The sequence below is a fragment of the Mycolicibacterium duvalii genome (assembly GCF_010726645.1).
GTDB lineage: Bacteria > Actinomycetota > Actinomycetes > Mycobacteriales > Mycobacteriaceae > Mycobacterium > Mycobacterium duvalii.
The window spans coordinates 4,887,581-5,000,033 of sequence record NZ_AP022563.1 but is presented as its reverse complement, the minus strand read 5'-3'; the positions used below and the strand labels follow the sequence as shown (position 1 = coordinate 5,000,033).

Annotated in this window: 111 protein-coding genes, 2 tRNA genes, 1 other RNA gene and 6 pseudogenes (2 of these 120 cut by a window edge); 61 read left to right on the top strand and 59 right to left on the bottom strand. The window is 68.1% G+C overall.

Translation table 11 applies throughout. The annotated features are described in order from the left end of the window. The 3 genes and pseudogenes from G6N31_RS23710 to G6N31_RS23700 form a co-directional block, all read left to right on the top strand. Positions 1-691, top strand: the 3' portion of a protein-coding gene (locus G6N31_RS23710; RefSeq protein WP_098002077.1) for a metallophosphoesterase. The gene continues 257 nt to the left of window position 1, outside the view; 691 of the gene's 948 nt are visible here — the last part of the coding sequence; its start codon lies beyond the left edge, outside the window; the stop codon is at positions 689-691. After that, positions 688-1,776 (top strand): annotated as a pseudogene (cds1, locus tag G6N31_RS23705) (L-cysteine desulfhydrase Cds1); the annotation flags it as partial. The gene G6N31_RS23710 and the pseudogene cds1, both read left to right, overlap by 4 nt. Before the next feature lie 244 nt (positions 1,777-2,020). Continuing rightward, positions 2,021-2,094: transfer RNA gene (locus G6N31_RS23700), tRNA-Pro, on the top strand. A gap of 209 nt (positions 2,095-2,303) precedes the next feature. Here G6N31_RS23700 and G6N31_RS27575 read toward each other — a convergent pair. Then, a pseudogene (locus tag G6N31_RS27575) lies at positions 2,304-2,711 on the bottom strand (tyrosine-type recombinase/integrase); the annotation flags it as partial. On the opposite strand from G6N31_RS27575, the gene G6N31_RS27570 reads away from it, so the two are divergent. From G6N31_RS27570 to G6N31_RS23680, 4 genes are all read left to right on the top strand, one after another. Beyond that, positions 2,622-2,978, top strand: coding sequence for a hypothetical protein (locus tag G6N31_RS27570; protein WP_234815186.1), 357 nt, complete (start codon positions 2,622-2,624; stop codon positions 2,976-2,978). The pseudogene G6N31_RS27575 and the gene G6N31_RS27570 overlap by 90 nt on opposite strands. A 505-nt stretch (positions 2,979-3,483) precedes the next feature. Next, on the top strand, positions 3,484-3,681 hold the full coding sequence (locus G6N31_RS23690; protein WP_082948431.1) for a helix-turn-helix transcriptional regulator: 198 nt from the start codon (positions 3,484-3,486) through the stop codon (positions 3,679-3,681). A gap of 133 nt (positions 3,682-3,814) precedes the next feature. Continuing rightward, positions 3,815-5,377, top strand: a complete 1,563-nt coding sequence (locus G6N31_RS23685; protein WP_234815187.1) for an AICE element replication initiation protein — start codon at positions 3,815-3,817, stop codon at positions 5,375-5,377. Between the two features lie 70 nt (positions 5,378-5,447). Next, the gene (locus tag G6N31_RS23680) at positions 5,448-5,918 is read left to right on the top strand and encodes a transposase (RefSeq protein ID WP_098002079.1); all 471 of its coding nucleotides are present in this window, start codon (positions 5,448-5,450) and stop codon (positions 5,916-5,918) included. A 4-nt stretch (positions 5,919-5,922) separates the two neighbouring features. On the opposite strand, the gene G6N31_RS23675 is transcribed toward G6N31_RS23680, so the two are convergent. Next, positions 5,923-6,156, bottom strand: coding sequence for a hypothetical protein (locus G6N31_RS23675; protein WP_163722346.1), 234 nt, complete (start codon positions 6,154-6,156; stop codon positions 5,923-5,925). A 1,051-nt stretch (positions 6,157-7,207) separates the two neighbouring features. Further along, positions 7,208-7,921: a TetR/AcrR family transcriptional regulator gene (locus G6N31_RS23670; RefSeq protein ID WP_098002081.1), complete on the bottom strand. Its 714-nt coding sequence runs from the start codon at positions 7,919-7,921 to the stop codon at positions 7,208-7,210. Positions 7,922-8,079: 158 nt separating this feature from the next. On the opposite strand from G6N31_RS23670, the gene G6N31_RS23665 reads away from it, so the two are divergent. The 4 genes from G6N31_RS23665 (at position 8,080) to G6N31_RS23650 (ending at position 12,869) form a co-directional block, all read left to right on the top strand. After that, positions 8,080-8,535 carry a PaaI family thioesterase gene (locus tag G6N31_RS23665; RefSeq protein WP_221221718.1) on the top strand — a complete coding sequence of 152 codons (456 nt, stop codon included), beginning with the start codon at positions 8,080-8,082 and terminating at the stop codon, positions 8,533-8,535. Further along, positions 8,532-9,203: a TetR/AcrR family transcriptional regulator gene (locus G6N31_RS23660; protein WP_011562216.1), complete on the top strand. Its 672-nt coding sequence runs from the start codon at positions 8,532-8,534 to the stop codon at positions 9,201-9,203. Before G6N31_RS23665 ends, G6N31_RS23660 begins: the two co-directional genes overlap by 4 nt. A 75-nt stretch (positions 9,204-9,278) precedes the next feature. Then, positions 9,279-9,707, top strand: coding sequence for a DUF6188 family protein (locus G6N31_RS23655; protein ID WP_011562217.1), 429 nt, complete (start codon positions 9,279-9,281; stop codon positions 9,705-9,707). 93 nt (positions 9,708-9,800) lie between these two features. Beyond that, positions 9,801-12,869, top strand: coding sequence for an MMPL/RND family transporter (locus G6N31_RS23650; protein ID WP_098002082.1), 3,069 nt, complete (start codon positions 9,801-9,803; stop codon positions 12,867-12,869). Between the two features lie 499 nt (positions 12,870-13,368). On the opposite strand, the gene G6N31_RS27565 is transcribed toward G6N31_RS23650, so the two are convergent. Further along, positions 13,369-14,469, bottom strand: coding sequence for an XRE family transcriptional regulator (locus tag G6N31_RS27565; protein ID WP_059161833.1), 1,101 nt, complete (start codon positions 14,467-14,469; stop codon positions 13,369-13,371). A 501-nt stretch (positions 14,470-14,970) separates the two neighbouring features. On the opposite strand from G6N31_RS27565, the gene G6N31_RS23640 reads away from it, so the two are divergent. Genes G6N31_RS23640 through G6N31_RS27790 form a run of 3 tightly spaced genes read left to right on the top strand, consistent with a single transcriptional unit; the run spans position 14,971 to position 16,890 of the window. After that, on the top strand, positions 14,971-15,255 hold the full coding sequence (locus tag G6N31_RS23640; RefSeq protein ID WP_059161831.1) for a multiubiquitin domain-containing protein: 285 nt from the start codon (positions 14,971-14,973) through the stop codon (positions 15,253-15,255). Then, a complete protein-coding gene (locus G6N31_RS23635; RefSeq protein ID WP_082686420.1) occupies positions 15,230-16,459 on the top strand; it encodes a ThiF family adenylyltransferase in 1,230 nt (409 codons plus the stop codon). The genes G6N31_RS23640 and G6N31_RS23635 overlap by 26 nt, the downstream gene beginning before the upstream one ends. After that, the gene (locus G6N31_RS27790; protein WP_220098541.1) at positions 16,456-16,890 is read left to right on the top strand and encodes a ubiquitination-like system serine protease family protein; all 435 of its coding nucleotides are present in this window, start codon (positions 16,456-16,458) and stop codon (positions 16,888-16,890) included. The genes G6N31_RS23635 and G6N31_RS27790 overlap by 4 nt, the downstream gene beginning before the upstream one ends. 348 nt (positions 16,891-17,238) lie before the next feature. On the opposite strand, the gene G6N31_RS23630 is transcribed toward G6N31_RS27790, so the two are convergent. Beyond that, positions 17,239-18,801 carry a deaminase gene (locus G6N31_RS23630; protein WP_163722343.1) on the bottom strand — a complete coding sequence of 521 codons (1,563 nt, stop codon included), beginning with the start codon at positions 18,799-18,801 and terminating at the stop codon, positions 17,239-17,241. A gap of 686 nt (positions 18,802-19,487) precedes the next feature. On the opposite strand from G6N31_RS23630, the gene G6N31_RS23625 reads away from it, so the two are divergent. Beyond that, positions 19,488-20,651 carry an MFS transporter gene (locus G6N31_RS23625; RefSeq protein WP_098002083.1) on the top strand — a complete coding sequence of 388 codons (1,164 nt, stop codon included), beginning with the start codon at positions 19,488-19,490 and terminating at the stop codon, positions 20,649-20,651. Here G6N31_RS23625 and G6N31_RS23620 read toward each other — a convergent pair. From G6N31_RS23620 to G6N31_RS23600, 5 genes are all read right to left on the bottom strand, one after another. After that, positions 20,645-21,577, bottom strand: a complete 933-nt coding sequence (locus G6N31_RS23620) for a M56 family metallopeptidase (protein WP_098002084.1) — start codon at positions 21,575-21,577, stop codon at positions 20,645-20,647. The genes G6N31_RS23625 and G6N31_RS23620 overlap by 7 nt on opposite strands. After that, positions 21,574-21,948 carry a BlaI/MecI/CopY family transcriptional regulator gene (locus G6N31_RS23615; protein WP_098002085.1) on the bottom strand — a complete coding sequence of 125 codons (375 nt, stop codon included), beginning with the start codon at positions 21,946-21,948 and terminating at the stop codon, positions 21,574-21,576. The genes G6N31_RS23620 and G6N31_RS23615 overlap by 4 nt, the downstream gene beginning before the upstream one ends. Then, positions 21,939-22,817 (bottom strand): cytochrome c biogenesis CcdA family protein, encoded by an 879-nt coding sequence (locus G6N31_RS23610; RefSeq protein ID WP_098002086.1) that lies wholly within the window; start codon positions 22,815-22,817, stop codon positions 21,939-21,941. The genes G6N31_RS23615 and G6N31_RS23610 overlap by 10 nt, the downstream gene beginning before the upstream one ends. Further along, on the bottom strand, positions 22,814-23,581 hold the full coding sequence (locus G6N31_RS23605) for a DsbA family protein (protein ID WP_098002087.1): 768 nt from the start codon (positions 23,579-23,581) through the stop codon (positions 22,814-22,816). The genes G6N31_RS23610 and G6N31_RS23605 overlap by 4 nt, the downstream gene beginning before the upstream one ends. 75 nt (positions 23,582-23,656) lie before the next feature. Continuing rightward, the gene (locus G6N31_RS23600; protein ID WP_308207662.1) at positions 23,657-24,718 is read right to left on the bottom strand and encodes a L,D-transpeptidase; all 1,062 of its coding nucleotides are present in this window, start codon (positions 24,716-24,718) and stop codon (positions 23,657-23,659) included. 401 nt (positions 24,719-25,119) lie between these two features. On the opposite strand from G6N31_RS23600, the gene G6N31_RS23595 reads away from it, so the two are divergent. Continuing rightward, on the top strand, positions 25,120-26,046 hold the full coding sequence (locus tag G6N31_RS23595; protein WP_234815188.1) for a phosphatase PAP2 family protein: 927 nt from the start codon (positions 25,120-25,122) through the stop codon (positions 26,044-26,046). 3 nt (positions 26,047-26,049) lie between these two features. On the opposite strand, the gene G6N31_RS23590 is transcribed toward G6N31_RS23595, so the two are convergent. From G6N31_RS23590 to G6N31_RS23570, 6 genes are all read right to left on the bottom strand, one after another. Further along, entirely contained in the window at positions 26,050-27,399 is a 1,350-nt protein-coding gene (locus G6N31_RS23590; protein WP_098002088.1) for an MBL fold metallo-hydrolase, read from the bottom strand. A 34-nt stretch (positions 27,400-27,433) separates the two neighbouring features. Further along, positions 27,434-28,207 (bottom strand): sulfite exporter TauE/SafE family protein, encoded by a 774-nt coding sequence (locus G6N31_RS23585; RefSeq protein WP_098002089.1) that lies wholly within the window; start codon positions 28,205-28,207, stop codon positions 27,434-27,436. Positions 28,208-28,226: 19 nt separating this feature from the next. Next, positions 28,227-28,391 (bottom strand): DUF8730 family Cys-rich protein, encoded by a 165-nt coding sequence (locus tag G6N31_RS27890; protein WP_494337381.1) that lies wholly within the window; start codon positions 28,389-28,391, stop codon positions 28,227-28,229. 157 nt (positions 28,392-28,548) lie between these two features. After that, a complete protein-coding gene (locus G6N31_RS23580; RefSeq protein ID WP_098002233.1) occupies positions 28,549-29,775 on the bottom strand; it encodes a TerC family protein in 1,227 nt (408 codons plus the stop codon). Positions 29,776-29,832: 57 nt separating this feature from the next. Beyond that, positions 29,833-29,973 (bottom strand): hypothetical protein, encoded by a 141-nt coding sequence (locus G6N31_RS23575; protein WP_163722341.1) that lies wholly within the window; start codon positions 29,971-29,973, stop codon positions 29,833-29,835. A 10-nt stretch (positions 29,974-29,983) separates the two neighbouring features. Next, on the bottom strand, positions 29,984-30,970 hold the full coding sequence (locus tag G6N31_RS23570; protein ID WP_098002090.1) for an LLM class F420-dependent oxidoreductase: 987 nt from the start codon (positions 30,968-30,970) through the stop codon (positions 29,984-29,986). 93 nt (positions 30,971-31,063) lie between these two features. On the opposite strand from G6N31_RS23570, the gene G6N31_RS23565 reads away from it, so the two are divergent. Genes G6N31_RS23565 through G6N31_RS23545 form a run of 5 tightly spaced genes read left to right on the top strand, consistent with a single transcriptional unit; the run spans position 31,064 to position 36,365 of the window. Then, positions 31,064-32,266 carry a DUF7847 domain-containing protein gene (locus tag G6N31_RS23565; protein WP_197747148.1) on the top strand — a complete coding sequence of 401 codons (1,203 nt, stop codon included), beginning with the start codon at positions 31,064-31,066 and terminating at the stop codon, positions 32,264-32,266. Position 32,267: 1 nt separating this feature from the next. Next, positions 32,268-32,915 carry a DUF4129 domain-containing protein gene (locus G6N31_RS23560; protein WP_098002092.1) on the top strand — a complete coding sequence of 216 codons (648 nt, stop codon included), beginning with the start codon at positions 32,268-32,270 and terminating at the stop codon, positions 32,913-32,915. Further along, on the top strand, positions 32,912-34,063 hold the full coding sequence (locus G6N31_RS23555) for a DUF4350 domain-containing protein (protein WP_098002093.1): 1,152 nt from the start codon (positions 32,912-32,914) through the stop codon (positions 34,061-34,063). The genes G6N31_RS23560 and G6N31_RS23555 overlap by 4 nt, the downstream gene beginning before the upstream one ends. Beyond that, a complete protein-coding gene (locus tag G6N31_RS23550) occupies positions 34,060-35,022 on the top strand; it encodes an AAA family ATPase (protein WP_098002094.1) in 963 nt (320 codons plus the stop codon). The genes G6N31_RS23555 and G6N31_RS23550 overlap by 4 nt, the downstream gene beginning before the upstream one ends. A gap of 11 nt (positions 35,023-35,033) precedes the next feature. Next, positions 35,034-36,365 (top strand): DUF58 domain-containing protein, encoded by a 1,332-nt coding sequence (locus G6N31_RS23545; protein WP_098002095.1) that lies wholly within the window; start codon positions 35,034-35,036, stop codon positions 36,363-36,365. 1 nt (position 36,366) lies between these two features. Here the strand turns inward: G6N31_RS23545 and G6N31_RS23540 are convergent, their stop codons facing one another. Beyond that, on the bottom strand, positions 36,367-37,359 hold the full coding sequence (locus tag G6N31_RS23540; protein WP_098002096.1) for a stage II sporulation protein M: 993 nt from the start codon (positions 37,357-37,359) through the stop codon (positions 36,367-36,369). Between the two features lie 28 nt (positions 37,360-37,387). Here G6N31_RS23540 and G6N31_RS23535 point away from each other — a divergent pair, with 28 nt between their 5' ends. Then, positions 37,388-38,239: an RDD family protein gene (locus G6N31_RS23535; RefSeq protein WP_098002234.1), complete on the top strand. Its 852-nt coding sequence runs from the start codon at positions 37,388-37,390 to the stop codon at positions 38,237-38,239. A gap of 3 nt (positions 38,240-38,242) precedes the next feature. On the opposite strand, the gene G6N31_RS23530 is transcribed toward G6N31_RS23535, so the two are convergent. Next, a complete protein-coding gene (locus G6N31_RS23530; protein WP_234815189.1) occupies positions 38,243-39,559 on the bottom strand; it encodes a carotenoid oxygenase family protein in 1,317 nt (438 codons plus the stop codon). Between the two features lie 144 nt (positions 39,560-39,703). On the opposite strand from G6N31_RS23530, the gene G6N31_RS23525 reads away from it, so the two are divergent. The 3 genes from G6N31_RS23525 to G6N31_RS23515 all read left to right on the top strand — a co-directional run bounded on the left by G6N31_RS23525 (position 39,704) and on the right by G6N31_RS23515 (position 42,987). Then, positions 39,704-40,381 carry a PadR family transcriptional regulator gene (locus tag G6N31_RS23525; RefSeq protein ID WP_098002098.1) on the top strand — a complete coding sequence of 226 codons (678 nt, stop codon included), beginning with the start codon at positions 39,704-39,706 and terminating at the stop codon, positions 40,379-40,381. A gap of 77 nt (positions 40,382-40,458) precedes the next feature. Further along, the gene (locus tag G6N31_RS23520; protein WP_098002099.1) at positions 40,459-41,316 is read left to right on the top strand and encodes an oxidoreductase; all 858 of its coding nucleotides are present in this window, start codon (positions 40,459-40,461) and stop codon (positions 41,314-41,316) included. Positions 41,317-41,352: 36 nt separating this feature from the next. Further along, positions 41,353-42,987 (top strand): peptide chain release factor 3, encoded by a 1,635-nt coding sequence (locus G6N31_RS23515; protein ID WP_098002100.1) that lies wholly within the window; start codon positions 41,353-41,355, stop codon positions 42,985-42,987. A gap of 11 nt (positions 42,988-42,998) precedes the next feature. Here G6N31_RS23515 and glpK read toward each other — a convergent pair whose 3' ends face one another. Next, a complete protein-coding gene (gene glpK / locus G6N31_RS23510) occupies positions 42,999-44,516 on the bottom strand; it encodes a glycerol kinase GlpK (RefSeq protein WP_098002101.1) in 1,518 nt (505 codons plus the stop codon). Between the two features lie 9 nt (positions 44,517-44,525). Between glpK and G6N31_RS23505 the strand changes: the two genes are divergently transcribed. From G6N31_RS23505 to G6N31_RS23495, 3 genes and pseudogenes are all read left to right on the top strand, one after another. Then, on the top strand, positions 44,526-45,305 hold the full coding sequence (locus G6N31_RS23505; RefSeq protein ID WP_163722495.1) for a class I SAM-dependent methyltransferase: 780 nt from the start codon (positions 44,526-44,528) through the stop codon (positions 45,303-45,305). A gap of 1 nt (position 45,306) precedes the next feature. Beyond that, positions 45,307-46,785, top strand: a pseudogene (locus G6N31_RS23500) (glutamate-cysteine ligase family protein). A 24-nt stretch (positions 46,786-46,809) separates the two neighbouring features. Then, complete coding sequence (locus tag G6N31_RS23495) at positions 46,810-47,481, top strand: SAM-dependent methyltransferase (protein ID WP_098002102.1); 672 nt, start codon at positions 46,810-46,812, stop codon at positions 47,479-47,481. Position 47,482: 1 nt separating this feature from the next. Here the strand turns inward: G6N31_RS23495 and egtE are convergent, their stop codons facing one another. The 8 genes from egtE to mrf all read right to left on the bottom strand — a co-directional run bounded on the left by egtE (position 47,483) and on the right by mrf (position 55,124). Continuing rightward, entirely contained in the window at positions 47,483-48,562 is a 1,080-nt protein-coding gene (gene egtE / locus G6N31_RS23490) for an ergothioneine biosynthesis PLP-dependent enzyme EgtE (protein WP_098002103.1), read from the bottom strand. After that, complete coding sequence (gene egtD / locus G6N31_RS23485) at positions 48,559-49,533, bottom strand: L-histidine N(alpha)-methyltransferase (RefSeq protein WP_098002104.1); 975 nt, start codon at positions 49,531-49,533, stop codon at positions 48,559-48,561. Before egtD ends, egtE begins: the two co-directional genes overlap by 4 nt. Next, a complete protein-coding gene (gene egtC, locus G6N31_RS23480) occupies positions 49,533-50,222 on the bottom strand; it encodes an ergothioneine biosynthesis protein EgtC (protein WP_098002105.1) in 690 nt (229 codons plus the stop codon). Before egtC ends, egtD begins: the two co-directional genes overlap by 1 nt. Beyond that, positions 50,215-51,522, bottom strand: a complete 1,308-nt coding sequence (gene egtB / locus G6N31_RS23475; RefSeq protein ID WP_098002106.1) for an ergothioneine biosynthesis protein EgtB — start codon at positions 51,520-51,522, stop codon at positions 50,215-50,217. Before egtB ends, egtC begins: the two co-directional genes overlap by 8 nt. Beyond that, entirely contained in the window at positions 51,519-52,793 is a 1,275-nt protein-coding gene (egtA, locus tag G6N31_RS23470; protein WP_098002236.1) for an ergothioneine biosynthesis glutamate--cysteine ligase EgtA, read from the bottom strand. Before egtA ends, egtB begins: the two co-directional genes overlap by 4 nt. A 111-nt stretch (positions 52,794-52,904) precedes the next feature. Further along, complete coding sequence (locus G6N31_RS23465) at positions 52,905-53,546, bottom strand: sensor domain-containing protein (RefSeq protein WP_098002107.1); 642 nt, start codon at positions 53,544-53,546, stop codon at positions 52,905-52,907. A 1-nt stretch (position 53,547) separates the two neighbouring features. Further along, positions 53,548-53,979, bottom strand: a complete 432-nt coding sequence (locus tag G6N31_RS23460; RefSeq protein ID WP_179964229.1) for an organic hydroperoxide resistance protein — start codon at positions 53,977-53,979, stop codon at positions 53,548-53,550. Positions 53,980-53,987: 8 nt separating this feature from the next. Continuing rightward, positions 53,988-55,124 (bottom strand): ribosome hibernation factor-recruiting GTPase MRF, encoded by a 1,137-nt coding sequence (mrf, locus tag G6N31_RS23455; protein WP_098002109.1) that lies wholly within the window; start codon positions 55,122-55,124, stop codon positions 53,988-53,990. A 98-nt stretch (positions 55,125-55,222) separates the two neighbouring features. Between mrf and rpmB the strand changes: the two genes are divergently transcribed. From rpmB to rpsR, 4 genes are read left to right on the top strand one after another with little or no spacing between them, the layout of a single operon-like run. Continuing rightward, positions 55,223-55,459, top strand: a complete 237-nt coding sequence (gene rpmB, locus G6N31_RS23450) for a 50S ribosomal protein L28 (protein WP_098002110.1) — start codon at positions 55,223-55,225, stop codon at positions 55,457-55,459. Beyond that, positions 55,459-55,623, top strand: a complete 165-nt coding sequence (rpmG, locus tag G6N31_RS23445) for a 50S ribosomal protein L33 (protein WP_098002111.1) — start codon at positions 55,459-55,461, stop codon at positions 55,621-55,623. The genes rpmB and rpmG overlap by 1 nt, the downstream gene beginning before the upstream one ends. Then, on the top strand, positions 55,623-55,928 hold the full coding sequence (gene rpsN / locus G6N31_RS23440) for a 30S ribosomal protein S14 (RefSeq protein ID WP_098002112.1): 306 nt from the start codon (positions 55,623-55,625) through the stop codon (positions 55,926-55,928). The genes rpmG and rpsN overlap by 1 nt, the downstream gene beginning before the upstream one ends. Then, positions 55,925-56,176: a 30S ribosomal protein S18 gene (gene rpsR / locus G6N31_RS23435; RefSeq protein WP_098002113.1), complete on the top strand. Its 252-nt coding sequence runs from the start codon at positions 55,925-55,927 to the stop codon at positions 56,174-56,176. Before rpsN ends, rpsR begins: the two co-directional genes overlap by 4 nt. On the opposite strand, the gene G6N31_RS23430 is transcribed toward rpsR, so the two are convergent. The 3 genes from G6N31_RS23430 to G6N31_RS23420 all read right to left on the bottom strand — a co-directional run bounded on the left by G6N31_RS23430 (position 56,173) and on the right by G6N31_RS23420 (position 58,844). Continuing rightward, on the bottom strand, positions 56,173-57,618 hold the full coding sequence (locus G6N31_RS23430; protein ID WP_098002114.1) for a catalase: 1,446 nt from the start codon (positions 57,616-57,618) through the stop codon (positions 56,173-56,175). The two genes, rpsR and G6N31_RS23430, sit on opposite strands and share 4 nt — an antisense overlap. A gap of 109 nt (positions 57,619-57,727) precedes the next feature. Next, complete coding sequence (locus tag G6N31_RS23425; protein WP_098002237.1) at positions 57,728-58,135, bottom strand: hypothetical protein; 408 nt, start codon at positions 58,133-58,135, stop codon at positions 57,728-57,730. Between the two features lie 82 nt (positions 58,136-58,217). Beyond that, positions 58,218-58,844: a stage II sporulation protein M gene (locus G6N31_RS23420; protein ID WP_098002115.1), complete on the bottom strand. Its 627-nt coding sequence runs from the start codon at positions 58,842-58,844 to the stop codon at positions 58,218-58,220. An 84-nt stretch (positions 58,845-58,928) separates the two neighbouring features. Here G6N31_RS23420 and G6N31_RS23415 point away from each other — a divergent pair, with 84 nt between their 5' ends. After that, on the top strand, positions 58,929-59,522 hold the full coding sequence (locus tag G6N31_RS23415; protein ID WP_098002116.1) for a TetR/AcrR family transcriptional regulator: 594 nt from the start codon (positions 58,929-58,931) through the stop codon (positions 59,520-59,522). On the opposite strand, the gene G6N31_RS23410 is transcribed toward G6N31_RS23415, so the two are convergent. The 3 genes from G6N31_RS23410 to G6N31_RS23400 are packed head-to-tail and all read right to left on the bottom strand — an operon-like array spanning position 59,509 to position 62,938. Continuing rightward, positions 59,509-60,618 carry a DUF4185 domain-containing protein gene (locus tag G6N31_RS23410; RefSeq protein ID WP_420090231.1) on the bottom strand — a complete coding sequence of 370 codons (1,110 nt, stop codon included), beginning with the start codon at positions 60,616-60,618 and terminating at the stop codon, positions 59,509-59,511. The genes G6N31_RS23415 and G6N31_RS23410 overlap by 14 nt on opposite strands. A 2-nt stretch (positions 60,619-60,620) precedes the next feature. Continuing rightward, positions 60,621-61,670: an aspartate-semialdehyde dehydrogenase gene (locus G6N31_RS23405; protein ID WP_098002117.1), complete on the bottom strand. Its 1,050-nt coding sequence runs from the start codon at positions 61,668-61,670 to the stop codon at positions 60,621-60,623. Between the two features lie 2 nt (positions 61,671-61,672). Beyond that, positions 61,673-62,938 (bottom strand): aspartate kinase, encoded by a 1,266-nt coding sequence (locus tag G6N31_RS23400; protein ID WP_098002118.1) that lies wholly within the window; start codon positions 62,936-62,938, stop codon positions 61,673-61,675. Positions 62,939-63,046: 108 nt separating this feature from the next. On the opposite strand from G6N31_RS23400, the gene G6N31_RS23395 reads away from it, so the two are divergent. The 7 genes from G6N31_RS23395 (at position 63,047) to G6N31_RS23365 (ending at position 69,026) form a co-directional block, all read left to right on the top strand. Continuing rightward, the gene (locus G6N31_RS23395) at positions 63,047-63,631 is read left to right on the top strand and encodes a nitroreductase family protein (RefSeq protein ID WP_098002119.1); all 585 of its coding nucleotides are present in this window, start codon (positions 63,047-63,049) and stop codon (positions 63,629-63,631) included. Positions 63,632-63,791: 160 nt separating this feature from the next. Then, positions 63,792-64,409 carry a maleylpyruvate isomerase family mycothiol-dependent enzyme gene (locus tag G6N31_RS23390; protein WP_098002120.1) on the top strand — a complete coding sequence of 206 codons (618 nt, stop codon included), beginning with the start codon at positions 63,792-63,794 and terminating at the stop codon, positions 64,407-64,409. 178 nt (positions 64,410-64,587) lie between these two features. Beyond that, positions 64,588-65,427, top strand: a complete 840-nt coding sequence (locus G6N31_RS23385; RefSeq protein ID WP_163722339.1) for a nitrile hydratase subunit beta — start codon at positions 64,588-64,590, stop codon at positions 65,425-65,427. 10 nt (positions 65,428-65,437) lie between these two features. Further along, positions 65,438-66,157: a thiocyanate hydrolase subunit gamma gene (gene scnC, locus G6N31_RS23380; protein ID WP_163722337.1), complete on the top strand. Its 720-nt coding sequence runs from the start codon at positions 65,438-65,440 to the stop codon at positions 66,155-66,157. Continuing rightward, positions 66,157-66,534, top strand: coding sequence for a thiocyanate hydrolase (locus tag G6N31_RS23375; RefSeq protein ID WP_098002121.1), 378 nt, complete (start codon positions 66,157-66,159; stop codon positions 66,532-66,534). Before scnC ends, G6N31_RS23375 begins: the two co-directional genes overlap by 1 nt. Before the next feature lie 169 nt (positions 66,535-66,703). After that, positions 66,704-68,509, top strand: a complete 1,806-nt coding sequence (leuA, locus tag G6N31_RS23370; RefSeq protein WP_098002122.1) for a 2-isopropylmalate synthase — start codon at positions 66,704-66,706, stop codon at positions 68,507-68,509. 100 nt (positions 68,510-68,609) lie between these two features. Further along, positions 68,610-69,026, top strand: a complete 417-nt coding sequence (locus G6N31_RS23365) for an SHOCT domain-containing protein (RefSeq protein ID WP_098002123.1) — start codon at positions 68,610-68,612, stop codon at positions 69,024-69,026. Here the strand turns inward: G6N31_RS23365 and G6N31_RS23360 are convergent. Further along, positions 68,994-69,995 (bottom strand): DEDDh family exonuclease, encoded by a 1,002-nt coding sequence (locus G6N31_RS23360; RefSeq protein WP_098002124.1) that lies wholly within the window; start codon positions 69,993-69,995, stop codon positions 68,994-68,996. The genes G6N31_RS23365 and G6N31_RS23360 overlap by 33 nt on opposite strands. Before the next feature lie 76 nt (positions 69,996-70,071). Here G6N31_RS23360 and G6N31_RS23355 point away from each other — a divergent pair, with 76 nt between their 5' ends. Beyond that, a complete protein-coding gene (locus G6N31_RS23355; protein ID WP_098002125.1) occupies positions 70,072-71,295 on the top strand; it encodes a Mur ligase family protein in 1,224 nt (407 codons plus the stop codon). Beyond that, positions 71,292-72,008 carry a type 1 glutamine amidotransferase gene (locus G6N31_RS23350; RefSeq protein ID WP_098002126.1) on the top strand — a complete coding sequence of 239 codons (717 nt, stop codon included), beginning with the start codon at positions 71,292-71,294 and terminating at the stop codon, positions 72,006-72,008. Before G6N31_RS23355 ends, G6N31_RS23350 begins: the two co-directional genes overlap by 4 nt. Before the next feature lies 1 nt (position 72,009). Here G6N31_RS23350 and G6N31_RS23345 read toward each other — a convergent pair whose 3' ends face one another. After that, on the bottom strand, positions 72,010-72,666 hold the full coding sequence (locus tag G6N31_RS23345; protein WP_098002127.1) for a response regulator: 657 nt from the start codon (positions 72,664-72,666) through the stop codon (positions 72,010-72,012). Positions 72,667-72,669: 3 nt separating this feature from the next. Next, a complete protein-coding gene (locus G6N31_RS23340) occupies positions 72,670-73,881 on the bottom strand; it encodes a sensor histidine kinase (RefSeq protein WP_098002128.1) in 1,212 nt (403 codons plus the stop codon). Positions 73,882-74,014: 133 nt separating this feature from the next. Between G6N31_RS23340 and G6N31_RS23335 the strand changes: the two genes are divergently transcribed. Further along, a complete protein-coding gene (locus G6N31_RS23335; RefSeq protein WP_098002129.1) occupies positions 74,015-74,395 on the top strand; it encodes a hypothetical protein in 381 nt (126 codons plus the stop codon). Next, a complete protein-coding gene (locus tag G6N31_RS23330; protein ID WP_098002130.1) occupies positions 74,392-75,690 on the top strand; it encodes a cytochrome P450 in 1,299 nt (432 codons plus the stop codon). Before G6N31_RS23335 ends, G6N31_RS23330 begins: the two co-directional genes overlap by 4 nt. An 11-nt stretch (positions 75,691-75,701) precedes the next feature. On the opposite strand, the gene G6N31_RS23325 is transcribed toward G6N31_RS23330, so the two are convergent. The 3 genes from G6N31_RS23325 to G6N31_RS23315 all read right to left on the bottom strand — a co-directional run bounded on the left by G6N31_RS23325 (position 75,702) and on the right by G6N31_RS23315 (position 77,667). After that, the gene (locus G6N31_RS23325; RefSeq protein ID WP_098002131.1) at positions 75,702-76,577 is read right to left on the bottom strand and encodes an endonuclease domain-containing protein; all 876 of its coding nucleotides are present in this window, start codon (positions 76,575-76,577) and stop codon (positions 75,702-75,704) included. A 142-nt stretch (positions 76,578-76,719) separates the two neighbouring features. Next, positions 76,720-77,331: a recombination mediator RecR gene (gene recR / locus G6N31_RS23320; protein ID WP_098002132.1), complete on the bottom strand. Its 612-nt coding sequence runs from the start codon at positions 77,329-77,331 to the stop codon at positions 76,720-76,722. Positions 77,332-77,334: 3 nt separating this feature from the next. After that, entirely contained in the window at positions 77,335-77,667 is a 333-nt protein-coding gene (locus G6N31_RS23315) for a YbaB/EbfC family nucleoid-associated protein (RefSeq protein WP_098002133.1), read from the bottom strand. A gap of 114 nt (positions 77,668-77,781) precedes the next feature. Between G6N31_RS23315 and G6N31_RS23310 the strand changes: the two genes are divergently transcribed. Next, positions 77,782-78,519 carry an Rv3717 family N-acetylmuramoyl-L-alanine amidase gene (locus G6N31_RS23310; RefSeq protein ID WP_098002134.1) on the top strand — a complete coding sequence of 246 codons (738 nt, stop codon included), beginning with the start codon at positions 77,782-77,784 and terminating at the stop codon, positions 78,517-78,519. Here G6N31_RS23310 and G6N31_RS23305 read toward each other — a convergent pair. Next, positions 78,516-78,980: an SRPBCC family protein gene (locus G6N31_RS23305; RefSeq protein ID WP_098002135.1), complete on the bottom strand. Its 465-nt coding sequence runs from the start codon at positions 78,978-78,980 to the stop codon at positions 78,516-78,518. The two genes, G6N31_RS23310 and G6N31_RS23305, sit on opposite strands and share 4 nt — an antisense overlap. Before the next feature lie 61 nt (positions 78,981-79,041). Between G6N31_RS23305 and G6N31_RS23300 the strand changes: the two genes are divergently transcribed. From G6N31_RS23300 to G6N31_RS23290, 3 genes are read left to right on the top strand one after another with little or no spacing between them, the layout of a single operon-like run. Beyond that, positions 79,042-80,424, top strand: coding sequence for an FAD-binding oxidoreductase (locus G6N31_RS23300; RefSeq protein ID WP_098002136.1), 1,383 nt, complete (start codon positions 79,042-79,044; stop codon positions 80,422-80,424). Further along, entirely contained in the window at positions 80,421-81,743 is a 1,323-nt protein-coding gene (locus G6N31_RS23295) for a class I SAM-dependent methyltransferase (protein WP_098002137.1), read from the top strand. Before G6N31_RS23300 ends, G6N31_RS23295 begins: the two co-directional genes overlap by 4 nt. A gap of 4 nt (positions 81,744-81,747) precedes the next feature. Then, positions 81,748-82,128 (top strand): phage holin family protein, encoded by a 381-nt coding sequence (locus G6N31_RS23290; RefSeq protein WP_098002138.1) that lies wholly within the window; start codon positions 81,748-81,750, stop codon positions 82,126-82,128. 20 nt (positions 82,129-82,148) lie between these two features. Here G6N31_RS23290 and G6N31_RS23285 read toward each other — a convergent pair whose 3' ends face one another. The 3 genes from G6N31_RS23285 to ffs form a co-directional block, all read right to left on the bottom strand. Next, complete coding sequence (locus G6N31_RS23285) at positions 82,149-84,128, bottom strand: DNA polymerase III subunits gamma/tau (protein WP_098002139.1); 1,980 nt, start codon at positions 84,126-84,128, stop codon at positions 82,149-82,151. Between the two features lie 26 nt (positions 84,129-84,154). After that, positions 84,155-85,456 (bottom strand): aspartate aminotransferase type Ic, encoded by a 1,302-nt coding sequence (locus G6N31_RS23280; RefSeq protein ID WP_098002140.1) that lies wholly within the window; start codon positions 85,454-85,456, stop codon positions 84,155-84,157. A 38-nt stretch (positions 85,457-85,494) separates the two neighbouring features. After that, positions 85,495-85,589: signal recognition particle sRNA small type (gene ffs / locus G6N31_RS23275), an RNA gene on the bottom strand. Positions 85,590-85,692: 103 nt separating this feature from the next. On the opposite strand from ffs, the gene G6N31_RS23270 reads away from it, so the two are divergent. The 4 genes from G6N31_RS23270 (at position 85,693) to G6N31_RS23255 (ending at position 88,838) form a co-directional block, all read left to right on the top strand. Further along, a tRNA-Ser gene (locus G6N31_RS23270) sits at positions 85,693-85,778 on the top strand. 68 nt (positions 85,779-85,846) lie between these two features. Beyond that, on the top strand, positions 85,847-86,653 hold the full coding sequence (lucA, locus tag G6N31_RS23265; RefSeq protein ID WP_098002141.1) for a lipid uptake coordinator LucA: 807 nt from the start codon (positions 85,847-85,849) through the stop codon (positions 86,651-86,653). 46 nt (positions 86,654-86,699) lie between these two features. Then, positions 86,700-87,719, top strand: a complete 1,020-nt coding sequence (locus G6N31_RS23260; RefSeq protein WP_420090236.1) for a S1C family serine protease — start codon at positions 86,700-86,702, stop codon at positions 87,717-87,719. 48 nt (positions 87,720-87,767) lie between these two features. Beyond that, positions 87,768-88,838, top strand: coding sequence for an NAD(P)H-dependent amine dehydrogenase family protein (locus tag G6N31_RS23255; RefSeq protein ID WP_098002143.1), 1,071 nt, complete (start codon positions 87,768-87,770; stop codon positions 88,836-88,838). A gap of 7 nt (positions 88,839-88,845) precedes the next feature. Here G6N31_RS23255 and G6N31_RS23250 read toward each other — a convergent pair whose 3' ends face one another. From G6N31_RS23250 to G6N31_RS23220, 7 genes and pseudogenes are all read right to left on the bottom strand, one after another. Then, on the bottom strand, positions 88,846-89,592 hold the full coding sequence (locus G6N31_RS23250) for a thioesterase II family protein (RefSeq protein ID WP_098002144.1): 747 nt from the start codon (positions 89,590-89,592) through the stop codon (positions 88,846-88,848). Positions 89,593-89,602: 10 nt separating this feature from the next. Beyond that, positions 89,603-90,055, bottom strand: coding sequence for a hypothetical protein (locus tag G6N31_RS23245; RefSeq protein WP_098002145.1), 453 nt, complete (start codon positions 90,053-90,055; stop codon positions 89,603-89,605). A 23-nt stretch (positions 90,056-90,078) separates the two neighbouring features. After that, positions 90,079-91,128, bottom strand: coding sequence for a non-homologous end-joining DNA ligase (gene ligD, locus G6N31_RS23240; RefSeq protein WP_098002146.1), 1,050 nt, complete (start codon positions 91,126-91,128; stop codon positions 90,079-90,081). Next, complete coding sequence (locus G6N31_RS23235; RefSeq protein WP_098002147.1) at positions 91,121-92,179, bottom strand: ATP-dependent DNA ligase; 1,059 nt, start codon at positions 92,177-92,179, stop codon at positions 91,121-91,123. The genes ligD and G6N31_RS23235 overlap by 8 nt, the downstream gene beginning before the upstream one ends. A gap of 42 nt (positions 92,180-92,221) precedes the next feature. Continuing rightward, a complete protein-coding gene (locus G6N31_RS23230; protein ID WP_098002148.1) occupies positions 92,222-92,926 on the bottom strand; it encodes a YwaF family protein in 705 nt (234 codons plus the stop codon). 6 nt (positions 92,927-92,932) lie between these two features. Then, positions 92,933-93,946, bottom strand: a complete 1,014-nt coding sequence (locus G6N31_RS23225) for a CNNM domain-containing protein (protein WP_165776225.1) — start codon at positions 93,944-93,946, stop codon at positions 92,933-92,935. Beyond that, positions 93,943-95,372, bottom strand: a pseudogene (locus G6N31_RS23220) (hemolysin family protein). Before G6N31_RS23220 ends, G6N31_RS23225 begins: the two are co-directional and overlap by 4 nt. A 156-nt stretch (positions 95,373-95,528) precedes the next feature. Between G6N31_RS23220 and G6N31_RS23215 the strand changes: the two are divergent. After that, positions 95,529-96,149 carry a TetR/AcrR family transcriptional regulator gene (locus G6N31_RS23215; protein ID WP_098002149.1) on the top strand — a complete coding sequence of 207 codons (621 nt, stop codon included), beginning with the start codon at positions 95,529-95,531 and terminating at the stop codon, positions 96,147-96,149. Position 96,150: 1 nt separating this feature from the next. Here the strand turns inward: G6N31_RS23215 and G6N31_RS23210 are convergent, their stop codons facing one another. After that, positions 96,151-96,699, bottom strand: coding sequence for an NAD(P)H-dependent oxidoreductase (locus G6N31_RS23210; protein ID WP_098002242.1), 549 nt, complete (start codon positions 96,697-96,699; stop codon positions 96,151-96,153). Between the two features lie 38 nt (positions 96,700-96,737). Then, positions 96,738-98,153, bottom strand: coding sequence for an NtaA/DmoA family FMN-dependent monooxygenase (locus G6N31_RS23205; RefSeq protein ID WP_234815190.1), 1,416 nt, complete (start codon positions 98,151-98,153; stop codon positions 96,738-96,740). A gap of 97 nt (positions 98,154-98,250) precedes the next feature. On the opposite strand from G6N31_RS23205, the gene G6N31_RS23200 reads away from it, so the two are divergent. After that, positions 98,251-98,805: a nuclear transport factor 2 family protein gene (locus tag G6N31_RS23200; RefSeq protein WP_098002150.1), complete on the top strand. Its 555-nt coding sequence runs from the start codon at positions 98,251-98,253 to the stop codon at positions 98,803-98,805. Beyond that, positions 98,799-99,590, top strand: a complete 792-nt coding sequence (locus G6N31_RS23195) for an SDR family oxidoreductase (RefSeq protein WP_234815191.1) — start codon at positions 98,799-98,801, stop codon at positions 99,588-99,590. The genes G6N31_RS23200 and G6N31_RS23195 overlap by 7 nt, the downstream gene beginning before the upstream one ends. A gap of 26 nt (positions 99,591-99,616) precedes the next feature. On the opposite strand, the gene G6N31_RS23190 is transcribed toward G6N31_RS23195, so the two are convergent. The 3 genes from G6N31_RS23190 to G6N31_RS23180 form a co-directional block, all read right to left on the bottom strand. Beyond that, entirely contained in the window at positions 99,617-100,222 is a 606-nt protein-coding gene (locus G6N31_RS23190) for a sigma-70 family RNA polymerase sigma factor (RefSeq protein ID WP_098002151.1), read from the bottom strand. Between the two features lie 117 nt (positions 100,223-100,339). After that, on the bottom strand, positions 100,340-103,138 hold the full coding sequence (locus G6N31_RS23185) for a LuxR family transcriptional regulator (protein ID WP_098002152.1): 2,799 nt from the start codon (positions 103,136-103,138) through the stop codon (positions 100,340-100,342). A gap of 75 nt (positions 103,139-103,213) precedes the next feature. Beyond that, positions 103,214-103,972, bottom strand: a complete 759-nt coding sequence (locus G6N31_RS23180) for an SDR family oxidoreductase (protein ID WP_098002153.1) — start codon at positions 103,970-103,972, stop codon at positions 103,214-103,216. A gap of 159 nt (positions 103,973-104,131) precedes the next feature. Between G6N31_RS23180 and G6N31_RS23175 the strand changes: the two genes are divergently transcribed. Continuing rightward, positions 104,132-104,851: an SDR family NAD(P)-dependent oxidoreductase gene (locus G6N31_RS23175; RefSeq protein WP_098002154.1), complete on the top strand. Its 720-nt coding sequence runs from the start codon at positions 104,132-104,134 to the stop codon at positions 104,849-104,851. 71 nt (positions 104,852-104,922) lie between these two features. After that, positions 104,923-105,819, top strand: coding sequence for an MBL fold metallo-hydrolase (locus G6N31_RS23170; RefSeq protein WP_098002245.1), 897 nt, complete (start codon positions 104,923-104,925; stop codon positions 105,817-105,819). On the opposite strand, the gene G6N31_RS23165 is transcribed toward G6N31_RS23170, so the two are convergent. Further along, positions 105,813-106,997, bottom strand: a complete 1,185-nt coding sequence (locus tag G6N31_RS23165; RefSeq protein WP_098002155.1) for a cytochrome P450 — start codon at positions 106,995-106,997, stop codon at positions 105,813-105,815. The two genes, G6N31_RS23170 and G6N31_RS23165, sit on opposite strands and share 7 nt — an antisense overlap. A 41-nt stretch (positions 106,998-107,038) precedes the next feature. Between G6N31_RS23165 and G6N31_RS23160 the strand changes: the two genes are divergently transcribed. The 3 genes and pseudogenes from G6N31_RS23160 to G6N31_RS23150 form a co-directional block, all read left to right on the top strand. After that, a complete protein-coding gene (locus G6N31_RS23160; protein ID WP_098002156.1) occupies positions 107,039-107,890 on the top strand; it encodes a TIGR03619 family F420-dependent LLM class oxidoreductase in 852 nt (283 codons plus the stop codon). A gap of 90 nt (positions 107,891-107,980) precedes the next feature. Continuing rightward, a complete protein-coding gene (locus G6N31_RS23155) occupies positions 107,981-108,445 on the top strand; it encodes a hypothetical protein (RefSeq protein ID WP_098002157.1) in 465 nt (154 codons plus the stop codon). A 141-nt stretch (positions 108,446-108,586) separates the two neighbouring features. Continuing rightward, positions 108,587-111,526: pseudogene (locus tag G6N31_RS23150) on the top strand (cation-translocating P-type ATPase); the annotation flags it as partial. On the opposite strand, the pseudogene G6N31_RS27785 reads toward G6N31_RS23150, so the two are convergent. Continuing rightward, positions 111,487-111,579, bottom strand: a pseudogene (locus G6N31_RS27785) (hypothetical protein); the annotation flags it as partial. The pseudogenes G6N31_RS23150 and G6N31_RS27785 overlap by 40 nt on opposite strands. 63 nt (positions 111,580-111,642) lie before the next feature. On the opposite strand from G6N31_RS27785, the gene G6N31_RS23145 reads away from it, so the two are divergent. Then, entirely contained in the window at positions 111,643-111,948 is a 306-nt protein-coding gene (locus G6N31_RS23145; protein WP_098002159.1) for a hypothetical protein, read from the top strand. On the opposite strand, the gene G6N31_RS23140 is transcribed toward G6N31_RS23145, so the two are convergent. Continuing rightward, positions 111,945-112,367 (bottom strand): VOC family protein, encoded by a 423-nt coding sequence (locus G6N31_RS23140; RefSeq protein ID WP_098002160.1) that lies wholly within the window; start codon positions 112,365-112,367, stop codon positions 111,945-111,947. The two genes, G6N31_RS23145 and G6N31_RS23140, sit on opposite strands and share 4 nt — an antisense overlap. 2 nt (positions 112,368-112,369) lie before the next feature. Continuing rightward, positions 112,370-112,453: the 3' end of an SDR family NAD(P)-dependent oxidoreductase gene (locus G6N31_RS23135; RefSeq protein WP_098002161.1), read on the bottom strand. 687 nt of this gene lie beyond the right edge of the window; only the last 84 of its 771 coding nucleotides appear in the window; its start codon lies off the right edge, out of view — the gene reads right to left on this strand; it ends in the stop codon at positions 112,370-112,372.

Here is a 112,453-nt window from a genome sequence, read left to right as displayed (position 1 = left end):
GGCCCATCCCAAGGCCGTGCCGGCCGTCGTGCAGGCACTCGGGGACCTGCTGGCGGTGCCGGGGGTGTTCGTGTTCGGCAGCAACGACTATTTCGCGCCCCGGCTGAAGAACCCGGCCAACTACCTGACCAACCCCGGCCACCGTATCCACGGTGAGCCGCTGCCATGGCAGGATCTGCGGGCCGCGTTCACCGAACGCGGCTGGCTGGACCTGACGCACACCCGACGCGAGTTCGAGGTCAACGGCCTGCGCATCGCCGCGGCCGGGGTCGACGACCCGCATCTGACCCGGGACCGCTACGCGACCATCGCCGGACCGGCCGACCCGACGGCGAACCTGACGCTGGGGCTGACGCACTCTCCCGAACCCCGGGTGCTGGACCGCTTCGCCGCCGACGGCTACCAGCTGGTGATGGCCGGCCACACCCACGGCGGTCAGCTGTGCCTGCCGTTCTACGGCGCCCTGGTGACCAACTGCGAGCTGGACCGCTCCCGCGCCAAGGGGCCTTCGCGCTGGGGTGCGCGCACCCAGCTGCACGTGTCGGCGGGCATCGGCACCTCCCCGTTCGCGCCGGTGCGGTTCTGCTGCCGCCCGGAGGCGACGCTGCTGACGCTGGTCGCCGCCCCTACGGGTGGCTCGGACGCCGGATCTGAGGCCGGCCAGTCGCATCCGACCGTCTCGGCGCGGTGAGCCGAGCGGTTTGTCGGCCTCCGTCGCGTGACTGGGTCGACAACGCGGTTCGACTGATCGAGGCCGACACGCGCCGCAGCGCCGACACCCACCTGCTGCGCTACCCGCTGCCGGCGTGGGCCGCCGATCGCGATGTGGCGCTCTATCTCAAGGACGAGACGACCCACATCACCGGCAGCCTCAAACACCGGCTGGCGCGGTCGCTGTTCCTCTACGGGTTGTGCAACGGCTGGATCGGTGAGGACACCACGGTGATCGAGGCGTCGTCGGGGTCGACGGCGGTCTCGGAGGCCTACTTCGCCGCGATGCTCGGATTGCCGTTCATCGCGGTGATGCCGGAGTCGACCAGCGCGGCGAAAGTGGCGTTGATCCAATCTCAGGGTGGCCGTTGCCATTTCGTCAGCGAATCCGGCCAGGTGTACGCCGAGGCGCAGCGGCTGGCCGACGAGACGGGCGGGCATTACCTCGATCAGTTCACCAACGCCGAACGCGCCACCGACTGGCGCGGCAACAACAACATCGCCGAGTCGATCTATGAGCAGATGGCCCTCGAGGCACACCCGGTACCGGAGTGGATCGTGGTGGGCGCGGGCACCGGGGGCACCAGCGCGACCATCGGCCGTTACATCCGCTACCGCCGGCACGCGACGAGGCTGTGCGTGGTGGATCCGGAGAATTCGGCGTTCTTCCCGGCGTATCGCACCGGCGACCCCGAGATGGTCACCACCGCGTCGTCGCGGATCGAAGGCATCGGGCGGCCACGGGTGGAGCCGTCATTTCTGCCCGGGGTGGTCGACGTGATGGTCTCGGTGCCCGACGCGGCGTCGGTCGCCGCGGCGCATCACGTCAGCAGGGTGCTGGGGCGCCGGGTCGGGCCGTCGACCGGGACGAGCATCTGGGGCGCGTTCGGGCTGTTGGCGCAGATGGTGGCCGACGGGTGCCGTGGGTCGGTGGTGACGCTGCTCGCCGACGGCGGCGACCGGTACGACGAGACCTACTTCCGCGACGAGTGGCTGGCCAGCCACGGCATGGACCCCTCCGGACCGGCCGAGGTGCTCGCCGAGTTCGAGCGGTCCGGACGCTGGCCGCGCTCGGAGTTGTGCATCAGCGGACCGTCCGAGGTCAGGAACAGCCACAACGCGGCCAGCACGAAGAATCCCACGTAGATCGACGCCCCGAGCCCGGTCATGTCGCCCTCGTTCCCTTCGGATCTGTTGGTCAGTGTGCATAACGCCACCGACATGTGAAATCCATCCCGCGGCGTGTCGCGGCGGGACAGGGCGTTTGGCTTCCGAGCCGTGCGGTGCGATACGCTGTCGTGGCTTCACGCGGGGTGTGGCGCAGCTTGGTAGCGTGCTTCGTTCGGGACGAAGAGGTCGTGGGTTCGAATCCCGCCACCCCGACTCGTGTGTTCGCAGGTAGAAGGCCCTGACTGGTTCTCCAGTTCGGGGCCTTCTTTCGTTCCAGTCCGCAGTTGGTCCGCAGCAGCTTTTAGGGACTTGGTTCGCGCGTCGTCCAAAGCCGCGGAAACCATCTCCAGATCATCTGGGAACAGGTCGGCGTAAGTGTCCAGGGTCAGCCCCGCCGAGGCGTGCCCCAGCATGGTCTGCACGGCTTTGACATTGGCGCCGGCACTGATGGCAAGGGATGCGGCGGTGTGACGGAGATCGTGCGGAGTTACGACTGGGAAGGTCGCATCCTTCTCGAGGACCCGCTTGACCGCTTTGTTGAAGACTCGGCGGCGCCAGTTCGACACTCTCAGAACTCCGCCTTCGGGCGCGGCGAAGATGAGGTCATCGGGCTTCTTCCCAATCATCAGGACGGCCAGTTCGTCAGCAAGAAATGCGGGGAAAGGCACCATCCGCTGCTCGTACGACTTGGGTGACGACCACTCCAGTTGCCCTTCGACCTCTGTCACGGACTCCCGGACGTGGATGCGACGTCGAAGCATCTTCGCGTCACCGACGCGCAGCGCCGCCATTTCTCCCCAGCGCAGACCGGTGTAGGCCAAGAAGCGCACGACCGTCGCATCCGGCCCGACTTCAATCGCGAGCTGCTCCACCTGCCGGTGCGTCAGATACCCGCGCGGCCGCCGCTTGCGGCGAGGAAGCTTGATCCCCGCACACGGATTGCGCGCGATCCGTCGATCCTCGACCGCCATCTCCAGTACCTGACGCAAGATGCCGACGGCATTCTCAACGGTGGCGGCCCCGGCACCCGAGGACGTCATCGAGTGGACCCAGGCACGCACGTCCGTCGTCTGGACGTCGGCGACGGCGACCGCTGACCACCGCGGCTCGACGTACACCGGCCAGGTGTACCTCCGAGTCGACGCGGTGGTTTTCTTGAGATGGCTCTGCGTTCCGACCCATTTCGCATACAGTTCGCCGACGCTGACGCGACCCGCCTTCGGCGCGACATAGGCGCCCGTCACCTGCATGGCAGTGATCTCATCGAGCCAGGCTTGAGCATCCACTTTGCGATCGAAGGACCTGGTGTTTTCTTGCCCCTGGTCGTCGACGTAGCGGGCCAGCCAGCGACGCCCTTTGTTGGCCCGCGCTGTGGGGCTGCCGTCTGCCCGCCGCCAACGATCCTCGACGCCGGCCCGGCGGTTACGTCTTTGCATAGTCTGCTCCTCCGTCACCGTAAGTGTGCCACTGAGCGCCGACAGCTACTGACAAGAAACGGATTTCACCAAATCAAGACCAAAGTTGGCTGTGGTGGTGGACGGATCGACTTCTCTGGTGTCACCGTTGGCTCAGTTGAACCGACTGTGATTCAGGAGGAATGTGATGGAATTGCTTGGAGCTAAACAGGTATCGCAGATGATCGGTGTCCCGGTTGGGACACTGCGGTACTGGAGACACTCGGATATCGGACCGGCGAGCTTCACCTTGGGCCGCCGTGTCGTGTATCGGCGCGATGAGGTTCTTAGGTGGATTTCGCAGCAGGAGAGCGCAACCCGACGCGGAGGCGGCGACGCTGCATGAGGCCCGCATATGAGAAAGACCCCGGGGGCTAGCCGAGGTCTTTCGTTCGAACCACCCGATCGCTCAACCGGAAGTTCCTCATGAGAATAGCCCGTCATGCCCGCCCGCAGAAGCACCGCAGGCAGGAAACCCTATGAGTGCCAACAACGAAAGCGACAAGAAGTCCGTCGCCGCGCGCCTGGTCTGCATGGCGCAAGAGCGGTACCTCCTCGGCGTCTCCGAAGACGGAGAGCCTTTCGGCGCTGACCGAACCCGGCCTCATCTGGCGATTCTGCTGCGCGCGGGCAAGGCCGGCCTACGCGCCCAACTCGCCTCCCGCTATTTCGCGGAGACCGGCACCGTGGCCGGCGGCCAGGCCCTCACCGACGCCACCCTGGTCCTCGAAGGCCTGGCCGCCAACCAGAGACCTGAGAAGCTGCATCTCCGCATCGCTGAGCACCGAGGAATCAGCTACATCGACACCGGACGAACCGACGGGAAAGTCATTCGCATCCACCGCGGCGCCTGGTCGATCATCGACACTGCCCCGGTACGGTTCTTGCGCACCAAGCTGACAGCGGCGATGCCGCTACCGCCCCCATCCGGCGATGTGAACGGGTTGTGGGATTTCATCAACATCGCCTTTGAAGACCGTCCCGTGTTGCTCGCAGCGCTCATCGCCGCATTGATTCAGTGCGATGTGCCGCATCCGGTCCTGGCGCTCTTCGCCGAGCAAGGCAGCGCCAAGACCACGACAACGCGCATGCTGGTCGACCTCATCGACCCCGCCCCCGTTGCGCTGCGCCAGCCGCCTCGCGACGCCGAATCCTGGGTGACCGCCGCCGCCGGCTCGTGGGTTGTCGCCCTCGACAACCTGTCAGCGATCCCGCCTTGGTTGTCGGACTCGCTGTGCCGCGCCGCCACCGGCGACGGCAACGTCAAACGCGCGCTCTACACCGATGCTGACTTGGCCGTGGTCAAGTTTCGGCGCTGCGTCATCATCAATGGCATCGACGTCGGAGCGGTGCGACCCGACCTCGCCGAACGCATGGCGATGATCGACTTGCGACGCATAGAGCGTCACATGCGACAGCCGGAGGCCACGATGCGACAACTGTGGCACGCGGCTCTACCTGGCATTTTGAGTGGGCTACTCGAACTGGCCGCGACTGTTCATCACCGTCTGGAAACGCTGGTGATAGATGATGCGCCACGGATGGCGGACTTCGGTCGCGTGCTGGCGGCGGTCGACCAGGTCTTGTCGACTGATGGCTTACGGCGCTACACCTCACGCGCGGACCAACTCTCGGAGGACAGCCTGGCAGGCAACCCGTTCATCGATCAGCTGCGCCAGCACGTCCGAGAACCGTTACGCAGCCAGTCCGGCGCTGACCTACACACCGCCGTAACCCCTGCTGGCGACCATTGGCGACGCCCGAAGGAATGGCCCCGCAACGGCCGCGAGGTGACAAGTCTGCTCCGCAGACACGCACCGGCGCTGCGGAAACTGGGATGGGTGATCGAAGACGACGGGGCCCGCAACCATCGCAACGTTCTGCTCTGGACGATCTATCCGCCGTCCGAAGATGTCGCGGTCCTCCGAGCCTCGCAATCCTCGCACCCCTCGCTGCGACGGCCCACCCCTTCCTCGATCACTGTCGCTGAGAACCACGCGGCTCGCCCTGACGACGAACGCCACGACGACCTCTCCGCGTAGCAATCCCACATTCGACGAGTTGTCAGTGCCTACGGGCATTATCAGGACAAGCCGTAAGGGAGCAGCCACGATGAGTCTTGACGAAGATCTGGAGAAACTGGCCACCGCCGCGATCAGCGACTGGCCCGAGAGCACCTTGTGCGGCCAACTCGATGCCGCGATCCAAGGCCTCTACCGAACACATCTGCCGTTCCCACCCTCCTGGCCCCCCGACGAACGCGAGGAGTTCATCAAGGAACACGCCGACACCGACGCACAACAGCTGGCCACCCAATTCGACGACACCATCGACACCGTGATCGACGACTTCAGCCGACAGAACGGCCACCTACCGCAGAGTGAAGATGCATCAGAGATGATCTCCGCCGCACGCAAGACCATGGTCTACGAGTTACTGGCCAGCATCGAACATATGAAAGGTGAACTCTCCCGGCTGACGATCCACACTGCAATCCGTAGCGCAGCCAGCATGACCGGATGCAGCCCCGCCGCACGACGATCGCATAGAAACACAACCCGCAGGCTTCGCCGAATGACGTGACTTCTCACCAATCGCGGTGCGGATGAACAGCATTGGACAGGTCACGGGCGGCCATCAAGGTGACACGATCCAGCTTCTTGAGTCGGGCTTGCTCTGCTACCCGAGCGAGCACCCTCCGTAGCGCCTCACCGTCTTCCAAGACGTCGCTGGCGGCATCCATCGGTGCGTCGGGTCGGTGCGGGTCGGGCGTTCCTTCAGGTTGCTTCTGCGGTGCAGCGGCTTTCGGGACTTCGATCACGCGAATAGGCTCCCCGAAGCGCTCCGCCGCCATGCGGGCCGCCGATGCGTCCCGACGACAGGTATCCGAGCAATACAGCCGGCGGCGGCCACGCCGGGGCGAAGCTTCCTCATCAAGCATCACCGCATCGCAGCGGACACACCGAGTCGGATCGTAAGCACCATTCCCACTCGCCCCGCATGCAGTCCTCTCAACACCGTCGGAAGTCGGATCAACGCCCACGTCAGCCTTCGCGACTGCGGTATCACCGGATTTCGACCGTGCAACACCACACCGTAGCTTCGCCCGGGAACTCTTCCCCTGCCGCCTCAAGCGCTGTCGCCCTTTTCGCTTTCTTCGACTTCTTCGCCATGGCCGAACACTAGGTTCACGGCGAACCTCCGGGCCACCACCTCAGCCACATTCGACATGTACCAATTTCCGCATGCCCGAACGGGCCGTCCTCAAGTACCGAACCTCGAACCGCCAGATACCGCGACGGGTCTACTCGCTCACGCAATCAGTCGCGTCCACTTCCGTCCTCCCAACAGACCACATTGGCCGCCACCTCGCGCCCACACACCTCTTGCATTCTGGGCGGTGATCCGCTGATTTTCGACGGACGAAATTCGTTCTCCGGTTCACGCGGCCCAGGTGTCTGGCGCGAATTCATGTACCGCTCGGACCCGATGTGGATAGAGGCCGTGGTTCAGCACCGAGATTCGTACACCATGGCGCACCATGCGCATCGAGAGTCGTCGGGCAGTCGGAATCCCTCTGCGGGCACGTCAATGGCGCAACCTGCCACACGAAGTCGGCGCACCGGCGCTGGTGAACCCGGCGCCCTATTTCTCGGTCAAGACGGCTTACGGCGGGGACGTCCCGAGCTGTCTACGGGCGGATCCTCCGCCGATATGGTTGATGTCCTGGCTACTACTCAGGGATCAAATCTTTCCGCGGTCGAACGTACTTCGCATCCGGCTCTTGCCTGCGATCGGAGTTGGGTTAAACGGCTCCACCTTGAGCATTTGAGGGATGCTGTGGTTGCCGACAGAGCCGCCACGTGCCGGTATCAGGTGACTATCTGCCTAGACGGACGGCGCGGCCCGTCTGACCGCCGCGTGGTTCTGGGCTTCGCCTGGTCGCCACCGTAATCCCTGGTCTTACAGTGGGCGGCGAGGAAATCGTCGACGATGTTCGCGCAGTCCTTGTGGGTTACGGTGCGAATCCCGGTCATGCGTGCGAAGGCCAGCGGGCCGACGAGTTGGCACAGCGCCAATTCAAGGTCGAAGTCGTCGAGTTCGGCTCGAGCTTTATCGCCGTTGAGTAGCGCGTCGAACGGTTGTCGGTACTGATCGACGACTCGGGCCCGCAGAGCCCCGGATGCGTGGCGATCGTCGGTCTCGTCTTTGGCGCCGGTCGGCCCGAGTGAGAGCCATGCCAGGGTGGTGACGTGCAGCGGGGCGTCGTTGAACAGGGCGGCTTGGCGGCTGAGCAGCTCAATCAGTTGATCGCGCAGGGAACCGCTGGTGGGTGCCGGTGTGGTCACCTGCGGCAGTAGCCGCTCGAACGTGGCGGCAAGCAGATGCGACGAGCTCTGAAAATGCCGATAGAGGGTGGTGCGGGCAACCTTGGATGCTTTGGTGACGGCATCGATGGTGACGGCCTCGACGCCTCCGGTGCTCAGAAGTGTTGCGGCAGCGTCCAATAACCGGTTGCGTGACCGTATCCGCCGCGGGTCGATGTCCTCGTCATCGTGCAGGGATGGCTGACTGCTGTCGCTCACGGGGTCACCTCGGCGGTCGATTTCAGGCGATGTCGCGCACGACAGTCTAGCAGTTGTGGTACCAAGAGTATCGCAGCGAAACTAGATGTACCGGGAGTGTCCTCGTGCCAGAAACTGCAGTACCGTCCGAACGGCTACCTTCGCACACCCCGACGTGCATGGGGTGCGGCCCGGCCAACCCGCACGGCCTGCATTTGGAGGTCCACCGCAGTGCGGATTCGGTGTATGCCGATGTCACGTTCGACGAGCGTCACATTGGAGCCCCAGGCTTGGCGCATGGTGGGGCGGTGGCCGCCGCCTGCGATGACGTGCTGGGCTTCACGTTGTGGATCGCCGGTACGCCGGCGGTGACGCGCACGCTGACGGTGGAGTATTTGCAGCCAGTGCCGTTGCACCAGCCCCACCGGATCACCGCGCACATCAGCGCCCGTGAGGGGCGGGCGCTGCATATTGCGGCGACCGGGACCTGTGAGGGGGTCACCCGGTTCACTGCGAGCGCAGTGTTCGTTGTGGTCGACACCGCGCATTTCGCCGCTCACGGCGACGTCAGCGGTTTCGGTGAGATCTTCGAGCAGCTCTCGCGCCGCAGCGGCGTCAACGGCCAAACGCCATGAGTGTCGCCAGCACTCGCGTGAGCAGCAATCCCGCACAGAATCAGGGCAGTTCAGCTGCCGACCAGGTCCACGCAGCTGAGGTGCCGCGTTCGCGTGCCTCAGCGCGTCGCCGCGAAGCGATCATGGATGCCGCGCTGGCTGTTGCTGCCACGGGCGGTTACGACGCGGTCCACATGCGGACAGTCGCCGAGCGAGTCGGTATCGCCGTGGGCACTCTATACCGCTATTACCCCGCCAAAACCCACCTGCTGGTGGCAGCGCTGACCCGAGAATTTCAGCGCCTCGACGTCTCCGGCGACTGGTCAAGCGGTGCCGGCACACCGCAACAGCGATTGGATCGACTGACCGCCCACCTACACGACCGGTGGCAGCGCGACCCGCTGCTGACCGACGCCATGACCCGGGCCTTCGCCGTCGCAGACACCCGCGCCGCTGCGGAGCTCGACCGCGCCGCCGCAACGATTGAAATCCTGCTGGCCCGCACCCTCGGGGGTGGCGAGCCGACACCGGCAGATCTGTGTGTCGCCGGCGTTATCTCCGACATCTGGCTGGCCAACCTCGTTGCCTTCATCAGTGGGCGCGTGTCGGCAGCCGATACCCGCGATCGCATCGACCGGGCCACCCGCAGAGTCATCGACAGGGCGGCCCCGAGCACAACCGCACCGTAACGCTACTTCTGGTATCGCAGCGATACCTGTCGTACTCTTCAGGTACGGCTCAACGATGCGTCGAAGGAGAAGGCCATGTACACCCAATGGATTGAAGACTGTGTCGTGCAACGTGTCTCTGTGCGCGACGGCTTGGTGTTGGACCTTGACGACTACAACGAGGTCGTGATCTCGCGCCCCTTGCTGCTCACCCTGCCTGCGGCCGGCCGCTTTCCCACCGAGGCGGTACTCATCAACCCCTTGCGGATCTCGGTGCATGAGCGCCCGCTGCTCAATCTGGCCGGCGCTGTGTGCACCCAGGCCTGGTCTGGTGACGACGGAGGTCTGCATCTGGCCTTCTCCCGCGGGCACCGCATCGACGTCGATCCCGACGAGCAGGTCACCGCATGGGAGCTGTACGGAAAGCGACATGGATACATGGCTTGCCTACCTCAGGGGCGAGTCCGTGTGGTCCGGCACGACATCCCCGACGACGACGACGCCAACATCGTGAACCGACGATAGGCCCGCTCCAGCTGGCGCCGACCAACTGCGAACCACTTCGCTACATGCTGTAGCGTAGCGCTACTGATAGTATCGTCGACCAGGGGAGGTTCGGTGACCGACCGCACGACAGGCTCCTCGACAGCACCTGCAGCCCCAACTCGCCGGCGTGACAGCCCTTCCGCCGATCCCGCACACAGCCGCGAGTACAGCGCCCGGCTGGCAGCGCTGGGCCGATTCACAGTGCGGCACAAAGCATTAACCATCGGGGTGTGGATCGGCGCCGCCATCATCCTGGCGCTGCTGTTCCCGCAGCTGGAGACGGTGGTGCGGCAGCAGTCGGTGGATCTGATACCGCGCGACGCCCCGTCCCTGCAGACGGTGGAGCGGATGAGCACGGCCTTCGGCGAGCAAGGGTCGAAAACCGTGCTGATTGTGGCCATGGAAGATCCTGCCGGGCTGACCCCTGCGGCCCAGCAGCGCTACGACCGCCTTCTGGAGCGGCTGCGCGCCGACAGTGAGCACGTGTTGCTCGTGCAGGATCTGCTGGCCGATCCGGTCACAAAAACCCAAGCCGTCAGCGCCGACGGCAAATCGTGGTATCTGCCGGTCGGAGTGACCGGCACGCTGGGTGACCCCACGGCCGCCGAGTCAGTCAAGGCGGTGCGTGACATCACCGCCGAGGTGTTCAGCGACTCCACCACCACCGCGCACGTCACCGGACCGCCGGCGACGTTCAGTGACATGATCGCCTCCGCCGAGCACGATCTGCTGTTGATCTCGATCGCCACCGCCGGCATGATCGCCCTGATCCTGCTGATCGTCTACCGGTCGGTGTTCACCGCACTACTGCCGCTGCTGGTCATCGGACTGAGCCTGGCCGTCGGGCGCGGCGTACTGTCCGCGCTCGGCGAGATGGGTATGCCGGTGTCCCAATTCACCGTCGCGTTCATGACCGCGATCCTGCTCGGCGCCGGCACCGACTACACCGTGTTCCTGATCAGCCGCTACCACGAGCAGCGCCGCGCACAGGTGCCGGCGGATCAGGCCATCATCCACGCCACCGCCAGCATCGGCCGCGTAATCCTGGCCTCAGCAGCCACTGTCGCACTCGCCTTCCTGGCGATGGTGTTCGCCCGCTTGAGTGTGTTCGCCGCCCTGGGCCCGGCGTGCGCCATCGCCGTTCTCTTCGGTTTCCTGGCCACAGTCACCCTGCTGCCACCAGTGCTGGCGCTGGCAGCTAAACGTGGCATCGGTGAACCCAAATCCGATCGCACCCGTCGCTACTGGAACAGTGTCGCCGTGGCGGTGGTGCGCCGCCCGGTGCCGCTGCTGATCGTCAGCCTCGTCATCCTGCTCGCACTGTCCGCGGTAGCCGTGACCATCAAAATCAGCTACGACGACCGCAAAGGCCAACCTGCCACCACCGCCAGCAACCAGGGCTATCAGCTGCTGGACCGCCACTTCCGAAAAGACGTCGTCATCACCGAATTCCTCGTCGTCGAGAGCCCCACCGACATGCGCACCGGCAAGGGACTGGCCGACCTCGACGAAATGGCGTCCCGCGTCTCCCAGGTTCCCGGTGTCACCAAAGTCTCCGGTGTCACCCGCCCCACCGGGGAACGCCTCGATCAAGCGCAACTGGCCTGGCAAAACGGTCAAATTGGAGACAAGATGGCCGGCGCAGTCGCCGACGGCAACGCCCGCCGAGACGACCTCACGAAACTCACCGACGGCGCCGATCAACTCGCCGGCGGACTGGCCCAACTCGACACCACCGTGCGCACCGCCCTAGCCCCCCTGGCGGGAATCCTCACTCAAGCCCAATCCGCTGGCACTCAGGTCAACCAGTTCCGACCACTGCTGCAACAACTGTCAGCGACCGCCCCTGCGGTCGATCAGGCCATCCAATCCGGCCCAGGACTACGCCCCCTGGCCGACCAGGCACAACACGCGATCACCACTTTGGAGCCGCTCGTGGGTGCCCTCAACACCTCGCCGTGGTGTGCCACCACACCCCAATGCGCCCAGATCCGCGACCAAGTACAGATCCTGATCACACTGCGCAACAGCGGATTCTTCAACCAGATCGCCGACCTCGGCGACCGCTATGACCCCGCCAGCAATGCCACCGTCGCCGGAACACTCACCAACGTCCAGAACGCCGTCACCTCACTCGACAAGGCCTTCGGGGCCCTCGGAAACCCCGCTGACCTGGCCGGCAACCTGCGCCGCCTACAAGACGGGATCGGCCAACTCGCCTCCGGCGCCCAAGCGTTGGCCACCGGTGTGCGCACCCTGGCCGACAGCAACATCGACATGCTCTCCGGGATGAGCCAGATCGCCACCCAGCTACAAAACTCCGCACGCGCGGCACAGGACTCCGACTCATCAAGCGGTTTCTACCTGCCCGCCAACGCCTTCGAGAACCGCCAATTCACCGACGTCGCCAAGCAATTCCTCTCACCCGACGGCAAAACAGCACGGTTCATGATCGAAACCAGCCACGACCCCTACAGCGTCGAAGCCATGGACCTCGCCAACCGCATCACCAACACCGCCAACACCGCACGGCCCAACACCTCGCTTTCTGACGCCACCGTCTCTGTCGCCGGCTTCCCAGCCGTCAATTCCGACATCCAACGGCTCCTGTGGGCAGACTTCGCCCAACTGGCCCTCGCCACCACCATCATTGTCGGCATCATCCTGGTGCTGCTGCTACGCGCACTACTGGCACCGATCTATCTTCTCGGCACCGTCCTGCTCAACTACCTCGCCTCGATCGGATTCGGCGTCCTGGTATTCCAATGGATCCTCGGCCACGAAATCGCCTGGCCCGTGCCTCTGTTGGCATTCATCATCCTCGTCGCCGTCGGAGCCGACTACAACATGCTGCTCGTCTCCCGACTACGCGAAGAATCCGGAAGCAACATCCGCGTCGGCGTGCTGCGCACCGTCGCCAACACCGGCGCCGTCATCACGTCCGCCGGCCTCATCTTCGCCGTCAGCATGTTCGGCCTCATGGTCGGCTCGGTAGCCATCATGATCCAAGCCGGCCTCATCATCGGATTCGGACTACTGCTCGACACCTTCCTCGTACGCACCCTCACCGTGCCCGCCATCGCCACACTCCTACGCGAAGCCAGCTGGTGGCCCACCAAACCAAACACCAGCACAACCTGAACACCGCTTCGCGCCGTCGCCCATACGCGGGGAAGTCAACAGGCATACGAATCAAAAAGGTGGCGACCGGCTGCCAACCAAACCCGTCAGCGTGGAATTCGCCCCGCCCGAATATGACCCCTACGCCAGTACGGCGGCCGGTTATCGACGGACGAAAAGCGGTCGACACGCCCGGACGGTCGCTTTTCCCTTGCTCCGCTTTGGCTTTCGCGCGGCATCTGTCTAGTACGAAGCGGTGTTGGATTTGCACCTTTCGCGTAGCCCTCAGCCACTTCAGTCTCGACGGACGTAGAGCAGTAATGTGGCACCGACAACCGGTTATAGGAGGACTCAAGACCTCCTTATTTGCCACGCAACGCACGCAAATCGCACCCTCCGCGACTACCTCGACAAATCAGCCAGCAGACGAGTCACGCGAGGAAAGCGAGGTTTAGCCACGTACTCCGTCTTCCAGTTCGAGACTCGGCTTAAGGCCAGCGTCTCATCCAGCATGGCTCTGCTATTTCCAGTGAGGTAGGACATCGCTGACCGAAGGGGCATTCTTCGCCAGTGTCGTTCGCCAGTCCAAGCGACCCCGCTTCTGCAATTGGCCAATCAGCACGATGCGCGCGAGTCCGATTTTGGCTGCCGTCTGCTCTATCCATGCCGCGTTGATACGAGAGGGCATTGAGGGGCACCCGTTTGGAAAAATCCAGTCACCCGCGTTGTCGTTCGCTTCTCTCTCTCGGGTTGACTCCTGTGCATGACTGTCTTCCAAGTCCTCGACGATGGGGCCCTCATCAACGTGGCCTCGGAGAATGTGTGCAATCTCGTGGAGCAAGGTGAACAGGACTTTGTCGAGTCGCTTGCCGCGTCCAGATAGGCCGATGACTGGCTGGCCATCCACGAACAGTGCGCACCCGTCGATCTTGGCGCTTGGTAGTGCTTCGACGTACACCAGCCGGACGCCGGCGTCACGCAATTGGTCAGGCAGCGTTGCGAAGTCGTCAGCTGACTTCACCGACCGCGGGAGTGATGCGGCAAGTTTGGCTAGCATTTCGGGCGAATATTCACCGGCTGGGAGTAGCTTCCTAGCTTGTTTACGAACGCAGGCGACCCATGCTTGCTGCAACATGGTGATGCCTTCACCGTGGTTCGCGCGTTTGGCTGCTGCTCCATGCTCGGGCTGGTCATTTATGGAAGTAAGTTCGAACAGGTCCATCACCTCGGCTTCCAGCTCGTCCAAGGTCGAACCGGTAAGGATCTTTCTCTTCTGTAGAAGTTGAATGGGTGCGAGCTGATTGAGTCGTGCCCGGCGGCGTACGTCGTCAAGTTTCGCTTGCGTCGTCTGATTCTTTGCTTGTTGGGCCAGGAAGAACTGGTCCTGCAGATTCAGCCAGAACTCCGGCGATTGGGAAAGGGCGGCACCAATTTGGGCGGCCGACTCTCGGGTGATCTCCTTTTTCCCGGTCACAATCTCGGACACGAATTGGGTGGGGCGGTCAATCACCGCGGCGAAGTCGGCCTGAGACCATCCGCGGGCTTCGAGTTCCTCGCCCAGGAGTTCGCCGACAGGTGTCTGATCAATGGGTAGTGGGTCGTTGTGTGCGGTGTTGCTCATCGCAGGGATTCCATCTCTACTGCCAAGACTCCGAAGACCACAGCGCCGTGGTTTTCGGAGCTCCTGAACTTGAGGTCAATAACGCGGCCCGAACTCAACGTGGCCCGTGCCCGTGTCGGGTCACCGGAGTGGTCGGGTTCAATCCGCAGCAAGCGCATGTTCCGCAGGTCAGTTTCGACGTGAGCGGCACGTGCGCACTGGATGAGACGGTGGAAGTCCCGGATCTCGCGGTCAGTCCAACCCGCCGGCCGGAACTCGGGATCTAGGGCGAGGCGGCGCAAGCCCTCGTCCGAGTACGCCCGTTCCATGCGTCTGCTCTCCATCACCCATCGGCTGAAGACGGATATCAGCCGGTCATAGCACCTTAACGCCACCTCGTCGACCTGCGGCATTCTGACGCGCTGTGAGTACTCGTCATTCGATCATCACCTTAGGGGTGATTCCATGATACATTCGATGCGAGTGACAGAGCTCCGATATCCACGTAGAGAGGAACCGGTAATGACGGCAGTGAGCCAGGAGTTGAGCAAGAAGAAGAAGGACAAGGAGTACAAGGTCGTCATCAACGGCACCGAGACCTTCTTGGAGCACGACCGGATCACCTACGAAGAACTGGGCGAACTGGCCTTCCCGGGCCACGATCCGGCGGCCATGTTCACCGTCACTTACCGCCACGCCGATCCGTCCCATGGCGGCAAGGCCAGCGGGACCCTGGTGGCCGGTGAATCGGTGAAGGTCAAGAAGAAGGGCACCGAGTTCCATGTTCGACTCACGACTCGTTCGTAATAGCCCAGATCTGGCCCGCCTGGTGCAGGACGGCTTCGCCGTGCGCATCGTCAACGCGTTCCTCGTCGTAGATGACATCCCTTTCGTGGATGACAACGCTCAGGTTCAGCTGGGGTCCTTGTTGTGCCCCTTGGACCTGAGCGGTAACACCACCGCTCGTCCCAGCACCCACGTCATGTGTTTCGTCGGCGGCGTCCCCCGCGACAAGAACGGCCACGCCATCGACGGCCTGGTCAACGACGGCGTTGAGAAGTGGTCCGCCACTGCAGAGCTCACCGCCAGCTGCGGCTTTTCGCAGAAGCCCGCTGGCGGTGGTTACTCCGACTTCTACGAGAAGGTCACGTACTACGCCGCAATGATCGTTGGTCCAGCCCAGGCCAAAGATCCGGACGTGACTCCGTACAGCTATAAGCCGGTGCAAACCGACGAAGACGACGGTGTGTTCCTCTACGCGGACACCTTCTCCAGCCGCGCGGGCATTACCGACCTGAACGACCGGCTCACCCTCGACAAGGTGGTGATCATCGGTCTCGGTGGCACCGGCGCCCATCTCCTGGACGCCCTCGCCAAGACCCCGGCTCGGACCATCCACCTCTACGACGGTGACGTTTTCCGCACTCACAACGCATTCCGCGCTCCTGGCGCCGCGTGCCTCGAGGACCTCACAGCCGGCAAGAAGAAGGTGGACTATTACACCGCGATGTACTCCATCATGCGGCGCGGCATCGTCCCTCACCCTGTCAATATCACCGCCGAGAACGCGCACGAGCTTCTCGACGCAGACTTTGTGTTCCTTGCGATGGACTCCGGGCCGGACAAGAAGGCCATCATCGACACCCTGACCGCTGACGGAATTCCCTTCATCGACACCGGCGTCGGCCTGAGCAAGGACACCGGAGGCATCAACGGCCAGCTCCGCATCACTACCTCCACCCCCGAACAGAGCGAGCACATCACAAAGGATTGCCTGATCTCCTATTTCGCCGGTCAGGACGCCGAGTACGACACCAACCTCCAGGTAGACGAACTCAACGCCATGACCGCCAACCTCGCCCTTATCCGTTACAAGAAGCTCCTTGGCTTCTACACCGACGGAGAAGGTGAACACCACACCGTCTACGTCGTCGACAGCGGCGATCTACATCATCGGTACGGCATCAGCGACAACCCGCCTTCAGACGCTGACGACGGCGACGCAGCATGAAGAATAAGTCCCTCGTCCCGGTATTTACCGAGTCCATCCCCGCGGACCTCGAACCGGGAACCCTCTACATCTCCATGCGCTACGAAACATCAGTCCACCTGTGCGCCTGCGGATGCCACACCAAGGTCGTAACACCGTTCGGGCGCCATGACTGGACATTCACCTTCGACGGCACCGTCTCACTCCGCCCCTCCATCGGTAACGGGCAACAGGCCTGCAGATCGCACTACAACATTCGCAACGACCGCATTGAATGGCTCCCCACCATCTCGAAGCGGGCCACCCAGCTCGCGAGCGACCGAGACCGAGCAGCGCACACACAGCCCCCCACTCCACGGTCCCTCAAACCCTGGTGGCGCCGCATCTGGGACCGCGTACAACGGGCCTTCGGACGGCCACGAGAAGGCACGCCCGGCTGTTCGAAGCACTAAATACCTTGAGTTCGAAGCTGAACTGGGTTGGCTAACTCAAAGCCGGTCAGCGCGCCGTACGTCGGCACAGCGAGGACTATTTTGCCACTAGTGGCGAAGTGTCCGTGCGGAGGTCGCAACCCTACGTGGTCAGGCTTCCCAGGACGTTCCACAGTATGGTAGCCAGCGTCATTACGGATCTACCGTCGCCTGTATTCGGCCTGATGCTGCGCTCTGGTTGAGGCCGACTCAAACTGGGCATTGAGCACTTCCCGACGACGTTCTGGGAGCGATCTAGCAGTGGTGCGAGCAGCGAGAATGGCCTCCCGTCGGGTTTGTCTCTGGTTGGGTCGATCAGACTCTGACATGTCAATCCTCCACGTCACTCGCTGTGTCAGAAGGTACCCCATCGCCTTCGTTAGATTCAGTATTGCCCTCGGGTACGACATCCACGCCGCCGCGAGACAGATCTAGTTCCTGAGGATCGGGCAACCGCTCGATCGCTGTAACCTCCCGCTCATTGATCAAGCTGATGGTCACGTTTGAATCAACCTTGGGATCGGCCAGTTTCCGCTCAGTATCAGTCCATGATTTACGAGTGCCGTCAGATAGTTTGCGATCCTCTACCACCGCAAACAACTTCTGATACCGGGTTGGAGCGACACCAGTGAATGCTCGAAATGTTTTACTGACCGTTCTTCCATACATCGTCGCTGCGCGACTTTTGGGATACGGCTCCAAATAGACGACAGGTAGCCCCAAAGCTACTAGGTGCTTCGCACACCCGTGACACGGATAGGCCGTCACATACATCGTCACATCCTTGAGCGAAGATTGCGCGTGTATTGCATCAAGTAAAGCTGACATCTCGGCATGCACGGTGGGCTGAAATTCGGTAAGATCTCGAATCTGAGCTGATTTCAGAGCACCATCAAGAAGTTCGCGGGTGAATCCATCCGGATCTTCTTCCAGTTTTTCCTGTGCGGATTCATTCAGGTAGTTGGGAGCTAGATTCTGTATTGTATCGAGAATTAGTTTACCAATATCTGAAGCATTCTCATCGAATGCAGGCGATTGCGTTTTCTCCTCCGGATGCGCATTCACACCCATTGCGATGACACGATCATCTTCAGCTAGGATTGCCGCCCCGACCTTAAGGCCCAATTCTGGTGACCGCGTGCTGCTTATAGTCGCCAGCTGCATTCCATACTCTTCACATGTCGGTACCGGATACTCCGGCCGGCCGAACAACAGGTCTGCGAAACGAGCTATTTGGCGTTCAGGATCGGAATCCATATCGACAAAAACATCCGACAAGGGAAAGGACCGCATCGTGTTCTGGCCGAAACTACTAGACTCACGAAGATCGCGCTCCATCAGGATGCTGACGCTCGACTCAATTTCGCCCGCAGTCTTGGCGAAGGATTTGGACCTTTCTTTCGAAATCAGAAAAGATCGTCGGTTATCGTCTGCCGACTGCAAACCAAATTGGATGTATCTGTCTCCATAAAGATTTCTGAGCTGGTACACCTCTTCAACCCTCTTTATGGAATCCAAAATGTAGGCGACCCGATCGAGCGCGGGATCAGCATCTCTCCGACGTTCGCGAATGTCCAAAACCCCGCATAATGCAACTGCCGCCGCGGTCCCGCTGCGTTCGCACAACTCATCTCCGGCGTCAATAAGCGAATTAATGCGGTCCGCCTCGGACATATTCTTCAGCTGCGGGGCATTACTCATGTACATCTCCGAGAAAAGCTCGCTTAGATGAACGCGGTGCACGACATAGCCGAAGGTACTTAGTTGTTGTGTTAGCGCGGACACGAACCTGTCGCGGTCTACTCCAACAGGACGAACTATTCCGAAGATGAGTTCGTTCCAGACTGAAGCAAGGTCTGGGTCGTATGCCGCGACGGCATCCTGATCTGTCATCGGAGGTTCATTCCTAGAGCGAGTCGTGGCGGTCCGTCTTCGCAGAAAGTCGCGATCCATTCATCATTGCCTACAATGGCTCGCAGGTGGAGCGATCAAGGAAGAGCGGATCGTGAACAGGCCAGCCTGAAGTGCGCCGACCTCCCTCGCAGAGCATATCGTTGACCAAGGCTGCGGTTCATTGCCCTATTCGCCGGTAGAGACCTCCGTCGTACGGCTACCGCCGCGCACAGGCAAGTTAGACGCCAGCTCATGGATCCAGGACCGTTGCCTCAACCGGTCCCCTGACATCAGGCTATTCATAAATCCACCTCTGGACACGCCCAAAATTGCTGAGCGACAGCGGCTGATCAGCCCTGACGTTCATCGCGGCCCCGCGCATCCGTCCAGTCCGCAGACAGTCCGCAGCACAGTTGCACTTCGCCCAGCTCCACTCAACCCCGCCAACACCGCTGAACTGCTACTTCTCACTCCACCCAACGCATCGAGCTTATTCAAACACCCTGGTGCCGTGGTTCGGGACGAAGAGGTCGTGGGTTCGAATCCCGCCACCCCGACTCGTGGTGAGAGGCCCTGACCGGTTATCCGGCTCGGGGCCTTCTTGCGTTGGCTGCCATCTACTCTCGGCCGCCGCGCCGGCCGACCGGCCCGGTGCCGCATTCCGACGATCCGTAGCCTCGAGGTTCATGGCGCTCTCCACGGACATCCGGATCGGCGTCGCCGGGGCGGCAGTGGTCGGAGTCGCCTTCGGGATGGCCCGCTACGCCTACGGTCTGACACTGCCGGGCATCCGGGCCGAGCTGGGGCTGTCGGAGTTGGTGCTCGGATTGATCGCCAGCGCGACCTTCGTCGGCTATCTGGGCGGGCTGCTGCTCGCCGGTCCGCTGGCCGCGCGCCGCGGGTCGCGCGCCCCGACCACGGTGGGCGGGGCGTGCGGTGCGCTCGGAGCGCTGATCGTGACGGTCGCGCAGTCTCCGTGGCTGCTGGCCGTCGGCGCCGTCCTGGCCGGAGGGGCGGGCGGCTGGGTGTGGGCGCCCTACTCCGACATCGTCACCCGGACCGTCGCCACCCACCGGCGCCCCAGGGCGTTGGCAGTCATCACCACGGGCACCAGCGGCGGGCTCGTTGCGCTCGGCGGCCTGGGGGTGTTCGCCGCGCTCGGGTCGTGGCGACTGGTCTGGGCCGGCATCGCGGTGGCCGCGGTGCTCGCCGCCGTCGTGAACCTGCGCCTGGTGCCGCGGACCACGCCGCCCGCGCCCCGGGAAAGCGGGGGCGACGCCCCGTCCCTCGCCCGCACCTTGCTGGTCCCGGCCGGTTACTCGGTGGTGTACTTCGCGGCGATCGTCATCTATTTCACCTACGCCGCCGACCTCGTCGACCGCGGTGACCTGCCCGCCGGCGCCGTCCCGGCGCTCTACGCGGCGATCGGTGTCACCGGGATGCTCGGGGTGGCGACCGGCGCGGCCGCCCAGCGGCTGGGCACCGGCAGGGTCGCGGCGCTGTGCCTGACCCTGGTCGCCGTCGCGCTCGCGCTGCTCGGGCTGGCCGGTGGCTCGGTGGCGGCAACGGCAGTCTCGGCGTGCGTCTTCGGTGTCGGCTACATGGCCGGGTCGGCCGTGCTCGCGGTATGGACCGCCGAACTGGTGCCCGACCGCGCCGGTGCGGCCTTCACCGCCTGCCTGGTGGTGGGTGCGGTCAGCTCTGTCGCGGCGCCCGCCGTCGCCGGAGCGGTGATCCCGGGACTCGGGTTGGAGACCGTTCTGGTGGTGACCGGGGCGGTGGCGCTGTTCAGCGGTGGCGCGCTGCTCCTGCGCCGGCGTGCGCCAGGTCGGGCGACGGGTCCTCAGTAGGCGCACAGCGTCAGCGCGACGGCCGGCGCCAGACAGGTCGCCGCGATGGCCAGGCCCAGCGACCACTCGCGAAATCGCCAGCGCGAGACCGACGCCGGCTGCGCCAGCCGCAGCATCCGGTCCAGCACCGCGGTGCCCGCCGCGGCCAGCGCCCCCTCGGGAAGCGGACGTCCGGTACTGAGCAGGAACAGACTCTTCAGCAGCGGCTCGCGGCCGTGGCGTCGGGCGGCTGCATCGTCGGCGCACATCTCCAGCAGCGCCGGGACGGCCTGGGCGGCAGCCCGCATCAGGGGCAGGCGCGGCAACGCCGCGGCGAGCGCGGTCACCGCCCCGACGACGTGGTGGTGTCCGCCGCGCAGGTGGGCACGCTCATGGGCCAGCACCGCGTCCAGGCCCGTCGGGTCGAGCATGCGCAGGGCCGCGGAGGTCACCACGATGGCGCGACTTCCCCCGCCGGAAACGCAGTAGGCGGTGGGCTTCTCGGCGCCGATCACCACCACATCGCGATCGTCGACGCGGCGTCCGACGATCTGCACCGCGTCGGCGTGGTCGCGGTTGCGGTGGCGGGTGCGCAGCAGCGCCGCGACCAGCCGGCGGGCGGTGTGCAGGACCACTGCGACGGTCGCCGCCAGCAAGCCGAGCACCACGACCGTGGCGACCGACCCCGGCAGGTGGACGGCGTCGGTGAGGCCGAGCGTCTCGACGCAGAATGTCGGCGTCGACCTGGTGACCACGGCATGGACGGCGCCGACCACCAGGATCGCCGCCGCGCCGACCCACGCCGCCAGCGCCGTGCCGATCGCGACCAGCCAGCCGGTGACCAGGAGCCGGGGATGCCTCGTGGCGGCACCCGGGCCGGCGAGCACGGCGGGCGCCAGCCAACTCAGCGCGACCGCATAGACGATCAGAAAGGTCACGGCGTTCATGCGTCATCTCCGGTGGACAACCGGTGGAAGGCTTCCCGCAGCCGTCCCGACTCGTCGTCGCCGATCTGCTCGAGGAAGAAGTTGAGGATCAGCTCGCGCTCGCCCCCCGACTCGAACACCGTGCGCATCAGGTTCGCCGAATGCTCCTCACGGCTCATCGTCGGACGGTAGTGATAGGCCAGACCGACCTTGTCCCGCAGCAACCAGCCCTTCCGGAACAGGTTGTCCATCGTCGACATCACCGTCGTGTACGCGATCTGGCGGGTTTGGCTGATCTGCCCATGGACGTGGCGAACGGTCAGCGGTTCGGTGGCCGACCACAGCACGTCCATCACGACCGCTTCGAGATCGCCGAACTGTCTCAATGCCATTCGTCTGTCCCCACTGCGCCCGTCGTTTCCTGTGGCTCCGGCGGTCGGCGCCGAGCCCACCTACGTAGCAGGATAGTAGACCGCCAGCCGAGCAGTCCGCCGACGACGGCCAGCAGCAGGCCCGGATCGGTCACCCCGGCCGCCACCCGGCTCAGCCAGATCTGCAGCTGATACTGCGCGTCGACGTCGAGCACCCCGCCGAGATTGGCGGTGCCGTCGGTGACCAGGAACACCGCGCCGATCAGGATCAGCGCCGCGCCCGTCCACAGCGACGTGGTGTGGGTGCGCCACCGCCCCAGCCGCACCGGCCGCCCCCGCAGCCAGCCCTTGCGGCCCACGTCGAAGCGTTCCCACAGCACCGCCAGCACGAACAGCGGCGCGGCCATACCCAACGCGTACACGCCCATCAGCAGACCGCCGTAGCCGGGATCGGCACCCATCGCCGACATGGTCAGCACCCCGCCCAGCAACGGGCCGGCGCAGAAGCCGGCCAGGCCGTACACCGCACCGAGGGCGACCACCGACAGCGTCGTCGAGATCGTGATCCGGCCGGTGAGCCGCTGCGCGGCTGCTGAGCCGAATCCCTTCCCGAGCAGCGTCAGGACGCCGAAGCCGATCACGACGACACCGCCGATCACCGTGATCTCGCCGCGGTAGCGCGTCACGGCAGCCCCGACGGCGCCGACGCCGGCGCCCAGCGGCACCAGTACCAGGCACAACCCCGCCCAGAACGCGAGGGTGCGCCGGACGAGCAGGCTGACATGGTCGAAGGCGTAGGCGAAGAACGACGGCAGCAGCAGCGCCGAGCAGGGACTGAGCAGCGACGCGAGACCGCCCAGAAAAGCCCCGGCCAGCCCGATGCCGGTCACGCGGCGGCCGCGGCCTCGTTGACCGCCGCGACGAAGACCTCGGTCGGCTGGGCGCCCAGCATCGGGACGCCGTTGAGCACGAACGCCGGCGTGCTGGGCACGCCGATACCGGTGCCTTGCGCCAGATCGGCATCGATGGCGGCGTCGAACTCGGAGCTGCGCATCTGCGCGGCGAACCGCTCGAGGTCGGCGACGCCCGCCTCACGGGCGAATCCGAGCAACGCGTCATCGGTGAGGTCGCCGTGGCCGCGGTCCGGCGCCGCCGCGAACACCGCACGATTGAACTCCCAGAATTTCCCTTGGGCAGCGGCGGCACGGCCCGCGCGGGCCGCCTGCATCGACTGGTCCCCGAAGATGGGCAGGTCCCGCCACTCGATCCGCAGGATGCCGGCATCGACGAAGCGGTCCACCAGCACCGGCTCGGTGTCTCGGCTGAACTTCGCGCAGAACGGGCAGCGGTAGTCGGCGAACATCACCATCACCACCGGCGCGGCCGGGTCTCCCAGGGCCAGCGGGTCGTCGGCGACCCGCCGCTCGACCGCCAACGCCGACGTGTCGCCGCCCGCCGCAGGCGCCGGTGCCTCCGCAGACGGGTCGCCGGCGGAGGGTTCGAGGGCCGAGGCCGCCGGCGCCGGCGCGTCGGCCGGTCCGACATCGGCCTTCGCGTTCATCACCAGGACCAGGATCAGCGCGACCGCGATGACGACGAGGCCGCCGATCACGATCACGTCCCTGCCGACACTGGCCCGCCGGGAATCAGCCACGCTCGCCCTCCGCTTTCCGTCATCAATATCTACGTACCTACGGCGTAGGTACGTAGATATTGATACCACGCCCGATCACCTCAACGCGCTTCCCTGTCGCCACTGGTCCCACGAAAGGCTCCAGTCGCCGTTCAACGCCAGCGGCAGCGGGTCACCGCCGGTGTTGCGCACCTCGACGACGTCGCCCGGTCGGACGAACTCGTAGAACCAGCGCGCATTGTCGGCGTTGAGGTTCAGGCAGCCGTGCGAGACGTTGGTGTTGCCCTGAGCCCAGACCGTGCTCTCGAGCTGGTGCAGATAAATTCCGTTGTGGCTCAACCGAACTGCATTCTCGACGGTCAATCGATATCCGCCGCTGTCCACCGGCAGCCCGTAGGTGGAGGAGTCCATGACGACGGACTCCGACTTGTCGAGCACGGTGTAGACACCGCGCTGGGTCCAGAACGCGAGGGTGGTGCCGCCGATCGTCTGCGTGCCGCCTTTGCCCATCGACGTGGGCATCGTACGGACCAACTCGCCGTTCTCGAACACGTCGATCTGCTTGGTGCGATCGTCGGCGACCGAGATGCGGGCCTCACCGATGCGGAAGCTCACCGCACGGTCGGCCGCGCCGTAAACACCGTCCCCGAGCGGCATGCCGTAGATGTTCGCCGCCACCGAGACCGCGGTACCGGGCGTGTGGTACTGCCTGGGCCGCCAGTGTGCGGTGTGGTCGTCGAGCCAGTACCAGGAACCGTCGACCTGTGGTTCGGTGGTGACCCGCAGGGCGCGCTCGGCGGCCGCGTGGTCGGGAATGGCCCGGTCGAAGTCGGCGACCACGACGACGCCGACACCGTAGGTGGCGCCCTCGCGCAGCGCCGCACCGGACGTGGCGGTCAGCCGCACCCGGGCCTGCGACTGCGGTGCCAGGGTGGTGAACGTCGACACCTCGCGTACCGGCGGTCCGTCGCCACCCCGGCCGACGGCCTCGAGTGTGTAGGTGCGCCCATACCCGAGCGGGACCGCGGGTTGCCACGCCGAGCCGTCCTGCGACAGCTCACCCGGCACCCGCTTACCCTGCTCGTTGCGCAGCCAGACCTCGCCGACGCGGCCGCCGGTCACCGAAACCTTCACCGCACCGACCGGCTCGACGTCCACCGCACCCGCGGCCCGGGGTGATGACGACGTTCGCAGGCGCAGCCGCGGGCTCCGGCGCGCGGGCCGCCTCCACCGGGTCGGCGCCGCTCAAGGTCACCACGGAGCCGACGATCAGGGCGAGGAAGGCCGCGACCGCGGCGGCGCGCGCCGCCATGCGTCGTCGAACCGATGACACGGGAAACTCCTCGGTGCGGGGCGGTGACCGCCGATGGCAAGACATAGGTACGTATCTACGTCGTAGATACGTAATCACGTTAACAGCGAGGGCGGCACCCGGCTCCCGGCTGCTGCACGCGCTAGGGTCGGGGCCCGAGACGAACTGGCCGGGATTCCGAGCATCACACCGCGGCGATCTGGGCGTTTCCGTTATCGAGGGCGACCGAACGAGAGGGGCTGCGCCGGTGGCGGTGCTGCAGCAGCGGAGGGCTGTCGACGGTGACCGCCGGCTCCGGCGCGCCCCATACCGGTGGGCGGCGGTACTCAGCGTCGCCGCGCTGTTCGGCACCGCGGTCTACCTGCTGGCCGTGCAGACCACCACGGGTCAGCGACTCGAGGATGCGGCGCTGCGCGGCGCCAACCAGGTCGACCCCGAGCTGCGGCGAGTCGCGTTGGAGGCGTTCCACACGATCTCGGTGACCTCGCAGCTGGGTGCGGCGGCCATCGTCGCGCTGATCGGGCTGCTGCGCCGCCAGGTGTGGCTGGCGGTTGCCGGTGTCGGCGTCATTCTCGGTGGCCAAGCCCTCACCCAGGTGTTGAAATACCGCGTGCTCTCGCGCCCCGACCTCGCGGCGGCAGAGGGGACGTTCGCCGAGAACACCCTGCCCAGCGGGCACACCACAGCCGCGATGTGCCTGTTGTTCGCGACACTGATCGTGATGCCCTACCGCTTCCGCGGCATCGCGATGTTCGTGACGCTGACCTGGGCGGTGGGCATCGGCGCCTACACCGTGGTCATCAAGGCCCACCGACTGTCCGACACATTGGCCGCCAATGCGGTGGCGCTTTTCGTCGCAGCTGCCGCCGCGCTGCTGCTGGCCTGGACCGGCCGGATCCGCGCGGTGGTCTCGCCGGACGCCCGCCGCTACACGTTGCGCACGATCTTCGTCGTCCTGGTCGCTGCCGTCGGGACGGCCAGCCTGACACTGGGCACGCTGCAGATGCTGTTCGCCGCGTCCGCCTACGTCAACGACGAGCCCACCACGTGGCGGCTGTTTCTCGCGTCGCAGTGGCTGGCCGCGGCCGGCTCGATCAGCGCTGCGCTGCTGTTCTGGTGGACCTGGCATCGCCTGGAGACCAAACGGCGCGGAGATCCCGCGGCCAGCCGCTGACGTCTACTGCTTCGTCAGCCCGAGCTCGCCGGCTTTGTCGAACGCGTCGTCGATCAGCACGACGTCGTGGCCGGCACGGTCGAGGTAGGACGCCGCGATCGACGAGCGATAGCCCGACGCGCAGTGCACCCAGACCTGTCCGGCGGGCACGTCGCCGAGCCGGCCGGGCAGCTCGTGCAGTGGAATGTTCGCGGCGCCGGGGATGTGCTCCTGCTCGAACTCATGGGTCTGGCGAACGTCGAGCACCGCCACGGTCTCGGCCGAACGCGCCTCGGCCAACTGCGCGAAGTCGGCGACCCGATAGGACCCGAGCGGGGCCCCGTCGCGCAGGTCGTCGATGTCGCCGGTGGCGGCGCCGGTGAGCCGGTCCACACCGATGCGCACCAATTCCCGCTTGGCGTCGGCGATCTGGTCGCGGGATTCACCGATGAGGGTGACCGGGGCACCCCAGTCGTAGAGCCAGCCGAAGTAGCTGACGAACGAGCCGGACAGCTCGAAGCCGAGCGTGCCCTGCAGGTGCCCGGCGGCGAACATGGTGCGGTTGCGCAGGTCGACGACCCATTCGCCGGCCTCGATCCGCCGGCGCAGTTCGGCCGGATCGATCGGCTCGGGCGGGGTCAGGTCCGCCGGCTGCGGCCCCTCGCTGTTGATGACGCCCATGTGCGCGTAGTACGCGGGATAGGCCGACAGCCCCGCGAGGAGTTCGTCGACGTAGCTCTGCTCGTCCTGGGTCAGCGCCGGGTTGGTCGTGCGTTGCTCCCCGATGGTGGACTCGTCGCCCGACGCCGGGGTGGCCGAGCAGAAGCTGCCGAATCCGTGGGTCGGGTAGATCGGGGTGGCGGCGGGCAGCCGGTCGGCGAGCTTGTGCACCGAGTGGTACTGCGCCCGCGTGAGTTCCTCGGTGTCCTCGGGCCCGATCAGGTCGGTGCGACCGGTGGTGCCGAACAGCATCGAGCCCCCGGTGAAGACGCCGTGGACGTCGCCGCCGCTGTCGCGCAGCACGTAGCTGACGTGGTGGTGGGTGTGGCCGGGGGTGTGCAGCACCTCCAGCTGGATCGGGCCGGCGTCGATGACGTCGCCGTCGGCGACCGCGCGGCGCGGATAGCCGACGTCGTCGCCGGCGGGTACCGCGTACTCGGCGCCGACGATGTTCGACAGGTCCAGCCCACCGGTCACGTAGTCGTTGTGCAGGTGCGTTTCCAGCACGTGGGTGATGCGCACATTGCGCTCCCGGGCGAGGTCGAGTACCCGGTCGATGTCGCGCTGCGGGTCGATCACCACGGCGACCCCGTCGTGGGCGACGAGGTAGCTGCGGTCCCCGAGGCCGGAAGTTTCGATGATGGCGACGTCCATGATTGAGCTCCTTTGCTTGTCGTGGGTGGGTCGTCTACTTGAGGAAGATCGTGTCGATCAGGACGTAGGCGGCGACGGCGAAGACGAGGTAGGCGAACCAACGCTGCAGGCGGTCGGCGTCGACCTTGGTGCCGAAGTACCCGGCCACCAGGGAGGCCGCCATGGCCGCGGCGACGAACGCGCCGGTCACCGTCCAGTCGACGGTGATCGCGGACAGATGGGAGGCCACGCCGGCCACGGAGTTGGCGATGATGATCAGCAACGAGGTGCCGATCGCCGTCGTCATCTCCACCCCGAGCACCATCACCAGGGCCGGGATGATCAGGAATCCGCCACCGACACCGAACAGCCCGGTCAGCAGGCCGACCACCAACCCGGCGCCGACCGACCGCGGTGCACAGCGGCGCCAATTCACCTGACCGCCCTCGGTCTGGCATGCGGTGCCGGTTCCGCCGTGATCGGTGAGCATCCGGATTCCGGCGACCACCATGACCACCGCGAACCCGATCAGCAGCGCCGACTCGGGCAGATGACGGCTCAGCGCGCTCCCGGCGACGGTCGCGGGAATGCCGGCGGCCGAGAAGATCGCCGCCATCCCCCACCGGACCTGTCCGGCGCGGATCTTGGGCAGCACCCCGACAGCCGAGGCCGCGGCGACGACGATCAGCGAGATCGGAATCGCCTGCTGGATATCGAGATCCATCCCGTAGACCAGGGCCGGGACGGCGAGGATCGAGCCTCCGCCGCCCAGCAACCCCAGTAGCACACCGATCAGTGCGCCGAGGGCCAGTCCGAGCGTCAGGACCATACTGTCTCCGCTACCCCGATCACCGGCGCCAGAACCCCCGCGGGTTGCTGCGCGGCGCCTCGGGCGAACGTTGACAGCGGCATCGCTGCGCGTCGGGCACCGAGCGCATCACGTCGTCGACGTGCTGGCCGCATCCGTCCCAGGTCGTCTTGCCACACGACGGACATGTCACTGCGTAACACATGTGCATTACCTCCTTCCCATATACCCCCATGGGTATCTGAACTGCAGGTGCACTCCAAATGTTCCCGACCGTCATACCCCAGCCGGTATGGCGGCCGTCGCCAACCTATACCCCTACTGGTATGACTGCAATCCTCGGGCGCCGACTCCGGAAACGGTCAGGTCAACCCTCGGCGGGTGAACGGTTCGGCGTGACCGCGGGCGACGGCTTCGTCGTGCTTGGCCGCTGCGCGGTTCAACAGGTCGATCAACTCGGCCTCGTCGCGCACCATCTGCCGGTACTTGGGTCCGAGCGCCAGGATCTGGTCACGTTCGTCGAGCAGCGCACGGAAGATCCGTTCGCGCTCCTCGGGATCCTTGGTGTACTCGGAGTCCAGGTAGGCGATGGCATGACGGCGCGCATTGGCAATGGCCGTCTGTGCCTTGCCTTTCCGGCTGAACAGCGACGCAACGACGGTGATGAGCAGCACGCCGATGATCACCGCCAGCGACAGCGAGGTGCTGACCTCGACCACCGGTACCGGCTCGCCGTCGTTGATGATCGGCACGTTGTTCTCGTGCAGCGCGTGCAGGATCAGCTTGATGCCGATGAACCCGAGGATGGTGGCCAGACCGTAGGACAGGTAGATCAGCCGGTCCAGCAGACCGTCGATCAGGAAGTACAGCTGACGCAAACCCATCAGCGAGAACGCGGTCGCGGTGAAGACCAGGTACACGTCCTGGGTCAGCCCGAAGATCGCCGGGACCGAGTCGAGGGCGAACAGGATGTCGGTGCCACCGATGGCCACCATGACCAGCAGCATGGGGGTGAGCATGCGCTTGCCGTCGACGACGGTGACCAGCTTGTCGCCGTCGTAATGCTCGGTGGTGCGGATGAACCGCTTGGCGATCCGGATGACGAAGTTGTCCGCCTCCTGTTCGTCGTCGCCGTGGTCCGACTTCAGGAGATTGCCGGCGGTGAGCAGCAGGACCAGACCGAAGAGATAGAACACCCAGGCGAAGGTGTTGATCAGCGCTGCGCCCACGAGGATGAAGCCGGTGCGGGCGATCAACGCGAACACGATGCCGAACAGCAGCACCTTCTGCTGGTCTTCGCGGGGCACCCGGAAGCTGGCGATGATCACCAGGAACACGAACAGGTTGTCGACCGAGAGCGCCTTCTCGGTGACGTAGCCCGCGAAGTACTCGGATCCCGGACCGGGGCCGCCGAAGACCAGCACCGCCACGCCGAACAACACTGCGATGCCGACGTAGAGCGCCGACCAGATGGCGGCCTCCCGCAGCGTCGGGACGTGTGCCTTGCGCACGTGGAAGAAGAAGTCGAACGCCAGCAGCCCGATGATGAACGCGATGGTCAGCCCCCACACCCACGCCGGAACACCCATCGACATTCCCACCCATCTGTGTCACCCGGCGCCCGCGCGCCGGACCCTCAACGGTAGTCAGGCAGTCGGTTCGCCGGAGTCCTTGTCCACATCCGGGGTCTTCTCGTCGACATCCTTGTCCGATTCGGAGTTCGCCGTCGAAGACGCGGACTTCTCCGAACCGTGCTCGTCGTCGTAAATGCCTTTACCTCGTGTCATCGAAAACCTTTCAGTGCGCGGCAGAGCGCAGTTTGTCCAGCAGCGGCGCGGCGGCCTTGCTGAAGAACTCATCTTGGCTGTCGCCGCCGACCTGCACCAGTGCGATGTCGGTGAAGCCGGCCTCCCAGTAGGTGCGCACGGACTCGACGATCGCGTCGAGGTCGGGTCCGCACGGAATCGACTCGGCGGTGTCCTCGGGGCGGACGAACTGGGTGGCGCCGTCGAAGCCGGCGGTGGTGGGCAGATCGGAGTTGACCGCCCACCCACCGGCGAACCAGCGGAACTGGTCGTGCGCTCGTTCGATCGCGGCGTCGCGGTCGGGATCCCAGCAGATCGGGATCTGTCCGATCACCCGCACGTCGCCGGGCAGCCCGGTGGCCCGGCGGGCGTCGTGCCACTTGTCGACGAGGTCCTTGTTGGGCTCGACGGCGATCAGATGGTCGGCCAGCGGAGCGAACTGATCGATGGAACGACCGCCGGACACCGCCGCCGCGATCGGCACCGGCACGTCCGGGAGGTCCCAGATCCGGGCCGAGTCCACCTCGAAGTGCTCGCCTTTCCAGTCCACCAGTTCGCCGGTGTGCAGCTCCCGGATGATCTGGATCGCTTCGCGCAGCATCTCGTGGCGCCGCACCACCGTGGGCCAGCGCGCCCCGACCACGTGTTCGTTGAGGTTCTCACCGCTGCCCAGACCGAGGGTGAAGCGGCCGTCGGCGAGGATCTGCAGCGTGGCGGCCTTCTGCGCGACGATCGCCGGGTGGTAGCGGATGGTGGGGCAGGTCACGTACGTCATCAGCTCGACACGCTCGGTCGCGTGCGCGACCGCGCCCAGCACCGACCACGCATACGGGGCGTGGCCCTGGGCGGACAGCCACGGGAAGTAGTGATCACTGCAGACTTCGAAGTCGAAACCGACTTCTTCCGCCGAAACGGCGTAACGGACAAGGTCTTTGGGGCCGGCCTGTTCGGTCATCAGGGTGTAGCCGAAACGAGTCATGGGCTCGGAATACCCGGCGACCCTGCGGCGAAACGAGCTGCCGGCGAGATCACCACGTTGTCATTTGTCACGGCGCTCGCCAAGATGGGCAGCATGACCTACGACGCCGGCGGATACGGTCCCGCGGGCAGCCACGGCCCCGGCGTCCCGCCCGGCTATCCGCCGCCGGGCTATCCGCCGCCCGGGTATCCGCCGCCCGGGTATCCGCCGCCCGGGTACGGCCAGGCCTACGGGCCACCGGGGTACCCGCCGGGGTACGGTCCCCCGCCAGGCTATGGTCCCCCGCCGGCTCTCAAGCCCGGCATCGTGCCGCTGCGTCCGCTCACGCTGGGCGAGATCTTCAACGGCGCGATCGCGTCGATGCGGGCCAACCCGAAAGCCACCCTCGGCCTGACCACGATCGTCGTCCTGGCCACCCAACTGTTGGCGCTGCTGCTGTCACTGTGGCCGCTGGCCTTCGCCGGAGATCTCGCCGGATCGCTGGAGAGCGAGGCGGATTCGACCAACCTGCTGGTGCTGACCAGCGGTTCGAGCCTGGCATCGATCGCCTCCAGCGCTGCGGCGGCAGTGGCGACCGGCCTGTCAACCATCCTGCTCAGCGGCCTGCTCACCGTGGTGATCGGCCGCTCGGTGTTCGGCGCCGGCATCTCGATCGGGGACGCGTGGCGACGGCTGCGGCCCCGGGTGTGGGCGCTGATCGGGTTCAGCGTGCTGACCATGCTCGCTGCGATCCTGCTGTTCGGCGTGGTCGCGGTGATCATCGCCGGGATCGGGGTCACCGCCGGCGGCTGGCCGGCGTTCTTCGTCGGCGCCCCGCTGGTGCTGGTGACGCTCGGGTTCGTGGCCTACGTCGCCACCATGATCACGTTCGCGCCGGCCGCGATCGTGCTCGAACGTCGCGACGTCGTCTCGTCGGTCAAGCGGTCCTTCGCCTTGGTTCGAGGCGACTTCTGGCGCGTCTTCGGGATTCGGCTGCTGGCGCTGCTCGTGGCCCAGATCGTCGCCGGCGCAGTGGCCTTCCCGTTCACCTTCGGCGGCGAGATTCTGCTCGGTACCACCGGAGCGGTGTGGGCGGGGATGATCGCGCTGGTGATGTTCTCGGTCGGCAGCGCGATCGGCCAGATCATCACCGGGCCCTTCAACGCCGGTGTGGTGGTGCTGCAGTACACCGATCGGCGCATCCGGGCCGAGGCGTTCGACCTGGTGCTGCAGACCGGGGCGTCGGCTGGTCCGGGGACATACCCCGGTGCGCCGGCCGACGCCACCGACGAGCTGTGGTTGACCGGCCAGCGCTGACGTGTCGCCCGTAGACCTCGACCGTGATGCGGCCCATGACGCCGCGCAGCAGGAGCTCGGCAAGCTGATCTATCCGAGGCCGTCGCTGACCGAGCAGTTCGTCGCCTGGATCGACGAACTGCTGTACCGGCTGACCGCCGCCGCGGCCGAGGTTCCCGGCGGCTGGCTGACCGTGCTGGTGCTCGCACTGCTGGGCGGCGCCGCGCTCGCGGTGGCCGTCCGGATCGCGCGCCGGGCCATGCGGACCGATCGAGGCACCCCGGAGACGTTGTTCGGCGACACCGTGCTCAGCGCCGCCGAACACCGTGCGATCGCCGAACGCCATGCGGCAGAGGGGGACTGGCCGGCGGCCATCCGGCACCGAGTGCGCGCGGTGGCCCGCCGCCTCGAAGAGGCCGACATCCTCGGTCCGGTGCCCGGCCGCACCGCCACCGAGCTGGCCGCCGCAGCCGGCGCCCTGCTACCCCAGCTGGCCGATCGATTGGCCACCGCCGCAACGGCGTTCAACGACGTCACCTACGGGCAGCGACCGGGATCGCATGACCAGTACGCGCTGATCGCCGCGCTCGACGATGACCTCGCCGGCGCCAGCGTCGGGGTCGCGGCCACGACGCCGGAGACACGGTCGGGCTGGACACCGGTGCGATGACCCAGACGCCATCGACGGCCGTCGGGCCGACCGTGCGGGCACGGATGCGCAGTATCCGGTGGGTCGCGCTGGCGCTGGTGGTGATCGTCGCCGTCGCGACACTGACCACCTACCTGACCGCGGCGCGTCCCGGCGGCCGCCTCGACGCCCGCTCCACCGGGCCCGAAGGCACCCACGCACTCATCGCGCTGCTGCGCGACCAGGGCATCGAGGTGGTGGTGGCCGACACCGTCGCCGACGTCGAGCGTGCCGCCGGGCCGGACACCCTGATCGTGGCCGCGCAGACCTTTCATCTCTACGACGACGACCAGCTGGCCCGGCTCGCCCGGCTGCCCGGGGACCGGCTGGTTCTCGAACCGATCGGCACGACACGTGAACAGCTGGCGCCGCTGCTGCGCCGCACCGAATCCGTGCAGTTCGGCGGCCTGAGCCCCGGGTGCGACCTGCGGGAGGCGGTGCGCGCAGGAACCGTACAGTTCGGCGCCGCCGATTCCTACGAGGCCTCGGAGGACACCTCGGTGACCCGGTGCTACGACGGGGTGCTGGCGCGCTACCGCGCCGGCGGCCGCACCGTCACGGTGGTCGGCAGCGCCGCGTTCGTGATGAACTCCGCACTGCTCGAGGAGGGCAACGCCGCGCTGGCACTCAACCTCGCCGGGACGCAGCCGCGGATGATCTGGTATGCCCCGCAGCGCGGCGAGGGAACCGAATCTCGCGGTGACGCTTCCGTTTTCGATCTGATCCCACCGCAGGTCACCTGGTTGGTCTGGCAGCTCGTGGTCGCGGTCGGCCTGCTCGCGCTGTGGCGGGGCCGCCGCCTGGGCCCGCTCGTGGCCGAGCAGCTGCCGGTGGTGGTGCGCGCGTCGGAGACGGTGGAGGGCCGCGGCCGGCTGTACCGGTCCCGCCGTGCCCGCGACCGGGCCGCCGAAGCGCTACGCACCGCGACGCTGCAGCGCATGCTCCCCCGCCTAGGCCTGCAGACCGGCGCTGCTCCGGCCGCCGTCGCCGCGGCCGTCGCCCAACGTTGTGGCGGCGACCCGCAGATGCTCACCCATACGCTGTACGGGCCGGCGCCGGACACCGACACCGATCTGGTGAACTTGGCCCGCGCACTCGACGACATCGAAAGGCAGGTCGCACAGTCGTGACGCAGCCCCCCACTCATGAATCCGCCCGCACTGCGCTGATGGCGCTGCGCACCGAGATCGGCAAGGTCGTGGTCGGGCAGGATGCCGTGGTCAGCGGACTGGTCGTGGCCCTGCTCTGCCGTGGCCACGTGCTGCTCGAAGGTGTTCCGGGAGTGGCGAAGACGCTGCTGGTCCGCACACTGGCGGCGGCGTTGCGGTTGCAGTTCAAGCGGGTGCAGTTCACGCCCGACCTGATGCCCGGTGACGTCACCGGCTCGCTGGTCTACGACGCGCGCACCGCGGAGTTCGAGTTCCGCGCAGGGCCGGTGTTCACCAACCTGATGCTCGCCGACGAGATCAACCGCACCCCGCCGAAGACACAGGCCGCGCTGCTCGAGGCGATGGAGGAGCGCCAAGTCAGCGTCGACGGGGAGCCGCGGCCGCTGCCCGACCCGTTCATCGTCGCCGCCACCCAGAACCCGATCGAGTACGAGGGCACCTACCAGTTGCCGGAGGCACAGCTGGACCGGTTCCTGCTCAAGCTCAACGTGCCACTTCCTCCGCGCGACCAGGAGATCGCGATCCTCGACCGGCATGCCCGCGGGTTCGATCCGCGTGACCTGACGACCGTACAGCCCGTCGCCGGCCCGGCGGAGTTGGCCGCAGGCCGCGACGCGGTCCGGCAGGTCCTGGTGGCCAACGAGGTGCTCGGCTACATCGTCGACATCGTCGGGGCCACAAGGCATTCACCGTCGCTGCAGCTGGGGGTGTCGCCGCGCGGCGCCACCGCACTGCTGGCCACCGCCCGCTCGTGGGCGTGGCTGTCGGGACGCAACTACGTCACCCCCGACGACGTCAAGGCGATGGCGCGGCCCACCCTGCGCCACCGCGTGGGTCTACGACCGGAGGCCGAACTCGAGGGGGCCACCGCCGACGTCGTCCTGGAAGGCATTCTCGCGGCCGTGCCGGTACCGAGATAGGCTGCACCGCAGTGATTCTCACGGGACGCACCGGGCTGATCGCGCTGCTGTGCACGATCCCGGTGGTGGCCTCGCCCAGCGCCGGGGTGACGTTCGCGGTACTGATGGGTGCGCTGGCCGTGGCGGTTGTCGTCGACGTTGCGCTGGCGGCAGGCCCCCGCGCGCTGGTCCTGACCCGCAGCGGCAACACCTCGGCGCGGCTGGGGCAACCCGTGACCGCCACCCTGTCGGTGACCAACGGCAGCCGCGCCCGGTTCCGCGGGTTCCTCCGCGACGCCTGGGCGCCGAGTGCCCGCGCCCAGCCGCGCAAGCATGGGCTGAATCTGGCTGCGGGACAGCGCGTGACGCTGGAGACCCGGCTGCAGCCGGTGCGACGCGGCGACCAGGTCTCGGCGCTGATCACGGCGCGGTCGATCGGCCCGTTGGGTCTGGCCGGCCGGCAGGCGTCGCACCGGGTGCCCTGGCAGGTCCGGATCATGCCTCCGTTCCTGTCCCGTAAGCACCTGCCGTCCCGGCTGGCGCGGCTGCGGGAGCTGGAGGGGCTGACCCCGGTGTTGATCCGCGGTCAGGGCACCGAGTTCGACTCGCTGCGCGAATACGTCGTCGGCGACGACGTCCGCTCGATCGACTGGCGGGCCACGGCGCGGCGGGCCGACGTGGTGGTGCGCACGTGGCGCCCGGAACGGGACCGGCGGGTGGTGATCGTGCTCGACACCGGACGCACCTCGGCCGGGCGTGTCGGGGTGGACCCCACCCAGGCTGCCGCCGAGGACCGGGGCGGATGGCCCCGACTGGACTGGTCGATGGATGCCGCCCTGCTGTTGGCGGCGTTGGCGTCGCGGGCCGGTGACCACGTGGACTTCCTGGCCCACGATCGCGTCACCCGCGCCGGCGTATTCCACGCCGCGCGCACCGACCTGCTGGCCCGGCTGGTCGACGCGATGGCGCCGCTGGAACCCGCTCTGGTGGAGTCGGACCCGCGCGCGATGGCCACCGCGATCCAGCGGCGGGTGCGCCGCCGGGCGTTGGTGGTGTTGCTGACCGATCTGAACGCGTCGGCCATCGACGAAGGCCTGATGACCGTGTTGCCGGCGCTGACCGCCAAGCACCGCGTATTGCTCGCTGCGGTGTCCGACCCGCGAGTCGATGCGCTGGCCGGCGGGCGATCGGACGCGGTCGCGGTCTATGACGCCGCCGCCGCGGAGCGGGCCCGCAACGACCGTCGTGACATCGCCGCACGGCTGCGCAGGCACGGCGTCGACGTGGTCGACGCCGCCCCGGAGGATCTGGCGCCCGCGCTGGCCGACCACTACCTGGCCATGAAGGCCGCCGGGCGGCTGTAGCTCAGCCCGTCGGCACCACGTCGGGGGCGTTGTCGATGTCCCCGGTCTCGCCGGCCCGCGCGGCCTTGCGGCCGAAGTGCACCACATAGGCGAGGAACGCGGCCTCGGCGGCGACGCCGATCCCGATGCGTGCCCAGGTCGGCAGGCTCGACGGCGTCACGAACGCCTCGATCACCCCGGCGATCAACAGTACGGCCACCAGGCCGACCGCCACCGAGATCACCGCGCGGCCCTGCTCGGCGAGCACCTGGGTGCGCGGCCGGTCGCCGGGCGAGACCACCGACCAGCCCAACCGCATCCCCGCCCCGGCGGCCAGGAACACCGCGGTCAGCTCGATCAGTCCGTGCGGCGTCAGCAGGCCCAAGAACACGTCGGCCTTGTCCGCGGAGAACATCAGCCCGCCGATCACACCCAGGTTCGCCGAATTCTGGAACAGCACATACGGGATCGGGATGCCCAGCAGGATGGAGAAGCCGATGCACTGCGCGGCCACCCACGCGTTGTTCACCCACACCTGCAGCGCGAACGACCCGGCCGGGTGCTCGCTGTAGTAGTCGGCGAAATCGTTGTTGACCAGCTGGTCGATCTCGGCGGGTGTGCCGACCGCGGCCTGCACCTCGGGGTGGGTGGCCACCCAGACGCCGATCACCACGGCTACGGCGAAGAACGCGACGCCCGAACCCAGCCACCACCGCCACGACCGGTAGGCCACCACCGGGAACGACACCGTCCAGAACCGGACGAACTCCTGCCACAGCGGTGCGTGGGCACCGCTGACCGCCGCTCGGGCCCGCGCAACCAGCCCGGAGAGCTTGCCGACGAGCACCTGATCCGTCGAGGCCGACCGGACCATCGACAGATGCGTCGACACCCGCTGGTACAGGTCGACGAGCTCGTCCACCTCGGCTCCGGTCAGGCGGCGGCGCTTCTTGACCAGATGCTCGAGCCGGTCCCACGCCGGCCGGTTCGCAAGAACGAACGCGTCGACATCCACGTGGCCCGATTTTAGTAGCGTGGCATTCATGGTCGACCAGCAACAGCCCGTGGTGACGGGCGACGCGGTGGTTCTCGACATCCAGATCGCCCAGTTGCCGGTGCGTGCGCTGTCGGTGCTGATCGACGTGACGGTGGTGTTCGTCGCCTATCTGCTCGGCGTCTTCCTGTGGGCGCTGACGCTTTCGCAGTTCGATTCCGCGTTCTCTGCTGCGGTGCTGATCATCTTCACGGTGCTGGCCCTGGTGGGCTACCCGGTGATCTTCGAGACCGCCACCCGAGGCCGCACTCTGGGCAAGATGGCGATGGGGTTGCGGGTGGTCTCCGATGACGGCGGCCCGGAACGATTCCGGCAGGCGTTGTTCCGCGCGCTGGCCGGTGTCATCGAGATCTGGATGATGACCGGCGGTCCGGCCGTCATCTGCAGCCTGCTCTCGTCGAAGGGCAAGCGCATCGGCGACATCTTCGCCGGCACCGTCGTGATCAGTGAGCGCACCCCGAAGATGACACCGCCGCCGGTGATGCCGCCGCCGCTGGCGTCGTGGGCCTCTGCCCTGGAGTTGTCCGGCCTGACCGGCCCCCAGGCCGAACTCGCGCGTCAGTTCCTCTCGCGCTCTTCCCAATTGCAGCCACACGTGCGTGACCAGATGGCTCATCGGATCGCCACCGAGGTGGTGGCGCAGATCTCCCCGCCTCCGCCGCCGGGTGCTCCGCCGGCCATGGTGCTCGCCGCGGTGCTGGCCGAACGGCATCGCCGCGAGCTGCGCAGGCTCAACCCCGCGGCCATGGCCCCGCCGATGCAGCCGCCCTATCCGCCCGCGCCGTGGCCTGTTCCATCGCCACCACCCGCACGCGACGACGGCTTCACCCCGCCCTCCTGACGGTCAGTCGGCGATCCAGTTGCCGTGGAACCCGTACGGAACCCGTTGCGGCAGATGAACTGTGGCCACCGGATCAGCGGCCACGTCGGAGGCGTCGAGGATGACCAGGTCGCTGCCGTCGCGGTCGGCGTCATAGACGTATCCCAGGTACCAGCCGCTGGACTCGTCGGCCGGACCGTCGTTGCACGGCACGAACACCGCTTCCCCGGGGTTACCCGGACCTGAGGCCGGGAACCGGTGTTCGACCGCATCGCCGGTCACCAGGTCATGGCGGACCCAGCTGCGGTTGCCGACCGACATCACATAGCGGGCGGCCCGGGTGGCCAGCCGGTCGTCGATCCGGGGGAACTCGACGGCCCGGTCGTCGAGTTGGCCTTCGCTCACCGCGCCGGTGATCGGATCCACCGTCCAGGTCCACAGCACGCCCTCGGCGTCGGAACCGCCGCCCCGACGCCACAATTCGGGGTAGCGCACCGCCTGCAGGACCAGGGACCCAGAGCTGGTCTCGTGGGCGTTGGCGACGTGGAACACATAACACGGGTCGATGTCGACCCAGCGCACCTGGCCGAACGGGTCGTCGCGGCGCAGCAGCCCGAATCGCGCGCCGTAGTCGTCATCCCACACGAAGGGCATCTCCCCGTCCATCGCGGCGCCGAGGTCGAACACGATCGGAAGGTCCAGGAAGACCGCGTAGTTCGGGGTCAGCGCGAAGTCGTGCATCATCGTCAGCGCCGGCACGTCGATGCCGCGGTTGATCGTCAGCGTGCCGTCGGCGTCGACGCGGTGGTAGGTGACGTGCGGGGCGGAGATGTTGCCGTACCCGAAGAAGTGCATCTCACCGGTGGTCGGGCAGATCTTCGGGTGCGCGGTCATCGAGTCGACGAGTCGACCGCCGAAGTCGTAGGCGCCCACGGTCTCGAGCTCGTTGGTGATCTCGTAGGGCAGTGACGACTCGACCAGAGCCAGGGTCTTGCCCGCGTGGTTGACCACATGGGTATTGGCCACGCTGGCGCGCAGGTTACGGGTGCCGTCCTCGTTGTAGAGCGGGAAGTCGGAGATGAAGCTGTCGGTACGGACCCATCGGTTGCGGTACCACGCGGCGCGCCCGTTCTCGATGCGCACGCCGTGGATCATGCCGTCGCCGGTGAACCAGTGTCCGGTCGCGGTCCGCGGATTGGGCCCGTTACGCAGGTACCACCCCGCCAGCTCGGGCGGGATGGCGCCGTCGACCGGCAGATCGAACGCGGTGAGCTCGTCGGTGACCGGCGCATAGTTGCCGACGGTGAAGATCGACGCTGCGCTCTCGGTGGTCTCGCTCACGGCCATCTCCTGCCCACTCGGTGGTGTTGCCCCAGCCTACTGACGCGATCGGACGCTCAGCGTTGCATCGTGATGTTTCCCGATATATCGTCAACGTATCGGTAGCGCCGTACGGCGCTTTCGCCCTACGAAGGACACAGACATATGAACACCCCATTCACACCCCCAGAGAACCCGTTCAGCAACCTCGGTTTCGGCTTCGGCCCGGCCGACCGCCACATGCTCCACGAGCGTCGCCGCCAGGCCAGGCGCGAGTTCCGCGACCACCTCCGGGATCACCGCGGCGACGCCGGGTTCGGCTTCGGCGCCGGTGGTTTCGGCCCCGGCGGTTTCGGTCCCGGCTTCGGTTTCGGCCCGGGTGGTCCGCGCCGCCGCGGAGGTAATCGCGGCCGGCGCGGCGACGTGCGCGCCGCAATCCTGAAGCTGCTCACCGAACGTCCGATGCACGGCTACGAGATGATCCAGGAGATCCACGAGCGCAGCCGGCAGCTGTGGAAGCCGAGCCCCGGCTCGATCTATCCCACCCTGCAGCTTCTCGTCGACGAAGGCCTGCTCGCCGCGACCGAGACCGAGGGCAGCAAGAAGCTCTTCGAGCTGACCGACGACGGCCGCGCGGCCGCGGAGAAGATCGACGCGGCACCCTGGGAGGCCATCACCGAAGGCGCCGACCCGACGGCGATGGGCCTGCGTAACGCCGTGGGCCAGCTGATGGGCGCTGTCGCGCAGTCGGCGCACGCGGCCACCCCGGAGCAGCAGGCGCGGATCCTCGAGATCGTCAACACCGCCCGCCGCGAGATCTACCACGTCCTCGGCGAGGACTAGGCAGCCCGCTGCGATTTCGGCGTGGTTTCGTACCGCAAACGGGATGAAATCACGCCGAACTCGCGTAGGTAAACACCATGGACAGCTTCCCCCTCGGCTCCTACTCCGTCGGACGCGTCGGGTTCGGCGCCATGCAACTTCCGGGCCCCGGGGTGTTCGGGCCGCCCCGCGACCACGACCAGGCCCTGGCCGTGCTGCGACGCGCGCGCGGGCTGGGCATCAACCACATCGACACCGCGCAGATCTACGGGCCCGACGTCGCCAACCAGCTGATCCGCGAGGCGCTGCACCCCTATCCGGCCGACCTCGCACTGGTCAGCAAGGTCGGCGGCAAGCGCGACGACCGGGGTGCCTGGCTGCCCGCCCAGGACCCCGACGACCTGCGCGCCCAGCTCGAGGCGAACTTGCGCACGCTCGACACCGACCGGCTCGCGGCGGTCAACCTGCGCATCTTCGACAGCGAAGTCGACCGCGACCTGTTCGACCGTCAGCTCTCGACGATGATCACCGCGCGTGACGAGGGCCTGATCGCCGGAATCGGACTGAGCAACATCACTGTCGAGCATCTGCGAATCGCGCTGGACCGCACGGAGATCGTCTGCGTGCAGAACGCCTACAACCTGCTGGACCGGTCGTCGCAGCCGGTATTGGACCTCTGCACCGAACGGGACATCGCGTTCGTGCCGTTCTTCCCGCTGGGGTCGGGCTTCCTGCCGGACAATCCGGTGCTCACCCACCCCGCGGTGGTGCGCGAAGCGCAGCAGCTGGGCCGCACCCCGGCGCAGATCGTGTTGGCGTGGACGCTGGCTGTGGCACCGAACGTGCTGTTGATCCCCGGAACCTCGTCGGTGGCACACCTCGAGGAGAACACCGCGGTGCGCGACATCGTGCTCGACGCCCAGACCAAACAGGAACTCGACAGCAACAACGATTAACGCTTCGGCGGCCCCGGCCAATAAAATCGCACCACAATGACGAATTCCCCCGGTGCGGCCGCGACGGTCGCACCCCGCTCAGACAAGGTCTCGCTCGAAGCCCGCCGCCGCCGCACCTTCGCCGTGATCAGCCACCCCGACGCCGGGAAATCCACCCTGACCGAGGCGCTGGTACTGCACGCCAAGGCGATCACCGAGGCCGGCGCCGTGCACGGCAAGGGCAACCGGCGCGCCACGGTGTCGGACTGGATGGAGATGGAGAAAGCGCGCGGCATCTCGATCACGTCGACCGCGCTGCAGTTCCCGTACACCACCGGTAGCGGCGACACCTGCATCATCAACCTGCTCGACACCCCCGGCCACGCCGACTTCTCCGAGGACACCTACCGGGTGCTCACCGCCGTCGACTGCGCGGTGATGCTCATCGACGCGGCCAAAGGCCTGGAACCGCAGACGCTGAAGCTGTTCCAGGTGTGCCGGCACCGCGGCATCCCGATCATCACGGTGGTCAACAAATGGGACCGGCCGGGCCGGTACGCGCTGGAGTTGATGGACGAGATCCACGAGCGCATCCAGCTGCAGACCACGCCGTTGACCTGGCCGGTCGGCATCGCCGGCGATTTCAAGGGTGTCCTCGACCGGCGGACCGGCAAGTACATCAAGTACACCCGCACGGCGGGCGGCGCCACCGCCGCCCCCGAAGAACACATCGAGGCGTCCCGCGCACACGAAATCGCGGGAGACGACTGGGACACAGCGGTCGAGGAATCCGAACTGCTGTCCGCCGACGGCGCCGACTTCGACCGGGAGTCGTTCCTGCGGTGCACGTCGACTCCGGTGCTGTTCACCTCCGCCATCCTCAACTTCGGCGTGAACCAGCTTCTCGACGTCCTCACCCAGTTGGCCCCGTCGCCCAACGGCGCAATCGACGTCGACGGCAACCGCCGCGAGGCCGACTCCCCGTTCTCGGCGTTCGTGTTCAAAGTTCAGGCCGGCATGGACTCCGCGCACCGCGACCGCATCGCCTACGCCCGGGTGTGCTCAGGCACGTTCGAGCGCGGCGATGTGCTCACTCACGCCACCACCGGTAAACCGTTCGTCACCAAGTACGCACAATCGGTCTTCGGCCAGCAGCGCTCGACCCTGGACACCGCGTGGCCGGGTGACGTCATCGGGCTGGCCAACGCGGCCGCGCTGCGCCCCGGCGACACGCTGTACTCCGACGTCGCCGTGCAGTACCCGCCGATACCGAGCTTCTCTCCCGAGCACTTCTCGGTGGCCCGAGGTTCCGACCCCAGCAAGCACAAGCAGTTCCGCAAAGGGATCGAGCAGCTCGACCAGGAAGGCGTGGTCCAGGTGCTGCGCTCGGACCTGCGCGGTGACCAGGCCCCGGTACTGGCCGCCGTCGGACCCATGCAGTTCGAGGTGGCCAGTCACCGGATGGCCGCCGAGTTCAGCGCACCGATCACGCTGGAACCGTTGCCATACACCGTCGCGCGCCTCTGCGAGCCCGAGGATGTGAAGCTCCTTGCGCGGCTCCCGTCGGTGGAGGTGTTCACCCGCACCGACGGAGTCCTGCTGGCCGTGTTCGCCACCAAGTGGCGGCTGGAGACCGTGCAGCGGGAGAACCCGGAGATCACCCTGCGCGGGCTGGTCGCTGCCGACCAGTAGTCCCCCACAGGTCAGTCGACGTCGACCCAGTCCAGAGTGCGTTCGACGGCTTTGCGCCAACCCGCGTAGCCGGCCTCGCGCTGCTCGGCCGACCACTGCGGCGTCCAGCGCTGACCCTCCTGCCAGTTGGCCCGCAGATCCTCCGGCCCGTCCCAGAATCCGACGCCCAGCCCGGCGGCGTAGGCCGCTCCCAGCGCGGTGGTCTCGGCGACCACCGGCTTGACCACGTCGACGCCGAGCACGTCGGCCTGGATCTGCATGCACAGATCGTTGGCGGTGATGCCGCCGTCGACCTTGAGGACCTCCAAGGTGACGCCGGAGTCGACGGCCATCGCGTCGACGACGTCACGGCTCTGATAGCAGATCGATTCCAGGGTGGCGCGGGCCAGATGGGCGTTGGTGTTGTACCTCGACAGCCCGACGATGGCGCCGCGCGCGTCGGAGCGCCAGTACGGCGCGAACAGACCTGAGAATGCCGGCACGAAATACACGCCGCCGTTGTCGTCGACCTGCCGGGCCAGCGCCTCGCTCTGCGAGGCCCCGCTGATGATGCCGAGCTGGTCACGCAGCCATTGCACCGCAGAGCCGGTCACCGCGATCGAACCTTCAAGGGCATAAACGGGTTTCGAGCCGTCGAACTGGTAACACAGCGTGGTCAACAATCCGTTGCCGGACCGTACGATCTCCTCGCCGGTGTTGATCAGCAGGAAGTTGCCGGTGCCGTAGGTGTTCTTGGCCTCGCCCACCTCGAGGCAGACCTGCCCGACCATGGCGGCCTGCTGGTCGCCCAGGATGCCGGTGATCGGAATCTCGCCGTCGGCGGGGCCGGTCTCCACGGTCACCCCGTGCGGCTGACGCGACGACGAGGGCCGGATCTCGGGCAGCATCTGGCGCGGGACGCCGAAGAAGCCGAGCAGTTCGTCGTCCCAGTCCAGCGTCTCGAGATTCATCAGCATCGTGCGGCTGGCATTGGTGACATCGGTGACGTGCACACCGCCGCGGTGCCCGCCGGTCAGGTTCCACAGCACCCAGGTGTCGGTGGTGCCGAACAGCGCGTCGCCCTTCTCGGCGTCGGCGCGCAACCCGTCGACATTTTCCAGCAGCCACTGCAGCTTTCCGCCGGAGAAATACGTGGCGGGCGGCAGGCCGGCCTTCTGCCGGATCACGTCACCGCGGCCGTCACGGTCCAGCGCCGAGGCGATGCGGTCGGTGCGGGTGTCCTGCCAGACGATCGCGTTGTGGTAGGGCCGTCCGGTGCGCCGGTTCCACACCAGCGACGTCTCCCGCTGGTTGGTGATGCCGAGCGCGGCAAGGTCGCCGGTGGACAGGTCGGTGTTGTTCAGCACCGAGGCCAGCACCGAGCCGGTGCGCTCCCAGATCTCAACCGGGTTGTGTTCGACCCAGCCGGCCCGGGGCAGGATCTGCTCGTGTTCGAGCTGGTGGCGGCCCACCTCGGCCCCGTCATGGTCGAAGATCATGCAGCGGGTACTGGTGGTGCCCTGATCGATTGCAGCGACGAAGTCGGCCATTCGTCCATGATGGACCACATGGCCGAGCAGACGATCGACATCACCTCGATGCCGCGCGGCGGGCCGCACGCGTCCTGTCTGGACCGGCTGCTGCGCACCGACCGACTGGAATACCTCGACCGCGACGACGCAGACGATCCCGATCTCGCGCGCCGGAAGCGCAGTGTGATCCGGGCGCTGGACTGGACCGGTCAGGTGTTCGGCAATCACGGCCGGTTCGCCGCCATCGCGTTGGACGCGGTCGCCGACGTCGCCGATCCGAAGATCCTGGAGCTCGGCGCCGGCCACGGCGGTCTGTCGCGACTGCTGTTGGACTGGCACCCCACCGCGCAGGTGACGGTCACCGACGTCGATGCCGACTCGGTGGAGGCGATCGCCGCCGGCGAGCTCGGCTCGCACCGGCGCGCGCAGATACGCCGAATCGATGCCACCGCGATCGACGCGCCCGACGGATCGTTCGACCTGGCGGTGTTCGCGCTGTCGTTCCACCACCTGGGACCCGACGCGGCGGCACAGGTGATCGCCGAGGGCACCCGCGTCGCGCACATCCTGCTGATCATCGACCTGCCCCGCCCGCCCGCGCCGCTGCACCTGCTGCGGCTGGCGACGATGTTGCCGTGGGCACCGCTGGTGCCGTTCGTGCACGACGGGGTGATCAGCTCACTGCGCGCCTACAGCCCGTCGGCGCTGCGGGCCCTGGCACGCCACGCCGGTCCCGACATCGACGTCGAGTTGCGCGGCGGCTGTCTGGGACCACAAATCATGGTGGCGCGCCGGATAGGCTCGTGACGTGGGCGAAGAGCTCAAGCACACCGAATTCAGCCGCGAGCACCGGCGCGAGTACCGGCGCAAGGTGCAGCTGTGCCTCGACGTGTTCGAGACGATGCTGTCCCGGTCCAGCTTCGACTTCGAGAAGCCGCTGACCGGCATGGAGATCGAGTGCAACCTCGTCGACTCGCAATACCAGCCGGCGATGAGCAACTCCGAGGTGCTGGCGTCCATCGCCGATCCCGCGTACCAAACCGAGTTGGGCGCCTACAACATCGAGTTCAATGTGCCGCCGCGGCGGCTGCCGGGTCGGGCGGCGCTCGAACTCGAAGACGAGGTCCGCGCCAGCCTCAACGCCGCGGAGGTCAAGGCCAATCTCTCCGACGCCCACATCGTCATGGTCGGCATCCTGCCGACGTTGATGCCCCAGCACCTGTCCGGCGCGTGGATGAGCGAGTCGATCCGCTACCAGGCACTCAACGACTCCATCTTCACCGCCCGCGGTGAGGACATCATGATCGACATCACCGGCCCGGAACGGCTGAGCCTGCAGACCGCCACCATCGCGCCCGAATCCGCCTGCACCAGCATGCAGTTGCACCTGCAGGTGTCCCCAGCCGACTTCGCCAACAATTGGAACGCGGCGCAAGTGCTGGCGGGGCCGCAACTCGCGCTGGGCGCGAACTCGCCCTTCTTCTTCGGCCATCACCTGTGGGCCGAGACGCGAATCGAATTGTTCGCCCAGGCCACCGACACCCGGCCCTAGGAGCTCAAGACCCAGGGGGTACGGCCGCGGGTGTGGTTCGGGGAACGGTGGATCACGTCGATCTTCGATCTGTTCGAGGAGAACGTGCGCTACTTTCCGTCGCTGTTGCCGGAACTCTCCGACGAGGACCCGGTCGCCGAACTCGAAGCCGGGCGCACGCCGCGGCTCTCGGAGCTGCGCCTGCACAACGGCACCATCTACCGGTGGAACCGCCCCGTCTACGACTTCGTGAACGGCCGGCCGCACCTGCGGGTGGAGAACCGGGTGCTGCCCGCCGGCCCGACCGTCGTCGACATGATGGCCAACTCGGCGTTCTACTACGGCATGCTGCGGACGCTGTCGGAGGAGGACCGCCCCGTCTGGACCCAGATGAGTTTCGCTGCCGCGGAACACAATTTCCTGCAGGCGGCGCAGTACGGCATGGACTGCCGCATGTACTGGCCCGGGCTGGGCGAGGTGACCCCCGACGAGCTGATCCTGCGGCGACTGCTGCCGATGGCCGACGAGGGGCTGCGGCGATGGGAGGTGGCCGCCGAGGTGCGGGACCGCTACCTGGGCGTCATCGAAGGCCGGGCCAAGACCGGCCGCAACGGCGCGACGTGGCAGGCACTGACCGTCGAGGCATTGCAGGGTCGGGGCATGAGCCGGCCCGACGCGCTGGCCGAGATGCTGCGGCAGTACTGCGTCCACATGCACGGCAACGAGCCCGTGCACACCTGGGAGATCCCGGACTGAGCCGTCGTCGGTACCGTGGCCCACATGACCGAGGTGATGGACTGGGACAGCGCCTACCGCGGCGAGGGTCACTTTGACGGCGAGCCCCCGTGGAACATCGGCGAGCCGCAACCGGAGTTGGCGGCGCTGTGGCGGGCGGGCAGGTTCCGCAGCGAGGTTCTCGACGCCGGTTGCGGGCATGCCGAGCTCTCGCTGGCCCTGGCGGCCGACGGGTACACCGTGACCGGAGTGGACATCAGCCCGACGGCCGTGGCCGCGGCCACCGCGGCGGCAGCCGAGCGTGGACTGTCGGAGCGGGCGACGTTCGCCGCGGCGGACATCACCGCGTTGGACGGTTACGACGACCGGTTCTCCACCGTGGTGGACAGCACCCTGTTCCACTCGCTGCCCGTGGAGTCCCGGGACGCCTATCTGCGCTCGATCCACCGCGCCGCCGCGCCCGGCGCCGGCTACTTCGTGCTGGTCTTCGCCAAGGGGGCATTCCCCGCCGAGATGGCGCCCGGCCCCAACGAGGTGTCCGAAATCGAACTGCGCGAGGCGGTTTCCCGCTACTGGGTGATCGACGACATCCGGCCGGCGCTGATCCACACCAACGTCCCGGCCACGTCCGGTCCGCCGCCCCCGCTGGACCTGCTCGATGACCGCGGGCGGCTACGCCTGCAGGCTTTCCTGCTTTCAGCGCACAAACAGTCCTAGATCAGCGCCCGACGGCGACGAGCGCCGCGGCCAGCGTGGCCAAGTCGTCGTCGGTGACGTCGACATGCGGCGAGATCCGCAGCGCGGGCCGGCTCATCTCCCGCGGCGCGCGCTCGGTGCCGACATAGGTGGTGACGATCGAGTGCTCGGCGATAAGGCGGGCGCGCACGGTCAGCGGATCCACCCCGTCGGGCGGATACAGGGTGGTGATGGCGCTCGGCTCGTCGACGTGCTCGATCACCTGCCATCCCGCCACCTCCCCCAGCACGGTCCGGGTCAGCGCCCCGACCTCACACAGCTGCGTGCGGACGTCGGCGGGCCCCAAGGCCAGCAGTTCGCCCAGCGCCACGCACAACCCGACGTGCAGACCGACATTGACTTCGACGTGTCCCAGCCGTTGCTGCTCAAGCTCGGGCAACAGGCCTGGCCGGGTGGCCAGCAGGCCGACGCCGCGCGGCCCGGCTGTCCACTTGCGCGAGGATGAGTACAGCGCGTCGGCACCGATCGACGCGCAGTCCAGGTGGGCGAACGCCTGTGCCGCATCGACGAACAGCGGGATGCCCGCGGCGCGGCACGCCGCGGCGATCTCGCGGACCGGTTGCACCGTGCCGCGGTGGCTGCCCAGCACGGTGAGGTGCAGCAACGCCGGCGGATTCTCGGCCAGTGCGCCGGCGGCGGCGTCGACGTCCAGCCGACCCGCACCGTCGACCGGCAGTTCGCGGACGTCGAACCCGTGCCGGGCCATACTCGCCAGATTGGGCCCGTACTCGCCTGGCAGGCAGGCGATGGTGCGTCCGCCCGTCCAGCTGCCCAGCAGGATGTCGAGCGCATGGCCGGACCCGGTGGTGAAGAAGACCTCGGCGTCGGCCATGGCGGTCAGGGCACGCACCGCCGCGCGGCCGGCGTCAAGAGTGGGCGCGGCGGCTTCGGCGGCCACGTACCCGCCAACCTCCGCTTCGTGGCGGGCGTGGCTGGCGGCCGCGTCGATCGCCGCCAGGCTCTGCCGCGAGCAGGCCGCGCTGTCGAGGTGCACCCCTGCAACGGGCGGACGCGCGGACCGCCACCGTTCAGCGAGGCTCATTTCACCGAAAGCGACAGCGCGAAGTCGCCGGCGGCGTCAGTCCACCAGTGCGTGCGGCGCAGCCCAGCGCCGGCCAATTCGGCGTCGACGCCGGCCCGGCGGAACTTGCACGACACCTCGGTCAGGATCTCCTCCCCGGCCGCGAAGTCCACCTCCAGAGCCAGGTCGGCGATCCGCACCCGCTGCGCGCGCGTCGCCCGCAACCGCATCTCGATTCGTTCCTCGTCACTGTTCCAGCGCGCGACGTGCTCGAAGGCGCTCAGGTCGAAGTCCGCCCCGAGCTGGCGGTTGATCACCGCGAGCACGTTGCGGTTGAACTGCGCGGTCACCCCGGCGGCATCGTCGTAGGCGCGCACCAGCCGCTCGCTGTCCTTGACCAGGTCGGTGCCCAGCAGGAAGGCATCGCCGGGCTGCATCAGGCGCGCCACGGCGGCCAGGAACTCGGCGCGCGGCGCCGCGGTCAGGTTGCCGATCGTCGAGCCCAGGAAGGCGATCAACCGACGGCCTTGCGCTGGGATCTTGTCCAGATGCTGCTCGAAGTCGCCGCAGACGGCGGTGATCTCGACTCCCGGGTACTCCGCACCGATCGCCGCCGCGGCGGACTGCAGCACGCTCGCGTCGACGTCGAACGGGACGAAGCGGCTCAGGGAGCCGCGGTCGCGCAGCGCGTCGAGAAGCATGCGGGTCTTCTCCGAGGTGCCGCTGCCGAGCTCCACCAGGGTGTCGGCTGCGCACGCGTCGACGATGTCTCCGGCATGGGTGCGCAGGATCTGCGCTTCCGCCCGGGTGGGGTAGTACTCGGGCAGCCTGGTGATCTGATCGAACAGCTCGCTGCCGACTTCGTCGTAGAACCATTTGGGCGGCAACGACTTCGGCCGTGCGGTCAGGCCGTCGCGCACGTCGCGGCGCAATGCCGTGTCGGCGGCGTCGGCGGCCAGGTAGTTGGTGAGTGATGCGGAGGGTGAGGCCATCACGGTCCTTTCAGCGGGGTCATCGTGACGTCGGCGCCGACGACCTCGACGAGGTGGCGGTCGGGCACTTCTTGCCATGCCGGGTCGTCATCGTAGGGTTCGCTTGCCAGCACCACGCCGTCGGCGCGGCGCAGCACCGACAACGTGTCCCCCCATGTCGTGGCGACCAGTCGAGAACCGTTGCCTGCCAATATGTTCAGTCGCGCCGTGGGGTCTTCGGCGCCGACGGAGGCCACGGTGTCACCGAGCGCGTGGACGCCGCGCTCGAAGATCAGCGCGGCCAGCAACGCGCTGTCGTTGGTCGATTCCGCGTGCCGCGACAGCGGCAGCACCGCACGGTCGACCAGACCGTTGTGTGACAGCAGCCAGTGCCCGTCACTGAACGGCGCCGATGCGGTGGGCTCGATGGGCATCCCCACGCTGGCCGACCGGACCGCCGCCACCACGCACCGCCCCATCAGCGCAGGTGCCACCGACGCGAACGACGCGTCCGTCCACAGCGGTGCGGCACTGCGCCAGCGGCGCGGCACGTCGCCGTCGAAGAACCCGACGCCCCAGCCGTCGGCGTTCATCAACCCGTGCTTCTGGCGGCGTGGGGCGTAGGACTGCACGAGCAGCCCCGACGGAGGATCCAACGTCAGCGATGCCACCGAGACCGGCTCGCCCAACCAGCCCAGGTGCCTACACATGGCTGTCCCACGCCAACCGCACCCCGGAGAAGATCTGCCGGCGGATCGGGTGGTCCCAGTTGCGGAAGCTGGGGCGCAGGATGTCCGCGGACACCGCCCACGATCCGCCGCGCAGCACCCGGTAGTCACCGGTGGTCTCGCCCTCGAAGAACGGCTGCGAGTAGCGCTCGTACACCATCGGACTGAACCCCGGCCACGGCCGCAGCCGCGACGTGGTCCATTCCCACACGTCGCCCAGCATCTGCTCGGCGCCGTAGGCCGACGCGCCGTCCGGGTAGGCGCCCACCGGGGCCGGCCGCCGCGCCTGCCCATCGAGGTTGGCCAGACGGGAGGTGGGCGGCGTTGCACCCCAAGGGAATCGGCGTCGAGACCCAGTGGCCGGGTCCCATGCGCACGCCTTCTCCCACTCGATCTCGGTGGGCAGCCGAGCGCCGGCCCACGCCGCGTAGGCCTCGGCTTCGAAGAACGTGACGTGCTGGACCGGTTCGTCGTCGGGGATGTCCTCGACGTGGCCGAAGCGGGTGCGGGAGCCGGCGCAACCGCCGTCGAGGTTCCAGAACAGCGGGGCGGTCAATCCGGCCGCCTGCCGGTGGGCCCAGCCGTCCTCGGACCACCAGCGGCGCTGCCGGTAGCCGCCGTCGTCGACGAACTGCCGCCATTCGCCGTTGGTGACCGGAACCCGGCCGATGCGAAACGACGGGACGTCGACGACGTGGGCGGGTCGTTCGTTGTCCAGGGAGAAGGGTTCCGACGCACCGTCCACGCCGAGGACGAACGGCCCGCCCGGCACCGGCACCGATGTCCCCGCCACCTCCGGCCGGCCGGCGGGCAGCGCTGCGCCGCAGTCCAACAGCGGTGCGCCCGCACGCAGGTTCAATGCGGCCAGCATGGTCTCGTCGTGCTGATTCTCGTGGCTGATCACCATGCCGACGGTGAAGAGTTCCGGGTGATCGTCGGGCAACGTGTCGAGCATGTCGAGGACCTTGCCGCGCACGGTGGCGCAGTAGGCCCGGGCCTCAGTCGGCGGAAGCAACGGCAGGTCGACGCGGGCGGCGCGGGAATGCACGAACGCGTCGTAGAGCGAATCGACCTGTGGGGTGAGCAGACCCGGCCGGTTCGCGTCGCCGCCGCGCAACAGCCAGAACTCCTCCTGCTGCCCGATATGGGCGAGGTCCCACACCAACGGGCTCATCAACGGGTCGTACTGGCGGCGCACCTCTTCGTCGTCGAAATCGACGAGATGCAGCGTGCGATCCCGGGCGCGGGCGAGTTCGTCGGCGAGCGTCTCGTGGGGCCTCACAAATCTCCTCGTGCCAGGTCGGCGAGCGCCGGTGCGATACCGTTCGCCACCACGCGGTCGGCGAACCCGTCGGCGGGGCAGCGTCCCTGCTCCACCGAACGCAGGAGCACCATCATCGATTCCCCGAGCCCGGCGGGCGCCCGATCGGCCGCGGCGTGCACGCAGGCGACCGCCGCGCGGTGCAGCCTGCGGTCGGTCAGGCCGAGACGGGCGGCGCGGTCCCACGCGCCGGCCACCGGTTCGGTGGCCTCGGCGGCGATGCCGGCAGCCACCGGGTCGTCGAGCAGGACGGTCAGCGTCGACACAAGCGCGGGCCACAGCGCGTCGGGCACGCTGTCGAGATAGCGCACCTCGAGGAACCCGCGCGGACGCACGGGAGGGAACAGTGTGGTCAAGTGGTACTCGAGGTCGGCCACCGTCGGCGCGCGGCCGCCGAGGGGCACCCGCCCGTCGGCCCAGTCGGCGAACGGCACCCACTGGGTGACCGGGACCGGATCCGGGTTGTGCACCAGCATCACCGGCGCGCGCAGCGCATACCGGGCCCAGTCACTGGCGGGGTCGGCGCCGCTGGCCCCGAGGATCGGCCCACACCTCGCCGAGTCCAGCCGACTCCACACCAGTTGCCGGGTGGACTGCCAACCGGTGAAGTCGCCGCTGAGGATCGGCGAGTTCGCGGCGATCGCGATCATCGTCGGCCCCAACGCGTGGGCCAGCCGCACCCGGTCGGCCCAGCCCTGCTGCGGGCCGGCGTCGAGATTGACCTGCACCGACGCTGTCGACGTCATCATCGCCGCGCCCGCAGCACCGGTGTCGCTGGCCCGGAAGAACGACTCCATCGCGGCGTAGCGCGCACCCGGATTGACGCGGCCGACCGGACGCAGCGGGTCGGCGCCCAGCAGCACCAACCCGAGCCCGGCCTGCGCGAACGCGGTCCGCAGCACCGAGCGATCCGTCGCCATGGCCGTCACCGCGGCGCCGACGTCGCCCAGCGGCGGGCCCGACAACTCCACCGCTCCCCCGGGTTCGAGGGTGACCACACTGCCGCCGGGCAGCGGCGGCAACTCCGCAATCGTCGCGGTCAGTTCCTCCCAGCCGGGCCGTCGCCACGGATCGGCCAGGTCGTAACAATGCGCCTCGATCTCCAGACCCACCGCTCCCACCGGCCCGTCGGTCAGGCAGGTCTCGACGATGTGGTGCGCAGCCGACTCCGCACTGCTCAGTGTTTCCGTGCGCTGCTCGACGACATCACGGGATGTCATGGTGCTTGCCATCAGCACCCCTCTCCGGGTGTGGGGCGATCGCTGCTATGTACCCATCTTGGAAGAGCCGACCGACAAATTCCGCCGAGTTTTCCGGTGACATCGCGATGACGTCTCGGCCCGCTATTGCCCCAGCGTGTTCTGCATCGCTCCGGCCAGCACATTCACTGCCGGTCCACCGTTGCCGGGCTGGCACACCTTGGCCTGCAGCAACACGTTCTCCCGTAGCCGCGTGGTGGCGAAGCAGCGGCGGTCGGTGCCGGCCTCCTGTTTGACCCAGTCCGCGTCGGTCGCCGAGGCCGGGCCCCCGGTGAACGTCCACACCTGGGTGGTGAAGTCGTTCAGGTGCATCGCGGTGGTCTGCCCCGAGCAGCCGATGGTGCGGTCGACGACGCGGTGGAACGCCCGGTCGGCGGCCTCGGCGGTGGCGAACACCCCGACGGCCTGTTTGACGAAGTGGGTCATGTCCGTCGGCGAGGACTGGGTGACCGCCCCGTTGAACGCCGCGAGGTCGGGATCGTTGTACACCTCGGGCAGCCCGATGTCGGCCCAGTTGTTGCAGACCGGGTTGTCGACCCAGAACGCCTGGAACGGCCGCGGGAAGGTCGACTCGAACCCCATCCGGGCGCCGACGATGTTGCCCACCGACCCCTTGGGCAGCACGGCGTAGTTGACCACCCCCGGTACCGACGGGCTGGCCGAGACCGGTGCGGCCGTCAGCACGGTGACGAGGGCACCGACCGTGAAGGCGATGGCCGCACGCATGTCAGACCTTCGCGCGCAGCGAGACATCGACGTTGCCGCGCGTCGCCTTGGAGTACGGGCACACCTGCTGTGCCTTGTCCATCAGGTCATCGGCGACACGCTGTTCGAGCCCGGGCAGGTACCCGATCAGCGCCACGATCAGGCCGAAGCCGCCGTCCTCGCCGTCTTTCCCGATGCCGACTTTCGCGGTGATGCCGCTGGCCTCGTCGAGAGTGACCTTCTCGTTCTTGGCGACCAGCCGCAGGGCGCCCAGGAAGCAGGCCGCGTACCCGGCGGAGAACAGCAGTTCGGGGTTGACCCCGTCGCCGCTGCCGCCCATCTCCTTCGGCGGGCGGGTGTCGAGGTCGAGTTTTCCGTCGGCGGACTTCACGTGGCCGTCGCGGCCGCCCCCGGTGGCGGTGGACTCTGCGGTGTAGACGACGTCGATACTCATCTCTCCGATCATGCCAAACGGGCGTGATCGGCCGGACCGTCCAACGGAGGCCCGAAGGGGTCTTCATAGCGGCACCAGTCCTGTGGGTGCGCCATCTCCGTGTCGGTCAGCAGCGCTCCGTCGAGCGCGGCGAGGATCTCAGCGGGTTCCGCGCCGCAGACCAACACGGTCAGCGACGTGTGCCGGTCCCCATGGCGGTGGTCCCAGATCAGGTCGGCCATCGCCCGCCGCTCCGGGTTCACGTAGGCAACCTCCTGAGAGGTCATGGCCGCCAACCACTTTCCCTCAGGGGTCAGGCGCAGCCCCGCTCCGGCTGATTCCAGCCACATCACCTCCCGGGGGCGGGTCGCCAGCCATACGCGGCCCCGGCTGCGCACCACCCCGTCGAGAAGGGTGTCGACGGCGGCGTAGAGCCGCACGGGATGGAAGGGACGCCGCGCCCGGAACTCGACGAGGCGCACCCGGCCGGCGGGGGCGAGCGGGGGTTGTCCCGTCAGCAGGGATCCGTGGGGGTCGTCGCTGCGACCGCGCCGCGCGCCGTCGTCCAGATTGGCCAGCGCCAGGCCGAGGCGCTGCGTACCGACGGTGACCCGCGCACTGGGCGCGAGTCGGCGCGCGACGGCGAGGGTGTCGGGGTCCGGGTGGGTGAGGACCACGACGTCGGCGAACTCGACCTGCGCGACGGCGACCTGCGCGACGGTGCGCCCGTCGTCGAGTTCGTCGTCCTCGAGAGCCTGGCCCAGCCACGTCGCGGCGTTGACCGCGGTGACGACCGCCGCCACCGCCACGTCCCGCGCCGCAGGCGAATGGGCGATGACGTAGCAGACCGGTTCGGGTTCCATCCACGGGTCGAGGCGCACCGCGATACGGGTGACGTCGGGTCTGCGGTGCAGTCGTCGCAGGTGGCCGATGAGTCCGTTGCGCACCGTGCACGACAGGCAGCAGTTGGTCAGCTCCAGCACCTCGTCCGCCGCGACGGGCAGCCCGTTCTGGATCAGAGTAGTTCTCCGGTGCACCACATGGCCGTCGAATCGGTGCTCGACGACCGCGGTGCCATCTCCTCGCAACAGCGCGCCCATGATGTCGGGGACCTCGTCGCCCTCCCCCTGTCCGGCCACGAGCAGGACCGGCGTCTGCCTCACCATCAGACCTCCTTTATTGGTAATGATTTTCATTAAGGGCGGTTTCACGCTACAGTTCCCCGCACGGCTTGTCGAAAATCATTTTCAATAAGGAGGTCTCTGTGTCCGCTCGGTGTCAGGTCACCGGCCGAGAACCCGGCTTCGGCAACTCGGTGTCGCATTCGCACCGCCGCACGCGCCGGCGCTGGAAGCCGAACATCCAGACCAAGACGTATTACCTGCCCTCCGAAGACCGCCGGATCCGGCTACGGGTCAGTACCAAGGGCATCAAGGTCATCGACCGCGACGGGATCGAATCGGTGGTGGCGCGGCTGCGCCGGGAGGGAGTCAAGGTCTGATGGCGCGCAACGAGATCCGCCCGCTGGTCAAACTCAAGTCCACCGCAGGCACCGGATACACCTACATCACCCGCAAGAATCGGCGCAACGACCCCGACCGGATCGTGCTGCGCAAGTACGACCCGGTGTTGCGCAAACACGTCGACTTTCGCGAGGAGCGCTGATGGCCAAGAAGTCCAAGATCGTGCAGAACGAACGTCGCCGCGCCATCGTCGCGCGTTACGCCGAACGTCGCGCCGAACTCAAGGCGGTCATCAAGTCGCCCGCCACCTCGTCACAGGAACGGCTGCAGGCGCAGTCCGAACTCAATCGTCAACCCCGCGACGCCAGCCCGGTACGGCTGCGCAACCGCGACTCGATCGACGGGCGACCCCGCGGGCATCTCCGCAAGTTCGGCCTGTCGCGGGTGCGGGTGCGCGAGCTCGCCCATCAGGGTCAGCTGCCCGGAGTCCGGAAGTCGAGCTGGTGAGCGCCCGTAAGCGCGAGGCCGCGCCGGCGAAGAAGCGCCGAAACCTGTTGAAGAGTCTGGGCATCGAACAGGTCGACTACAAAGACACACCGACGCTGCGCCAGTTCCTCTCCGAGCGCGGCAAGATCCGGTCGCGGACAGTGACCGGCCTGACCGTGCAACAGCAACGTCAGGTCACGACGGCGATCAAGAACGCCAGAGAGATGGCATTGTTGCCCTACCCCGGCCAAGGGCAAAGCCAGGGCTAACCGCCATTGCGGACGCCCTCCTCGACCTTCTTGCCGAGTTCGGGGTCGACGTTGCGCCAGTACTCGAACACCCGGGACAGCACCGGCTCCTTCACCCCGTCGGAGACGTGTCCGACGATGTTGTGCACCAAGCGGTCTCGCGCCGCGTCGTCGAGCACCTCGCGAACCAGCGTGCCGGCCTGACCGAAGTCGTCGTCATCGCTGCGCAACGCGTACGCCGAACGGACCATGTCGCCGTCGGAGGTCCAGTGCACCTCGGAGGCGCGGCGGGGGTCGGCTTCCGGGCCGCCCATCGAGTTCGGCGCGTACACCGGGTCGGGTGCGTTGCGGATCCGCATCGCTCCGTCCTTGCTGTAGGCGCGGACCTCGGTCTGCGGTTCGTTGACCGGGATCTGCTTGTAATTCACGCCGAGCCGGTGGCGGTGGGCGTCGGCGTAGGAGAACCCGCGGGCCAGCAGCATCTTGTCCGGGCTCAGGCCGGTCCCGGGCACGATGTTGTTGGGCTCGAACGCCGCCTGCTCCATCTGCGCGTGGTAGTCGACGACGTTGCGGTTCAACGTCATCTTGCCGACCTCGTGCAGCGGATAGTCGGCGTGCGGCCAGACCTTGGTCAGGTCGAACGGGTTGAACCGGTAGGTCTTGGCGTCCTCGAACGGCATGATCTGCACGTGCAGCGTCCAGCTCGGGAAGTTGCCGTCTTCGATCGCGGTGAACAGGTCCCGCTGGTGGTAGTCGGCGTCCTCACCGGCCAGCCGGTCGGCATCCTCCTGGGTGAGGTAGTCGATGCCCTGGTCGGTCTTGAAGTGATACTTCACCCAGAACATCTCGTCGTTGGCGTTGAGCCAGCTGTAGGTGTGGCTGGAGTAGCCGTTCATGTGGCGCCAGGTTTTCGGGATACCGCGATCACCCATCAGCCAGGTGACCTGATGGGCCGACTCCGGGGAGAGGGTCCAGAAGTCCCACTGCATGTTGTGGTCGCGGAGGTTGTTGGCGGCCATCCGCTTCTGGCTGCGGATGAAGTTCTGGAACTTCATCGGGTCGCGGACGAAGAACACGGGAGTGTTGTTGCCGACCATGTCGAAGTTGCCGTCGGAGGTGTAGAACTTCAACGCGAAGCCGCGGGGATCGCGCCAGGTGTCGGGGCTGCCCCGTTCCCCGGCCACCGTCGAGAACCGGGCCACCATCTCGGTCTTGGTGCCCGGCTGCAGGAATGCCGCCTTGGTGAACTGGCTGACGTCATGGGTGACCTCGAACTGTCCGAACGCCCCACCGCCCTTGGCGTGCGGCTGGCGCTCCGGGATGCGCTCGCGGTTGAAGTTGGCCATCTGCTCGATCAGGTAGTGGTCCTGCAGCAGGATGGGCCCGTCGGATCCGACGGTCAGTGAGTGCTCGACACTGGGGATCGGGGCACCGGAATCGGTCGTCGCGAACTTGTCAGTCATCTCATCTCCTCGCCGAGGGACGGCAGGCTGGGACTGGGGGCTGGGCCGTCCTCCTCACCGGCCCGAGTACCCGAAGAGCGGTCAAACCATCCCGGATGCCCCAAGTCCGTCAGGGCCGCGGCGTGGCGGTGGTGGTCGGCTCAGCCGCTCCACCGGGCTGATTCGGCGCCTGGCCCGTGGGCCCGCCGGGACCGAACGGGCCGGGCATACCCGCACCGGGGCCTCCGCGCTGGCCCATCGGCGGCATCGGAGCCATCGGGCCGTGGTGGCCCACCACGCCGGGACCGTTGTGCAGGTAGCGCGGGCCGCCGTCGATGTTCTTACCGACGAAGACCCCCGCACCGAAGATCGCCGCGAGGATGAACACCGAGCCGGCGGCGATGCCGACCCACAGTGCGGCTTTGTTCAGCCGGTGGGGGGGCTGCGCGACGTAGACGGTCCGCGGTTCGGCGGGCGGGGCCGGCACCGGTTCGGTCGCGGGCTCGGGCTGGTTCTGGGGAGGTGTCGTTTCATTCATGACCGCAATCTTCGTCGCGCGCACCACAGTCGCAGCTAGGTCTGAGCTGTGAGTTCACTATGAGCGTCTCGACGCTGCGGGCCTACAACAACCAACCGGCCAGCGGGTGCACGACATAGCGCAACGAGAACGCCTCGTACACCGCGCCGACGACGAGAAGAGCCAGGGCCGGCAGCGCGAGCCAGCCGAGCGTCTGCAGCCCTCGAAGGTAACCGGTCCGACGGCTTTCGGCCCCGACGGTGCGGGGCCGGATCCAGTACTTGCCGTGGAGGTGGCCGCCCACGACCAGGAGAATGTAGGCCTGGAACTCGATGACCACCGTCAGCGAGTGGGGGATCAACGCCACCCAGCCGATATCGTTCTGCGGGACGAGGGTCATCCCCGTCCGCACGGCCCAGTAGGCGAACAGCAGGACGCCCGAGAACGGCACGATCAGCGACGGCCCGACGATGGTCACCGCTCCGATCGTCAGCGCGTTGACCGCGAGGATGGTCAGCGCGAACAGCCAGGGATTGTCGAGCAGCGACCGGACGAGGTCGGCCGTGCCGTCCTCCTCCAACCGCGTGACCTGCGCCTGGCTGAGGCTCGGGAAAAGCAGGCCGAGTGCGAAACCGATGACGAGCAGGCCGTACATGGCCGCGTTCGTCGCCAGATAGGCGCCGCCGTTCTGACTGATGATGCGCAACGGTCGCCACTGTCGAACCGGCATTACCGACCTTCCCGTCTGCTCCACGATCACTGATACGCCGTACTAGTCGGCGCGCTAGCACACTGTACTAGTAGTGTTCTGCCCATGCACACGCGGGAGAGAATTCTGAAGGCCGCGGCCGAGATGCTCGCCGACGACGTGACCACCAGGCTCAGCGTCCGCGCGGTCGCAGCCCGGGCGGGTGTGAGCGTCGGATCGCTGCGCTTCCACTTCCCCACCCAGCGGGCTCTCCAGGACGAACTGCTGACCAGGATCTACCGGCATCTCGCGCCCGACGACCCGATCCTGGACCGGTCGCGGCCGGCCCGGGACCGGCTGGTGGACTGCCTGCGGCAGGTACTGGCCTCCGCCGGGGTCGGCGAGGAGGCACGAAAAGCCTGGGGCGCTGCCTATGACGCCTTCATCGCACCCGAACCCGACGACAAGGTACGCACCGCGTATCTCGCCTTCGAACGGGCAGCCGCAGGGCGAATCGAGTACTGGCTGGGCGTCCTCGCCGACGAACATGCGCTGCCCCGCGACGATCTCTCCCGCAACGTGACCTTCTTGAACACCGTCCTCAACGGCTTATCGGTGGCACGCGCCCTGCCCTCCGGCGAATCCGTCCTGCACGCCGAGACCGAGACCCTCTACATGGCCGTCGACGCGGTCCTCGGAGCCGGCGCTACCACGGCTTGAACGGGTTCACCGCATATTGGATGACGCGATACGGGGTGCCGCCGCGCGGAGTGGTGTTCCACTGGCTGACGAACACCCGCACGTCGTCGAGGGTCGATCGCGGGGACAGATAGCCGCCGTAGGGCTGAGCCAGGCGGTTGTCCTGCGGCGGCGGCAGTACCTCTGCCCGGTCCGGCCACGGCGCCGCGACCACGACCGTCGTCACCGGCGCCGACCCCAACAGCGTCGGGTCCCGGGCCACCCGGATCTCCATGTTGCCGGTGGTGGCGTTGAAGTACGACAACACGGTGGCGCCGTCGATCTGGCGCACGCTGAACTCGCCGACCCGGTCGGCCCACAGTGGCGCGGCCTCGCCGCCCCAGCCGGTGCCCGTCCAGGCCTGCCAGCTCGATCGGTCGGTGAACTCACCGGGTGTGGCGCGGTACAACGACACCGGTCCGCTGCGATCGAAGTTGTTCGCGACGATGTAGACCCATCCGCGCGCCGAGTCGACGGCCGGGATCGGGTCGTAATATCCACTGATCTGCGACTGGGCGCCGCCGGCATGGTCGGCGTCGCGCACCGAGCCGGGGATGGTGGCCCAGTTCGTCTGTCCGGCAACCGCGTGCACCAACCGGGAGCTCTGTGGCCGCAGCGCCTCGGTGGTGGTCACCATCAGGTAGTTGTCCCGGTTGATCTCGACGACCCCGGCCGGCAACTGCGACGCCCCCGGTGGTGTCGGGTCGGTCAGCAGCGGTTCGAACACACCGGTGACACGGTCGTAGCGCACCTCGCCCTGATCGAGCGACTCGTCGACGACATGCAACGCGATCGGCGAGTACCAGCCGCCGTAGCCCACGCCCTGACCGGCGAAGCTGTCGCCGCATACCTGCAGAGTCCCGCTGGGGAACTCCATGAACTCACAGAGATCGGTGGCGCCGATTCCGTAATCAGCTGTGGCGGTACCGGTTCCAGCAACCGGCGCCAGCCGCAACACCTGTCCCGGCAGCAGCGGCGGAACGCTGATCGGCGTCGCAGCCGCCATCCCGGACGCAGCCACGGCATTCCACGCGGCCAGAACCGCGATGATCGCGCGTGGAATGCGGTGGCGGCGCAACTTCAGAGACTTGCGGCCAACAACTCGGCGATCTGAATGGTGTTGAGCGCTGCGCCTTTCCGAAGGTTGTCCCCGGAAACGAACAACGCCAGGCCACGGCCGTCGGGAACGCCCGGATCCTGGCGGATCCGGCCGACCAGCGACTCGTCGATGCCCGCGGCGGCCAGCGGTGTGGGCACATCGACCAGCGTCACACCGGGTGCCGCGCCGAGGATCTCGGCAGCCCGCTGCACCGACAGGGGCTGGGAGAACTCGACGTTCAGCGACAGCGAGTGTCCGGTGTAGACGGGCACCCGCACGCACGTTCCGGACACGGCCAGCTCCGGAATACCGAGAATCTTGCGACTCTCGTTGCGCAGCTTCTGATCCTCGTCGGTCTCCCCGGACCCGTCGTCGACAAGTGACCCGGCCAGCGGCACCACGTTGAACGCGATCGGCGCGACGTACTTGTCCGGCGGCGGGAAGTCCACCGCACCGCCGTCGTGCACGAGTTCACGGCTGGCCGAGACAACGGCGCTGGCCTGGCCGTACAGTTCCTCCACCCCGGCCAGCCCGCTGCCCGAGACCGCCTGGTAGGTCGACGCGATCATCCGCACCAGGCCGGCCTCGTCGTGCAGCGGCTTGAGCACCGGCATCGCGGCCATGGTGGTGCAGTTCGGGTTGGCGATGATGCCCTTCGGCAGAGACCGGGCCCGCGGGGCGACGTCTCGCTCGAAGTTGACCTCCGAAACCACCAGTGGCACATCGGGATCCTTGCGCCACGCCGACGAATTGTCGATGACCACCGCACCGGCGGCCGCGAAGCGCGGCGCCTGCACCCGCGACATGGTCGCCCCGGCGGAGAACAGCGCGATGTCCAGCCCAGCCGGATCGGCGGTCTCCGAGTCCTCCACCTCGATCTCACGACCGGCGAATTCCAGCTTCTTGCCCGCCGAGCGCGCCGACGCGAAGAACCGCACCTCGTCGGCGGGGAACTTGCGCTGCTCCAACAGGCTGCGCATCACCTGGCCGACCTGCCCGGTCGCGCCGACCACACCGACCGAGACACCCATGCTCAACGGCCCGTTCCGGCGTACACGACGGCCTCTTCCCCACCGCCGAGGCCGAACGCCTCGTGCAGCGCAGCCACCGCACGGTCGAGTTCGGTGTCCTTGATCAACACCGAGATCCGGATCTCCGAGGTCGAGATCAGGTCGATGTTGATGCCGGCGTTGGCCAGCGCCTCACAGAACGTTGCGGTGACGCCGGGGTGGGAGCGCATGCCGGCACCGATCAGCGACACCTTGCCGATCAGATCGTCGTAGAGCACCTTGGTGAAGCCGATCTCCTCCTGCAGCGAGACCAGCTTCTCCACCGCGACGGGACCGCTGTCCCGCGAACAGGTGAACGTGATGTCGGTCTTTCCGTCCTCGATCTTGGAGACGTTCTGCAACACCATGTCGATGTTGACGTCGACATCGGCGAGCGCGCGGAACACCTGGGCTGCGTAGCCGGGCACGTCGGGCAGGCCGACCACGGTCACCTTGGCCTCGCCACGGTCGTGCGCGACTCCGGTGAGGATGGCGTCTTCCATCGGGATGTCCTCCATCGATCCTTTGACGAGAGTGCCGGGCTTGTCCGAATACGAGGACCGGACGTGGATGGGCAGGTTGAACCGGCGGGCGTACTCGACGCAGCGCAGCATCAGCACCTTGGCGCCGGCCGCCGCCATCTCCAGCATCTCCTCGAACGAGACTGTGTCCAGGCGCCGGGCGTCGGGCACGATGCGCGGGTCGGCGGTGAAGACGCCGTCGACGTCGGTATAGATCTCGCAGACGTCGGCGTTCAGCGCCGCAGCCACGGCCACCGCGGTGGTGTCGGAACCGCCGCGACCGAGCGTGGTGACGTCCTTGGTGTCCTGGCTGACGCCCTGGAAACCGGCGACCAGCACGATCTGGCCCTCGTCGAGGGCCTGGCGCAGCCTTGTCGGGGTGACGTCGATGATCTTGGCGTTGCCGTGGATGCCGGTGGTGACCACCCCGGCCTGCGAACCGGTGAACGAGCGGGCCTGCGCGCCGAGCGACTCGATCGCCATCGCGACCAGCGCGTTGGAGATCCGCTCCCCCGCGGTCAGCAACATGTCGAGCTCACGGGCCGGCGGCGCCGGGCTGACCTGCTTGGCCAGGTCGAGTAGTTCGTCGGTGCTGTCACCCATCGCCGAGACCACGACGACGACGTCGTTGCCGGCCTTCTTGGTCTCCACGATGCGCTCGGCCACCCGGCGGATCCGCTCGGCATCGGAGACCGAGGATCCCCCGTACTTCTGTACGACGAGCGCCACTGCAGAACCTTTCATGTCCGTTGGGTAGTCGTTGGGAACCGGAGAGAGATCCGTTAAAGGATAGAGGTTGGGCGCGAGTGGTTTCTCCCCGCCGGTAGCGTGCGGGACGTGGCTGCCGACCCGTCCGGCCGAACGGCACACACCTCGGTGCCGATCCATCCGCCGATCGCGGAGCGCTGGAGTCCTCGCGCATTTGACCCGAATGCCGAGGTGAGCCCGGCCGAGGTGAGCGCGCTGTTGGAGGCGGCACGCTGGGCGCCGACGTGGGGCCGCCGCCAGCCGGTGCGGTTCGCGGTCGGGATACGCGGCGACGAGACATTCGTCACCGTCGCCGGCACGCTGCGCCGCGGGAACAGCTACGCCCATGCCGCGAGCGCCCTGATCGTGCTGTGCGCCGACGAGGGTGAGGACGAGCGCACGGCGCTCTACTCCGCCGTCGACGTCGGCGCCGCAATGGCCAACCTGTGCACCGAGGCGGTGACGCGCGGACTGATCACCCACCCGATGGCCGGCTTCTCCCCCGAGGCGCTGCGCACCGGTCTCGACCTGAGTGATCTGCGGCCGCTGGTCGTGGTGGCCGTCGGTCGGCTCGGCGACTACGCGACGGCACCTGCGGAGATCGCCGAACGCGACAGCCGGCCCCGCGCCCGCCTGCCGTTGTCCGAGATCGTGTTGAACTGGAACGATCGGTAAGTAGAGACTTACCGTTAGTGACAACTTCCCTAGAAGCGGATCCCTGGCACGCCATCGCCGACGGCACGCGCCGCGCGATCGTCGCCTCAAGGCCGCGGGGCTGGTCACCGTGCCCTCGCGGGCTTCAACGGGTGGTCGAACAGTCCGGCAAGGAGGAGACATGAGCGCGCAGAAGGAGATGGCCCGCGCCGAACGCGCCGACCTCGCCGACTTTCTCGCCACATTGACCGCCGAGCAGTGGGACGCGCCCACGCTGTGCACCGATTGGACGGTCAAAGACGTTGTCGCACATGTCATCAGCTACGAGGAGCTCGGGACGGCGGGGCTGGTGCAGCGGTTCGCGAAGGGCCGGGTGGTGCGCGCGAACGAGGTCGGCGTCGCCGAGTACCGCGTGCTCCCCCCGGATCGGCTGCTCGATTTCCTGCGAGGCCACCTGTATCCGCAGGGGCTGACCGCCGCGTTCGACGGGATGATCGCACTGGTCGACGCGACGATCCATCACCAGGACATCCGTCGATCGCTGCGGCAACCACGCGTCGTACCTGCTGAACGGTTACGCCGGGTGCTGGACCTCACCCGGGGCAACCCGAGACTGCGGGTGCCGCGGCGCATCAGAGGCCTGCGCCTGCGCGCCGACGACATCGACTGGGAGGCCGGCGCCGGCGCCGAGGTCGTCGGCCCGGGCGAGGCGCTGATGATGGCGATGGCCGGCCGACCGGACGCCCTCCCCGATCTGCGCGGACCCGGGCTACCCGTACTCGCGGCCCGGTTGTCCTGACTCGTTGGATCATCGGCCCGACGCTGATGATCCCCGGGCTCGCGCTCTTCTACGGCGGCCTGGTGACGGGCACAGCCACAGCCGCTCGGTGTACCCGCCCGTTCATTCGCCCCCGGCGTGCCGCGAGCAAAGCTACAGTCAGCCCCAGCAGCGTCTGCTCCCGCGCGAAGGGAACCCCATGAGTACGGCCGAGGAACGCTCGACGCAACTCGATCTGGTGGCACGGCTGAAGTCGGCGTATCCGGAGCTCCCCGACGCACCACCGCCCGACCTGCTCGATCACGCCCGCTTTCTGGCGTACATGAAGACCAACCACGACGTGGGCGGTGAGCCGGACGCGCCGATGAAATACGAGAACAAGGAGTACGAGTACTGGGAGCACATGACGTATGTGATCTGCGAAGTACTCGCCTGGCGTGGCATCTGGCTGTCCGAGGAGCGGCGCCGCATCGGCAACGTCGACGTGGGCCGCGCGATCTACCTCGGATTTCCCTACTACGGCCGCTGGTTGTGGGCGGTGGCCCGGGTGCTGGTGGAGAAGCACCACATCAGCCTCGGTGAGCTCAGCGAACGCATGGCCGAGGTCCAGGAGCGCTACGCGGGCGGTCTGGCCGGCAAGAAGCTCGAAGCCAAGCCGAGGTTCGAGGGCGACGGGTCGCGGGTCCCCCGCAACGCCCACCACATTCGCGCCGTCGGCATCGGGGACCCCCAGGTCTACGCCGGACAGGCCGGCCAGCCCCGGTTCGCCGTCGGCGATGCGGTCGTGGTGCGCGACCTGCCCGCGCTGCTCTACACCCGCACCCCCGAGTACTGCCGCGGCGCGCGTGGCGAGATCGCCGACGTGTCCTACGAGAGCCCGGCCGCCGAGGACGAGACCTGGGACCGTGAGGACGCGGTTCCCGAGTGGTTCTACATCGTGCGCTTCCGGATGTCGGAGCTGTGGCACGGCTATACCGGCACCGCCGCGGACACCCTGCAGACCGAACTGCCCGAACGCTGGCTGCGCGCGGCAGGCTAGGAGAAACCTGATGGGCCACCACCACCATGACGGCGCCGACGAACACGACCACGACCGCACGGTCAAACCGATGGTCGACGAGGTCACCGACTTCGAGGTGCTCGAGATCGCGCTGCGCGAGCTGTGTATCGAAAAGGGCCTCTTCACCGCCGAAGAGCACCGGCGCTTCACGGAATTCGCCGAACAGATCGGGCCCACGCCCGCCGCGCGGCTGGTCGCCCGGGCATGGCTGGACCCCGACTTCGAGCAGCTCGCGCTCACCGACCCGATGGCAGCGAGTCGAGAGGTGGGCGTGGACTGGATGGAGCCGACCGGGTTCGGCACCCCCAGCGACTTCGTCGCCTTCAAGATCCTGGCCGACACCCCGACCCTGCACCACGTGATCGTCTGTGCGCTGTGCTCCTGCTACCCGAGGCCGATCCTGGGCAACTCCCCCGAGTGGTACCGCACCCCGAACTACCGTCGCCGGCTGGTCCGCTGGCCCCGGCAGGTGCTCGCGGAGTTCGGCCTCTACCTGTCCGACGACATCGAGGTGCGGGTGGAGGACTCCAACCAGAAACACCGCTTCATGGTCATGCCCATGCGCCCCGAGGGCACCGACGGCTGGTCGGAGGATCAGCTCGCCGAGATCATCACCCGCGACTGCCTGATCGGGGTGGCGCTACCGAAACCCGGCGTCACCACCAACGTCATCACCGACACCCGCCCGGCCATCCACGGCGCCGACTGATGGAACCACAGCCCATCGAGGCGCACGGCATCGAGCCGCTGCAGAAGATCGTCGAACGCAACCAGGTGTGGCCGCGGATGGCCGCCAAATACGGGGTCGAGAACCCGGTGCCGCCGTGGAAGACCAGCCTGGACGGCCTCTGCGACGCGCTCGACACGGCCGCGGGCGGCCACACGGATCCGGCCGCGGGCGGGGCGCTGACGTGCACGCAGCGGCGCGACGACGAGGACACGCTGTCGGCCACCGTGTACGCCGACCTGCCCTATCCGGAGAACCAGCTGGTGGCGCTGGCGCACTCGCTGGTGGCCCGCGGCATCATCGACGCCGCCGAACTCGAGCGGCGGTTGACCAGCATCCGGGCCAGGCTGGAAGCCTGAGGGCGCTGCAACTGCCGTTTTGACCTGCGCACACCGGCGAGTACAGTAGTTCGGGTGCAGCGGGTGCTCCTTCTCGGACGCCGCGACGGGGTCTGATCCAGACCGGCCTCCCGTCGCGGGTGTTCGCGATGCGCCGGTCTGAAGTCCTTCCCGACCCCGGAGCACCGAAATGACTGAGAATTTCAATCCCGACGCCTACAGCTCGGTACGCACCATCACCACCCCGGCCGGAGCGCCCAACCCCGGCCAGCCCTCCTGGAACACCCAGCGCCGTTCGGCGATGCCGGTGCACCGGTACCGCAGTTTCGACGAGGAAGTCGAACCGATCCGCCTGGCGGACCGGACCTGGCCCGACAAGATCATCGACACCGCACCGATGTGGGCCGCGGTCGACCTGCGTGACGGCAACCAGGCGCTGATCGACCCGATGAGCCCTGCCCGTAAACGCCGCATGTTCGACCTGCTGGTGCGGATGGGCTACAAGGAGATCGAGGTCGGCTTCCCGTCGGCCAGCCAGACCGACTTCGACTTCGTCCGCGAGATCATCGAACAGGGCGCGATTCCCGACGACGTCACCATCCAGGTACTGACCCAGTGCCGGCCGGAATTGATCGAACGCACCTTCCTGGCCTGCCAGGGCGCGCCGCGCGCGATCGTGCACTTCTACAACTCGACGTCGATCCTGCAGCGCCGCGTGGTCTTCCGCGCCGACCGCGACGCCGTGAAGCAGATCGCCACCGACGGCGCGCGGATGTGCGTCGAAGAGGCCAAGAAGTACCCGGACACGTTGTGGCGCTTCGAGTATTCACCCGAGTCGTACACCGGAACCGAGTTGGAGTACGCCGTCGAGGTGTGCAACGCCGTCGCCGAGGTGATCGCCCCGACGCCGGAGTGGCCGCTGATCGTGAACCTGCCCGCGACCGTCGAGATGGCCACACCGAATGTCTACGCCGACTCGATCGAGTGGATGCACCGTCATCTGACTCCGCGGGACTCCATCATCTTGAGCCTGCACCCGCACAACGACCGCGGAACTGCGGTCGCCGCAGCCGAATTGGGTTACGCGGCAGGCGCTGATCGGATCGAGGGCTGCCTGTTCGGCAACGGTGAGCGCACCGGCAACGTGTGCTTGGTGACGCTGGGACTGAACCTGTTCTCCCGCGGCGTCGACCCGCAGATCGACTTCTCCAACATCGACGAGATCCGCCGCACCGTCGAGTACTGCAACCAGCTGGCGGTACCCGAACGTCATCCCTACGGCGGCGACCTGGTTTACACCGCGTTCTCCGGCAGCCACCAGGACGCCATCAACAAGGGCCTGGACGCGATGAAGTTCGACGCCGACGCTGCCGACACGGATGTCGACGAATTCCTCTGGCAGGTACCGTATCTGCCGATCGACCCGAAGGACGTCGGCCGTACCTACGAGGCCGTCATCCGGGTCAACTCGCAGTCCGGCAAGGGCGGCGTGGCCTACATCATGAAAGCCGATCACGGGCTGGCGCTGCCGCGCCGGCTGCAGATCGAATTCAGCCAGGTGATCCAGCACATCACCGATGGTGAGGGCGGCGAGGTGTCGCCCAAGGAGATGTGGGACGCGTTCTACGAGGAGTACCTGGCCCCGGTCAGCCCGCTGGAGCGGATCCGGCAGCGCGTCGACGCCGCCGAGGTCGACGGCGGCACCGACACCATCACCGCGGTGGTGAAGGTCGACGGCGCCGAACGCGAGATCATCGGCGCGGGCAACGGCCCGCTGGCCGCGTTCGTCGACGCCCTGGGTGCCATCGGGTTCAACGTCAACGTGCTGGACTACTCCGAGCACGCCATGTCGGCGGGCGAGGAAGCCCAGGCCGCGGCCTACGTGGAAGCCGACATCGACGGCCAGACCGTGTGGGGCGTCGGGATCGCGACGTCGATCACCACCGCGTCGCTGCGCGCGGTCGTGTCGGCGGTGAACCGGGCCGCGCGCGGCTGACCGGCCGTTTTTCGAGGACTTTCGACCCTCTCCTGCCCCCAGCCACGGTGTTTGACTGACCCTGGCCGCGCGGCGCCGCCGTGGTTAAGGAGCAGCCATCATGTGGGATTCGTTCTGGAGCTGTCTGTGGTCAGCGGTCGTCATCTTCGCGTTCATCGCCTATCTGATGATCCTGTTCAACATCCTGGTCGACCTGTTCTGGCGCGACCACAAGACGTCGGGCTGGATCAAGGCGGTATGGGTGATCTTCCTCATCGTGTTGCCGTATCTGACGGCGCTGGTCTATCTCATCGCTCGCGGCCGGGGAATGGCCGAAAGGGCGCGCGAGCAGGCGGTGCAGGCCAGGCGCGAGACCGACGATTACATCCGGCAGGCTGCCGGGCGCAGTCCGGCACAGGAGATCGCCGACGCCAAGGCGCTGTTGGACGCCGGCACCATCTCGCAGTCCGAGTTCGACCGGTTGAAAGCCAGGGCCCTCGGGATGTCAGAACAGAGCGAATTGGTCACCGGCCGCTGAGGGTTCGGTGAACTCCTCGATGGCGGTGCCGCCGATCACCGCGTCGAGTGCGGCGATGAACGCACCACTGCCCAGCTGCGGAATGCCCAACTCGCCGGCCTGATAGCCCTTGCCCTGCTCGGGCGTCGCGGCGTCGCAGACCACCAGCGAGGTGTGGGCATCGACGGTGTCGGTGTAGGCGAGGCCCACATGCAGGATGCGCTCGACCAGTTCCTCGTGGGTGTGCTCGACCTCCGCGGCCAGCGCCACCCGCATGCCCTGCACCAGTGGCCGGCCCGCGACGAAACGCCCCGGGTTGGCGTACGGGCAGGCCATCCGCGCCGCCCGCACCCGCAGGGGGCGAAGTTCGTCGTGGGTGACCCGGCCGTTGGGCCAGCGGCGCCGGGTGACCGGGTGCACGGGCAACCAGGTGCGGCGCTCCCCGGCGCGTACCAGCACCGGTTTGAGGATCTGGGCCAGCACCATGGCGTCGTCGAGCGCGTCGTGCGGCCGGATCTGGGTGACGCCCCAGTGTGCGGCCAGCGTCTCCAGCCGCAGGTTCTCCAGACCGAGGTCGCAGCGGCGGGCCAGTTCCACCGTACACATGACGGAGTCGACGGGTAGTTCGGCGGCCACCAGCTCGGCTTCGGCGGCCAGGAACGCGTAGTCGAAGCTGACGTTGTGCGCGACCAGGGTGCGGCCGCGCAGCACGTCGGCCAGGTCGTCGACGACGTCGCCGAACGTCGGCTGCCCGGCGAGCATCTCGGCGGTGAGCCCGTGCACGTGGGTGGGGCCGGGGTCGACGCCCGGGTCGAGCAGGCTGTAGAAGCTCTGCTCGACGTTGCCGTCGTCACTGAGCGCCAGCGCGGCGATGCTGACCACCCGCGCCTGACCGGGGCGGAAGCCGGTGGTCTCGACGTCGACGACCGCCCACCCGGACCCGGGCTGATCAGCGGGTCGGCCCCAGCGGGTCGCGACGGTTGAGCTCACTCTTCGAGAATGGCACGCACCGCTGACAAGCTGAGCTCATCAGGCCGCGTGTCGGGCGCTCTTCTAGACTCCCCGCATGATCACTGCGCGCGGACGCGTCGCGCTTGCGGCGGGCGCCGCGGCGCGGTGGGCGTCGCGGGTCACCGGCCGGGGTGCCGGCGCGATGATCGGCGGGCTGGTCGCGATGACGCTGGACCGCTCCATCCTGAGCCAGTTGGGCCGCGACCGTCGCGCGGTCGTCGTCACCGGCACCAACGGCAAGTCGACCACCACGAGGATGACCGCGGCCGCGCTGGGCACGCTCGGTGACGTGGCCACCAACGCCGAGGGCGCCAACATGGACGCCGGTCTGGTCGCGGCGCTGGCGCTGTCGCCCGATGCGCCGCTGGCCGCGCTCGAGGTGGACGAGATGCACGTCCCGCACGTTCTGGACGCTGTCGACACCGCGGTGATCGTCTTGCTGAACCTGTCCCGCGATCAGCTCGACCGGGTCGGGGAGATCAACCACATCGAGCGGACGCTGCGGGGCGGGCTGGCCCGCCACCGCGCCGCGGTGGTGGTCGCCAACTGTGACGACGTGTTGATGACCTCGGCCGCCTATGACAGTCCGAAGACGGTGTGGGTGGCCGCCGGGGGCAGCTGGGCCAGCGACTCGGTCAGCTGTCCGCGCTCGGGTGAGGTGATCGTCCGGGAGGGGCGGCACTGGTACTCCACCGGCTGCGACTTCAAGCGTCCCGACCCGGACTGGTGGTTCGACGACACCCACCTCCACGGTCCGGACGGGCTGACCCTGCCGATGACGTTGACGTTGCCCGGTGCGGTGAACCGCGGCAACGCCGCGCAGGCCGTGGCGGCAGCGGTGACCCTGGGCGCCGACCCGGCCGCGGCGGTGGCCGCGGTCGCCGCTGTCGACGAGGTCGCCGGCCGGTACCGCACCGTGCAGGTGGGCCGGCACACCGTGCGCATGCTGCTGGCCAAGAACCCGGCCGGCTGGCAGGAGGCACTGTCGATGCTGGACCGCGACGCCGCCGGGGTGGTGATCTCGGTCAACGGGCAGGTGCCCGACGGCGAGGACCTGTCCTGGCTGTGGGACGTGCGCTTCGAGCACTTCGAGAACGTCCCGGTGGTCGCCGCCGGGGAGCGCGGCACCGATCTGGCCGTGCGGCTGGGATATGCCGGGGTCGAGCACACGCTGGTGCACGACCCGCTGGCCGCGATCGCCTCCTGCCCGCCCGGCCACGTCGACGTGCTGGCCAACTACACCGCGTTCCTGCAGTTGAACAGGCGGTTGCCGCAGTGAGCGAGTCCACGGTGCGGATCGGGCTGGTGTTGCCCGACGTGATGGGCACCTACGGCGACGGCGGCAACGCTCTGGTGCTGCGGCAACGGTTGCGGCTGCGCGGCATCGACGCCGAGATCGTCGAACTCACCCTCGACGATCCGGTGCCGGCGGAACTGGACCTGTACACCCTCGGCGGCGCCGAGGACTACGCCCAACGGTTGGCCACCAAGCATCTGACCCGCTACCCGGGCCTGCAACAGGCGGTGTCGCGGGGTGCGCCGGTACTGGCGATCTGCGCGGCGATTCAGGTGCTCGGGCACTGGTACGAGACCTCGGCCGGGGAACGTGTCGACGGGGTCGGCGTGCTGGATGTCACGACGTCGCCACAGCCCGAGCGCAGCATCGGCGAGGTGGCCGGGACACCGCTGATCGACGGCTTGACCCAGCCGCTGACCGGTTTCGAGAACCACCGCGGCGGAACCGTTCTCGGTGCGGCGGTGCGCCCGCTGGCGGCGGTGACCAAAGGAGCCGGCAACCGGGACGGCGACGGTTACGACGGGGCGGTGCAGGGCTCCGTCGTCGCGACCTACATGCACGGTTGTTGCCTGGCCCGCAATCCCGAACTGGCCGACCACCTGCTCGCCAAGGTGGTCGGGCCGCTGACACCGCTCGACCTTCCCGAGGTCACGCAGTTGCGCCGGGAACGGCTGGCCGCCCCTCGCCGGGTGTGACTCAGCGGGCGGCGACGATGCCGTGCTGGTAGGCGTACACGATCGCGGCGGCCCGGTCCCGCAACCGCAGTTTCAGGAAGATGCGCCCGATGTGGCTCTTGACCGTGACCCCCGAGATCACCAACTCGTCGGCGATCTCGGCGTTGGAGCGGCCCTTGGCCATCAGCCGTAACACATCGAGCTCGCGGGGTGTCAGCTCGTCGACGGCTCCACCGGCGGGCTCCTCGGCCGCGGTGCGGTAGGTACTCAGCACGCGCCCGGTGATCGAGGGATCCAGGTAGCCGTCCCCGCGGGCCACCGCGTGCACCGCACGGATGAGCTCCTCGGCCGGCGAGTCCTTCAGCACGAAACCGGCTGCGCCGGCACGCAATACGCCCGACAGCAGCTCATCGTCGCTGAAGGTGGTCAGCGCCAGCACCGGAGGTCCGGCGCCGGCGGTGAGTGCGCGCGTCGCCTCGATTCCGTTGACCCGCTTCATTCTCAGGTCCATCACCACGACGTCGGGACGATGTTCGGCGACCGCGGCGGGTACCGCGTCACCGTCGGAGCATTCCGCGACGATCGCGATCCCGTCCTTGCGCCGCAGGATGCGGCGCAGGCCGGAGCGCACCAGTTCCTGGTCGTCGACGAGCAGCGCGGTGACGATATCGGTGCCCATCGGTCAGCACCTGCGGAACGGGCAGGACGGATCCTCGTCTATCGGGACCACCGCCCGCACCGTCCATTCGTCGTCGTTCGGTCCGGCCTGGATCCGGCCGCCGAGCAACTCGACGCGCTGCCGCATGCCGAGCATGCCCCGGCCCGCGGTGCCGCGCCGGGCGGTGATCGGAACCGGCAGCCGGTTGGCGACGGTGAGCACGGCGGACGACACGTCCAGTTCGAGGGACATGCTTGCGGCCGTGTCGGGGGCGTGCTTGGCGATGTTGGCCAGCGACTCCTGCGCGATGCGGTAGAGCGCCAGGCCGGCGGCCGCGGAGATCCGGTCCAGCCGCCCGCTCACCGCGAACGTCACGGTCAGACCGGCGCGTACGAAGTCCTCCACGAGCGTGGCGATGTCGGTGACGCCCGGTTCGGGGGTGACCTTTCCGACACCGTCGTCGAGCAACCCGACCGTGCGGCGGATGTCGGCCATGGCCTGGCGTCCCAGCTGCTCGGCCTGTTCGAGAGCTTCGACCGCCTCGTCGATCTCGCGGTCCTCGTGCAGAGCGCGACGCGCCCCGGTGACGTGCAGCAGGGTCACGCTCAGCGAGTGGGCGATGACGTCGTGCACTTCCCGGGCGATGCGCCGCCGCTCATCGGCTGCCGCGTGCTCGGCGAGCTTCTGCTGGGCTTGCCGTTGCTCGATGAGCAGCTGCTGCTGGATGCGCATGAGATAACCCACCAGCCAACCGATACCGATGAAACACAGATACAGCCAGGGGGTGTCCACGCGGCCCAGCATCACTGCAGCACCGAGGATCCCCGCTGCGGTCAAGGTGGTCAGCAATCCGCCGCGCAGCGAGGTCATCGAGCCGACGACCCCGGTGACCAGTCCGAGTAGCACCGGCGCGAAATCGCCCTCGATCGGCGCGGACATCCCGAACAGCCAGATCGAGATGGCCGCCATCCAGGCCAGTGCCAGCGCGAACGCTTCCACGGCGGGCGGCGCTTTCAGGTCGACGGCGAAGAACACCAGGTACGGCGAGTACGCGACGGCGAGGCCGAGGAGCCCCACCCACCACTGGGACTCGGGCCGTTGCAGAATCGCCAGCACCGCGACGAGCAGTAGGGTCAGGTCGATGCTCACGACGATCGGCCAGGAGTACCCTCCGGGCATCGTCTCGCCCTTCCGGCGCAGGTATCGCCGGAATTGGCGCTTCACCGCAGCCAGCATCGTGCCAGTCTATGGTCGGGAGGACTCGATGACATCAGACTGCGGTAGGCATCGATGCTCCTACCACGGTAGGAGATCAAGATCGGACCCCGGCACGACGCCGGCGGCGGGGCGCCTCCGTAGCGTCGATGCCATGACATGGTCACAACTGCACGAGCGCATGGCCTTCATGGCCGACATGGTTGAACACGCCGCCACCGACGCGGCGAACGCGTTGGACCGGGCGGCCGGCTCCGATGACGTCCGCCGACTGTTCGGCGACGAGGACGGACTCCTGCTGGCGTTGCGCCACCGGTGGGTCACGATGCTGGCGGCGAAGCTCGATCAAGCCGCCTACGACGATGTGCCCGCCGAACAGGCTCGCGCCGAACTGGCCGCGGCCAATCCGGGCCTGCGCGCGATCCTCGACCTGGCGTCGCGCAGGTCGGTGCGGGTGCGTGCCCTCGACCGCAGTGAGCAGCAGATGGTCGACTATTACGCCGGGCCGGCTCCCGGTGGGCTGACGGTCGCATGAGGTCGCGGCCGGCCGTCTGGCTGCGCTGGGCCGCGGTGCACGGTATCCCGCGCGGGTTCCTGACCGCGCGTGCGCGCCGAGGTGAGCCGCTGGCCCGGCTCATCCTCGGCCGTGGTGACCGACTGGCGCTGATCGAGGAAGTCCGCGTGGCCGGTCCGCTGCTGCGTACGCCGGTCGTGTGGGCGACCGCCGACTACGAGGTATGCCGGACAGTTCTGCGGCACAACGACTTCGGTGTGACGGACCCGGCGGAGAGTGAGCTGCCCGGGCTGCGGGGCCTGGTGCGGCGGGTCGACCCGGCGCTGCCGAATCCGGTGGAACCGCCGGCGATGTTGATGACCGACCCGCCACAGCACACCGAGTACCGGCGCTTGGTGGCGCGCAGCTTCAGTCCCCGGTCGATCTCGGGGCTCGACACGCGGATCGGCGACCTGACCTCGACGCTGCTCGACGATCTCGCTCGGCGCCGGCAGGTGGACCTGATCGCCGACTACGCCGCGCAGCTCCCCGCCGCGGTGATCTCGGAGATGCTGGGCCTCCCCGACGAGGACCGGGGCCGGATCCTGAGCTGGGGCAACCGGGCCGCCCCGCTACTCGACATCGGTATCCCGTGGCAGCCGTTCCGCGCCGCGGTCGACGAGCTGGTCGACGTCGAGAGCCATCTCGGGGCGCATTTCCGGCGGCTGCGCGCGCACGGCGCCGACGGAACACCGTTCAGCAAGCTGGCGCTCGACGGCAGCTTGACCGGACGCGAGTTGATCTCCAACGCAGCCCTTCTCGTCGGCGCCGGGGTGGAGACCACGGTCAATCTGATCGGCAACGGCATCATCGCCCTGCTCGCCCATCCGGACCAGCTGGCGCTGCTGCGCGAGGACCCGTCGTTGTGGCCCTCGGCTGTGGAGGAGATCCTTCGTTACGACAGCCCGGTCCAGATGACGGCCCGAACCGCGCTGCGCGACACCGAGATTGCCGGCACCCCGATCCGTCGTGGTGCGGTCGTGGTCATGCTCCTCGGCGGCGCCAACCGCGACCCGGAGGTGTTCGACCAGCCCGACCGGTTCGACATCACCCGGCCGAACGCCCGCGAGCATCTGGCCTTCGCCACCGGGATCCACGTCTGCCTCGGGGCGGCACTGGCCCGGATCGAGGGCGCGACCGCCCTGCGGGAGTTGTTCACGCGCTTTCCCGACCTGCAGGTGGAGGCTCCGGCCGAGCGGCGTGGTCTGGTGACCCTGCACGGCTATCGGCGGCTGGCCGCGAACCTGGGGCCGGTACCGCGGCGAGCGGCGAGTTAGGGCTCCGCGAATCAGGCAACCGCGGCGAGTTCGAGCCGGCAGCCCCGGCCGGTCAGCGCGGCCTCGACGCGCGCGAGCCACTGCTTGTTGCGGTCCTCGGCGATCACCCGGATCACGATCCAGCCGCGATCCTCCAGCATGCGCAGGCGCTTGATGTCCTTGACGTACTGTTTGCGGTTCTTGCGGTGGTGGTCGCCGTCGTATTCGACGGCAACGCGATGATCCGGCCATCCCAGATCCAAAAACGCCACGGGACGCGACCCGTCGAACACCGGTATCTGCGTCTGTGGTCGGGGAAATCCCCTGTCCAGCAGGCACAATCGCAGCCTGCTCTCCTGAGGCGACCCGGCGCCGCCGTCGACCAGCGGAAGCAGTTCGTGCAGCTGCCGCAGCCCCCGCGCTCCTCGGTGCTGTGCTGCCAGCGCTGCCACGGCGTCGACGTCGAACCGCTGGTTCCACATCAGCGCGTCCAGGCAGGCCAGCGCCGCGGTGCGGTCCAGGTGGCGCCCCATGTCGAACGCGGTGCGCACCCGGGTGGTCACCGGCAGGCCCGCTCTACGGGTGATCTCGTCGGCGGCGACGCGGTCCCTGCGCAGGATCAACCCCTGCTGCGGTCTGGCTTTCAAGCCGGCGACCTCGACCGGTTGGGACAGATCCACCCACGGGGCGCCGTGCAGCGCGGCGGCGGTGACCCCGGCGATGACGCCCTTGCGGCCGGTGGCCAGCCACGCCCCGATGGCCCGGTCCCGCAGCGTCACGGCGACGTCGTTGCGGACGAACACCCCGCGGTACAGCGTCGTGTAGTCCCGACGCAGCTCGTGCCGGGTGACGACGCCGGCGCGGACGGCCTCCCCACCGAGGATCACTCTGCTTTTCACGAGTGTCATGCTGCCCCCGCCCACCGACAGCCACGTTTTGCAGGCGAAGTGCGAGTGGCCGTGTGCAAAAGGTGGCACTCGAGTCAGGCCACCGCGGCGAGCCGCGAATCAGGCCACCGCAGCGAATCAGGCCACCGCGGCGAGCCGCAAATCAGGCCATCGCGCGGCGGCCGGCCAACGCCCGGCCCAGCGTCAGTTCGTCGGCGAACTCGAGGTCACCGCCCATCGGCAGGCCCGACGCGATCCGCGTCACCGTCAGCCCGGGGATGTCGCGCAGCATTCGCACCAGGTAGGTGGCGGTGGCCTCGCCTTCGGTGTTGGGGTCGGTCGCGATGATCACCTCGGCCACGTCGACACCGTCGACGCGTTCCCCGATGCGGTTGAGCAGTTCCCGGATGCGCAGCTGGTCGGGACCCACACCGGACAGCGGGTCCAGCGCCCCGCCGAGCACGTGGTAGCGGCCGCGGAACTCGCGCGTGCGCTCCACGGCCTGCACATCCTTGGGTTCTTCGACCACGCACACCAGCGACGCGTCCCGCCGCGGGTCGCGGCAGATGCGGCAGCGTTCCTCGTCGCTGACGTTGCCGCACACCGCGCAGAACGTCACGCCGTCGCGGATCCGGTTGAGCACCGCGGTCAGCCGGTCGATGTCGGGCGGTTCCACCGAGAGCAGGTGGAATGCGATGCGCTGCGCGCTCTTGGGGCCCACTCCGGGCAGCTTGCCGAGCTCGTCGATCAGGTCCTGGACGGGTCCCTCAAACAAGCGTCACATCCCCGGAATGCCCAGGCCGCCCATGCCGCCGGCCAGCGGTCCGAGCCGGTCGTGGGCCAGAATGGTGACCTGCTGGGACGCGTCGGCCAGCGCGCCGACGATGAGATCCTGCAACGTCTCGACATCCGACGGGTCGACGACCTTGGGGTCGATCGACACCCCGACCACCTCACCGCTGCCGCGCATGGTGACCTGCACCAGCCCGCCGCCGGCCTGGCCGTGCACCTCGGCATTGGCCAGCGCCTCCTGTGCCTCCATCAGCTGCTGTTGCACCTGCTGAGCCTGGGCGAGCAGTGCGGACATATCGGGTTGGCCACCGGGCTGCATAGCTGATCCTTCGTAGGAGATTGCGTATCGGTCTCGACTTGGTTGCGCTCGTCCACAAGCGGCGCTTCGGACTTCCAGCGTAGTCCGCCCCGGCGCTACCGTGGCGCCGTGCCCGTGCCAGCCATCCTGCGTGTCGGGGCCGCCGCGGTGGCCGCGATCGTCGCCGCAACCACCCTTTCCGCGCCCGCCGACGCCGTCCCGGCCAATGTCGCCGGCAAGATCGTGTTCCTCGACCCCGGTCACCAGGCCTCGATGGCAGGCCTGAGCCGTCAGGTGCCCACCGGCCGCGGCGGCACCAAGGATTGCCAGGCCAGCGGCACCTCCACCGAGGACGGCCTCACCGAGCACACCTTCACCTGGGACACCACGCTGCGCATCCGCGCGGCCCTGAACGCCCTCGGCGTGCGCACCGCGATGTCGCGCGGCGACGACTCCGGGCCCGGGCCGTGCGTCGACGAACGCGCGGCGATGGCCAACGCGCTGAGCCCCCACGCGGTGGTGTCCATCCACGCTGACGGCGGCCCGCCCACCGGGCGCGGCTTCCACGTGCTGTACTCCGCGCCTCCGCTGAATGCCGCGCAGGCCGGCCCGTCGGTCCAGTTCGCCCGCGTGATGCGCGATCAACTCCAGGGGTCGGGTATCCCTCCGGCGACTTACATCGGGTCCTCCGGCCTGAATCCGCGTGCGGACATCGCCGGGCTGAACCTTGCGCAGTACCCGTCGATCCTCGTCGAGCTGGGCAACATGAAGAACCCGGCCGATTCGGCGCTGATGAAGACGCCGGCCGGCCGGCAGAAGTACGCCGACGCCGTGGTGCGCGGCATCGTGGCGTTCCTGACCACCCAGAACTAGCCCTGTGCGCCCTCGATACCGAGGGTGCCCTCGACCTCACGCTTGAGATTGCCCAGCACCTCGGTCTGGATCTTGCGCAAGCCGATCGGGGCGAAGGTCTTCTCGAAGAACCCGCCGATGCCCCCCGCGCCCTTCCAGGAGGTCTTGACCGTCACCGACGAGCCCGGACCGGCGGGGGCGACGGTCCAGTTGGTCACCATCGACGAGTTCGCATCCTTCTCGATGACGGTGCGGCCGGCGACGTCGACGGCGGCCTGTACGTCGCGTGAGCGCGACTTGGTGGCCTGCAGCGTCCACTGCGCCACGGTGCCGGCGCCCTGCCCGCCTTCCAGGACCCGGTAACCGCTGTAGTGCTCGGAGAGGATTTTCGGACGCATCGCCTCGTAATCGGATACGGCGGCCAGCACCGTGGCCGGGTCGGCATCGATCAGGACCGTGCTCGTCGCGCTGACCTGTCCCATCAGTGCGGCCTCCTCCTCAGTAGCGTTCGCATCCCCTGCATCTGCGGACTAGCGTATATGTGTGTCTGCTGCGACGACCGACGCACGAGCTGCACATGCGCACGGTGTGCAGCGGTTGCTGGCCAGCTACCGGGCGATTCCGGACGCGGCCATGGTCCGTCTTTCCAAACCCACGTCGAACCTGTTCCGCGCCCGCGCGAAAACCCACGTCCCGGGTCTGGATGTGTCCGGCCTGACCGATGTCATCACCGTGGACCCCGACGCGCGCACCGCCGAGGTCGCCGGCATGTGCACCTACGAGGATCTGGTCGCAGCTACCTTGCCGTACGGGCTTTCGCCGCTGGTGGTTCCGCAGTTGAAGACCATCACGCTGGGTGGCGCCGTGAGCGGGCTGGGCATCGAGTCGGCGTCGTTCCGCAACGGACTGCCCCACGAATCGGTTCTGGAGATGGATATCCTCACGGGCAGCGGAGATATCGTGCGGGCCACGCCCGACCAGAACGCCGACCTGTTCCGCGCGTTCCCGAATTCCTATGGCACGTTGGGATACTCGGTCCGACTGGTGATCGAGCTGGAACCGGTCAAGCCGTTCGTCGCGCTACGCCACATACGCTTTCACTCACTGGACACCCTGGTCGAGACGATGGATCGGATCGTCGAGACCGGCGGTCTGGACGGGGAGCGGGTCGACTACCTCGACGGCGTGGTGTTCAGCTCCGACGAGAGTTACCTGTGTCTCGGGGTGCAAACCGCAGCCCCCGGCCCGGTCAGTGACTACACCGGCAAGCACATCTATTACCGGTCCATCCAGCATGCCGGCGGGGAGAAACACGATCGGTTGACCATCCATGATTATCTGTGGAGGTGGGACACCGACTGGTTCTGGTGTTCCCGGGCCTTCGGCGCGCAGAATCCGCGTATCCGCCGCTGGTGGCCCCGGCGCTACCGACGCAGCAGCTTCTACTGGAAGCTCATCTCCTACGACCAGCGCTTCGACATCGCCGACCGCATCGAGAGGCGGAACGGCCGCCCACCCCGAGAACGGGTTGTGCAGGACATCGAGGTGCCCCTCGAACGCACCGTCGAGTTCGTCGACTGGTTCCTGCGCACGGTGCCCATCGAGCCGATCTGGCTGTGCCCGTTACGACTTCGGGAGTCCTCGGGTAGCTGGCCGCTGTACCCGATCCGGCCGCGCCACACCTATGTCAACGTGGGCTTCTGGTCCTCGGTACCGGTGGGGCCCGAGGACGGCTACACCAACAAGCTGATCGAGCGTCAGGTCAGCGCGCTCGACGGGCACAAGTCGCTGTACTCCGATTCGTTCTACTCCCGAGAGGAATTCGACGAACTCTACGGCGGGGAGATGTACGACACGGTGAAGAAGAGCTACGACCCCGACTCCCGGCTCCTGGACCTGTATGCGAAAGCGGTGCGACGGCAATGACGACCTTTCGGGAACACAGAAGCTATACGGCCCACCAGACCCATGACAAGCTGTCGTTGTCGGAGATCCTCGAGATCCTCGCCGGGGGGCGGCTACCGTTGCGGTTCAGCGCATATGACGGAAGCAGCACCGGACCGCAGGACGCGGAACTGGGTCTGGAGCTGTTGACACCGCGCGGCACCACCTATCTGGCCACCGCGCCCAACGACCTCGGCCTGGCGCGGGCCTACATCGCCGGCGACCTCGAGCTGCGGGGCGTGCATCCGGGTGACCCGTACCCGGTGCTCAGCGCGCTGACCGACCGGCTGGTGTTCAGGCGGCCCCCGGCACGGGTGCTGGCCAACATCGTCCGTTCCATCGGCATCGAGCACCTCAAGCCGATCGCCCCGCCACCGCAGGAGGCGCTGCCCCGCTGGCGCCGCGTCGCGGAAGGCCTGCGACACAGCAAGACCCGCGACGCCGAGGTGATCCACCACCATTACGACGTGTCGAACGCCTTCTACGAGTGGGTGCTCGGGCCGTCGATGACCTACACCTGTGCGTGCTACCCGCACCCCGACGCGTCCTTGGAAGAGGCGCAGGACAACAAGTACCGGCTGGTGTTCGAGAAGCTCAACCTCGAGCCCGGCGACCGGCTGCTCGATGTGGGCTGCGGCTGGGGCGGCATGGTGCGTTATGCCGCCCGCCACGGCGTGCACGCGGTCGGGGTCACGCTGTCGAAGAACCAGGCCGAGTGGGCGCAGAAGGCGATCGCCGAGCAGGGACTCGGCGACCTGGCAGAGGTGCGCCACGGCGACTACCGCGACGTGCGGGAGACCCAGTTCGACGCGGTGTCCTCGATCGGGTTGACGGAGCACATCGGGGTGGCCAATTATCCCGCGTACTTCGACTTCCTGAGGTCGCGGCTGCGTGCCGGCGGTCTGCTGTTGAACCACTGCATCACTCGCAACAACAACCGGCACACCGCCTCGGCGGGCGGATTCATCGACCGGTACGTGTTTCCCGACGGGGAACTCACGGGTTCGGGCCGGATCATCGCCGAGGCGCAGGACGTCGGTCTTGAGGTCGTGCACGAGGAGAACCTGCGCCATCACTATGCGCTGACCCTGCGCGACTGGTGCCGCAACCTCGTCGCGAACTGGGACGACGCGGTCGCCGAGGTCGGGTTGGCGACTGCGAAGGTCTGGGGGCTGTACATGGCGGCCTCACGAGTCGGGTTCGAGCAGAACGCCATTCAGCTGCATCAGGTGCTGGCGGTGAAGCTCGACGACCACGGTGATGACGGCGGCCTGCCGCTGCGGCCCTGGTGGAGGTCATGACCGGATGACCCGCTTGCTCCTGCGCGTTGCCGTGTTCCTGGGGTCATCGGCGATCGGACTACTCGTGGCGGGCTGGCTGGTGCCCGGGGTGTCACTGTCGGTGTGGGGGTTCGTCGCCGCGGTGGTGATCTTCACTCTGGCCCAGGCGATCCTGTCGCCGTTGTTCGTGAAGATGGCCACCCGCTACGCGGCGGCTTTCCTCGGCGGCATCGGACTGGTGTCCACGTTCGCAGCGCTGCTGCTGGCGTCGCTGCTGTCCCACGGACTGAGCATTCGCGGTGTCGGCTCCTGGATCGCGGCCACTGTGGTGGTCTGGCTGGTGACCGCCGCCGCCACCGTGGTGCTGCCGAAACTGGTGCTGAAGGACACACAGCCCGCGTCCTGAGCGCCGCTGATGCGGCGACGTCAGCCGTCGATGCGACGGGCCCCGAGTTCGTTCTGCAGCAACTCCAGCGCCGCCTCTTCGGGGTCGCGGCGGGGGGCGGCATCGACATGGCTGGCCTCGGCCAGCATGCTCTCGACGTCCTCCTCCGGCGGTGGCGGTGGTTCAGCGGGTGCACGCTGCGGCTCGCGGGCGGGTGGCGAGGCCGCCGCGGGCGCCGGGCCGCCGCCGACCTCGCACCGGATCGTCCAATTGACGCCGAGCGCATCCTTGAGGGCCTCGCGGATCACGTCGGCGTTACGCTGTTCGGTCAATCTCCTGGCCAGCGGCGCGGATTCGTGGCTGAGCACCAGGGTGTTGTCCTCCACGGCACGCACGATCGCGCCGGCGAGCATCACCTCGGTGGTCCGGCTGCGCTCCCGCACCTTCTCGCGCACGGTGGTCCACATGCTGCGCACCGCGGCCGCGTTGGGCTGGCCGGCTGCGACGGCCGCTGCAGGCGTCGCGGGCGGCGCTTCCACCACCGGGGCTGCCGGCGGTCTGACCGGAGGCGGCGAAACCGGCTCAGGCGCAACAGCTTCAGGCGCAGGAGGTTCGGGCGCAACCGCTTCGGGTGGCACAGGTTCAGGCGCAGCCGGGGCCCGGGACGGTGGTCGGTCAGCCGGCGGAGGTTCAGGCGCACGAGGCGGGGCAGGTGGGGTGGGCGCGGCCTGCGCCACCGCCTCGGGCGGGGCCTCCGGCGCCGGTGCGGCAGTGGCCTCGCTCTTGCGGACGAACTGCTTGCGCGGCGCTGCCGAACCGCCCGACGCCGCGGTGTCGGCGCCCGGGATGGACATGTCCAGCCGGGTCTCGATGCGCTCCACCCGCTGCAGCAGCGCGGCCTCGGAATCGGCGGCCGACGGCAGCAACAGCCGCGCGCAGGTCACCTCCAACAGCAGCCGCGGCGCGGTCGCGCCACGCATCTCGCCGAGGCCGGCATGCATGACCTCGGCGTACCGGGTCAGCGTGGCGGTGCCGATCTGGGCGGCCTGCTCCCGCATCCGCTCCAGCTCGTCCTCGGGCCCGTCGACCACGCCGCGGGCCACCGCGTCGGGCACCGCCTGCAGCACGATCAGATCCCGGAACCGCTCGAGCAGGTCGGTGGCGAAGCGGCGCGGGTCGTGCCCGGCGTCGACCACCCCTTCCACCGCGCCGAACAGGGCCGCCGCGTCGCCGGCGGCCAGCGCGTCGATGGCGTCGTCGATCAGCGCGACGTCGGTGGCCCCCAGCAGCGCTAGCGCGCGCTGATAGGCGACGTGGCTCGAGCCGGCCGCATCGGTGTGCGCGCCGGCCAGCAGCTGGTCCAGCACGCTCAGCGTGTCGCGGGGTGAGCCGCCGCCGGCGCGGATCACCAGCGGATAGACGGCGTCGTCGACCGCGACGTCCTCGGCGGCGACGATCTTCTCGATCAGTGTGCGCATGGTGCGCGGCGCGAGCAGCCGAAACGGGTAGTGGTGGGTGCGCGAGCGGATGGTCGGCAGCACCTTCTCCGGCTCGGTGGTCGCGAACACGAAGATCAGGTGTTCGGGCGGCTCCTCGACGATCTTGAGCAGCGCGTTGAAGCCCGCGGTGGTGACCATGTGGGCTTCGTCGACGATGAAGATGCGGTAGCGCGACTGGGCCGGCGCGTAGAACGCGCGGTCGCGCAGTTCGCGGGTGTCGTCCACCCCGCCGTGGCTGGCCGCGTCGAGTTCGACGACGTCGACGTTGCCCGGCCCGTTGGGCGCCAGCGCGACGCACGAGTCACACACCCCGCAGGGCGTGGCCGTGGGACCCTGCACGCAGTTCAGCGAGCGCGCGAGGATGCGCGCCGACGACGTCTTTCCGCAGCCGCGGGGACCCGAGAACAGGTAGGCGTGGTTGATACGGCCCGAGTTGAGCGCGGTCGACAGCGGCTCGGTGACATGTTCCTGCCCGACGACCTCTCCGAAGGTCGCCGGTCGGTACTTGCGGTAGAGCGCCACGGAAGCAGGCTACCGACAGGGGCCGACTAGTTCTGCGCCGGCTGCGCCAGCAGGTGTTCGGTCGCCGACAGCAGCGCGCAGGTCGCCAGTCCGTCGATCGCCGCGCGCAGGTCATCGGTGCCGGGGAACGTCGGTGCGATACGGATGTTCTTGTCGTCCGGGTCTTTTCGGTACGGGAACGACGCACCCGCCTCGGTCACCGCGATGCCGGCGTCCTTGGCCAGCGCGACGGTGCGCTTGGCGGTGCCGGGCAGCACGTCGAGGCTGATGAAGTACCCGCCCTTGGGTTCGGTCCACGACGCGATCTTCGACGACCCCAGCCGGTCTTCGAGGATCTGCAACGCCAGCGCGAACTTCGGCGCCAGCAGTTCCTGGTGCCGGCGCATGTGCACCCGCACCCCGTCGGCGTCGCCGAAGAATTTCAGGTGCCGCAGCTGGTTGACCTTGTCGGGGCCGATCGACTTCTTGCCGGCGTGCTGCAGGTACCACGCGATGTTGCCCAGCGACCCGCCCAGAAAGCTCACCCCGGCGCCGGCGAAGGTGATCTTCGAGGTGGAGGCGAACACCAGCGGCCGGTTGGCATGGTTGGCCGCTGCGGCCAACCCGAGCACGTCGACCTGCCGGAGGAAGTCGTGTGTCAAGGTGTGCACCGCGTACGCGTTGTCCCACATCAGCCGGAAATCGGTTGCCGCGGTGTCCATTTGGACCAATCGGCGCACGACGTCCCAGGAGTACACGGTGCCGGTGGGGTTGGAGTACATCGGGACGCACCACATCCCCTTGATGGTGGCGTCGGCGGCGACGAGCTCCTCGATCATGTCGATGTCCGGGCCGTCCTCGAGCATCGGCACCGTGATCATCTCGATGCCGAGGCTCTCGGTGAGCGCGAAATGGCGGTCGTAGCCGGGAGCCGGACAGAGGAACTTCACGCCGGTGCCGTCGACGATGTCGCGGATCCAGGGCCGCGGCGAGTCCACGCCGCCGTGCAGCAGCGAGTACACGAGGACGTCGTGCATGAACTCCAGGCTGGCGTTGTTGCCCGCGATCAGGTTCGGAACTGCGATGCCGAGCAGTTCACCGAAGATGGCCCGCAGTTCGGGCAGCCCGTGCAGACCGCCGTAGTTGCGGGTGTCGGTCCCCTCCCCGTCCCGGAACTGCTCCGCTCCCGGCAGGGTCAGCAGGCCGTTGGACAGCTCGAGCTGTTCGGGAGACGGCTTGCCGCGGGTCAGATCCAGCCGCAGCCCCCTGGCCTGCAGGTCGGCGTAGTTGCGCTGTTGCAGCTCGTGCTGCGCGAGCAGTTCGTCACGGCCCAGCGACTGAAAAGACACCGCTCGCCTTTCACCGTCGTGCGTGGACTTTTTTGAAAACAAGGGGACCCCGCGCACCCGCCAGAGCCCGTTGACCCTTGCTGCCTTCCGGCCCTGGGGGAGTTCACAGGATGGACGCCGCGCGGGGTCCACGGCGAGTCTAATACCGTCCGCGTCGCGCCTGCGCCCAGGAGCCGCCCCACACGCGTGGTGGTGGATTTATGGGCAGCCCGGGTGGGTCGGTTACCATGGCCGACGGAGGATTCGCCTAGTGGCCTATGGCGCTCGCCTGGAACGCGGGTTGGGTTAACAGCCCTCGCGGGTTCAAATCCCGCATCCTCCGCACTCAGCCCGGGGCGCGACCGGCTGCGACACGCGGTCGCGCTCCGGGTCACACGATCGAGGAGGCATATGGGCCGCACCGCTGCGGTGCTTTGGCACGCGTCGTTCTCCCTCGCCGCCGGTGTCCTGTACTTCTTCTTCGTCCTCCCGCGCACGTTCGAACTGCTCGGCGAGACCTCCCACACCCTGGGCACGGCGCTGCGCATCGTGACCGCCGCGCTGATCGGGCTGGCCGCGTTGCCGGTGCTGCTGACGCTGCTGCGCACCCGCCGCCCGGAGCTGGGCACCCCCACACTGGCGCTGAACCTGCGCACCACCTCGATCGCGCTGCACGTGCTGGCCGGCCTGCTGATCCTGGGCACCGCGATCAGCGAGATCTGGCTGTCGGTGGACCAGGCGGGGCAGTGGCTGTTCGGCATCTACGGTGCTGCTGCGGCGATCGCCCTGCTGGGCATGCTGGCGTTCTATCTCGCGTTCGTCGCCGAGCTGCCGCCGCCACCGCCGAAACCGGTGAAGGTCACGCAGCGGACGTCGCGGCGCCGCAAGAAGGCCCTCGCTGACGACGCCGAGGCCGACACCGCCGCCGATTCCGAACCGGAACCCGAGACCGAAGCGGAAACCGAGACGGTGGCGGACGCCGAGGCCGAACCGAAGACCGAGGCCGAACCGAAGACCCAGACCGACGAACCGGACGCCGAAGACACGGCCGAACCGGACGCCGACGACTCCGCCCGTGCCGAAGATGAGTCCGACGGGGATGCCACCGAGCCGGCCGAGCCGGCTGCCGGAAAGCTGCAGAACCAGCGCCCCACCGGCAAGAACACGCTGCTGAGACGCCGTCGGCGCAGCCGCGGCGGCGTGGCTGTCGAGGACTGACCGGACCAGGGCGCGTCGACAGATTTCGACGTCACAGCCACTATTGATGACTATGAGCCTAAATCGCTCGCCGAGACTCCTGCTGATCGCGCTGGCTGCGATCGTCGCTCTGGTCGCGCCGCTGGCCCCCGCGGCCGCCGCCCCGGGCGATCCGGTCGCCGCGGCGCTGCAGGTCGAGCCCGCCGTGGTGCGCATCGACACCGAGGTGGACTACCAGGGGGTGCTCGGGCTCGGGACCGCCTTCGTCATCGATCCCAACGGTCTGGCGATGACCAACTTCCACGTCGTCCAGGGCGCCGACCGGGTGACCGCGACCGTCAACGGCCGCCCCTACCCGGCCCAACTCGTCGGGTACGACCGCAAACGCGACGTCGCGCTGATTCAGCTGATCGGCGCGTCCGGCCTCCCCACCGCCGCACTGGGCGATGCGAACGCGCTGGTGCCCGGTGAACCGGTGGTGTCGCTGGGCAACGCCGACGGCACGTTCGGCCCGCTCACGCGCGAGGTGGGCACGGTGTCCGCGTTCGGCCGCACGGTCAACGCCGAGGACACCCTGACCGGCACGTCCGACGAGCTGACCGGGCTGATCGAGTTCGCCGCCCCGGTACGCGCCGGGGACTCCGGTGGGCCGCTGGTCAACAGCAACGGTCAGGTCGTCGGGATCACCACGGCAGCGTCGGTGAACTTCCGCATGGGGCCGGGCGGCAAGGGTTTCGCGATCCCGATCAACGATGCGATTCGGATCGCCGACCAGATCCGCGCCGGCATCCCGTCCGACAACGTGCACATCGGCCCGCCGACCCTGCTCGGGGTCGGTGTGCGCACCGCACCGCGCGACGCCCCGGGAGTGGTGATCCAGGAGGTGCTGCGCGGCGGACCCGCCGAACGGGCCGGTCTGGTCGACGGCGATCTGCTGGTGGTCGTCGACGGTGTGCCGCTGGACTCGGCAACCACGCTGACCACCGTGCTGGACCGCCGCTATCCCGGCGACGTCGTCGACCTGACGTGGATCGACGCCGCCGGGCAGACCCGCACCGGCAAAGCGGTGGTCACGGCCGGTCCGTGATTTGGTCAATTCGCTGAGCGCATCAAAGTACATCCTTATGCTGAGCGAGTGCCCAACAATGCTTCGTATCGGGTCGTCCAGTGGACGACGGGAAACGTCGGAAAGAGTTCCGTCGCCGCGATAGCGGCTCATCCGAACCTCGAACTGGTCGGCTGCTTCGCCTGGTCGGAGGACAAGGCCGGCCGGGACGTCGGCGAGTTGGCCGGCATCGAACCGCTCGGCGTGACCGCCACCAGCGATGTCGACGCGCTGCTGGCGCTCAAGCCCGACGCCGTCGTCTACAACCCCATGTGGATCGACGTCGACGAGTTGGTCCGGATCCTCGAATCCGGCGTCAACGTCGTCGCGTCGGCGTCGTTCATCACCGGCGGCAACCTGGGCGACGGACGGAACCGGCTGGCCGATGCGTGCCAGCGCGGCGGATCGACCCTGTTCGGGTCCGGCGTCAGCCCGGGCTTCGCCGAACTGCTGGCCATCGTCGCCGGCACGGCATGTGACCGCATCGACAAGATCACCATCGCCGAATCGGCGGACACCACTCTCTACGATTCTCCGGACACCGAGCGGCCGGTCGGCTTCGGCACGGCCATCGACGATCCGAACCTGGGACCGATGGCCTCGAAGGGGACCGCGGTGTTCGCCGAGGCCGTCGCGCTGGTCGCCGACGCGCTCGGCATCGAACTCGACGAGATCAGGTGCGTGCCCGAGTACGCCCAGACCACCGAGGACCTCCCGATGGCGTCCTGGACGATCCCCGCCGGTCACGTCGCCGGGGTGTATGCCAGCTGGCAGGGCATCTATCAGGGCAGGACCGTCATCGACATCAACGTCCGGTGGAAGAAGGGCCAGACCCTGGACCCGGACTGGCAACTCGACGGCGACGGCTGGAAGATCACCATCGACGGCCGGCCGACGGTCAACATGTCGGTCGGATTCCTGCCTCCGCAGGACATGATCGAGAACGCGAAAACGCTCGAGGACTTCTTCGTGCTGGGCCACATCATGACCGCGATGCCGCCGATCCACGCGATCCCGGCGGTCGTCGCCGCGGCGCCCGGGATCGCCACCTACAACGACCTGCCGCTGCCCCAGCCGCGTGGAGTGGTGCCCGCCAAGTAGCGCCGCCTCAGCCGACGGTGCGCAGCGTCCGCGCAATCACCTCGATCACCCTCGGCGCCTGCTTCTCCAGGTAAAAGTGTCCGCCGGTGAAGGTGTGCACCTCGACCGGCCCGGACGTGTGGGCGTCCCAGGCGCGCGCATCCTCCTCGCTGGTCTTCGGATCGTCGGTCGCGGTCATCACCACCAGCGGCGCGCGCACGCCGGTCCCGGGGGCGTTGTAGGCGGCCAGTGCGCGGAAGTCGTTGCGGAACGGCGGCAGGAAGGTCTCCAGCAGGTCCTGGTCACCCAACACCCGCGGATCGGTGCCGCCGAGGTCACGCATCACGTCGATCAGGCCGGCGTCGGTGCGGGCGCTGCCGTCGTCTTCGTAGCGGTGCGGCGCCCGGGATCCGGACACGAACACCACCGACGGTCCCCGGCCGGCCTGTTCCAGCCGGCGGGTCACCTCGAAGGCCAGCACCGCGCCCATGCTGTGGCCGAAGAACGCGACCGGCGCGTCGGTCAGATCGCCGAGCACCTCGTAGACCCGGTCGGCGAGTTCGTCGATGGTCTCGATGAAGGGCTCGCTGTGCCGGTCCTGCCGGCCCGGGTACTGCACGGCGTAGACGTCGACCTCGGGGCTCAGCGCCCGCGACAGCGGGAAGTAGTAGCTGGCCGAGCCGCCGGCGTGCGGGAAGCACACCAGCCTGGTGCGGGCGTTCGGCGCGGGGGTGAAGTTGCGGATCCAGCGACTGCGCTCGGACGGTGTCGTCATAGCCGAATGTCTACCCGATCACCCGCAGGACATTGACCTTCAGGACCGCCCCGGGCGGGCCCTCGACGACGACGTCTTTGAGGATCTGCGCTTGCTGGCCCTCGACGGTGAACTGTCCCGGTTGCGGCTGGTTGCCGCCGACCACCTCGTACTCGACCGTGAACGGGGTCTCCGGAAAGGGATGCAGTCCCACGTATTTCGGGTCGATCGTGTAGGTGTAGCGACACAGCCCGGCCGGGTCGCACTCGGTGGCGGTGACCTGCACGCCGATGAGGAACTCCTTGACCGTCGGCACCGACGGCGGCGGCGGGGCCGGCGGGGTGCGCGTCGCGGCCGTCTGCTCCTGGTCGGGCCGGGAGAAGATCATCACCGACGCGATACCGACACCACTGGCGAGCATGCCGACGATCGCCAGCGCGGCCAGCAGTTTGCGGATGAAGTTCCACTTCTGTGGGGTCGGCATGCACAGCAGGGTATCGTCGCCGGTCAGTCGGCCCGCCGGTTACCGTCCTCGTCCCAGTTCGCGGCGACCTTCTTGCTCGGCTGCACGCGCGGCGGCTCCCCCGGCATCTTCGGGTAGCTGGGCGGATACGGCAGATCACCGAGGCCGCGTTCCTCGTCGGCGGTGACCATCTCGAGCAGCTTCTCGATCGACTGGGCGTGGGCATCGATGTCGGCCCACGGGTCGGGGCGACCGGCGACGAAGTCGGGCACCGTGGTGATCGTGTAGTCGTCGGGGTCGGCGGTGCGGAGTTCGTCCCAGCTCAGCGGCGTCGACACCGTCGCGATCGGGGTCTTTCGGGCTGAGTAGGGCGAGGCGAACGTGCGGTCGCGGGCGTTCTGGTTGTAGTCGATGAACAGCCGTGCACCCCGTTCTTCCTTCCACCAGGACGTCGTCACCGCGTCCGGGGCGCGCCGCTCGACTTCGCGGGCCAGGGCGATACCGGCCCGGCGCACCGCGATGAAGTCCCAGTCCGCGGCGATGCGCAGGAACACGTGCACGCCGCGGCCGCCGGAGGTCTTCGGGTAGCCGACCAGACCCAGCTCGTCGAGCAACGGTTTCAGCACATCCACCGCGACGGTGCGCGCCTCCGTGAAGCCGGTACCCGGTTGCGGGTCGAGGTCGATGCGCAACTCGTCGGGGTGCTCGGTGTCGGGGCACCGCACCTGCCAGGGATGCAACGTGACCGAGCCCATCTGCGCGGCCCACGCGATGGCCGCGGGATGGGTGATCTTCAGTGCGTCGGCGGTGCGGCCGGACGGGAATGTCACGGTGCACGACTGCAGGTAGTCGGGCCGCTTCTGCGGCAGCCGCTTCTGGTAGATCTCCTCGCCGTCGATGCCGTCGGGGAAGCGTTGCAGATGCACCGGGCGGTCACGCAGCAGCGTCACCATGCGGTCGGCGACCGCGAGGTAGTAGTCCACCAATGCGCCCTTGGTGCCCCGCTTGCCGAGCTCCGGGAAATACGGCTTGTCCGGATTGGTCAGACGGACTTTCACTCCGTCGACGTCGATCTCGTTGGCGGTACTAGCCATTGGCTGTCTCCAACACGTCGAAGAGGTCGTAGGTCAGCGGAACATCGAGTTGGTCGAAGGTGCAGCCGGCCGGGTCGCGGTCGGGACGCCAGCGAAGGAACTTCACCGCGTGCCGGAACCGCGCGCCCTCCATCTGGTCGTAGGCGACCTCGCACACCCGCTCGGGCCGCACCGGGATCCAGCGCTTGTCGGCCGCGGAGTTCCACCGGCTGGGCTCGCCGTCCCGCAGATCGTCGCCGATGCGCAGCGGCTCGAGGTCGGCCAGCAACTTCAGCCGTGCCTTCGCGGTGAACGACGCGGCTCCGCCGACCATCTGCAGCTCACCGTCGTCGCGGTAGAGGCCCAGCAGGATCGACCCGATTCCCTCTCCGCTCTTGTGGATGCGGTAACCCATTGCGACACAGTCGGCGTCGCGGTGGTGTTTGATCTTCACCATCTCGCGCTTACCCGCCAGGTAGGGCCCGTCGAGGCGTTTGGCGATCACCCCGTCCAAGCCGGCGCCCTCGAACTCCTCGAGCCAGCGCACCCCCAGTTCGGGATCCTCGGTGGTGCGCGTGACGTGGCACCACTGCTTGCCGTCGACGGCGTCGACCAGTGCCGCCCGGCGCGTCCGGAACGGTTGGGTCATCAGCGACGAGTCGCCGACGGCCAGCGCGTCGAACCCGACGAAGTGGGCCGGGGTCTGCTCGGCGAGCAGCGTGACGCGGCTGTTCGCGGGGTGGATGCGCTGGCTCAGCGATTCCCAGTCCAGCCGGGTCCGGCCGGCGACCTCGCGGGGGACGACGATCTCACCGTCGAGCACGCACCGGGGCGCAAGTTCTTCGCGCACCGCGTCGAGGACCTCCGGGAAGTACCGGCCCAGATCCTTCCCGCTGCGCGAAAGCAGCAGCACGTCGTCGCCGTCCCGGAACACCAGCGCGCGGAAGCCGTCCCACTTCGGCTCGTAGGACCAGACGCCTGGGTGGTCGGGCACCGCGGTCTGGGCTTTGGCCAGCATCGGCTCCAGCGGCGGGCGGACCGGCAGATCGGCGAAACGGGACACGGTCTCCATTCTTACGTCCACGCTGTGACAGACCGGTCAACCCCGACGAAGTCATCGCCGGGCCCCCGCGTGCCGCACCAGCGACCATGGCCAGGTCATCGCCGCCCACACCGTGGCCACCAGCGCGAAGCCGACCAGCGGATACACCGGCCACGGGCCCATCAGGTCCAGCAGTGACGCGGTGTCCGGCTTGCGGTTGAGGAAGCCGTAGTTGGTGCCAGCGATGCTGTTGAACGCAACGGTGACGCCGGCCCATACCGCGGTCACCGTCAGGGTGATCCGGTAGTCCCGCCATGACGGCCGCATCCCGCGCCCCCAGGTCAGATAGATCGCCCCCCACACCACCAACAGGTGGATCGCCCAGAAGCCGAGGAACTGGTAGTGCGGGAAATCCGGACCGGTCAGCACCGGAGAGATCAGCGCCTGCGCGCTGAGCACCAGCCCCCAGTAATAGGTGAGCGCGAACGCCCACTGCCGCTGCGACCACATCGCGTAGGCCGCGGTCACCGTCGCCAGGTCGGTCAGGTGCAGCGGGACAGACCAGGCCAGCCCGGGCGGATTCAGCGCGTTCACCGCCGCCCCCAGATAGATCAGCACGGTGACGACGCCAAGGGCGCGGCCCAACCGCCGCGCGGCCGCATCGGTCTGCCGGCGGCCCAGCCAGACCAGCAACACCGCGCCGGCGGCGAACACCGCGATCGCCGCCCAGTACGACGGCCCGTAGGCGACGAATTCTCGTGCAGTCGGGGACGACACGTCGACCTACTGTTGGTTCGGCAGGATGCGTTTCATCACATCGGTGGCGGTGATGACGCCGATGAACCGGCCGTCCTGCACCAGTGCGGCCAACTGCTCGCTCACGGTGCGCATCTTCCCGAGCGCCTCATAGATCGGGGTGGCGGCGTCGAGGCGGAAAGCCGGCCGGGCGATGTCGCGGACCGGCCGGTCGAGGGGTTCGAGCAGAGTGTCGCGCACATGCACCACCGCCGGAACGTCTCCGTCGAACCCGCCGACCAGGATGCGCATGTGACGTGACCGCGCGGCTTCGTTCTGCACATCGGCGACGGTCGCCGTGGTCGCTACGGCGCTCGGTATCTCACCGGGGGTGAGCAGGTCACCCACCGTGAGCTTCTCGAGCTCCAGCACGTCGGAGAGCTGTGTCCGGAACGAGGAGTCCAGGGTGCCGGCGGTGGCCGAGTGTTCGACGAGGTGTCGGATGGTGTCGACGTCCTGCCCGCCGACCGCGGCCCGGTCCACCGGCGTCACACCGCTGGCCGCCACCAGGCGGTTGGCGACCTCGTTGACCCACACCAGCAGCGGGCGCACCAACCAGATGAAGCCGCGCGACGGCAGGCCGATCAGTTTGGCCGACACCTCGGGATGCGCGATGGCCCACGACTTGGGAGCCATCTCCCCGACCACCAGGTGCAGGAACGTCACGAACAGCAGCGACAACGCGAAGGCGGTGCCGTCGGCGATCTGCGCGGGGACGCCCCACGACGAAAAGACCGGCCCCAGCCAGGCGTCGACCGCGGGTTTGGTGACGGCGCCCAGCGCGAAGGTGCATGCGGTGATACCCAGCTGCGCGCCGGCGAGCATGATCGTGAGCTCGTTGATGCCGCGCAGAGCGGCGCGGGCTGACCGGTTGGTCACCGCTTCGGCTTCCAGGCGATGCCGGCGCGCGCCGAGCAGGGCGAACTCGACGATGACGAAGAACGCGCTGAACACGATCAGCAGCGTGGTCACTGCGATGACCAGCAGGGGATTCCCCGTCACCGCTCCCCCTCCCCGGTCTCGTCGGCTTGGTCCGCGCCGTCGTCGGTGTCGGTGCTCTCGGTCAGGCGCACCAGCACCTCGCTCGGCACGTGCCGGGAGACTTCGAGCACCTCGACCTGCAGCGCTCGGCGCACCGGCTCCTCGAGCAGCAAATCGCGCGGGTCGGTGGGCAGATCGATCTGCACCGTCTCGCCGATGGCGGGCAGCTGGCCGCCGGCGGCGATCAGCAGCCCGGACAGCGTCTCGTAGTCGCCCTCGGGCAGGCGGTAGCCGATCGCCCGCTCGACTTCGTCGACGTGGACGTCGCCGTCCATGCGCCAGGTCGCCTCCCGCTCGGTCTCGATACCCGGTGGCGGTTGCTCGTCGTGCTCGTCGGTGAGCTCACCGACGAACTCCTCGGCGAGGTCCTCGACGGTGAGGATGCCGGCGAAGCCGCCGTACTCGTCGATCACGCAGGCGAGTTCGCTGTGTGCTCGCGTCATCTGCGCCAACGCGTCCGCAGTGACATCAGCGTCGGCAGCACCAGCGGCGACCGCATGATCGACCGGACCGGGGCGTCGTCGGGGACCGTACGGGCGAGCAGGTCGGCGAGCTGGATCACCCCGAGGGGCTCCTCGGTGTCGGAGATGACCGGGTAGCGCGTGTGCGCCTCCGCCATCCGGACCCGGGCCTGCGCGAGGGTGGTGTCCGGGGTGACCACGCTGACCTGCGACCGCGGGATCATCGCGTGCTCGACGTCGCGATCCGGGAAATCGAGCACGCGGTCGATGAGGATGGACAGCTCCTCGGGCAGGTCGCCGCTGTCGCGGGAGTCGGCCACGATGCGCCCGAGATCCTCGGCGGTCGCGGTGGTGTCCACGTCGTGCACCGGCTCGACCCGCAGCACTCGCAGCAACGCGTTGGCGGCATGATCGAACACGGTGATCAGCCAGCCGAAGACGGTGAGGTAAGCCGTGGTCGACCGGGCCAGGCGACGAGCGAGCGGCTCGGGGTTGGCGATCGCCAGGTTCTTCGGATAGAGCTCTCCGAAGATCATCTGCACGACGGTGGCGACGGCCAGCGCGAGCACTGTGCCGACCGAGATGCTCACCGCGGCCGGCACCCCGGCCCCGCCGAGCAGCACACCCAGGGACTCACCCACGAGAGGCTCGGCCACGTAGCCGACCAGCAGGCCGGTGACGGTGATGCCCAGTTGGGCGCCGGAGAGCATGAACGACGTCCGGCGCGTCACCTTCAGCGCGCGCTGCGCCGCGCGGTCCCCCGCCTCGGCGCGGGCGGCGAGCCTCGACCGGTCCACCGACATGTAGGCGAACTCCTGGGCGACGAAGTACCCGTTGGCCGCGATGATCGCCAGAATCACGACGATGCCCAGCAGCAACGTCAGCACGGCGCCGATCACGTGAGTGCCCTCTGCGGGTCCAGACATGACCCCGGACTGTCGGACGATCCGTCCATCGCGGCTCTGCGCACCCCTTCGGAGATAAGTTGCCCACCACAGTACCGACGCCGCGCGGCGACGGCGGTCGGCGAGGCGAGCGCCGCTATACGGCAGTACAGCCGAAGTGGATGACAAAATACGGTCATGGCGACCTCGTCGCGGCGCGTCGGCGCCGAAACGTCCAAGACCCGCGACACCCTGCTGGACTGCGTCGAGACGATGATGCTCGAAGAGGGATACGCGAGCGTCACCTACCGCGCGCTGGCGGCGAAGGCCGGGGTCACGCCGAGCCTGGTGCAGTACTACTTCCCCAGCCTCGACGACATCTTCGTCGCCGCGATTCGCCGCTACTCCGAACGGAACCTCGCCTACCTCGACAAGATCCTGGCCAAGCGCACCGACGATCCGCTGCGCGCGCTGTGGGAGTACAGCTGGGACGAGGCCACCGGCACGCTGATCACCGAGTTCATGGCGCTGGCCAACCACCGCAAGTCCATCCGCACCGAGATCGCCGCGGTCACCGAAGGCGTCCGCAAGCTGCAACTGGAGGCGCTGACCGCCAAGTTCGGCGAGGGCGCCCGGCCCTGGGGCGATCTCTCACTGCCCGCGTTGCAGCTGCTGATCTCGAGCCTGCCCAAGTTCCTGAATCTGGAGAAGGGCGTCGGCGTGGAATCCGCCCACGCCGAGCTCACCGAGGCGTTCGAAGGCTACCTCGACTCGATCGAGCCGAAGCCGAAATCCTTGGCCCGCAAACGATCCCGCTGACTCAGCGGCTTGGCGGCAGGCCGCGCTCCGCCGCCTCGACGACCAGCTTCTCGACGACGGATCGCAGTGCCGTCGCGAGTTCACGGTTCTCCCGCGGATGCAGTCCACCGAGCACTTCGGTGGGCGTCGACAACCTGACTTCGTCGAGCACCTTCGCCCCTGCGATACCGAATGACTTGCGTGTCTCGTCGTGCGCCCACGAGCCGCCATACCTCCCTCGCGCAACGCCCACGACGACAAGCGGTTTGCCCTTGAGCGCGCCGTTTCCCCAGGGGCGCGAAAGCCAGTCGATCGCGTTCTTCAACACGGCCGGGATGGTGCCGTTGTATTCGGGTGTCGCCACTAACGCCGCAGCGGCCTCGGCCGCGGCCGCGCGCAGCGCCATCACCGGTTCCGGCGCATCCTGCGTATCGATGTCCTCGTTGTAGAACGGTAGCTCGCCGATTCGGTCGAACAGCTGCAGATCTACCTCCGTGGGCGCAGATTCGACGGCCGTCTCGACCAGCTGACGGTTGATCGACCCCTCACGCAGACTCCCCAGCAAAACCATGATCGTGACCCGCACGGAACGCACTCTCGATGCCCTCGTCAGCTGAACAGACCTCGGTATCCGAATGCGGGGTGACGCGAGGAGATGTGCGGTGACTCGGTGCCGAATATCTTCTGCCGTAACGTGCCTGGCTGGTACTCGGTCTGCATGAGGCCTTTGTCCTGCAGGACGGGAACGACATGGGTGAAGAACTCGTCGTAACTCTCGGGCATCAGGATGTTCATGATCTGCACGCCGTCGACACCCGCACTCTGGAATTCTGACAGCCTGGAGGCGATGGTCTCCGGTGATCCCACCACCATCTGCGGCAGTGACATCGTGCTCAGGAAGTCCTGAATGGTCGGCGTACCGCCCTCGGGCCATGCGTTGATCAGCGACAAAAATGCTCCTTGAATTCCGGGCATTTCGTCGATGAGCGCCACCAGTGGCGTCGTGGGGTCGTACTGGCCGAGATCCATGCCGCTGAGGCTGGCGAAATAGGCGGTCTGCGCCTCCTGACTGCGCCACTCCTCCAGCTCCATCCACTTTCTGTTGGCTTCCTCATCAGTGGATCCGACGACGAACATCAGCCCCTGGAGGAACCGGATGTCTGCGGCATGGCGGCCGCGCTCGCGCGCCAGATCCCGCACTGTGCCGACCTGTTGGGCGATGGCCTCCGGAGTGAACGCCGAAAGGAACATCAACTCTGCGTGCCGGCTGGCGAAGTCCAGGCCGGCGGGTGATCCGCCCGCCTGCGCGAGCACGGGCACGCGCTGTGGTGAGGGCTCCATCATGTTGTAACCCTGGACGCGGTAGCGCTTGCCGACGTGGTTGATGTCGTGGACCTTCGAGGGATCAGTGTAGATGCCACGAGTGGGGTCATCGAGGACCGCGTCCACGTCCCAGGATCCCTCCCAGAGCTTGTATGCGACATCGACGTACTCCTCGGCCCACGCGTAACGGTCCTCGTGAGACATGCCGCCGGGGACTCCCAGGTTGGCGAATGCGCGCTCGTTTGCGGAGGTGACGATGTTCCATCCGACCCGGCCATTGGTGAGGCGATCGAGCGTCGATACCTGACGCGCGAACACGAACGGGTGTTGTTGGATAACCGAACTGGTGTAGAGGAACCCGATGTTCTCGGTGCTGCTCGCCATTGCGGGTATCAGCATCGTGCAGTCTCCGATGGGAACGTTCATGGCCTGCTCGAACACCACGTCGGACGAACCGTTGTACTGGCCCGCCACGCCCAGGACGTCGGTGAAGAAGAACGCGTCGATCTTCGCCGCCTCAGCCTTGCGGGCCAGGTCCACCCATAGGTCGAAGGTCTTGTAGTCGCGGTTGCATGCGCGCGGGTGACGCCACGCGCCGTGGAAGTTGTGCCCGACTGAGTTCATTACCAACAGCGTGAAAATCATTCTTCGCGACATGGGAGCGAAACCCTTCTGTAGTTCGCGGCACAGCAGTTCGCGCACTGTACATGCGTACAGCGGACTCGTTCTAAGGCCGGGAGTCCTCGTGTGCTATACATTCGTACAACATCGTATCTGTCCACACCCGAGAAGGAACACCATGACGGCTACCGACGAACTCGAGCAGCTCCGCAGGCGCGTGCAGTACCTGGAGGACCGCACGGCGATCCTCGACTGCGTGATGAACCAGGCCCGCGGTCACGACCGGCATGACGCCGAACTGATGGGCAGTGTCTACTTCTCCGATGGCGTCGACGAGCACGGACCGACCGTGAAAACCGGTCCGGAGTACGGAGAGTGGGCCAACCAGGCCCACACCGCGGTGTTCGAGGACCATCTGCACAACATCACCACGCACACCTGCGAGATCAATGGCGACGAGGCACACGCCGAGAGCTACGTGATGGGTGCGATGCGGGTCAAGGGCGGCAAGGTGGTGTCGCTGATGGGCGGACGCTATCTCGACCGGCTCGAGCGGCGCGACGGGGTCTGGAAGATCGCGCTGCGCCGCTGCACCATCGAGTGGATGATCAGCGGCGACTCGTCGATCCTCGGCAAGGGTGCGGTGCAGGGTTTCATCAAGGGCACGTGGGACAAGACCGACGCTTCCTACCTGCGCCCGCTGAAGCTGGACGATCCCGTAGACCGGTGGTGACCAGGGAGCTGCGTGGCCGGGTGGCCCTGATCACCGGCGGTGCCTCCGGTATCGGCCGCGCCACCGCGGTGCGCTTGGCCGCCGACGGCATGCGGGTATGCGTGCTCGATATCGACGGCGCCGCCGCCTCGGCCGTCGCCGCGCCGCTGGGCGGTGTCGGATTACGCTGCGACGTCACCGATCCCGAACAGGTGGAGGAAGTGTTCGCGACCTGTGTCGCCGACCTCGGCGGCTTGGACCTCGCCTTCCTCAACGCCGGTATCTCCATTCGGTGGGGCGGCGACATCGCCGAACTGGACCTGACGCAGTACCGGCGGTCGGTCGGCGTCAACGTCGATGGCGTGGTCTTCGGTGTGCGCGCCGCCGTGCGGACCATGCGGTCGCTACCAGCCGGAGACCGCATGATCCTGGCGACGTCGTCGCTGGCCGGGCTGGTGCCGTGGCATCCCGACCCGGTCTACGCTCTCGGCAAGCACGCCGTCGTCGGCTTCATGCGCTCCGTGGCCGCGAACCTGGCCGCGGAACGCATTGCCGTGCACACCATCTGCCCCGGCATCACCGAGACCGGCGTGCTGGGCGACCGGCGGGGGCTGGTCGAGGGCCTCGGCGTCCCCGTCATGGAGCCGGAGGCGATCGCCGATGCGGTCATGGTGGCGCTCGCCGCTCCGGCTGAAGCGACCGGATCGTGCTGGGTGGCGCAGCACGGAAAAGCGCCTTGGCCCATGGATTTCCCGACGGTGCAGGGACCCGACAGCAAGCTCAACGTCCCGGTGGCGCGCCGCTGACCCACGATCGCGGTCCCGATGTGCCCTCAGGCCGCGTACTCAGCAACGGCCACGAAACCGCCGCGTGCGCAGGCGCTGTCGGCCAGCGTCCGGCGCAACTGGCTGCGTGCCCGCGACACCCGGGACATCGCGGTGCCGATCGGGATTCCCATCAACGTCGCAGTCTGCGCGTAGGTGTAGCCCTCGATGTCGACGTAGTACAGCGCCGTTCGGAAGCCTTCCGAGAGCTCCGCCATCGCGTCGCGCACGTCGTCGTCGGGCATCGAAGCGAACAGCTCGGCCTCGGCCGAGCGCGGTCCGGTCGAGGAGTGCGCACCGAAGCCGGCCAGCTCGCGGTCGGTGATCCTGTCGGACAGCACCTCGGCCGGCCGGCGCTCTTTCCACCGGTAGGCGTTGATCCACTGGTTGTACTGGATCCGGAACAGCCAAGCCTGGACGTTGGTGCCCAGCCGGAAGTGTCGGAAGCCGGCGTAAGCGCGGACCAGGGTGTCCTGCACCAGGTCTTCGGCGTCGGCCTCGTTGCGGGTGAGCCGGCGTGCACCGCGGAGCAGCACGTCGGTCAGCGGCAGGACCTCGGCGGCGAACCGGGCCTTGAGTTCTTCTCTGGAATCGTCGGTGTCGATGACCTTCATGGGACTGCCTCCGGTTAAGTTCTCCGGCCCGGGCGGGCCGTCGAATCCAGCCTGGCGGTGACCGGCTCCGGGGGGACCCTTGAGAGTCCGTAGTCCTGGCCCCTGGTTCTGGCGCCCCTAATGGGACCAGGTGACCGTGCGCAGCTGCCTGCGCGAGGCGATCCCGAGCTTGACGAAGACCTTCCGCAGATGCCATTCGACGGTGTGGACGCTGATGAACAGCTCGGCGCCGATCTCGGCGTTCGTCAGCCCGTCGGCAGCCAACCGGGCGATCTGCGTCTCCTGGGCGGTCAGCGGGTCGTGAACGTTCAGCGGCTGCTTGCGGACTTTCTCACCGACGGCGACGAGTTCCCGGCGGGCCCGCTCGGCATAACCGTGCGCTCCCATCCCGGTGAAGACGTCGTGGGCCTGTTTGAGGTGCCGGCGGGCGTCACCGCGCCGATTGACCCGCCGCAACCACTCGCCGTAGCCGAGATGCGTCCGCGCCCGGTGCACCACCACGCGTGAGCGGCTCAACTGCTCGAGTGCCTCGGTGAACAATCGGTCGGCGTCGGCGTCGTCGGCCAGCAACGCCCTCGCATGGGCCATCGCACCGAGGCCCCAAGGAGTTCCGCTGGCGCCAGCACGTTCGGCGATGCGACCGACGGCCTGTTGCGCGGTGTCCCACTCACCGATGTGGACGGCGGCCTCGACCAATTCGTGCAATGTCCAGCTGTAGAAGCCCAGGTCTTCGTAGGCGCAGGCGTCCTGTGCCGCGGTGAAGGCTTCCCGGTACCGGCCCAGACCGTTGTACAACACCGCAGCGGCGTACCCGGTGAGCCCGACCAGTCGCCCTTCGCCGCGGGCAGCGCCGTCGGCCGCGGCGGCCTCGATGAGTGGTGTGGCGTCCACGGGATCACCACGCCATGCGGCGACCACCAGGGAGTAGTAGCGGACGGGTCCGGCGTGGGTCGTGGCCGCGGTGATCGAGTGTGCCTCGGCGATCAGCGTTGCGGCGGTGTTCAGTTCGCCGAACAGCACATGCACGCCGGCCCGGTACACCAGCGCTTGGGGAAGACCGGCCAGCGCGCCACTGGCGCGCGCCTGGCGGACGACTGCGGCCGACAGCGTGTCGACGAGGTTCTCGTCCCACAGTTCGTGGGCCGCGGATTCCTGCAGGATCGGGAACGCCGGGACGAGCCACCGTCGCAGCTGGCCAGGATCAGTGTCGGCCAGCGCGGACATCGCATCCAGCGCGATGCGCATATGCGCCGCGCCGCCGCCGATGCCTCCGGCGATCCGCTCGGTCATCCCCCGGAAGAACAGGTCCACGGCCCGTGGCAGTTCGGCGGTGCGGCCCATCGCCTCGCGGGCCGCCTCGGCGGCGTTGACGAGCGCGCCGGGCTGGCCCAGTCGACCGGCGTACATGAGCGCCGCAAACGCCTCCAGATAGCACTCCCGGGAGGCGAAGTCGTCGACGTCCTCCAGTTGTTTGGCGGCATCGAGCAACGCGGGCGCGGTCTCCCCGACCGACGGTGCGCCCGCCTCGCCCGTGCGGCTGCTGACGAATGCGATCTGGGCGCGCAACCGCGCCGCCCGCGCGCGTTGAAGTTCGGACAGCGGTGCGAGCTCGGCGATGGCGAGCAACTCGTAGGCCTCCGCGCCCGCCGCGGAGTCCCGTTTGGCCTGCGCCGCGGCCAGAGCACGGTTCCCGCGCAGCTCAGGATCGGCGGTGAGCACCGCGGCACGTGCCAGAAAGGCGGCGGCAGCGGCGATGCCACCCCGGTTCTGCGCCCGGCCTGCCGATGCCTCCAGCTCGGCCGCGATCGAATCATCGGATCCCGCGACGGAGTTGGCGGCGTGCCAGGCCCGCCGGTCGGGATCGGAGGCGGCATCGGTGGCCACGGCCAGGGCCGCGTGGATCGCACGGCGATCGGCCGCGTCGGCGGTGCGGTAGGCGGCCGCACGCATCAACGGGTGGTGGAAGCGCATCCGCGGGCCGAACTCGATGACTCCGGCGGTCTCGGCGGGCGCGAGCGCGTCCACGGGGATCCCCAGCAGCGCGGCCGCGCGCAGGAACAGCGCCGAGTCGCCGACCGGTTCTGCGGCCGCGAGCACCAGCAACCGTCGGGTGTCCGCCGGCAGCTCCCGGAAGCGCAGCGCGTAGCTCTCCTCGATCCGGCCAGGGGAGGTCTGCGTGCCGACCGCCCAGAATCCGCCTGCCAATTCCGCCGGGGAGTAGCTGCGCGGCACCTCCAGCAACGCCAGTGGGTTTCCCCGGGTTTCGGCAACCACCCGGTCCCGGACCCGCGGATCGATGCCGCCGATCATCGCCTGGTCCAACAGGATCCGCGCATCGGCGTCCGAGAGACCGCGGACCGGCAGCTCCGGTAGTCCGGCCAGCACCTCGGCGCCGTCGGCGCGGGCCGCCAACACGAGTGCCACAGGTTCGGCCACCAACCGACGGGCGATGAAGCCGAGCGTCTGCACCGAGACCCGGTCCAGCCATTGTGCGTCGTCGACGACACACAGCAGAGGCGCCTCATGCACGGCGGCGGCGAGCAGGCTCAGTACCGCCAGCCCGACGAGGAACCGTTCGGGCGGTGGTCCGGAGCCTCGCCCGAACGCGACGGCCAGAGCGTCACGCTGCGGTGGCGGTAGGTCCTCGAGGTGCGCCAGCAGCGGGGCGCACAACTGGTGTAACCCGGCATAGGCCAACTCCATGTCGGATTCGACGCCGGACACCTGGACACAGCGCAGCCCGTCCGCCTGCCCGAGGAGGTAGTCGAGCAGCGCGGTCTTGCCTGCACCCGGCTCGCCGCGCAACACAAGCACCTGCGACCGGCCCGCGCGCACCGTCGAGATCACGTCGCGCAGGGCCGCGGTTTCGGCCGTGCGTCCGTGCAGGGGCCGTCGTCCCCGCGCCTGGCTCGACACCGTCTCACCGTAGCCAGGCGGTATCCCCCGGTCCAGCGGTCACCGATCGGCAACCCGCGGAACCCAACAGGTTCCTCAGCCTCTGGCTGCGGTCTCCAAGATCCAGTCGCTGAAGCGCGTGTCGAACAGCGTGGCGCCGGCCCCGGGGACCAGGGTGTCCTCGTCGATGTCGACGCCCCAGTAGCAGGCGTCGGGATCGGCGACCACCGCGCGGGTATCCCCCCGCGCGGTGAGCGCGGTGCGAATCAGTTCGGGCAGACGGAACCGCTCGGGTCCGCCCACTTCGGCGATGCCGTTGACTGGATCGTTGACCGCGGCGATGGCGACCGCTTCGGCCACGTCAGCCGAGGCCATGGGCTGGAACGCGGCGTCCGAGAGCCGTACGGTGCCGTCGGTGGTCGCCGAATCAGCGATGGCGGTGAGAAATTCGAAGAACTGGGTGGCCCGCAGGATCGTGTAGGGGATCGGCCCGGCACCGATCAGGCGCTCCTGGGCCAGCTTCGCTCTGAAATAGCCGCTCTCCCGGGCGAGGCGCTCGGTGCCGACCACCGACAACGCCACGTGGTGGCCGACCCCGGCCTCAGCCTCGGTGGCGAGGAGGTTGTTGGTCGACACGGTGAAGAACTCCTGGGCGGCGGCCTCTTCGAAGCTCGGGGAGTTGGTCACATCGACCACCACCTGCGCGCCGGCGAGTGCGCCGGCCAAGCCCTCCCCGGTGACTGCGTTCACCCCGGTCGACGGGGCGGCGGCCACCGCCTCGTGGCCGTGCTCGATGAGCCCGTCCACCACCTTCGACCCGATTCGGCCTGTGCCGCCGATGACGACGATCCTCATGGTGGCTCCCTTCTGATGATTCGGTCGAGACGGCGATCGCTGCCTCGCGCGCCAGAACCTGCGCGTTGCAGCCGATTCATCCCGGTGGCGCTCGTCACTACCGGATGGGTGCCCGCACGGTCGCAGGTTTCAGCCGATGGACACACGAGAGGAGTACTGATGGAGCTAGAGGGATTTCGGGCGCTCGTCACCGGCGGAACCGCAGGCATCGGCCTGGCCAGTGCCCGATTGCTGGCAGAGTCCGGCGCCGACGTCCTCATCGCCGGACGGGACGCCGGTCACGGCGAGGCCGCGGCCGCGACTCACGGCCGGCTCCGCTTCGTCCGGGCCGATCTGGCCGATCCGGCGTCGGTGGAGGTGCTCGTACGCCGGGCGGGCGACGTGGATGTGCTCGTCAACAACGCAGCCAGTTTCCCGGGGGCGATGACCGTCGACCAGGACGCCGGGTCATTCGCCCGCACCTTTGATACCAATGTGCGCGGCACGTACTTTCTGACCGCCGGACTGGTGGGCGGCATGCTCGCCCGGCAACGGGGCAGCATCGTGAACATCACCTCGATGGTCGCGGTCAAAGGCGTACCGGCCGCCTCGGTCTACTCCGCGTCGAAGGCGGCCGTGGAATCGCTGACCCGCACATGGGCCGTCGAGTTCGGAAGCCACGGTGTCCGCGTCAACGCGGTCGCACCCGGTCCCACGGGAACCGAAGGCGTGCAGGCGCAATGGGGCGACACCAACGACGAACTGGGCCGGGCCCTGCCACTGGGCAGGGTGGCGGCGCCGCTCGAGATCGCGCACGCTGTGCTGTTCCTGGCCTCTCCCCGGGCGAGCTTCATCACCGGAGCGACCCTCCACGTCGACGGCGGCGGCGCGGCCATCTGAGCCGACGGGATGACTTTAGGCGACAGCACGTGTTCTGGCGGTCGCACGCAACCCCACGCGAGGAGAAGAAAATGAGCATGACCGATACGCACCTCGACGAACTGGTTCCGTCGCGGTACGCCGTGAACGTCAGTGACATAGAGGTTCTCGTGATCAGCGACGGCGTACTGCCCATCACGGCCTCGACGCTGGCGACCAACACCGAGCCCGAGAATCTGGCCGGATGGCTGCACGACATGTACCTGCCGCCCGACGTCCTGGACTGGCCGCTCAACGTCGTCGTGGTCCGCAGCGCCGACCGAACCATTTTGGTCGACGCGGGACTGGGCGTCGAGTTCCCCGACTTTCCCCGGGCCGGTCACACGGTGGCGCGGCTGCAGGCAGCGGGCATCGAACTCCCCTCGGTGACCGACGTGGTGCTCACACATCTGCACATGGACCATGTCGGCGGGCTCCTCAGCGACGGGGTGAAGGCACGACTGCGCCCCGATCTGCGCGTTCATGTCGCGGCCCGGGAAGCCGAATTCTGGGAAGCCCCGGACTTCTCGCGGACCTGCATGCCTCCGCCGGTGCCCGAGGTGCTCCGCTCGTGTGCGTCGCGCTTCCTCTCCGAATACCGAAACAAGCTGCGGCCCTTCGAGACGGAGTACGAGGTGGCGCCGGGCGTGCTGGTGAGCCGCACCGGTGGGCACACTCCCGGGCACAGCGTGATCCGGCTGGCCTCGGGTGGCGAGCAGCTGACCTTCGCAGGCGATGCCGTGTTCGCACCGGGGTTCGACAATCCGGGCTGGCACAACGGCTTCGAGCACGATCCCGAGGAAGCCGTCCGGGTACGGGTCGATCTGCTGACCGAGCTCGCGGCCACCGGTGGGTCGCTGGTGGCCACGCACCTGCCGTTCCCGTCGGTCTGCCACGTGGCGGCGCAGGGCGATGTCTTCCGCTGCGTTCCGGCGGTCTGGGACTACTGACCCACGATCGCGGGCATCGAGTCCCAGCCCCGCACCGTCGCCGTCGGCGCGCGTGTCGCATGCTCAGTGTCGATGGTCCAGTCCGGCCAGCGCTTGAGGATCTCCTCGAGCGCGACCCGGCCCTCGATGCGGGCCAGCGACGCACCCAGACAGAAGTGCGCGCCCCGGCCGAAGGTCAGGTGGTTCGGGTTGCGCCGGATGTCGAAGTGCTCGGGATTCTCGAAGCGCCGCTCGTCGTGGTTGGCCGCCCCCGCCATCAGCAACAGCGCGCTGCCGGCGGGCACCGTCTCACCGTGGTATTCAACGTCTTCGGCGACGTAGCGGGCGATGCTGTGCACGGGCGGCTCGAGGCGCAGGACCTCTTCGATCGCCGCCGGAATCAACGACGGGTCGGCGACGAGTTCGCGGCGCTGGTCGGGATGGTCGGCGAGCACCTTGCCCAGCCAGCCGAACAGGCGCCCGACCGTCTCGGTGCCGGCATTGGCGATCACCCCGAGGAACACGAGCAGCTCCTCGTCGCGCAACCGGCGCCGCTGCCCGTCCACATCGTCGAATTCGACGTGCAGGAGTTCGGTCACCAGGTCGTCGCCCGGGTTGTCTTTGCGCCATGCGACATAGTCACGAAACATGTTGCCGTTGAAGTAGTTGTCCCTACTCACCGGCAGCGGCTCCCCCGGCTTGTTGCGCAGCCGGGCGCCGGCCACCTTGCGGACACTGCGCTGCAGTGAATCCGGCATACCGACGAGCATGCCGATCACCCGCATCGGCATCTCCGCACCGAGATCGCGCGTGAAGTCGAACCGGTCTCCCCCGCGCAACGGATCGAGACAGGCCGCGCAGAAGGACCGGATCTGCTCCTCGATCGCCTTCATCTTCCGGGGCGTGAATGCGCGTGCCACCAGCAGCCGATGCACGGTGTGCAGCGGCGGATCCTCGTTGATGAACACACCGTCGGGCATCACCGGTTCGGCCTTAACCACCTCGAGGATGTCACCTTTGGCCGAGCTGAGGTTGTCGGCGTCCCGCAGCGCGGCCTCCACGTCGGTGAACCGGCTCAGCGCCCAGAAGTCGAGTCGCTCGTTGTAGTACACGGGCGCGTCGTCGCGCAGTCGCTTGTAGACCGGGTACGGGTCGAGATCGATCTCGACGTCGTAGGGGTCGTAGTAGAGCGTGCTCACCTGTACGATCGTACAGCATCGCCGTCTGACGAGGAGAATGCATGCACATCGGATACGTCAGCCTCAACACGCCGGGCGATCTCGCACCCGACGTGCTGGCCCGCGAACTCGAACAACGCGGCTTCGAATCGCTCTGGGTGGGTGAACATCCGAAGCTTTCGGTATCCGCGGCCGGCTCGCTACCGGCGGCGCTCCTGCACGCACAACAGCGGATGTGGGATCCGCTGCTGTCCCTGCTGCTGGCGGCGCAAACCACCACCACACTGCGGCTGGGTTCCGCGGTCGCGCTGCCGCTGGAGCACGAACTGTTCACCTTCGCCAAGCAGGTGGCCACGCTGGACCGGTTCAGCGACGGCCGGCTGCTGCTCGGGGTCGGTGTCGGTATGCGCGCCGAACTCGAAGTTTCGAGCGGGCCGGCGTGGCGGGACCGCTACCGCGCGCTGGCCGACATGGTTGCCGCGCTGCGGGTGCTGTGGACCGCCGACGTGCCCGAACACCACGGCCGGTTCTTCGATTTCGGCCCCGTCTGGTGCTCCCCCAAACCACTCCAGCAGACCGGACCCCCGATTCTGACCGCGGCGACCGGCCCCAATGCGATCGAGGCCTGCCTGCCGTGGGCCGACGGGTGGCTGCCCGGCGATGCGGCGCTGCGCGACCTGCCGGCGGCCGTGGCCGACTTCCGGCGCCGGGCCGAAGACGCCGGCCGCGACCCCGCGGCACTGGATCTGACGATCATGGCCTGGGGCGACCCGTCGGCGAACCGGCTGGCGCGTTACCGCGACCTCGGCTGCACCCGGGTGGTGATCGGCGGTGGCCGCCGGGACGCCGCCGACCCGGTCACGACGCTGCCGTTCCTGGACCGCTACGCCGGGATGCTCGACGAACTCGGGTGATGATCGGCTCTCCGATTGTTCACCAAGACGGTGTACAACGGCTGTTTACGGGAAGACACTGAGGGACGTAAGCGGCGCGAGGAGCGTGCGATGAACATCGTTTCGGCGGCCACCCGGGTGGTGACCAAGACAGCAGACACGACCACTGCGGCGGCCGGTGCGATCGGCGGTGCAGCGGTCAACGGCGTCGTCGGTGCGGTGCGCGGAGCGGCCTCGGGAGTGCGGACCGGTATCGACAGCGGCAGCCGGTCATCGGCCGCCGCGGCGCTGACGATCGGGGCCATCGGTGCCGCCGGACTCGTCGAGTGGCCGGTACTGCTCACCGTCGGCGGCACCGCGCTGGTCGTGCACCAACTCGCGCAGCGCGGTGCGCCGGCGACGACCGCCCCATCGCGCTCACCGGCCCCGGCGAAGACGGCGCCGCGGCGGGCCGCGAAGACTGCACCGAGGCGAGCCGCGAAGACTGCGCCCCGGCGGGCCGCGAAGTCCACCGGACGGGGGCAGTCGCAACCGGCCAAGAAGGCGACCGGCCCGCGGCGCGCCGCCAAGAAGTGAGCTTTCTCGGCGGCCTGCTCGATGGCGCCGCCGCCGCGGTCAAGGAGCTCGTGGGCGGCACACCCAGCCGCCGGTGCTGGCGCCAGGAGGACCCCGTCCTTCGACGAACTGTATCCACTCGACGGGCCCGTCGATGCGGCATTGCTGGACGTCGTCCTGGCGCTGCAGCGCGAAGGCCGGACCGTCGCCGTGATCTCTTCGGCTGCGCCCCAAGCACTTTCGCTCGCCGACGTGGCGGTCGGGCTGCTCACCGGGGGCGGCCGACCGCCGTGGCGCGCCGATCTGCTGGCCGCCGACCTCGCCGCCGTGTGGCGGATCATGCACGCGCTGCCCGCCGCACGGCGAGCCAGCGAACGCGGCGTGCAGCTCGCCACCAGCGCCTCCATGCTGGGCGCCCTGCTGATGGTCCCCGGCGTGCGGGGCCGCGGTCCCGGGCCGGTGACCGCGGGGGCCGCCGCGGGCCTGACCACCGGACTGCTGCTGGCGCGCGGCGCCCTCAACGATGCGATCCCCACTCCGGCGACCGTCTACGAGTGGCATGCGATGTCGGCCGAGGAGGTGCGGCAGGTACTCCCGCAACCCCACCGCGCCCCGAAGCCGAGCAAGTCGGCGGTCGCCTCCGCGGCGAGCGCATCGGTCAGCATGATCCCCCGGCTCACCGGTCCCCCGCTGCGACTGGCCGGGGATCTGGTGGGCGCACTGCGCCAGGAGCTCTCGGACCCGCTGACCCCGATCCTCGCCGTCGGCTCGGCCGCGAGCGCCCTGCTGGGATCACCGATCGACGCGATCCTGGTCGGTTCGGTGTTGGCGGGCAACTCGATGCTCGCGGCCTCGCAACAGGTTCGGGCCGAGCGGCTGCTGGGCCGTCTGCTGGCGGTCCAGGTCCCACCGGCCCGGCTCGTCACCGACGACGGCTACCGCACCGTCGATGCCGCAGACGTGCGACCCGGCGACCTCATCGAGGTGCGGCCCGGCGAGGTGGTGCCCGCCGACGCGCGGATCGTCGAGGCGACCGACGCCGAACTCGACGAATCCTCGTTGACCGGGGAATCGCTGCCGGTCCCCAAGAGCGCCAACGCAACCCCGGGTGCAGGCCTCGGGGAACGCAGCTGCATGCTGCACGCCACCACGACCATGGTCGCGGGAACCGCGGTCGCCATCGTCACCGAGGTCGGCGACAGCACCCAGGCGAGCCGGGCCGTGCACGTGCAGTCAGCGGAGAAATCGGCGGTGGGGTTGCAGACGCAGTTGCGTGAGTTGACCGACAAAGCCCTGCCGTTGAGCCTGGCCGGTGGAGCTCTGGTCAGCGGCCTGTCGATACTGCGCCTGGCGCCTCTGCACCGCGCGGTGGCCAGCGGCGTGGCCGTCGCGGTGGCCGCGGTTCCGGAAGGCATGCCGCTGGTGGCGACTCTGGCGCAGCAGACCGCGGCGCGCCGCCTGACCCGCGCCGGGGTGCTGGTGCGCAGCCCGCGTTCGGTGGAGGCGCTGGGCCGCGTCGACGTCGTCTGCTTCGACAAGACCGGCACTCTCAGCGAGAACCGCCTGCGCGTCGCGCAGGCCCACTGCGGCGACGGCGTCACCGAGCATCAGGTGCTCATGTGCGCGGCGCGGGCCACGCCGCCGAAGAACGGCAAGCGTCACGATCACGCCACCGACGGCGCTGTCGCCGAGGCGGCTTCCGACCTGCCACCACCGGGTGCCGACGCGATGTACCTGCCGTTCCGGTCGGGGCGGCCTTTCTCGGCGTCGCTCGACGGCGGTGAGCTGTCGGTCAAGGGGGCACCGGAGACCGTTCTGGCCGCGTGCACAGGTCTGGACCCTGGCGTCAAACGCGCCGTGCACCAGATGGCGCAGGCCGGCCTGCGGGTCATCGCAGTGGCTCGCCGCGCGCTGACCGAGCGCCAGGCGCAGACCGCGCGGCGCGGTGATGATGCGCTGGTCGGCCTGTGCGGCAAAGGTTTACAGTTTGTCGGACTGCTGGGCCTGGCGGATACCCCCCGCCCGGAGTCGGCCTCGTTGCTGGCAGCCCTGCGTCGGCAGCAGGTGGGGGTCCGGCTCATCACCGGCGATCATCCGGTCACCGCGGCGGCGATCGCGACGGAGCTCGGCTTGGCCGTCACCGCGGAGCAGGTGATCAGCGGTGCCGACTGGGAGGCGCTGTCCCGGCGGGGTCAGGAACGTGCCGTGCGCGACGGTCTGGTGTTCGCGCGGATGACGCCGGAGCACAAGGTGCAGGTGGTGCAGACGCTGGAGCGGACCGGCCTGGTGTGCGCGATGGTCGGGGACGGCGCCAACGACGCGGCGGCGATCCGCGCTGCCACCGTCGGCATCGGCGTCGCGTCGCGCGGCAGCGATCCGGCCCGCACCGCGGCCGACGTGATGCTGCTCGACGGGCGGATCGGGTCGCTGCTGGACGCGCTCGACGAGGGCGACCAGCTCTGGCGGCGCGTGCAGGCCGCGGTGTCGGTGTTGCTGGGCGGCAATGCCGGTGAGGTGGCCTTCTCGATCATCGGGTGCGCGCTGACCGGCCACTCACCGCTGAACACCCGGCAGCTGCTGTTGGTGAACATGATGACCGACGCGCTGCCCGCCGCGGCGCTGGCGGTGAGCCCGGCCCGGCGCAACGGCGACGCCGTGGGACACGGCCCGAACCATGCGGCGATCTGGCGGACCGTGGCCGTCCGCGGGACGGCGACGGCGGCGGCCGCGACGTCGGCGTGGATGCTGGCCGGGTTCACGCTGACACCGCGCAGGGCCTCGACGGTCGCGCTGGTGGCGCTGGTGACCACGCAGCTGGGGCAGACTCTGCTGGATTCGCGCAGCCCGCTGGTGGTGGGTACCGCGGTCGGATCGCTGGCCACACTCGGCGCGCTGATCAGCACTCCGGGGGTGAGCCAGCTGCTCGGCTGCACCCCGTTGGGCCCGCTGGGCTGGGCGCAGGCGCTCGGCACCGCGGGCGTGGCCACCACCGCCGCGGGCTGCGCGCCCTGGCTACTGGGCCGGGTTCAGTCGTCGATGGCGACGACGCCCAGCCGCCAGAGCACCGCGTACAGCTCCCGCAGCGGGATGGCGATGACGCCGGAGACGACGGTCAACGGGTCGGATGACGGTGTGATACCTGATGAAGCAACCACGCCTCCCACGGTCCGCACCGCGGGCCACGAAGAGCCGAATACGCCATGACGGGAAGGTTACGAATGGCCGAATCCTCAAAGACCGAATCCCCCAAGACCGGGGCCGCCAACACCGAGAGGACGACGCACCGCGACGCCGTCCAACGGGTACGGGAAGCCCAGACGTTCGCCGTCGAGCTGCCGTTGGTGGGACGGGTCCGTATCCCCCGACCGGAGCAGCTGGCGTTCTACGGTGCGCTCGGCGCGCTGGCTGCGGCCCAGATCATCGAGTGGCCCGTGGCGCTGGCGCTGGCCGCCGGGCATGCGCTGCTGCAGAACGAGCACAGCCGGGTGGCGCAGGAGATCGGCGAAGCCCTCGAGGACGCCTAGCGGACAGGCCGCACCTTCTCGTTGACCAGTTCGAGGAGTTGACCGTCGGGGTCGCGGACCATGCACGCGTATCCGCCGCCGGGATCGGCGATGACACCGCCGCCACCGGCGGTCACCGCGGCCTGTGCGGCACCCATGTCGGCCACGGCGATCGACAGGTGCGTCAGGCCGGCGCCGACCATACCGCGCTCCGGCTCGTCGGGCGCCGGATAGCCCGAGAACGTCAGCAGCTGCAACACGACGCCGCCGTTGCGCAGGTACACCGCCTCGAAACCGATCGGTGGCGCCAGCCCGAGCAGGCCCTCGGCCATCTGGTCGGGCACAGTGAGTCGTTTGACCTCACTGAAACCCAAGGCCTCGTAAAAGGCGACGGACGTGTTCAGATCACGGACCCGCAGGCCGATGTGGCTGACATCCACCATCAGACCCCCGCCGGTCCCGGACCGCCGTGCATGTAGAGCGTCTGCCCCGAGCAGTAACTCGACGCGTCGGAGGCGAAAAAGAG

Excerpts from the sequence above, each read along its gene's own strand:
- G6N31_RS23430 (WP_098002114.1), bottom strand. The coding sequence starts at position 57,618 with ATGACTGACAAGTTCGCGACGACCGATTCCGGTGCCCCGATCCCCAGT.
- G6N31_RS23290 (WP_098002138.1), top strand. The coding sequence starts at position 81,748 with ATGACCCGCTTGCTCCTGCGCGTTGCCGTGTTCCTGGGGTCATCGGCG.
- G6N31_RS23655 (WP_011562217.1), top strand. The coding sequence starts at position 9,279 with ATGTACACCCAATGGATTGAAGACTGTGTCGTGCAACGTGTCTCTGTG.
- G6N31_RS23305 (WP_098002135.1), bottom strand. The coding sequence starts at position 78,980 with ATGGGACAGGTCAGCGCGACGAGCACGGTCCTGATCGATGCCGACCCG.
- G6N31_RS23495 (WP_098002102.1), top strand. The coding sequence starts at position 46,810 with ATGACCGAGGTGATGGACTGGGACAGCGCCTACCGCGGCGAGGGTCAC.
- egtE (WP_098002103.1), bottom strand. The coding sequence starts at position 48,562 with ATGAGCCTCGCTGAACGGTGGCGGTCCGCGCGTCCGCCCGTTGCAGGG.
- egtA (WP_098002236.1), bottom strand. The coding sequence starts at position 52,793 with ATGGCAAGCACCATGACATCCCGTGATGTCGTCGAGCAGCGCACGGAA.
- G6N31_RS23505 (WP_163722495.1), top strand. The coding sequence starts at position 44,526 with ATGGACCACATGGCCGAGCAGACGATCGACATCACCTCGATGCCGCGC.
- G6N31_RS23200 (WP_098002150.1), top strand. The coding sequence starts at position 98,251 with ATGACGGCTACCGACGAACTCGAGCAGCTCCGCAGGCGCGTGCAGTAC.
- G6N31_RS23155 (WP_098002157.1), top strand. The coding sequence starts at position 107,981 with ATGAACATCGTTTCGGCGGCCACCCGGGTGGTGACCAAGACAGCAGAC.
- G6N31_RS23325 (WP_098002131.1), bottom strand. The coding sequence starts at position 76,577 with ATGACACTCGTGAAAAGCAGAGTGATCCTCGGTGGGGAGGCCGTCCGC.
- lucA (WP_098002141.1), top strand. The coding sequence starts at position 85,847 with ATGGGCCGCACCGCTGCGGTGCTTTGGCACGCGTCGTTCTCCCTCGCC.
- G6N31_RS23315 (WP_098002133.1), bottom strand. The coding sequence starts at position 77,667 with ATGCAGCCCGGTGGCCAACCCGATATGTCCGCACTGCTCGCCCAGGCT.
- G6N31_RS23190 (WP_098002151.1), bottom strand. The coding sequence starts at position 100,222 with ATGAAGGTCATCGACACCGACGATTCCAGAGAAGAACTCAAGGCCCGG.
- G6N31_RS23590 (WP_098002088.1), bottom strand. The coding sequence starts at position 27,399 with ATGGACGTCGCCATCATCGAAACTTCCGGCCTCGGGGACCGCAGCTAC.
- G6N31_RS23630 (WP_163722343.1), bottom strand. The coding sequence starts at position 18,801 with ATGACAGATCAGGATGCCGTCGCGGCATACGACCCAGACCTTGCTTCA.
- G6N31_RS23355 (WP_098002125.1), top strand. The coding sequence starts at position 70,072 with ATGATCACTGCGCGCGGACGCGTCGCGCTTGCGGCGGGCGCCGCGGCG.
- G6N31_RS23555 (WP_098002093.1), top strand. The coding sequence starts at position 32,912 with ATGACCCAGACGCCATCGACGGCCGTCGGGCCGACCGTGCGGGCACGG.
- G6N31_RS23625 (WP_098002083.1), top strand. The coding sequence starts at position 19,488 with ATGGCGCTCTCCACGGACATCCGGATCGGCGTCGCCGGGGCGGCAGTG.
- G6N31_RS23170 (WP_098002245.1), top strand. The coding sequence starts at position 104,923 with ATGAGCATGACCGATACGCACCTCGACGAACTGGTTCCGTCGCGGTAC.
- G6N31_RS23580 (WP_098002233.1), bottom strand. The coding sequence starts at position 29,775 with ATGGGTGTTCCGGCGTGGGTGTGGGGGCTGACCATCGCGTTCATCATC.
- G6N31_RS27790 (WP_220098541.1), top strand. The coding sequence starts at position 16,456 with ATGAAGAATAAGTCCCTCGTCCCGGTATTTACCGAGTCCATCCCCGCG.
- G6N31_RS23525 (WP_098002098.1), top strand. The coding sequence starts at position 39,704 with ATGAACACCCCATTCACACCCCCAGAGAACCCGTTCAGCAACCTCGGT.
- egtD (WP_098002104.1), bottom strand. The coding sequence starts at position 49,533 with ATGGCCTCACCCTCCGCATCACTCACCAACTACCTGGCCGCCGACGCC.
- G6N31_RS23465 (WP_098002107.1), bottom strand. The coding sequence starts at position 53,546 with ATGCGTGCGGCCATCGCCTTCACGGTCGGTGCCCTCGTCACCGTGCTG.
- G6N31_RS23615 (WP_098002085.1), bottom strand. The coding sequence starts at position 21,948 with ATGGCATTGAGACAGTTCGGCGATCTCGAAGCGGTCGTGATGGACGTG.
- G6N31_RS23375 (WP_098002121.1), top strand. The coding sequence starts at position 66,157 with ATGGAACCACAGCCCATCGAGGCGCACGGCATCGAGCCGCTGCAGAAG.
- G6N31_RS23570 (WP_098002090.1), bottom strand. The coding sequence starts at position 30,970 with ATGACTCGTTTCGGCTACACCCTGATGACCGAACAGGCCGGCCCCAAA.
- G6N31_RS23330 (WP_098002130.1), top strand. The coding sequence starts at position 74,392 with ATGAGGTCGCGGCCGGCCGTCTGGCTGCGCTGGGCCGCGGTGCACGGT.
- G6N31_RS23620 (WP_098002084.1), bottom strand. The coding sequence starts at position 21,577 with ATGAACGCCGTGACCTTTCTGATCGTCTATGCGGTCGCGCTGAGTTGG.
- G6N31_RS23515 (WP_098002100.1), top strand. The coding sequence starts at position 41,353 with ATGACGAATTCCCCCGGTGCGGCCGCGACGGTCGCACCCCGCTCAGAC.
- G6N31_RS23520 (WP_098002099.1), top strand. The coding sequence starts at position 40,459 with ATGGACAGCTTCCCCCTCGGCTCCTACTCCGTCGGACGCGTCGGGTTC.
- G6N31_RS23685 (WP_234815187.1), top strand. The coding sequence starts at position 3,815 with ATGAGTGCCAACAACGAAAGCGACAAGAAGTCCGTCGCCGCGCGCCTG.
- G6N31_RS23585 (WP_098002089.1), bottom strand. The coding sequence starts at position 28,207 with ATGGTCCTGACGCTCGGACTGGCCCTCGGCGCACTGATCGGTGTGCTA.
- G6N31_RS23420 (WP_098002115.1), bottom strand. The coding sequence starts at position 58,844 with ATGCCGGTTCGACAGTGGCGACCGTTGCGCATCATCAGTCAGAACGGC.
- G6N31_RS23635 (WP_082686420.1), top strand. The coding sequence starts at position 15,230 with ATGTTCGACTCACGACTCGTTCGTAATAGCCCAGATCTGGCCCGCCTG.
- G6N31_RS23345 (WP_098002127.1), bottom strand. The coding sequence starts at position 72,666 with ATGGGCACCGATATCGTCACCGCGCTGCTCGTCGACGACCAGGAACTG.
- rpmG (WP_098002111.1), top strand. The coding sequence starts at position 55,459 with ATGGCGCGCAACGAGATCCGCCCGCTGGTCAAACTCAAGTCCACCGCA.
- G6N31_RS23260 (WP_420090236.1), top strand. The coding sequence starts at position 86,700 with ATGACTATGAGCCTAAATCGCTCGCCGAGACTCCTGCTGATCGCGCTG.
- G6N31_RS27565 (WP_059161833.1), bottom strand. The coding sequence starts at position 14,469 with ATGAGCAACACCGCACACAACGACCCACTACCCATTGATCAGACACCT.
- egtC (WP_098002105.1), bottom strand. The coding sequence starts at position 50,222 with ATGTGTAGGCACCTGGGCTGGTTGGGCGAGCCGGTCTCGGTGGCATCG.
- G6N31_RS23235 (WP_098002147.1), bottom strand. The coding sequence starts at position 92,179 with ATGGAGACCGTGTCCCGTTTCGCCGATCTGCCGGTCCGCCCGCCGCTG.
- G6N31_RS23175 (WP_098002154.1), top strand. The coding sequence starts at position 104,132 with ATGGAGCTAGAGGGATTTCGGGCGCTCGTCACCGGCGGAACCGCAGGC.
- G6N31_RS23250 (WP_098002144.1), bottom strand. The coding sequence starts at position 89,592 with ATGACGACACCGTCCGAGCGCAGTCGCTGGATCCGCAACTTCACCCCC.
- G6N31_RS23575 (WP_163722341.1), bottom strand. The coding sequence starts at position 29,973 with ATGACACGAGGTAAAGGCATTTACGACGACGAGCACGGTTCGGAGAAG.
- mrf (WP_098002109.1), bottom strand. The coding sequence starts at position 55,124 with ATGGTGAGGCAGACGCCGGTCCTGCTCGTGGCCGGACAGGGGGAGGGC.
- G6N31_RS23145 (WP_098002159.1), top strand. The coding sequence starts at position 111,643 with ATGGCCGAATCCTCAAAGACCGAATCCCCCAAGACCGGGGCCGCCAAC.
- G6N31_RS23180 (WP_098002153.1), bottom strand. The coding sequence starts at position 103,972 with ATGAGGATCGTCGTCATCGGCGGCACAGGCCGAATCGGGTCGAAGGTG.
- G6N31_RS23660 (WP_011562216.1), top strand. The coding sequence starts at position 8,532 with ATGAGTGTCGCCAGCACTCGCGTGAGCAGCAATCCCGCACAGAATCAG.
- G6N31_RS23160 (WP_098002156.1), top strand. The coding sequence starts at position 107,039 with ATGCACATCGGATACGTCAGCCTCAACACGCCGGGCGATCTCGCACCC.
- G6N31_RS23460 (WP_179964229.1), bottom strand. The coding sequence starts at position 53,979 with ATGAGTATCGACGTCGTCTACACCGCAGAGTCCACCGCCACCGGGGGC.
- G6N31_RS23415 (WP_098002116.1), top strand. The coding sequence starts at position 58,929 with ATGCACACGCGGGAGAGAATTCTGAAGGCCGCGGCCGAGATGCTCGCC.
- glpK (WP_098002101.1), bottom strand. The coding sequence starts at position 44,516 with ATGGCCGACTTCGTCGCTGCAATCGATCAGGGCACCACCAGTACCCGC.
- scnC (WP_163722337.1), top strand. The coding sequence starts at position 65,438 with ATGGGCCACCACCACCATGACGGCGCCGACGAACACGACCACGACCGC.
- G6N31_RS27890 (WP_494337381.1), bottom strand. The coding sequence starts at position 28,391 with ATGTGTTACGCAGTGACATGTCCGTCGTGTGGCAAGACGACCTGGGAC.
- G6N31_RS23365 (WP_098002123.1), top strand. The coding sequence starts at position 68,610 with ATGTGGGATTCGTTCTGGAGCTGTCTGTGGTCAGCGGTCGTCATCTTC.
- leuA (WP_098002122.1), top strand. The coding sequence starts at position 66,704 with ATGACTGAGAATTTCAATCCCGACGCCTACAGCTCGGTACGCACCATC.
- G6N31_RS23295 (WP_098002137.1), top strand. The coding sequence starts at position 80,421 with ATGACGACCTTTCGGGAACACAGAAGCTATACGGCCCACCAGACCCAT.
- G6N31_RS23390 (WP_098002120.1), top strand. The coding sequence starts at position 63,792 with ATGAGCGCGCAGAAGGAGATGGCCCGCGCCGAACGCGCCGACCTCGCC.
- G6N31_RS23215 (WP_098002149.1), top strand. The coding sequence starts at position 95,529 with ATGGCGACCTCGTCGCGGCGCGTCGGCGCCGAAACGTCCAAGACCCGC.
- G6N31_RS23535 (WP_098002234.1), top strand. The coding sequence starts at position 37,388 with ATGGTCGACCAGCAACAGCCCGTGGTGACGGGCGACGCGGTGGTTCTC.
- rpsN (WP_098002112.1), top strand. The coding sequence starts at position 55,623 with ATGGCCAAGAAGTCCAAGATCGTGCAGAACGAACGTCGCCGCGCCATC.
- G6N31_RS23690 (WP_082948431.1), top strand. The coding sequence starts at position 3,484 with ATGGAATTGCTTGGAGCTAAACAGGTATCGCAGATGATCGGTGTCCCG.
- G6N31_RS23565 (WP_197747148.1), top strand. The coding sequence starts at position 31,064 with ATGACCTACGACGCCGGCGGATACGGTCCCGCGGGCAGCCACGGCCCC.
- G6N31_RS23385 (WP_163722339.1), top strand. The coding sequence starts at position 64,588 with ATGAGTACGGCCGAGGAACGCTCGACGCAACTCGATCTGGTGGCACGG.
- G6N31_RS23680 (WP_098002079.1), top strand. The coding sequence starts at position 5,448 with ATGAGTCTTGACGAAGATCTGGAGAAACTGGCCACCGCCGCGATCAGC.
- G6N31_RS23640 (WP_059161831.1), top strand. The coding sequence starts at position 14,971 with ATGACGGCAGTGAGCCAGGAGTTGAGCAAGAAGAAGAAGGACAAGGAG.
- G6N31_RS23340 (WP_098002128.1), bottom strand. The coding sequence starts at position 73,881 with ATGCTGGCTGCGGTGAAGCGCCAATTCCGGCGATACCTGCGCCGGAAG.
- G6N31_RS23335 (WP_098002129.1), top strand. The coding sequence starts at position 74,015 with ATGACATGGTCACAACTGCACGAGCGCATGGCCTTCATGGCCGACATG.
- G6N31_RS23425 (WP_098002237.1), bottom strand. The coding sequence starts at position 58,135 with ATGAATGAAACGACACCTCCCCAGAACCAGCCCGAGCCCGCGACCGAA.
- G6N31_RS23245 (WP_098002145.1), bottom strand. The coding sequence starts at position 90,055 with ATGCCGACCCCACAGAAGTGGAACTTCATCCGCAAACTGCTGGCCGCG.
- G6N31_RS23210 (WP_098002242.1), bottom strand. The coding sequence starts at position 96,699 with ATGGTTTTGCTGGGGAGTCTGCGTGAGGGGTCGATCAACCGTCAGCTG.
- G6N31_RS23665 (WP_221221718.1), top strand. The coding sequence starts at position 8,080 with ATGGGGTGCGGCCCGGCCAACCCGCACGGCCTGCATTTGGAGGTCCAC.
- ligD (WP_098002146.1), bottom strand. The coding sequence starts at position 91,128 with ATGGCTAGTACCGCCAACGAGATCGACGTCGACGGAGTGAAAGTCCGT.
- G6N31_RS23405 (WP_098002117.1), bottom strand. The coding sequence starts at position 61,670 with ATGGGTGTCTCGGTCGGTGTGGTCGGCGCGACCGGGCAGGTCGGCCAG.